This window comes from Nocardiopsis sp. NPDC050513 (assembly GCF_044457925.1).
Lineage (GTDB): Bacteria > Actinomycetota > Actinomycetes > Streptosporangiales > Streptosporangiaceae > Nocardiopsis.
Genome location: NZ_JBITHK010000002.1, coordinates 56403 through 169829 on the forward strand (window position 1 = coordinate 56403; position 113427 = coordinate 169829).

A 113427-nucleotide genomic window follows, 5' to 3' on the forward strand; every position below is an offset into this window, starting at 1 on the left:
GACCGTTCGGGTGAAGAGTTCGGGCCGCTGGAGGTTCCAGACGTGCCCGGCTTCGGGAACCACCCGCAACTCGGCTCCGGGGACAGCCGAGGCGATCTCCTCGGCAGGTGCCAGGTTGGCCTGGTCCATGGCCCCGTTGAGTACGAGGGTGGGGACCGTGATCTCACCGAGCCGAGCGCGAAGATCGAGCCTTCCCAGCCCCGCCAGTCCGGAGAGTAGGGCGCCTTTCCCCGCCTGTCGGAGGTCCTCGGCGGCCTGGGCCCGATACTCGACCTGTCCACCGGCGTATACGCCCTGGAGCATGGCTGTGATGACGCCCTCGGGCAACAGGCGCATCAGCAGACGTTGCACGGCATCACCCGGACGGCCGCGCGCCGCGCCTCCGGACAGGACCAGTCCCGCGACCCGAGCGGGCTCCGACAACGCGACCAGCAGTGCCACGCTGACCGATCCGGAGACGGCCACGAGGTGGACCGGCTCGTCCTCGGCCAGGACCAGATCGCGGACCGATCCGACGGCTCGTTCGAGCGAGAACGGTCCGGGCGAGCCGCCATGGCCCGGCAGGTCCGGGGCGAGCACCCGATGTGCCTCGCGCAGCCGTGGGATCTGCGGCCTCCACGCCCGGTGACTGGACCCGAAGGCGTGCAGGAGGACGATGACCGCCATCAGCGACCGTAGACCGCGGACAGCTGACCGACCAGCGTCGCGAACGGCATGTCGAGGTCCCCGTAGACCTGCCCGGCGTCCGCGCGCGCGTTGTCGGCGAGGACCTCGACGGCGAGCGAGGCGTAGTCGCTCACGATCACTCCTGCCTGCAGCAGGCGCAGAAGACCGGTCTCCCGCTTGGTCTGTGAGAACGTGCCGCACGCGTCGACCGCCACGTAGGCGTCGTAACCGGCGGCGCTCGCGGAGATCGCCGGAAACGCGGCGCACACTTCGAGCGAGATCCCGGCGATGATCAGCTTGCTGCGCCCGGTCGCCTCGACGGCGGAGCGCACACGGTCGTCGTTCCAGGCGTTGACCGTGGATCGGTCGATCACCTTCAGGTCCTGGGGGAGGACCTCCCGGAGTTCGGGGACCAGCGGTCCCCACATGCTGTCAGCGGACGTCGTGGTGACAACGGTCGGCAGACCCAACCGCTGAGCCGCCTTGGCCAAGCTGGTGACGTTGTGCTTGAGTTCCGCCACGGCGATGTCGCGCACGCCGGTGAACAGCCCGATCTGGTGGTCCACCAGCAGCACGGCGGCGTTGTCGTCGGTCAGAGGGGTGTGGAACCGGTCCTGCATCCTCGTGTCTCCTCTACGTGTGTCACGGTTGGTGTCCACAACCAGCTTGGTCGCTCCCACCTGCCGGAACAATCGCAGTCTGACACACTGCCGGTGAGTTTTGTTCACCAGTGGAGCGGACGTTGAACGAGTACGAGATCGAAACCTTCCTCACCCTCGCCGAGGAACTGCATTTCCGCCGCACGGCAGAACGGCTCGGCTTGTCTCAGGGCCGTACCAGCCAGATCATCAGGAAACTGGAACGCCGCATCGGTACCCCGCTGTTCGAGCGGACCAGCCGCCGCGTCAGCCTCACCCCGATCGGGCGGCAGCTCCGCGACGGGATCGAGCCGGCCCACCGACAGATCCAGAGGGAGATCGCCAAGGCCGCGGCCGCCGGACGCGGAATCCGCGGGGCGCTGCGCCTCGGCTTCTTCGGCCCGGCGACCGCGCACGAGCTCAGCCTGATCATCGACGAGTTCCATGACCGCCACCCGGACTGCGAGGCCCAGTTGACCCTGGAGACGCAGATCGACGACCACTTGGCGCCCCTACGCGACGAGAGCGTGGACCTCCTGGCCACTCTCTTTCCGGTGGACGAGCCCGACCTGACCGTCGGCCCCGTGCTCCTGCGCGAGACCTGGGTCCTGGCCGTCCCCTCCCGCCACCCCTTCGCGGGTCGGACGTCCGTTCTCCTCGACGACCTGGCCGAGGACACGGTGCCGACCGTGGACGGCGCCCCCGCGTACTGGCTCGACCAGCACATCCCGCCCCGGGCGAGTAGCGGGAGACCCATCCGCCGCGGGCCGTCCGTGACGACCTTCCAGGCGGCGCTCGCCCTGGTCGCGGCGGGCAAGGCGATCCTCCCCCTCACCTGCCAGGCCACCCGCTACTACGCCCGGCCAGACCTCGCCTACGTCCCCGTCGAGGACGCCTCCGAGGCACACTACGGGCTTGTGTGGAAGACCACCAGGGAGAACGCCAGGATCCGCGCCTTCGCCGAACTTGCACGGCGTCCTCGGTAGCGGCCGGGGCGGGTCCCGGGAGGGGGTGACGGAACACCCGGTCCACCACTCCACGTCGGCGGCGCGCCAACGGAACTGGGCGGAAACCCAGGAACCATGCGGGCGGCACCGTTGGACGAGGCGGCGGGCGACGACGCCCAGGCCGCGGTGACCGCGCTGCTCAGGTCCTACGGCTGGCGAGACGGCCTGAACCTGGGGCCGTCGGCCTGTTCGCGGGGCATGGAGATGGACGGCCACACGCACACCGCGATCGGCATGGCCCTGGGCGGCCGGTTCGGAGTCAAGGCCGTGCGGTGGTCGCGACGCCGGGATCAGGCCGGGCCGTGCTCGATCCGGTACAGCTCGACGCCGACGGCCGCGGCCGCGCGTTCGGCGACCCGGTCCGCCGTCCACGTGGAAGCCCCACGGGATCCCACACGGGCCCGCGTGCTCGGGATCCGCGCGATCGGGTCCTGGAGTGCGATCGCCTCCTCGGAGCTCGCGCACCCGGGCACGCGGATCTCGTACACGCGAAGAGCGGCTGACAAGCGTCCTGCCCGGGCTCGGCGGGTCCCAGGGGAAGCGTTCGGCACCCGCCTCCACACGAGGTTCTCCACCGGCCCCCGAAACTCCGTTGATCGCCTCGGAGCACCGACGTACCGTGGCGTTCTGATGTGCCGGGAAGTCTGGACGGCGTTCTCGATCCTGGACGGAGCACGAAGATGACCACCACTCCCCCGAGCAGGCTCGGACGGTTGCGCAGGGCGGTCTTCGCCAGACACGCGCATCCGTGGAGTGCCTGGAGCCGGTGGGCGACCGCTCCCCTGGTGCTGGTCCCCGTGTGGACGCGGAGTTGGAAGCACGCGGCGGTCGTGACCGTGTGGTTCGCACTCAACCCCGTGATCTTCCCCAAGCCCGCTGACGACCGGGCGTGGTCGAGCCGGGCGATGCTCGGCGAGGAGATCTGGCTGACCGACCGGCCCAGGGACGCGGCCCTGGCCGTCAACGCGGCGGCGTCGGCGGTCGGTCTGGTGGCGGTCGTCGCCGCTCGCCGCCGAAGACTGGCGCCCGCCGCCACGGCCTCCGCCGCCTCGATGGCCCTGCTGCTCGTGTACTGGGAACTGATGGCCCGCTACTACGACGAGCACGGGGGCGAGGGCGGGCGCACGCCTTCACCCTGACCACGCCGGAACCCGCGCTGCGCAGGCGCGGGTTCGCGCTGGTGACCTGGACCCGGCCGTTCGTGTACGTCCCCCCACCGTGCGAGTGACGCGTCAGACCCAGAAGAACCGGAGGATGACCACAAGCTCCCGATCGTCGAGGACCAGGTAGATGACTGGACACTCACCGTCTTCTCCGACGGTGTGGCACAGGATGTCGCCTTCCGGCTTCTCCTTGTTGCAGGGGTCGCCCAAGGTCGCAGTTCCAAGAGCCCGAACAACCCAAGTATCAGGGGAAGCACGTGCGCCGGCAGCTTGCTGAGCTGTTCTTCCGCCAGCTCTTCGGATTCGATCCGGTACATCTGGAGATCCGACCGGGCTTTCGTCTCCGGCCAGGGAACCGTGCGCACCTTCTCACCGCGTTGGAGCATCCTCCCCGTGGACTCCGCTCCGGAGTACGGCGGCGCACGCGCTCGCGGGCGGATTCCCCACGGCGCGAACGCCGGTGGCCGCGCCCCGCACGGGCGCGGCCACCGGCGTAGTGGTCACCGAAGGGTCAGCCGATCTCGGCCATGACCTCGTCGGGGATGTCGGCGTTGGTGAAGACGTTCTGCACGTCGTCGGAGTCCTCCAGCGCGTCCACCACCCGCAGCACCTTCTTGGCGGTCTCGGCGTCGACCGGGACCTCCATGGTGGGCAGCCAGTTCGTGTCGGCGGACTCGTAGTCGATCCCCGCCTCCTGGAGCGCGGTGCGCACGGCGACCATGTCGGTGGCCTCGGAGACGATCTCGAACGCCTCTCCGATGTCCTCGACCTCCTCGGCGCCCGCCTCCAGCACCGCCAGGGTCACGTCGTCCTCGGTCGTGCCCTCCTTCGGCACGATGACGACGCCCTTGCGGTTGAACAGGTAGGACACCGACCCGGCGTCGGCCATGTTCCCGCCGTTGCGGGTCACGGCCACGCGCACCTCGGAGGCGGCGCGGTTGCGGTTGTCGGTCAGGCACTCCACGAGCATCGCCACGCCGCCGGGCGCGTAGCCCTCGTACATGATCGTCTGCCACTCGGCGCCGCCGGCCTCCTCACCGGAGCCGCGCTTGCGGGCGCGCTCGATGTTGTCGAGCGGCACCGAGTTCTTGCGCGCCTTCTGGATGGCGTCGTAGAGCGTCGGGTTGCCTTCGGGGTCTCCACCACCGGTCCGCGCGGCCACCTCGATGTTCTTGATCAGCTTCGCGAAGAGCTTGCCGCGCTTGGCGTCGATGACGGCTTTCTTGTGCTTGGTGGTGGCCCACTTCGAGTGGCCGCTCATGCGTGTCCTTTCACGATGTCGACGAAGAGGCGGTGGATGCGCGCGTCGCCGGTCAGTTCGGGATGGAAGGACGTGGCCATCAGGCCGCCCTGTCGTACGGCGACGATCCTACCGGCCTCGTCGGGACCCGGGACGCGACCGAGCACGGTCACGTCGGGACCCACGGACTCCACCCACGGCGCCCGGATGAACACCGCGTCGAACGGCTCCTCGCCGACGCCCTCCACGGGCACCGCCGCCTCGAACGACTCCGTCTGCCGGCCGAAGGCGTTGCGCCGCACCGTCATGTCGATGCCGCCGATCGTCTCCTGGCCGTCGATCCCGCCGAGCAGGCGGTCGGCCAGCATGATCATCCCCGCGCACGTGCCGTAGGCGGGCATTCCCGCCCTGACCCGCTTGCGCAGCGGCTCCAGCAGACCGTACCGGACGGCCAGCTTGGACATGGTGGTGGACTCGCCTCCGGGGACGACCAGGGCGTCGACGGTGTCGAGCTGGTCGGGCCCGAGCACCTTGGCGGTCCGCACGTCCAGCTGCTCCAGAACGTGCAGGTGCTCGGCGACGTCGCCCTGCAGGGCGAGGACGCCGATGGTGGGTCTGTCGGTCAAGAACGGCCTCACTCGTCGTGTCATCGAAGTCGAACACTGGCGCGGGTGGCGGGCGAACCCGCCACCCGGAGCCGACCTACCAGCCCCGACCCGCGTAACGCTCGGAGTCCTTCAGGTCATCCAGGTTGATACCGACCATCGCCTCGCCCAGGCCGCGGGACACGCGCGCGATGACGCCCGGGTCCTCGTAGTGCAGGGTGGCCTGCACGATGGCGTCGGCGCGCTTGGCCGGGTCGCCGGACTTGAAGATGCCCGAGCCGACGAACACGCTCTCCGCGCCCAGCTGGCGCATCAGGGCCGCGTCGGCGGGGGTGGCGACACCGCCCGCGGAGAACAGCGGCACCGGGAGCTTGCCCAGGGCCGCGACCTCCTTGACGATCTCGTAGGGGGCGCGCAGCTCCTTGGCGGCGCCGAACAGCTCCGCCTCGTCGAGCGTGCCCAGGCGGCGGATCTCGGCGCGGATCGACCGCATGTGGCGGGTGGCCTCGACGACGTTGCCGGTCCCGGCCTCGCCCTTGGAGCGGATCATGGCCGCGCCCTCGGCGATGCGGCGCAGCGCCTCGCCCAGGTTGGTCGCACCGCACACGAACGGGACGGTGAACGCCCACTTGTCGATGTGGTGGGCCTCGTCGGCCGGGGTGAGGACCTCGGACTCGTCGATGAAGTCGACGCCGAGGTGCTCCAGCACCTGGGCCTCGACGAAGTGGCCGATGCGGACCTTGGCCATGACCGGGATGGAGACGGCCTCGACGATCCCGTCGACCATGTCCGGGTCGGACATGCGGGCCACACCGCCGTCCTTGCGGATGTCGGCGGGGACGCGCTCCAGGGCCATGACCGCGACGGCACCGGCGTCCTCGGCGATCTTGGCCTGCTCGGGGGTGACGACGTCCATGATGACGCCGTTCTTGAGCTGCTCGGCCATGCCTCGCTTGACGCGCTGTGTGCCGACGGCGTTGTCGGCGGTGTTCGATGCGTTGGTGGCCACGGTGGTGGACTCCCGTCCCGTAGGTGTTGACAGCATGGGTAGCGGTGGGCCCCGGCAGCGGTGGCGGTCACGCGGGGGGCCGCGGACGCCACCGGCGCCGCGCACCCTGGGTCTACCAGGGCACCATGGTAGTTCCTCCCCCTCCCGACCACTTTGGCCAGATCGGTGTTTTCGCGGGCCGTCCTCTTACAGGGTGTCGGATCCGGTGGACGGAGGGGGTGCCGCGGGCGGCTCGTCGTCGATCTCGAAGAAGTCCGGGAGGGGCGCGGTTCCGGCCAGGCGCAGGGCGCGGACGAGGCGCGACCGTCGGGCGCGGCGGGTGTCGACCACGGCGTCGTTGTGGAAGGTGCGGGCCAGCTGGACGCCGCGGGCGGCACCGGCCACCTCGGTCAGTCGGTCGCGCAGGTGCGCGGTGGCGCGCAGGGGTCCGAGCGCCGACCGCAGCTCGCGTGAGAGCGCGCTCTCGGCCAGTTCGCGCTCCCCCTCGCGGGCCCGGCGCGCGGCGGTGGCGGCCTCGGCGAGCGCGCGGGCGCGGTCCGCGGGCAGACCGTCGGCCGAGGCGAGGTCGAGGACGGCGGAGCCCCGCCGCAGCAGCGCGGCGTCCAGGGCCGCGCGGGCGGTCTCCACCCGGTGGTGGAGGCGGTCCAGCCGGGTGGCGCGCCACGACAGGTAGAAGCCGGTCAGCACCAGCGCCAGGACGGCCGCGGCGACCACGACGACGAAGAGGGCGTCCTCGACCAGGACAGCTCACCCCACCCCGCGACGCAGCAGTGCGGTGGCCCGCGGACCGGTGTCCAGGCGCACTCCGGGGGCGGTCCGATCCGGTCCGTCCCACATCAGGACGGTCTCGTAGACGTGGACGACCTCGGCGGCGACGGTCTCCCAGTCGTAGGCGCGCACGGCGCTGCGGGCCGCCCTGCCCAGGCGGGCGCGGCGCTCGGGGTCGTCGAGGAGGTCACCGGCGCGGTCGGCCAGGTGGGCGGCGTCGCCCGCCCGGAAGAGCTCGCCCGCCGCTCCCCCCTCCAGCACGGCGGTGAAGGCCGGGATGTCGCTGGCGACGATCGCCGCACCGGCCGACATGGCCTCGGTGAGCACGATGCCGAAGCTCTCGCCCCCCAGGTTGGGGGCGCAGAAGACGTCCGCGGAGTGGTAGGCGCGCACCTTGTCCGCGTCGTCGAGCCGGCCGGGGAGGACGATCCGGTGGCGCATCCCCTCGGGGACCGACGCCAGGGCGGGGCCGGGGTCGCCGGGACCGGCGACGAGCAGGCGCAACCCGGGGCGCGCGGGGGCGAGCAGGGCGAAGGCCTCCAACAGGGTGGACAGTCCCTTGCGCGGCTCGTCCAGGCGGCCGAGGAAGGCGATCGAGCCGCCGTCGCCGGGCCAGCCCGCCAGCGGCTCGGCGTCGGCGAAGCGGTGCACGGCCACCCCGTTGGGGATGAGGACGGCGTCCCCGCCCAGGTGTTCGACCAGGGTGCGCCGCGCGGATTCGGACACGGCCACGCGCGCGTTGAGCTTCTCCATGGCCGAGCGCAGCGCCGCGGACCCGGCCGCCATCGCACGCGACCGGGTGTTGCTCGTGTGGAAGGTGGCGACCATGGGGCCGTCCGCCGCCCAGCACGACAGAAGGGAGACGCTGGGCGCGGAGGGTTCGTGGATGTGCAGGACGTCGAAGGCGCCCTCGTCGATCCACCGCCGCACCCGCGCCGCGGTGCGCGGGCCGAAGCTGACGCGCGCCACCGAACCGTTGTAGGGCACGGGCACCGGGCGGCCGGCCGGGACCAGGTGGTCGGGCAGGTCGGCGCCGGTCTCCCCCACGGGCGCGAGCACCGACACGTGGTGGCCCATGCCGATCAGGGCGTCGGCCAGGTCCCCGACGTGCTGTTGGACCCCGCCTGGCACGTCCCAGGCGTAGGGGCAGACCAGCCCGACGCGCATGCCCACGGTCACGCGTCCCGTTCGGAGCGCCCGGTCCCCTCGGCGCGCTCCCGCCGTCGGCGCAGGTCGGCCTCGTGGTCGGCGCTGAACACGGTCTGGAGCATGTGCCAGTCCTCCGGGTGCGCGGCGATCTCACTCTCGAAGACGCGCGCCAGCCCCTGGGTGGTGGCTCGGACGCGGTCGGTCCGGGTCTCACCGGACGCGACGGGGACCTCGTCGTGGACGCGGATGTTCCAGTACGGGCCGTCGTACCAGAGCGAGACCGGCATCAGGGCGGCGCCGGTCTTCAGGGCCAGGGCGGCCGGTCCGGACGGCATGCGCGCCAGTTCGCCGAAGAACTCGACCTCGGGGCCGCTGCCGCCGATGTCGCGGTCGGCCAGCAGGCACACCAGCCCCCCGGCTCGCAGCCGCCGGGCCAGGGTGCCCACGGTGTCCTTGCCTCCGCTCAGCGGCAGGACCTCCATGCCCAGGGACTCGCGGTAGGCGGTGAACCGCCGGAAGAGGCTCTCGGGACGCAGCCGCTGGGCCACCGTGGTCGGCGCGAAACCGCGCAGGGCGATCCAGGCGCCCGCGTGGTCCCAGTTGCCCATGTGCGGCAGCGCCGCGATGACGCCGCGGCCGGCGTTCAGGTTCTTCTCCAGCGCCTCGATTCCGCTCTGCCGGGTGTCGCCGAGCACGCGGTCCCGATCCATCGCGGGCAGCCGGAACATCTCGTAGTAGTAGCGCATGTAGGAGCGCATCCCCGCGCGGGAGAGCGCCCGCAGCCGCGCGTCTGTGGTGTCGGGGCCGAGCAGGCGGCGCAGGTTGCGCTCCAGACCGCGCGTCCCCCCGTTGTGGGTGCGCCAGGCGTGGTCGGCCATCCGCTCGAACACCGCGCGACCGAGGCGTTCGGGCGAGCGCCGCACCATCGTCCACCCGGCCGAGTACGCCAGGTCGGCCATGCGTTCGTCCACGTCGTGCTTCCTCGTCCTCCTCCGGGCGGGGTCAGGCCTCGCTGTTGGCGCCGTTGGTGTCCACGTCCCGCTGGCCCTCGTCGATCTCGTTGAGCCGTGCGCGCGTCTCGACGAGCCGTTGCAGGACGGTCAGCAGGGTCATGCCCGCGAGCAGCCACAGGCCGCCGGCCAGGACGTAGGGAACGCCGAACCCGCCGACGCCCGCGGCCACCAGGATGATGATCAGGCGCTCGGTCCGCTCGGCCATGCCGACGTCGCAGTTGACGCCCAGGCCCTCGGCGCGTGCCTTGATGTAGGAGACCATGAAGCCCGCGATGAGGCAGAAGAGGGTGACCCCCGCGAGCAGCGGGTCGTCGCCCTCGCTGATGAACCACCACAGGAGCCCGGCGAGGATGGCGGCGTCGGCCACCCGGTCGAGGCTGGAGTCGAGGAACGCGCCGAAGCCGCTGGCGCTGTCGTTGGCGCGGGCCACGGCCCCGTCGAGCATGTCGAAGAGCGCGAAGACGGCGATGACGACCGAACCGGCGTACAGCTCCCCGCGCGGATAGAAGTACAGGGCGCTGGCGACGACGCCCACGGTGCCGACGATGGTGATGATGTTCGGCGTGAGGCCGATCCGGGCCAGACTCCGGCCGAGCGGAGTGGTGACCCGGGAGATCATGGGGCGAAGGATTCTCAGCATGTCTTCTTGTGATGGTAGGGCGGGAACGGCTCCGGGGGTGGGAACCGCGCCCGGCGGGGGTGGCGCGCCGCCCGTTCGTCGGCGCGGGCGGCGCGGGAGGGTGGGACGGTCAGGCCCCGGGCCAGTGCTCGGCCAGTTTCGCGCGGGTCTGCTCCAGCATCTCGGGCAGGACCTTGGTGTGGCCGATGACCGGCATGAAGTTGGTGTCGCCGCCCCAGCGGGGGACGATGTGCTGGTGCAGGTGGGCGGCGATTCCGGCACCGGCCACCGTACCGAGGTTCATGCCGATGTTGAACCCCTGGGGCCGGTAGGCGTCGGTGAGCGCGCGGATGCCCGCCTGGGTGAGCGCGGCGAGCTCGGCGGTCTCGTCCTCGTCGAGCGCGGTGTACTCGGACACGTGCCGGTAGGGGCACACGAGCAGGTGGCCGCTGTTGTAGGGGTAGAGGTTGAGCACGGCGTAGGCGGTCTTGCCGCGCGCGACCACCAGCCCGGAGGCGTCGTCGAGCGCGGGGGCGTCGCAGAACGGACAGCCGTCCTCGGGGCCGGACCCGGTGGGCTTGCCCTCGCCCTTGATGTAGGCCATGCGGTGCGGCGTCCACAGCCGCTCCCATCCGTCGGGGACGCCGGTCCCCGCTCCCGGGGGGTTGGACGGCCCGTGTTCGGGCCCGTTCTCGACACCGCTCATCGGCTCTCCGGGGCCGTCGCCCCGGCTCGCGCGCCGGGGAGGGAGCCCCTGCCTCCTTCGGGTTCTCTCGTGGGATCGTGCGTGGACGCGCGCCGGGCGCGGGGGCGCGGCCGTGCGCGGCGGGGACCCGCCGCGCCCTGGGACGGGCGGCGTCCACCGGACGCGCCCGGGTCGGGTACGGCCCGGCGGAGGTTCCGGCTCCGGCCGTCCGGGATCGTCCGCACCCCAGCATAGGAGCACGGCGGACATGCGGTCAGCGGCGACCGTCCGCCTGTGGACAACCGGGGATCGTCGCTCCAGGGGGTGACCGTTCGGGCGCCGCCGGGGTGCCGCACGACGAGGCGAGCCGCGAGCGGGGAACGAGCGTCAGGCGAAGCCGGGGAGGAAGCATCCCCGGTCTCGGGGCGCCCGACCGGAGCGGGTACCGGGCCGCAGGCGTCGGTCGAGGGTGTCCGCCCCGGCGCGGAGCGGCCCCCGGGCGGCGCGGGGCGACGGGCGGCCCGGAGCTAGCACTGGTCCGCCAGGCCCAGGAGCGTGCGCAGGTGGCGCGGCGGCGGGGACCCGTGGGCGAGCATGGCGTCGTGCCGTTCGCGCTCGGAGAGCTCCGGACGCCGGGCGGCCAGGTCCCGGGCGATCTCGGCGACCTCCGTGTACCCCACGTAGTACGTCGACAGCTGCGCGCTGGTGAGCTGGGCGCGGCGCCACTTGCCCACCGCCTCCCCCTCCTCCTGGTGGCCGCGCTCGGTGAGCAGGGCGATCGCCTCGGCCTCGGTGATGTCCCGGGTGTGCACGCGCACGTCCAGGACGGCGTTGAGCAGGGCGCGCAGCCGCATCTTCAGCTGGATCAGGCGCAGTGCGAGGTTGTCGCGGCGGGCGGCATCCCCGGAGCCGTCGCGCCAGCCGTGGCGCGCGAGCACCTCCTCGCCGTAGACCGCCCAGCCCTCGACGAACGTGCCGCTCCACAGCGTCCTGCGCACCCGCGTCGCGCCGTCGTGGCGGCTGGCGTGGGCCAGTTGCAGCGCGTGGCCGGGCACGGCCTCGTGCACCATGAGGTTGCGCAGCATGGTGCCGTTGTACTCGCGGAAGAACGAGTCCTGCCGCTCCTGAGGCCAGTCCGCGGGCGGCGGGGCCACCGCGACGAGCGTCGGCATGTCGTGCGCGGCAGGGTCCAACGGCCCGGGCGGGTCGCAGTAGGCCACGGCCACGCCGCGCCGCGCCTCGGGCATGGGGATGATCCGGACGGGGTCGTCGTACACGGTGACCAGGTCGAGCCGACGGACCCGGTCCCACAGGTGGGTCAGCGCGTCAGCGCAGGTCGGGCGGACCCCGTCGGCGTCGGTGGCGGTGGCGTCGGCCAGTCCCGCCAGGACCTCGGCGACCTGGCCGGCGCGGCGGGGGCGGCCCTCGTACTCCGCCGCGGCCTCGGCGATGGCCTCCTCCGTGGCGAGCAGGTCGCTCTCCGCCCGCACCAGCAGCGCCTCGGGGGAGAGTTCGGAGTCCAGGGTGTACCAGAGCTGGGCCGCGAAGTCCCGCTCGCCGAGACGGGGATCGGCGGTGGCGGTCTCGACCCGGTCGCGCAGCCACTCCCCGTACCGCTCGACCGAGGCCAGGGCCGCCTCGCGCGCGGGGTCGACCCGCCCGGTCAGGGACGGCTCCCGGCGGAGCAGGTCGGGGATCCCGTCGGTGAGCATGGCGCGGGCACCGGCGAGCTGGGCCAGCGCGGTCTCGACGTGGACGCGCGGCATGCCCGGCCCCTCGGAGAGCCGGGCGCGCGCGGTGTCGAGGTAGTCGGGCAGCGCGGCGCAGCGCGCGGCCAGCGCCTCCAGGCGTTCGGGCACCGGGAGGGAGTCGCGGTCCAGCAGCGCGTGGACGGCCTCGCCCGGGGAGTACAGCAGGGGATTCCAGGTGCGCGGACGCAGCTCGGCGGTGTGCCACAGGTCGGCGCTCAGTCTGGCGCGCAGGATCTCCAGGTCGACCAGGTCGCCCTCGGGGATGAGGTCGCCGTCGATCTCGTCCAGCGAACCGAGCGCGTCCGTCAGCACGGCGACGCGCCGAGCGTCGGCCTCGACGGAGTGGTCGGACAGCCGCGCCGCGCCGCGCGTGTCGCCCAGCTCCAGGGCCCACTCGGGGGCGTCCTCCAGCAGGGCGTCGAGCACCCGCTCGGCCACCTGTCGGAACCGCTGTGTCATCGCCTCGGCGTCGGGCTGGGAGGGAGAGCTCATTCCCCCATGATGCCAGCACGGACGCCCGGTCCCCGCCGTGCGGGAACCGGGCCGTGCTCTGTGCGGGACCCCGGGCCCGGGACTAGCGCCAGGAGTTCTGGCCGCCAGTGGAGGTGGGCTGTCCTGCCGCGCCCTCGGGGTCCCCCACCGTGATGGCGTGTTCGACGAGGGTGATGAGCGTCGACTTGGTGGAGGCCCGGTCGCGGGCGTCCACCTGGACGATGGGGATGTCCGGGCTGAGCGTGAGCGCGTCCCGGACCTCGTCGGCGGCGTGGGGGTAGTAGCCGTCGAACCCGTTGATCGCCACGATGAAGGGCAGGCGCGCCTCCTCGAAGTAGTCGATCGCGGGGAAGCAGTCCGCCAGGCGGCGGGTGTCCACCAGGACGACCGCGCCGATGGCGCCCTTGACCAGGTCGTCCCACATGAACCAGAACCGGTGCTGTCCGGGGGTGCCGAACAGGTACAGGATCAGGTCGGAGTCAAGGGAGACGCGGCCGAAGTCCATCGCCACGGTGGTGGTCTGCTTGTCCGGCGTCTTGGCGAGGTCGTCCACCCCGACGCTGGCGCTGGTCATGACCGCCTCGGTGGTCAGCGGCACGATCTCGGAGACGGAGCCAACGAATGTCGTCTTCCCGACACCGAAGCCCCCGGCGACGACGATCTTGACCGACGTCATCGCGTTCCCCCCAGCACCGCCTTCCTCGGCTGGGCTAGAGCTTGCGAAGTCCACTGAGCACCCTTTCAAGCAGGTTGGTGTTGGGACGGGCGTCGTTGTTCAGCGAAGACCTGATCTGGACCAGTCCCTGCTCGGACATGTCCGCCACAAGCACCCGTGCCACACCGAGCGGCATCCGCAGCAGCGCGGAGATCTCCGCCACGGACCGCCACTCCCGGCACAGGTCGCTGATCGCCTGCCACTCGGGCGTCAGCGTCCCAGACTCGTTGCGGGCCGCCGCCGTCGCCGAGATCAGCGCCTCCAGGGGAAGCTGCGACTTCGGCTTGGTGCGACCCTTGGTCACGGCGTAGGGGCGGACCAGTGAACTGGGCGCGCTCCCCGCCGCGGGTCGTTGTTCGTACGGTTGTTGGATAGGTCGAGGAACATCTCCGCCGCCCGGCACAGACGGGATCCCTCCGGTGGAGGGACCGCTCGGCTGTTGTCCGAACCACGAGGCGCTCCCGGCATCTCTACTGTGAGGTGCCACCACTTCCTCCTGTCGGTGGTGGATCAGTGGATTCCCGAGGTGCGCGCCGTTGGTGTCAGCGCCCGCCCCGCCCGCTCGACGAGCAGGGTCATCTCGTACGCGACCAGACCCAGATCACTCTCGGCCGCTGCCAGGACCGCCAGGCAGGAACCGTCGCTGATGGCCATGATGAGCATCAGCCCCCGTTCCATCTCCACGACGGTCTGGGCGACCGCTCCACCCTCGAACACCCGGGACGCCCCCTGGGTCAGGCTGGAGAGGCCGGAGGCGATGGCCGCCAGCTGGTCCGCCCTGTCAGCCGGGAAGCCCGCCGACGACGCCAACGGAAGGCCGTCCGAGGAGACGACGATCGCGTGGGCGACGTCCGGAACCCGGTCGGCAAAGTCAGTGATCAACCAGTTGAGCTCATTGACCTGTCGACTCATCTGATCTCCTGTCCAAGTTCGCCGGCTGGTCTCACCGCACTGCTACCGCCGGCACGGCATGTGACAGCACTGTTCCTGCGTCCGATCCGGAGCCGTCTGAGGGGACGGCCACCGGGGGTCTGGTGTTCGACTCTCGTCAAGCGCTGGGTGTAGCCCGTCCGAGAAGCTCGGTAGATGCTATTGCATCCGGCTTCCTCGAATAAGGGGGACCCCGTCCCACCACGTTCCACCGGCGTCATCCCTCCGTCGAGCCGTCACCCAGCTGGTTACGCCCCTCGCGAACACCCTTCTGGAAGCCCGAGAAGCGGTTGCGGACACGGTCCGCGCTGCGCGTGGGCATCTGCTTGAAGTTCTCCGGTCGAGGAGCGGTCCCCGGCACAAGGTTTGCCTTGGGAACACGTTTTGGCAAGCCCGAAGTGGTCAGTCCGCCGGCGAGCGGCTCGGCCGCGGTGCGCGCGGCCTGCCAACCGCGGTCGGCCGCCGACTCCCAGTCGCGCTCCGTACCGGCGCTCTGGCCGGGGGAGGCGGACGGCGCACCGGCCGGCGTCGGGGCGGACCGCACGCCGGTCGACCCGTGGGCGGTCGGCCCGCCGGTCGGTCCCTGGGCGGGCTGCTCGGGGTCGACCTTGCGGATCGGGCCGGTCTCGGTGGAGTCCACGGTCGGGCCGCCGCTGCGGCGCTTGAACCAGTTCGACTCGATGGCGTCGAAGATCGGCAGCGAGTCCGACCCCTCATCCGCAGGGGTCGGCGGTACGACGGTGTTGCTCGGGCCCTGAGCGCCCCCGTAACGGCGGGACAGGTAGGCGGTCGACCCGTAGCCCTCGCGGGAGTCCGAACCGCCCGTGCGCCAGTTCCCGGTGTCGTTGCCCGACTGGGGACGCTCCGGCGCCGGAGGCGGGGTCGGCTCCGGTCGGGCCGCCGGACGCGACCCCCAGTCGGAGGAGACCGGCGGGAAGGACTCGGTGTCCCCGCCGCGCGTGGACGGACGCTCGTGCGCGCCGGCGGTGTTGCGGCCGGACAGCGGGTCGGAGTCCCGGCGCCCGCCCGAGGCGGACGAGGAGCCCGAACCGAAGAAGTCCGTGCCGCCGGTGTCGGAGCGGCCGTGGGTCCCGGTGTCGGCGGGACGCGAGAAGGCTCCGGTGTCCGCGGGTCGCGAGAACGAGGAGGTGTCGCTGGGGCGACTGAACGCGCCGGTGTCCGTCGAGCGGCTCGGGGACCCGCTGTCGCCGAAGACCGACCCGCCGCCGTCGGCGCGCGGAGCGGGGTCGAAGAGGCTGCGTCCCGGACCGTCCGGGCGGGTCTCCTCCTCGTCGGAGACGTCGTAGGGGTCGATCACCGGCTGGTTCAGGTCGGCGCCGCCGGGCCCCGTGGTCCCCGCGCCGCGGGTCGGCTCGAACAGCGATCCGGAGCCGTTGGCGTTCTGGCCGGTGTCCCACAGGTCCTGGCCGCTGGGCGGGTGCTCGTCGCCGCGGGTGGTGCCCGGCTGGCGCTTGGGCAGCCCGCCGAGCGCGCCGAGGTCGGAGGTGGTGTCCTGGGTCTGCCACGGGTCGCCCGGCTCCGCGGGAGCGGGGCTGGACGCGAAGGCGGCCTCGGCCTCGGCGTAGGTGTCGGGCGCGCCCGCGGGCAGCTGTGCGCGCGGCTCGGCGCCGCCCACGGCGTGCTGGCCCTCGACCGGGGTGATCAGCAGGTCCGGCGGGAAGATGACGCGCGCCGTGGTACCGCCGCCGTGCGCCTCCGCCAGTCTGAGCTCGATGCCGTGGCGGTGGGCCAGGCGCGAGACCACGAAGAGGCCCATGCGGCGCGAGACCGCGACGTCGATGACCGGCGGTGCCGCCAGGCGGGCGTTGATCGCCGCCAGGTCCTCGGCCGCCATGCCGATACCGCTGTCGGTGACGTCGACCTGGACGCCGCCGCCCGCGAGGGTCTTGGCGCTGACCAGGACCTCGGTGTCGTGCGGAGAGAACGAGGTGGCGTTCTCGACCAGCTCGGCGACCAGGTGGATGACGTCGTTGACCGGGCGGCCGAGCACCGAGATGTGCGAGGGGGCCCGCACGTTGACGCGCTCGTACTGCTCGACCTCGGAGACGGCGCCGCGGAGGACGTCGACCAGCGGGACCGGCTGGGCCCACTTGCGGGTGTTGTCCTGGCCGGAGAGGACCAGCAGGTTCTCGTTGTTGCGGCGCATACGCGTCGCGAGGTGGTCCAGCTGGAACAGGTCGGAGAGGCGGTCCGCGTCCTGCTCGGACTGCTCCAGACCGTCGATCAGGCGCAGCTGCCGTTCCACCAGGGTCTGGCTCCGGCGGGACAGGTTGACGAACATCGCGTTGACGTTGCTGCGCAGGGCGGCCTCGTCGGAGGCCAGGGTGAGGGCGACGCGGTGGACGTCGTCGAAGGCGCGGGCCACCTCGCCGATCTCGTCCCTGGTGTCGACCTCGATCGGCGTGACGCGGACGTCGGGGGCGCTGCCCGCCTCCTGCATCCGGTTGATCGCCTCGGGCAGGTCGCGCTCGGCGATGCGGCGGGCGCCGTCCTCCAGGGTGCGCAGGGGGCGCACCAGGGAGCGGACCACCAGCGAGGTCAGGACGAACACCGCGAGGAGGACCAGCGCGACGACGACGAGGTCGGTGGCCGTGCGCATCATGGCGGCGGTGCGCAGCTGGTCCGCGTCGTTCGCGATCTCGCCCGCGATCTCGGTCTCGACCGTCTGGAGGAGGTCCAGGGCCGTGTCGGCGATCTCCTGGTAGTCCTCGGGGCCGTCGTTGGAGGTGACACCGGTCAGGCTGTCACCGCGGTCCGCGCGGTACATGACGCGCATGCGCATCGTGGAGACCTGGCTGACCTCCAGCCCGGTGAAGTTCTCGTCGAAGATCGCGCGCTGCTCGGGCGAGGCCGCCTGGACGAAGTTCGAGATCTCGTTCTCGTACCTGGCCCGGCTGGACTCGATGGCCTCGGCGATACCGCCGGTCATCGTGTTGCGCGAGAGCGAGTGGCTCATCAGCGCGGTCTCGTAGGAGAGCTGGTCGCGCGCGCTGGACAGGGCGGTGAGGGCACGCACGGCCTCGCGCAGGTCGGTGTCGCCGCTCTCGTCGGCGATGGTCTGGTTGAACTCGCGCAGCGACCGGGAGATCGTGCGGTAGTTCGTCACCACGGGCAGCACCGTGACGCGGGTGGTGTCGACCTCCTCGCGCAGCGTGTCCAGGTTCTGCAGCTGGGTCCGCATGTTGTCGAGGCGGGTCGTGGCGAGATCGCCGTCCATCTCCCCCATGTCGTCGAGCTGGGCCATGAGGCTGGTGTACAGCTCGCGCGAGGCGTCGCGCTGCTCCTCCAGCCGCTGGCGCAGGTCGTCGGACCGGCGTGAGGGGTCGGGGTCGTCGGAGATGTAGACCGCGCTGGCCGAACGCTCCCGGCCGAGCTGGTTGGCCATCTCCACGACCAGGACACCGATCTCGGCGCGGTCCTGGATGTGCGCGTGGGTGACGGTGGTGTCCGTGGACTCGTAGACCCTCAGACCGCCGAGCGCGAGCGCGACGGCTGTGGGAATGACGATGAGGGCCACCAGTCGGGAGCGCACCCGCCAGTTACGTGGCCGCCACCAGTCGGCTCTGCGCCGGGGCGCGGCATCTGCGTGTTCGGGCTGCGCTGCCTCGCTCTGCGCATTGGCCCCGCTTGCTGTCGCTCGTGTCGACACGGACCCTCGCAACCTTTCGTGTCACCGCCTCGAACGGCTGTTGAACCCAGGGGTTGACCACTCCTGACCGAAGCAGTCTTCGGAGGTGATCGGTTCGGACCCTGCGGCCCGCCGGATCAGGAAGCGGTGGGAGTTTGGGGAAGATGTGAAGACTGTCCGCCGGACTCGCCTGGGAGGAGAGGCGCCGCCCACCTAACAGGTTCCTTAGGTGCGCGTGCGGTGGATAGCGTACCAATGGGCGCGATGGACTCGCTTCGCCCGATTGACGGCCTTCGGCGGGATCATCCGCGCCCGTCCGGCGCCGCTTCGCCCCGGCTGTCGAGATTCTGACCAATGACCCAGGTCATCCACGCAGTCCGAAACCCCACCACCGGTGCTGGTAACTATTTGGACACGCGCTTCGCCTCCCCATCACCACCTTCCCGACATGACATCGTGACATGACGTATATGCAGGTCCTGGGGAGGAACCGATGCCGTGCACCCCATTGCGCCCACCGTCGGACACGGTCGGTGCCGGACTCCGGACCGAGGGTCCTCTGCGCGGCCGTCGCGTCTTTTCGGTCAGGACCGTACTCGTGTGGGGAAGCGCGGTCCTCCTCGTCCTCAGCACCGCTGCCCCGGCCCTGGCCGAGACGGGGCCGCCCGGCGCCGCGGAGCAGGAGGGCCTCGGCGACGTGCGCGTGGAACTGGCTGCCCTGCGTGCCGAGCTGGAGACTCTGCGCGGCACCGCGGTGGACCGGATCGCCGACTACCGGCGCGAGAGCGGGCGCCTGGCCGAGGCCACCGCCCGTCGGGAAGCCGCCCAGGAACGGGCCGAGACCGCCCGCGCCCGGCGCGAGGGCTCCCGTCTGGCCGCCGCGCGCCAGGCCGCCGCGGCCTACATGGACGGATCCGCGCACCCGGCCCGGGCCTGGATGGGCGGCCCCGAGGACCTGCTCGAACGCGGCGCCTACCTCACGCTGCTCGCCGGGCACCGCACCGCCGAGCTCGACCGTGCCGAGGCCGCGCGCCTGGCGGCGGGCGCCCTCGCCGACCTCGCGGAGGGAGCGGAGCACGAACGGGCCGAGGCGGCCGAGGCCGCCGCCACCGCCCGCGCGGAGGCGGAGGCCGCCCTGAACGCCCAGGAGGACCGGTTCGGGGAGCTGCTGGACGAGCAGACCCGGTTGGAGGGGCTGCTCGCCGAGCGCCGTGCGGCACGGGGGGCCCAGTCCGCTCGGGGGCCCGCCGAGGGCACGGGGACGACGGAGGAGGCAGTGCCGGCGGTCGGCGCCCAGGAGGAGGCCGGGGGCGACCGTGCGCGGCGCGCCCCGGAGACCCTGGTGTGCTCGGGCGGCGACGGCGGCTCGCACGTGAACGGCCGCTACCCCGTGTCGGCGCTGTGCCCGCTCCCGCAGGCGGGCGAGTGGCTGCGGCCGGACGCGGCGGCGGCCTTCGTCGCACTCGACGCCGCCTACCGCGCGCGGTTCGGCGTGCCGATGTGCGTGGCCGACTCCTACCGCCCGTACCACGAACAGGTGCGCCTGTTCCAGGAGATGCTGCCGGGCATGGCCGCCCGTCCGGGCACGAGCCAGCACGGCCTGGGGTTGGCGGTGGACCTGTGCGGCGGAGTGCACGACTTCGGCAGTCCGCAGCACGCGTGGATGCTCGCCCACGCGCCCGGACACGGCTGGATCAACCCCGACTGGGCTCGTGGCGGCTTCGAACCCTGGCACTGGGAGTTCACCGGTTGACCGTACGGCCGCGTGACCGGGATCGGGCGGACGGTCAGACCAGCGAGCCCAGCCGGAGTTCGAATCCGCCCAGCGGCCCGGCGTGCACCTCGACCTCGTCGTCGGGGCCCAGGGGTTCGGTCTCCAGGCACAGCAGGGCGCGGACACGGCCGGACCCGGCCGTGAACCAGGCGTCCCGGGGGTCCGCTCCGCCGTACCCGATCTGGCGGCCGTCCACGAAGGCGGCGAACTCCTGCACCCGGGCTCCGTCCGCGTCGACGAGTTCGTCCTCCGTGACCAGATCCGGGCCGAGGGTCAGCTGGAGGGGCGCGCCCTCCGCGCCGAGCCACAGGCAGGCCATGGTGTAGGCGGTCGTGGGCCCCGCGGCGCCCGCGACGGCGGCCAGTCCGATCCGCGCCCTGCGCACACCGGCCACCACGCCGTCGTCCACGCCCCGGACCAGGTCCGGGGCGAGGGCGCTCGCGGTGCCGCCGAACCGCGCCGGCACGGGGTCGTCGGGGACCAGCGGAGCGCACAGGCGCGCCTCGGGCTCGAAGATGATCTCCACCGGGTCGTCGACCGCGCGGGCGTGGGCCTCGGCCATCGCCTCGGGGCCCGCGTCCAGGAGCGCGGCCAGGTCGTCGGTCACCGGGCAGCCGTGGACGTCACCGTCCTCCAGGGCGCCCAGGCGCGCGCCGCCGCCGCTCGGGGACAGGTAGGTCACCCAGTCCAACGTCGCTCCTCATCGTCCGGGCGGGCGCGCTCACACCGCCGCGACGGGGCTGTGCTCCTTGCCCGTCCCGGCGCAGCCCCGGCACGGCTCGTCCACCCGTCGCCAGACGATGACGCCGTTGCCGTCCCGGTGCGGCTGTTCGGGCCGCCACCACCCCGTGCCGGAACAGAACCGGCAGTCGACGCCGCTCCGTTCGCACCAACCGCATGAGCTTATCGCGCACCGCGTGTGCGTCGGTTCCCGCGTCGGGTCCATGCGCTCCCACCGTCTCCCCGCGAAATCGCGACCAGCCTGACACAGCGGCGGGGCGCGCGTCCACCCGTGAACGCGGACGAAATTGCGGGTCAGAGCGGGTGCACGGCCGCTCGGGCGGGCCAGGGGGCGGGGTCGGTTCAGGCCGAGTCGCGCACCACCAGACGGGTGTCCAGGATGGTCGTCGCGCTCTCCCGCGTCCCCGGGATCGCCACGTCGACGAGCAGGCGCGCCATCTCCTGCCCCATGCGCTCGGTGGACTGGTGCACCGTGGTCAGCGGCGGATCGCAGTGCTGGGCCATGAGGGTGTCGTCGAAACCGACCACCGCGACGTCGCCGGGCACGCGCAGACCGCGCTCGCGCAGCACGCGCAGGGCGCCCAGCGCCGTGAGGTCGGAGGCGGCGAACACGGCGTCGGGCGCTCCGCCGGCCTCGAGCAGCCGCTCCATCGCTCGGGCGCCGCCCTCGACGCTGAAGTCCCCGGCGGCCACGAGCCGCTCGTCGGCGGGGATCCCGGCCTCCGTGAGCACCTCCCTGTAGCCGGTCAGCCGCGCCAGGCCCGCGGTCATGTCCTGGGGACCGGTGATGGTGGCGACGCGGCGTCGGCCCGTGTCGAGGAGGTGGCGCACCGCGGCCCGCGCCCCCCCGACGTTGTCCATGTCGACGACGTAGGGCGCGGGCCTGGCCGTGGGGTGCGGCTGGCCGCCGTGCACCACGGGGACGCCCGCCTCGGCCAGCCGGCGCGGAAGCGGGTCGTCGCGGTGCATGGAGACCAGCAGCGCGCCGTCGACGTGGGAGCCGCCGAGGTAGTCGCCGACCTTCTCGTGCTCGGCCTCGGTCCGGGCGGTGGTGAGCATCAGCTGGAGGTCCCGCTCGTGCAGGACCGAGCTGACGCCGCGGATGATGTCGGCGAAGTAGGGGTCGGTGAACAGCCGGTCGCGGTGTTCGGAGACCACCAGGGCGACGGTGTCGGTGCGGCGGGTGACCAGGGTGCGCGCGGCCTGGTTGGGGCTGTAGCCCAGTTCGGCGATCGCGCTGTGCACGGCCTCCCGGGTGCGGGGGCTCACCTGGGACGACCCGTTGATCACCCGGGAGACGGTGCCCCGGCCCACACCGGCGCGTTCCGCCACCATCTCCAGCGTCGGACGACGCCGACCGCCACCGCTCCTGGCCACTCGCTGCTCCTTCGGTTCCTGTGGGGACGTGCCGTCCTACCGCCGCGGGATGCGGCCGGTTCCCGCCAGCCGCGCGTACCAGCGGCCGCTGTCCTTGACCACGCGCTCCTGCGTGGCGTAGTCGACGTGCACGAGTCCGAACCTGCGCGAGTATCCCCACGCCCACTCGAAATTGTCCAGCAGGGACCACGCGAAGTATCCGCGCAGCGGCACGCCCGATCGTACGGCCTCCAGGGCCGCCCGCACGTGGCCCTCGTAGTAGGCGATGCGGTCGGGGTCGTGCACCGCGCCGTCGCCGGTCACGGTGTCCTCGTAGGCGCACCCGTTCTCCGTGACGTACAGGTCGATTCCGCCGCTCTCGGCGGCCAGGCGCCGCAGCACGTCGTACATGCCGCTGGGGTCGACCTCCCAACCCATGTGCGTGACCGGGAGCCCCTGGGAGACGTGCACCTCCTCGGGCGTGGCGCCGATCCACGCGCCGCCCCCGCCGTCCTCGCCGCTTCCGACTCCGCCGCCGCTGACCGTGTCCGGGTCCAGGCCCTTGGCCGAGGCGGCGACCCACTCGGGCGCGTAGTAGTTGACGCCGAGGAAGTCGAGCGGGGTCGCGATGGCGGCCAGGTCGGTGTCGGCGACGAAGGAGAAGTCGGTGAGGTGGGCCAGGTCCGCCAGCACGTCGGCCGGATAGGCGCCGCGCAGGAGGGGGTCGGTGAAGATCCGGTTGCGTACGCCGTCCGCGCGGCGGGCCGCCCGCACGTCCTCGGCCGTGGCGGAGTGGGGGCGGATGACCGCCTGGTTGTGCGCCAGTCCGATCCGCGCGTCGTGGCCGGTCGAGCGGATCGCCTCGGCGGCCAGGCCGTGCCCGAGCAGCAGGTGGTGGGCGGCGGCCAGCGCGGCGACGGGGTCGCGGTGGCCCGGCGCGTGGACGCCCAGGTGGTGGCCGAGGAAGGAGGCGCACCACGGTTCGTTGACGGTCATCCAGTGGCGGACGCGGTCACCGAGCCTCTCCGCGACGACGGCCGCGTAGTCGGCGAACCGCCGGGCGGTGTCGCGGTGCGGCCAGCCGCCCGCGTCCTGGAGCCGTTGGGGCAGGTCCCAGTGGTAGAGGGTGGCCCAGGGCTGGATGCCTGCGGCCAGGAGGGTGTCGACGAGGCGGTCGTAGAAGTCGAGTCCGGCGCGGTTGACCTCGCCCGAGCCCTCGGGCAGGACGCGCGGCCAGGCGACGGAGAAGCGGTAGGCGCCCAGGTTGAGCTCGCGCATGAGCCCGACGTCCTGGGCGTGGCGGTGGTAGTGGTCGTCCGCCGGGTCGCCGGTGTCGCCGCCCAGGACTTTGCCCGGGGTGGCGCAGAAGGTGTCCCAGATGCTGGCGCCGCGCCCGTCGGCGGTGGTGGCACCCTCGATCTGGAACGAGGCGGTGGCGGCTCCCCACAGGAAGCCCTCGGGGAACTCTTCTCGGTCGGTCACGGCACGCACCTTCCATGTCCGGACGTTTGGGAGCGCTCCCATTATCGAAGCGGACCGCCGCCCGCACTGTCAACGAAGCAGCCGGGCGGCGAGACCCAACCGTTACGGCTCCTCCATCCCCACGGGGATCACGATGCCCGCCCAGCGCCGCTCCATGAAGGCGCGGACCTCCTCGCTGTGCAGCAGCTCGTCCAACTGGAGCAGGTGCCGGTCGGCGCGGTTCCCGGTGCGCACGACCAGCCCGTTGGCGTAGGGGTTGCCCTCGGTGGCCTCCCAGGCCAGAACGTTGGCCGTCGCCGGCAGGTCGGCCTCCAGGGCGTAGTTGCCGTTGACCACGGCGGCGTCCAGGTCCTGGAGCGAGCGGGGCAGCTGCGCCGCCTCGACCGGGACCAGCTCGGCCCCCGCGGTCGCCACGTCGTCGAGCGCGGGCGTGGTCCCGGCGTCGTCGGCCAGGGCGATGACCCCGTGGTCGGCGAGCAGGTCGAGCGCCCGCCCCATGTTGGACGTGTCGTTGGGCAGTCCGATCCGCGCGCCCTCCGGCAGGGCCTCCAGGTCGGAGACCTCGTCGGAGTAGATCCCGAACGCCTCCAGGTGCACGTCGGACAGGTAGCTCAGGGCCGTGTCGGGGTTGCCCGCGAGGTACTCCTCCAGGAACGGCAGCGTCTGGTAGTAGTTCGCGTCCAGCTCGCCCTCGGCCAGCGCCGCGTTCGGCTGGTTGTAGTCGGTGAACACCACCACGTCCAGGGCCAACCCGGCCTCGGCCGCGAGCTCGTCGTCGACGAACTCCAGGATCTCGGCGTGCGGCACGGGCGTCGCGCCGACCCTCAGCGTGGTCAGCGCCCCGCCGTCGCCGCCCTCCTCCTGCGCGCGCTCGCTCGGACTCCCGCACGACGCGAGCAGCACCGCGGCCAACCCCGCGGCCGCGCCCGTACGCGTCTTCGCGCTCCGTGTCGCCATCTCCGTCTCCCCTTCTCCACTGGACAGCGGACACCTCGGCGGGGGGAGGCGGGGGGAAGGGGGGAGTGGACGTCAGCGGCGGGACAGGCGGCGCACCACCAGGTCGCCCAGGCTCTGGCAGGCCTGCACGATGACGATGAGCAGGATGACCGTCGCCCACAGGTAGTGGTCGTTGAAGCGCTGGTAGCCCTCGCGGATGGCCAGGTCGCCCAGGCCCCCGCCGCCGATCGCGCCGGCCATCGCGGAGTAGGAGATGAGGGTGACCACGGTCATCACCAGTCCGGCGACCAGGCCAGGCAGCGACTCGGGCAGCAGCACCTTGCCCACGATGGTGAGCCTGCGCGTGCCCATGGCGTGCGCGGCCTCGACGACCTCGCGGTCGACCTCGCGCACGGCGGTCTCCACCAGGCGCGCGAAGAAGGGGATCGCGCCGATGCTCAGCGGGACGATCGCGGCCGTGGGGCCCAGGGTCGTGCCGACGAGGAATCGGGTCAGGGAGAGCACCGCGACCATGAGCACGATGAACGGCAGGGAGCGGCCGACGTTGACGACGGCGCCGAGCACGGCGCGCACGGCGGGGGCCGGGGTCAGGCCGCCCCGGTCGGTGGCCACCAGCAGCACGCCCAGGGGCAGGCCGAACAGGACGCTGAAGACGGTCGCCCACCACACCATGTAGACGGTGTCCATGGTGGCCAGCCACAGGTCCGGCCACATCGCGGGCCAGGCCAGGACGAAGTCGACGACCGCGTCCGCCGGGCCCGAGGGCTCGGCGGCCGAGGCGAGGGTCGGGGCGGGGGTGATCACTGTCCGGCCTCCTCGACCAGCAGACCGCGTTCGGAGAGGAAGGCGAGCGCCTCGGCGCGGCGGGCGCCGCGCACGTCGACGCTCAGGCGGCCCACCGACTGCCCGGCGACGCGCTCCACGCCGCCGCCGCGGATGTTGGCGTCCACGTCGAAGCGGCGGGTCAGCTCCGACATCAGCGGCTCGTCGAAGGAGCGCGGGTAGGTGACGGTCACGGTGTCGGGCCCCCCGTCCTCGGGGATCGGGAACAGGGACCGCGCCAGGAGCGAGCCCGGTGTGCCGATGAGGTCCAGGACGCGGCCGGACTCGCGGAACTCCCCGCCCTCCATGATGGCCGCCGAGTCGCAGATCCGCTTGATCACGTCCATCTCGTGGGTGATCAGCAGGATGGTCAGCCCGAGCTCGTCGCGCAGGCGGCCGAGCAGGGCGAGGATGGAGTCGGTGGTGGCCGGGTCCAGTGCGGAGGTCGCCTCGTCGCTGAGCAGGACCTTGGGGGCCGAGGCCAGGGCGCGGGCGATGCCCACGCGCTGCTTCTGCCCGCCGGAGAGCTGGGACGGGTAGGCGCGCGCCTTGTCACCGAGCCCGACCAGTTCCAGGAGCTCGCCGACCCGGGCCCGGCGGCGGGCGCGGTCCACGCCCGCGACCTCCAGCGGGAAGCCGACGTTGCCCGCGACCGTGCGCGACGACAGCAGGGCGAAGTGCTGGTGGACCATGCCCATGGTTCGGCGCGCGGCGCGCAGGCGGGACCCCCGCAGCGCGGTCAGCTCCTGGCCGTCGACCGCGACCGTGCCGGAGTCCGGGCGCTCCAGGAGGTTCACCGAGCGCAGCAGGGTGCTCTTGCCCGCGCCGCTCTGCCCCACGACACCGTAGATCTCACCGGGCTCGACCCGCAGGTCGACGCCCTTCAGGGCGGTCACCCGGTGCTTGTGCAACCGGTAGGCCTTGTGCAGGCCCACTGCGTCAATCACGGTCTTCCCATCGACGTCTCAGCGGTGGTGTCCCGGCGCCCGTGGGGATCGCCCGGGGCGGGACTCAAGCGCGGGTGCGGACGCCCGCGTCCGAGCGTACGGAGGGCCCGGGGGCCGGAGGGGCGCGACGCGCCGGAGCGCGCACGAGCCGGACCCGACCCCAAGCCAATCACGTGCGGGCGGGTCCGGTCGGCGGATGTGGTGTCCGCGATCAGGTTATTTTGACCACACTGAACGTTTTGAGGTGATGTGTCATTGACCGCGCCTTTCCCCAATCCGCACGGTCGCGCCTACACTCATGACGATCCCGTGACTCTCGCCCCGAACGACCGCGTGCGCGAGGGTTCCGGCCCGGACGGTCCCCACACCCGCCCCGGGACACACCAGCATGAGCGCCCGACGCCCCGCCGGGGGACGCCTCGGGCCCGAGGAGCGATCACATCGTGCAGCCCGACGACCCGATCCGCGAGGACGGCACCGCCCGCGCGTCCGGGAACGACCCGTACGCCGACTTCTGGGCGCCGGAACCCCGCGTATGGACGTGGAACGACGTCCTGGCCGAGCTCCTGCCCCGCGGCGTCCCCTCCGTACGCCCAGGGCGCGTGACCGCGAGCGCCCTGGCCATCGCCCTGACCGCCCTTCTGACGGCCGTCCCGCAGGGGGCGGGAGCCGCGGTCGCGCCGCGCGAGCCCGAGGACATGGACACCCTGCGCTCCCGCGCCGAGTCGCTCACCGAGGAGTTCCAGGGCGAGCTGCGCGACATGGAGGCGGTCATGGAGGACGCCGAGACCGCCGAGACCAGCGCCGAGGCCTCCCGGGAGGAGGTGGATGCGGCCCGTGCCGAGGTGCGCTCCCTGGCGGTCGCCGCCTACACCGGCCAGGGGATCGACCCGTCGATGTCGCTCTTCGTCGACTCCGACCCGGAGGAGATCATCGACCGCGCGGTGATCATCGACTACCTGGCCTCCACCCACGACGACCTCATCACGCAGCTCGACCAGGCCCTGGAGCGCGACGAGGCGGCCCAGGCCGAGGCCCAGGAGCGGCTGGCCCAGGTGGAGGAGGACCTGGACGAGCTGGAGGACCAGCGGCGCGAGGTGCAGCGGATGATCGCCGACCACCCCAACCAGCCGATGGAGCCGCCGGACAACATCACCCCCCGCACGCGCCAGATGCGCGACGAGGTCCTCGCCCGCTTCGGGGAGGGCCGGGACGTCGGAGGGTACGGCTGCTACCGGGCGGTCGGCGGCTATGTGGTCGGCGAGCACCCCAAGGGCCGGGCCTGCGACTTCATGGTCGACGGCGACGGCCAGATGCCGTCGGAGGCCCAGGTCCAGCGCGGGTACGAGATCGCCGAGTGGGCGAAGGAGAACGCCGAGGACTTCGGGATCATGTACATCATCTACCGGCAGCAGATCTGGGACATCCGGCGCGGCGGCGAGGGCTGGCGCTCCATGGCCGACCGCGGCAGTGTCACGGAGAACCACTTCGACCACGTGCACATCTCGATGTTCTGACCCGGTGGCCGCGACCGGCCACGACGCCCCCGGACGCGCCCGGTCGCACGGGGGCGACACGAAACGGTGACGATTCACCCACCGGTCCGGTATCCCGGCTGCGCCTCGGGCGCCTCCCGCGACTAGGATTGACCCACGTCCCGGCCCCGGCCTGCGGGGACGACCGTGTCCGACGGCTCACGGGCCCCGCCCCGGCGCCGGGGACCTCCTCACGACACCGGGGATCGCCCGCCCGCGCCACCCGTCCTCGCCCACGGGTCGGCACGATCGGCGGCCCTCCCCCGCGGGTCCCGGACCGCCGCCTCGCCCCCTCGGCGGCCCCGCTCCGCGGTGGACGCGCGAACCCATCGGCGCTCTCGGGCGTCATCGACACAGCACACCACCGGGCGAGGGGAGCCATGAGCGAGAACGGACCTTACAACCAGCCGCCCCAGAACCCCTACGGCGGCGGTGACCACGGATCCCCGCCGCCCTACGGACGGCCCCAGCCGCCCCAGGGCGGCCCGTACGACCCGAACACCGGCGGCCAGCCCGGCTACGGCGCGGGGTACCCCGGCGGGGACCAGCCGATGTACGGGGGCGCGCAGCAGCACTACGGCGGCCCGGGGTACGCCCCTCCCCAGCCCTCGGGCAGCGGCGGGAGCAAGGCGGGCCTGTGGGTGGTCGTCGTCGGCGGCGTCATCATCGTCGTGCTCGTGATCGCCGTGCTGGTCACGCTCGTGACCAACGGCTCCCCGACCCCTCCCGCCGCCGACGACACGACCGTGACCGCCGAGGAGACCGGCGCCGCGGAGGACCCGCACGAGCCCGCGCCCGACTCCGACGCCGCGCCGGCCGGTGAGCCGCCCTACGCGGTGCCCGCCGAGCCCTGCGACGCCTTCACCGAGCAGGTGACCTCCGACTTCCTGCTCACCGAGGCCGCCGAGAAGTCCGTGCAGGACACCACCGCCCGGTGCTCCAGCACACTGGCCGAGGCTCCCGAGGGCAACGGTCCCGACGACTACGCGTCCCTGCGTCTGACCTACTCCGTGCCCTACTCGGCCGCCGACTCCGTCGAACAGGCCACGGCCGACTTCGAGGCCGCCCGGGAGGACGTCACGGGCGCGAACGAGTACTCGCTCTACGTCGCCGAGGGCGTCGAGGACGACCGGGAGGTCGACCTCGGCGACCAGGCGCGCTTCGTGGTCACGCGCTACGACTACGTGGGCGACGAGGTCCCCCAGGCGGTCCTGCTCGTGCGCAGCGCCAACCTCAACATCCGGATCGAGTACCAGATCATGCCCTCGCTCCTGACCGGGGGCAGCCCCGAGGACCTGGTCCTGCCCGACCACACCGAGGAGATCATGCTCAACGCCGGGGCCGAGGCGCTCGCCCTGGTCGGCACCTGATCCCGCTCCGGGGACGACGGGGGCCGCGGCGGATCGCCGCGGCCCCCTGTTCCGCGCGCTCGCGAGCCCGGGTCGCGGAGGGGGCGCTCGCCCCGACTAGTCCGCGCCGGGCAGGTCGGCCCGTACCCGCCTGGCCGCCTCGACCATGTTGCGCAGGGCCTGCTCGGTCTCGGCGTACCCGCGCGTCTTGAGACCGCAGTCCGGGTTGACCCACAGGTTGCCCGCGTCGATGTGCGACACCGCCAGACGCAGCGACGCCTCGATCTCCTCCACCGACGGCACGCGCGGCGAGTGGATGTCGTACACGCCCGGGCCGATCCCGCGCTTGTAGCCGCGGCGGCCGAGGTCCTCCACCAGCTCCATGCGCGAGCGGGCGGCCTCGACGCTGGTGACGTCGGCGTCGAGCGCCTCGATCCCGCCGACGATCAGGCCGAACTCGGAGTAGCACATGTGCGTGTGGATGACCGTGCTCGGCGCGACGCCGGAGGTGGCCAGGCGGAACGAGCCCACCGCCCAGTCCATGTAGGCGGCCCGCTGCTCCTCGCGCAGCGGCAGCAGTTCCCGCAGCGCCGCCTCGTCCACCTGGATGTGGCGGATCCCGGCGCGCTCCAGGTCGGCGATCTCGTCCCGCAGGGCGAGCGCCACCTGGCGGGCGGTGTCGCCCAGCGGCTGGTCGGTACGGACGAACGACCAGGCGAGCATCGTCACCGGACCGGTCAGCATGCCCTTGACCGGCTTCTGGGTGCGTGACTGGGCGTAGGTGATCCACTCGACCGTCATCGGCTCGGGGCGCGAGACGTCCCCGTACAGGATCGGGGGACGCACGCAGCGCGAACCGTAGGACTGCACCCACCCGTTCTCGGTGGTGGCGTAGCCCCGCAGCTGCTCGGCGAAGTACTGCACCATGTCGTTGCGCTCGGGCTCGCCGTGGACGAGCACGTCCAGGCCGATCTCCTCCTGGAGCGCGATCACGCGGTCGACCTCCTCGCGGAGGATCCGGCGGTACTCCTCCTCTCCCAGCTCGCCCTTGCGGTGGGCGGCGCGCGCCCGCCGCAGCTCGGCGGTCTGCGGGAAGGACCCGATCGTGGTCGTGGTCAGCGGCGTGTCCGTGGGGACGTCGCGGTCCTGCGGACGCTCGGAGGCCTCCGGGCCCAGCGCGTCGAGGCGGGCGCGCACCCGGGCGTCGGTGAACGCGGGGCCGGCGCCCCTGGACTCCCGGCCCGTGTGCTCGGCATCGGCGCCCTCGGACAGGACGCGGCCCAGCAGTGCGACCTCCTCGGCCTTCTGCTTGGCGAAGGCCAGGGCCGCGCGCAGCTCGGGGTCGAGGGAGGTCTCGGCGTCCAGGTCGATCGGCGCGTGCAGCAGCGAGCAGGAGGTGCTCACGGTCAGTTCGTCGGTGAGGGCGAGGAGGGTGCCGAGGGTGGCCACCGCCGCGGGGATGTCGGTCCGCCAGACGTTGCGGCCCTCGACGACACCCGCGACCAGGCGGGTCCCCCCCAGCCCGGAGACCTTGACCAGGTCGTCGACGCCCTCGGAGTCGGTCACCAGGTCCAGGCCGACCGCCTCGACCGGCGAGTCCTTGAGCACGCGCAGCGCGGCGGCGCCGATGGAGCCGAAGTAGGTCGAGACCAGCAGGGAGGGACGGTCGGTGAGCCCGCCCAGGCGCTGGTAGACGCGCTCCAGGTGGCCGACGGCGGCGCGGCCCTCGTCGGTGGCCAGGATCGGCTCGTCCAGCTGCACCTCGGTGGCGCCGGCCGCCCTGAGGTCGGCCAGAAGGCGCGCGTAGGCGTCCAGGAGCTGGTCGAGCAGCTCGATCGGCGACCAGCCCTCGGGCGCGTCGTCCGCGGCCTTGGCCAGGAGGAGGAAGGTCAACGGACCGACGAGGACCGGACGGGTGCGGTAGCCCGCCTCCGCCGCCTCGCGGAACTCGGCGACCGGCTTGTCGCCGACCAGGCGGGGACGGGTGCTCGGCGAGAGCTCGGGGACCAGGTAGTGGTAGTTGGTGTCGAACCACTTGGTCATCTCCAGGGGCGGCGCGCCCTGCACGCCCCGGGCGAGGGCGAAGTAGCGGCGCAGCTGCTCGTCCCGGTCCTCCGCGGTCGCCGGGGAGGCGAAGCGGGACGGCACCAGGTCGAAGAGGACCGCCGTGTCGAGCACGTGGTCGTAGTAGGAGAACGTGTTGGACGGCAGGTCGTCGACGCCCGCCTCGCGCAGCTGGGCGTAGACGCCCTCGCGCAGGTCGGCGGCGACCGCGTCCAGGTCCTGGGCGCTCGTGCGGCCCTTCCAGTAGGACTCGCTGGCGCGCTTGAGTTCGCGGCGCGGGCCGATCCTGGGGTAGCCGTGCACCGTGGAGCGCACGGCCGCCTTCGCGGCCGGTGGCGTGGTCATGAAGCTTCTCTCCCTCGTCGAAAGCCGGGTTCCGACCGCGAGGGGACTCCGAGGGCAGGCCACACCGAGGGGCGCTCCGCGGACACGCACCTGTTCGCCGCCGACCTCGGCCCTCCCTCGGGGCACGGGACCACCGGCGGCACGGGTGCGCCGCCGGGTGGAGGCAGGTCTTCGGACTCGTGGGCACCGCCGGTGCGCGCACCGACGACCTACTGGTCACCGCTTCCCAGATTCCGACCAAACCGACCGGATTACCAGTGCTTCTGGCGACTGTCGTTCCCACATACCGCTGCGGGGCAGTCCCGGATTCCCACCGGGTTCCCTCTTGCGACGCGCACCACACTCTTCCCCGGTGACACCCGGCTCGGAAGTGGAGCGCGTACCTTCCACGCCTGCAAGTATAGGGAGGCCCCCTCACGCCCCTGCACCTGGTGTGGACACCCCATTCCCGCGCGCCACCCCGCCGTGAACCCCTGCCCCGTGGCGCGCGTCACACCCGACATACGCGTTGCGCGGAGACGGCACTCCCCCGCCGTCCCCGCGAACGTTCGTCTGACGATGAACGTGGAGAACCCCTGGTGAACAAAGAGTCCCCTCAGACCATGGCAGCCGATCGTCCCCTCCTCACGATCGTGGTCGCGATGGCGGTGCTGGCGGGGCTGTTGATACTCGCGACCCGATCCACGGCGGCCCCGGGACACCTCGCCGCCGACGGCACGGCGCACGGATCGACGCAGGAGAACGCCTCGCCGCCGGCCACGGGCGAGCCCGACCGGCTGACCGTGGTCGACCCGGCGGACGTGGTCGACGTGGAGGAGACCGCACTGCCCTACGACGGCGGCATCGCCGCGGACGTGACCTATCCGGTCCTGCCCAACGCCGAGCCGCTGACCGACTTCCTCTCGCGCGCCCTCGACACCGACGTGGCCGCCTTCGAGGCGGCCAACCCGGGAGCGGAGTCCTACACCGCCGCATGGGGCCTGACGGCGGCCGGCGACAACCTGGTCGGCGTGCGCATGACCAGTACGGAGACCGACTCCGAGGGCTCGCGCGAGTGCCACACCACCTACTGGTACGAGGCCGACACCGGACTCGCGCACGGCTCCAACCAGCTGATCGCGGGACAGGACGAGCTGGCCGAACTCGTCGGACTCGTCCGGGAGCGGGCGACCGACGACGTGGACGCCTCCGCCGTCCTGCCGGTGGCCGCGCTGTTCGACTCGGTGGGCTTCAACCCCGACGGCGACCTGGTCGTGGAGTTCGACGCCGCACAGGTCGCCGCGCCCGACGTCGGGCCGGTGCACGTGGTCGTCGCACGGGACGAGGCCGAACCGCTGCTGTCGGACCTGGGCCTGCGCGCCCGCGACGCCGCGACCACCGGAGTGGAGGCGTTCGCCGTGGCGGGGCGCCCCGAGGCCGACAAGGACGGCACCGACGACGAGCAGCCCGGTCTGATCCCGCCCGTCGACGACGGGGTGGACTGCTCCGACCCGGAGACCCGGTGCGTGGCGCTGACCTACGACGACGGCCCCGGTGGGCGCACCCCCGAACTGCTGGACACCCTCGCCGAGTACGACGCCCGCGCCACCTTCTTCGTGACCGGAGTCCCGGTCATGGAGCACCCCCGGATCGTGCGGCGCGCCTACGCGGAGGGCCACGAGATCGCCAACCACACGCTGAGCCACCCCGACCTGTCCGGCTTGGGCCAGGGCGCGGCCCGCGGCGAGCTGGAGATCGTCCAGGCCCAGGTGTACCGCGAGACCGGCTACACCATGGACCTGATGCGCCCGCCCTACGGCGCCACCGACGACGGGGTCGCCGCCGTGACCGAGGAGATGGGGCTCGCCCAGATCCTGTGGAGCGTGGACACCATGGACTGGAAGGACCGCGACGCCTCGGTGGTCACCGGCCGCGCCCTGGACGGCGCGTCCCACGGAGCCATCATCCTCATGCACGACATCCACGGCACCACCATCGACGCGTCCCACCGGATCATCCGTGAGCTGGACGCCCGCGGATACACGATGGTCACCGTCTCCCAGCTGCTGGGCACGACCACACCCGGCGCCGCCTACCACGACGGCCACCCGGAGGAGGACGCCGAGGGCGGCCACGAGGGCCACGAGCACGCGGACGGGGCCGACGCGGACCACGGCGAAGACTGACACGACAGCGCCGCCCGCGCCAGGGGGATGACCACATGTGGACACCGCCCCAGCCGAGTGGCCCAGGTCACCTATGTTGCTGCCATCAACCGCCAACCGTCCGGCAGAGGTGAGCAAGTCCGGTGGAGCAGCCGACCCGAGCACGTCAGATTCCGAGCGTCCACGGCCCTGACGTGGGACGGGTCGGCCTCCGCTGGCCCGGCGCCGTCATCGCGGCGGTGTCGCTGACCGCCACGGCGTGCGCGACCCCCGAGAGCGACGCGAGCGCCGCCGACCGGATCCCGGTCGTCCTGGACGCGGCCGAGGGACCCGTCTCCGAGTGGACCGGCGACGCCGCGGACTTCGCCGACCACCCGTACGTCCCCGAGGGCCTCGCGGTCAGCGTCGCCTACCCGGAGTTCGAGGGCGCGCCCGCCTTCGCCGACGGGCTCGCGCGGCTCGTCGACCGGGAGGTGCTCGACTTCCGGGGCGCCAGCCGCGACCCGGTGAGCCTGAGCGTCGACTGGGAGGTCGTCGCGGCCGGGGACGGGGTGCTCGGCGTGCGGCTGATCCGCACGGAGGAGGACCTGCACGGGCTGCGGCAGGGCTACGAGACCTACTGGTACGACGCCGCGACCGGCCTGACCCGCTACTCCTCGGAACTGATCGCCGGGCAGGAGGAGCTGGCGGAGCTCAACGGGATCCTCCGGACCGAGCTGGCGGACCACCCCGACGTCGACGTGGCGAGCCTCCTGCCGATCCGGGCCAGCTACGACTCGATCGGTTTCAACGCCGAGGGGGACCTGGTCGTGGAGTTCGACGACGGCCACCTGTCGCCCGTGCGCGAGGGGCACCCGCCGGACTCCGCCCCCGGGCGGATCGCGGTGGCGGTCGACGCCGCCGCGGCCGAACCGCTGCTGTCGGAGCTGGGCGAGCGCGCGCGGTCGGCGTCGCTGCGCGAGGAGCCGGACTACGCCGTGCCCGAGGCGGGCGCGACCCCCGACCCGCGCCCCTCCGTGCCCGGGGAGGTCGTCGCCGGGGACGAGGACCTCGACTGCCGGGACGAGGAGGTCCGGTGCGTGGCGCTGACCTTCGACGACGGCCCGGCCGACACCTCCGTGCACCTGCTGGACCTCCTGGCCGAGGAGGAGGTGACGGCGACGTTCTTCCTCAACGCCGACCCGGCGCTGACCCACCCGTGGGTCTACCGGCGGGCCTACGCCGAGGGGCACGAGATCGCCAGCCACAACGACCAGCACGAGCACATGCCGGACATGCCCGTCGCCGACCTGCCGCGCCAGGTGTCGACGGTCAGCGCGATCGTCAGCAGGCACACGGGGCACACGGTGCGGCTGTTCCGACCGCCCTTCGGCGACAGCTCGCCGGAGGTGCTCGACGAGATCGGCGAGCAGGGGATGGCCCAGGTCCTGTGGAACGTGGACAGCGAGGACTGGATGGGGCTCGACCGGGACGGGATCGTGGAGCGCGTCGTGGGCACGGCGGAGCGGGACGCGGTGGTGCTGCTGCACGACACCCTGCCCCCGACCGTGGCCGCGGTCCCGGGGATCATCGAGCGGCTACGCGAGCACGGCTTCGCCTTCGCGACGGTGTCCCAGGTGATCGGGGACCCGGAGCCCGGAGAGTCCTATCCGGTCGGCGCGCGGGTGCCCGGAACCGGAGGTGAGACCCCGGCGTCCTGACCGGAACGGAGAGGACCCCGCGTCCCGACGCACGGAGGACCCGGCGTTTCGACCGGGACGGGAAGGGCCCGCGCTCCGCCGGTCGGACCCGGTCTTCGGCCCTCGGCTCCGTCGCGGTCGGACGCTCCCGCGCGGTGCCCCCGGGCGGCCACCGGTCACGGAACCGCCGGTGCGGCGACGGAGCGGGGCGCGACGCCCGGCACGGCGGCGCCAGGTCGGGGCGGGCGACCGGGCGCCGGTGCGGTGGACCGGTCAGGAGGCGGCTTCGACGTCGTCGCCCACCAGGGTCAGGCCCGGCGGCGGCGCGTCGGCGCCCACCGCCTCGCCGACGGAGGCGTATCCGGCCTCGCGCACGAGACGCGCGAGACCGCGGTGGACGCGACGCGGCCACAGAGGACCGCCGTAGATCAGACCGGTGTAGCCCTGGACCAGGGTGGCCCCGGCGCGGATGCGCGCCCAGGCGTCCTCGGCGGTCTCGACGCCGCCGACGGCGACCAGGGTCACACGGTCCCCGACGCGGGCGCGCAGCCGGCGCAGGACCTCCAGGGAGCGGTCCTTGAGCGGGGCGCCGGACAGACCGCCGGCCCCGGCCGCCTCGACCTCCTCGGCGGTGGCGGACAGGCCGCCACGGGAGATGGTGGTGTTGGTGGCGATGATGCCGTCCAGGCCCTCGGCCAGGGCGAGGTCGGCGACCGCGTCGACGTCCTCTTCGGCCAGGTCCGGGGCGATCTTCACCAGCAGCGGCAGCGTCGGGCGACCGGCGTCGGTCAGGGCCTCCCGCACGGCGGCCAGCAGCGGGCGCAGCTGGTCGACGCCCTGGAGGTTGCGCAGCCCGGGCGTGTTCGGCGAGCTGACGTTGACCACCATGTAGTCGGCGTACGGGGCCAGGCGGCGGGCGCTGGTCGCGTAGTCGGCCGGGGCGTCCTCCTCCGGGGTCACCTTGGTCTTGCCGATGTTGACGCCCAGCAGCGGACGACCGGCCGCGCCCTGGTGGTGCAGGCGTTCGGCGACCAGGGCCGAACCCTCGTTGTTGAAGCCCATCCGGTTGACGATGGCCCGGTCCTCGACCAGCCGGAACAGGCGCGGCTTCGGGTTGCCGGGCTGGGGCTGGGCGGTGACCGTGCCGATCTCGACGAACCCGAAGCCGAGCGCGGCCAGGCCGCGCGGGCTCTCGGCGTTCTTGTCGAACCCGGCGGCCATGCCCAGCGGGCCCGGGAACTCCCGGCCCAGGGCGTGCACGGTCAGCTCGGGCTCACGCGGGCCCAGCACCCGGCCCATGGCGGCCGCGACGCCCGGGACGGCCGCCGCGCCGCGCAGGGCGGCGAAGCTCAGCTTGTGGGCCGTCTCGGCGTCCATGTGCCGCAGGACCGAGCGGAAGAGCACTTGGTAGAACACGGTCATCCGTTTCCGTCGCCCTCGCGCTCTGCGAGGAAGCGTTCGAGTTCCGCGCCGAGCTCGTCGGCGGTGGGCAGTCCGCCCTCGTCGTCGGCGAGCGGGAGCGTGGGCCGCTCCCCGTTGTCGACCCGTGAGGACATGATGTCGTCGTACTGGCGTTCCAGGTTGGCCACGACACGCTGGACCTCCTCGGAGGCCGCCACCTGTTCGGCGATGTCGACGTCGGTGGCCCCGGCCACGTCCTCCAGCGCGCTCGTGGGAAGGTCCAGGCCGGTCGCCCCGGAGACGTGCTCGGCGGCGGCCAGAGCCGCCCTGGGGTACTCGGACTGGGCCAGGTAGCTGGGCACGTGGACGGCGTAGCCGACGAAGTCGTGGCCGGCCTGGCCGAGGCGGTACTCCAGCAGTGAGACCGCGCTGCCGGGGACCTCGACCCGACCGATCCACGGGGTGTGGCCCGCGACCAGTTCGGGGCGGGTGGAGTGCGGGGTGACGGTGACCGGTCGGGTGTGCGGGACGGCCATGGGGATGCCGTGGGCGCTGACCGACAACGTGACCTGGAAGTGGTCGACGAGGACGCCGACGGCGGAGGCGAACAGCTCCCATTCGCGGTCGGGCTCGGGCCCGTGCAGGACCAGGAAGGGCGCGCCCTCCTCGTCGTGCATCCGGTACAGGGCGATCTTGGGCTCGGCGTAGTCGGTCCAGGCGCTCTCGACGAAGGTCATCGTCGGGCGGCGGGAGCGGTAGTCCACGAGCCGGTCGGCGTCGAAGGTCGCGATCTCCTCCGCGGTGAACCGGTCGAACAGCGCCGAGGCCAGCTGGCGCCCGGCGTGACCGGCGTCGACGAAGCCGTCCAGACAGACGAGCATCGCCAGTCCGGCGACGTCGTCGAAGCCGGGGTGGAGTTCGTACAGTTCTGCGGGTTCACGCACCGGGTTCTCGTCTCCAAAGTGGTCGGGAGCGCAGGGGGCGACGCCGGGGCCGCGGCCAGGTCAACGGCCGCGCACGGTGCCGCGAGGCCCGTGGGGACCCGCCCGTGCGCGGCACGGGCGGGTATGCCCTGCTTGTCCACAATACCGACCCATGACCGGTGGGAGAGGGCCGTGGGAGGGCCCTCTCACTCCGGGGTGACGGCGACCACACCGACGCCGGACGGCGGCTCCGGCGCGGCGGAGTCAGCGCTGCTCGGCGACCCGCAGGGCGCGCAGTCGGTTGAGCACGGCGGCGATCTCGTGTCTGCGCGGCAGCGCGTAGTCGCCGCCGAAGTCCCCGCCGAGCAGGGTGACGCCGTCCTCGGCCAGGGCCCGTTCGAGGGAGTCCAGGGCCTCGGCCAGGGTACGGGCGCCGTCCAGGTGGCGGCCGCGCACGAGTTCGCGCAGGGCCAGCCCGGCGCCGGTGATCTGGCCGGGGTCGACGAACTGCTCGACCGAGCGCACGTCGATGTCGTGGTCGCCGAAGACCAGCACGTCCATGTCGCGGCGCTTGATCCTGCTCCGGCCCCGGTCCGTCGAGGGGTCGACCGAGGCCGGGTCCACGACGCGGTGGCGGGGTGCGGCGAAGTCGGCGTCGGTCCGCTCCCGGGCCAGGGCCCGGGCACGCCCGGTGACGTCGTGCGGGTGGTAGGCGTCGAGCATGACCACCTGGTCCGCGACGTCGAAGTAGTCGCCGCTGCCGCCCATGACGAGGACGGTGGAGACGCGGTGCTCGCGGTGCAGGGGGCGGACGAGGTCGATGAACGGGACCAGCGGTTCGCGGTCGCCGTGGACGAGGGCCTGCATGCGCTCGTCGCGGATCATCAGGTTCGTGGCGGTGGAGTCCTCGTCCACGAGCAGGGTGCGCGAGCCCGCCTCGACCGCCTCGCAGATGTTGGCGGCCTGAGAGGTGGAGCCGGACGCGTTCTCGGTGCGGAAGTCGCTGGTGTCGGCGCCGGTGGGCAGGCCGCGCACGAAGGGGCTGACATCGGTGCGCTCCACGCGCCGGCCCTCCTCGGCGCGGATCTTGACGGCGTCGTCCCTGGTGACGACCAGTTCGCGGCCGTCGCCGGGGATGTGGTCGTACACGCCGCGCTCCAGCGCGTGCAGGAGGGTGGACTTGCCGTGGAAACCACCGCCGACGATGAGGGTGATGCCCTCGGGCACGCCCATGCCCGTGACGGTGCCGCGGTGCGGCAGGTCGACGCTCACCCGCAGCGAGGCGGGCGACTCGAAGGGCACCGCGCCACCGGTCATGGGCTCGTCGCTGACGCCGCTGCGGCGGGGCAGGATGGCGCCGTCGGCGACGAAGGCGACCAGGCCCCGCTCCCGCAGCTGGGCGCGCAGGGCCACGGTGTCGGCGACGCTGTCGGCGAAGGCCTCGGCCTCGGCGACGTCGATCTCCTCCCAGTACAGGTCGTCGACCAGGTCGGGGAGGGTGGTGCACAGCTCGCGCTCGGCGGCCCGGCCGTCGATGCGGCGGCCGCGGCCGGGCAGGTCGATGCCGATGCGCAGGTCGATGCCGCCGTCGGTGAGCTGGCAGGAGGAGCGTTCGATGACCTCCTGGCCGCCGGTGTCGATCCTGAGCAGCGACCCCCTGAGCAGGCGGCGCGCGCGGCGGCCGAGGTGGTCGGCCGTGGCGCGGCGCCGGACGGGGTCGGCCCAGGCGCTCTTGGGGATGCCCGCGTCGTGGACGAGGACGCGCACGCGCGAGGGCGGCGCGAACGGGTCGGCCTGGGCGTGCTGCACGGTGAGCGTGAAGTCGCCGAAGTCCCAGTCGCCCCTGAGCGACTTGTAGCGGCCGTAGGAGTCCCCGTCCATGCGCAGCAGCTCGGAGGAGAGCCGGGCGTCGTCGCGCACGCCGCGGATCGGCTCGGGCTCGGGCCTGCGGCCGCCGCGCCCCGGCCCACGGCCTTCCCCGCCGCCGTGTCGGCGCCCCTGGCCGCCGCCCCCGTACCGTCCCGCCATGGTGGTCTCCCCCTGTGTTCGTGGCACTACTCAAGCCAGGGTAGGTGGAATCGCGACCCGCCGGAGGAGGCCTGTGGACAACCCGACGCCGGGGTGGGACCCGTGCCTTCGGTGACCGGATCCGGCCGAACGGGCACGGAACGTCACCGCCCGGCGGTATACCTGACGCCATGGCCGACACCCCCTCCGCCGTCCCTCCCCCGTCCCTGGTCCCCGTCCCGTGGGGCAGGACCGACCCGTCCCCGTCCGACGACGGGCGGGCGCCGCGCACCCGGCTGGCCGGAGCGCGCGGCACCCGCTCCGCCCCCGACGGCGAAGGCGCGGTGGCTCCGCTCGCGGAAGGGAACGGCTGGTGTACCTGAGCCGGGTGTTCCTCAACCCTCGACGCCGGGGTGCGAAGCTCTTCCTCGGCAGCCCGCAGCGCCTGCACGCGGCGGTGCTGTCGTCGTTCGCGCAGGACCCGCCCACGGGAGCGGACGACGGGCCGCGCGTGCTGTGGCGGCTGGACGCCGACGACCGGCGGCGGCCCGTGCTGTGGGTGTCGTCGCCCGACAGGCCGTCCTTCGAGAACATCACCGACGACTACGGCTGGCCGGGCGCGGAGGCGCCCTATGAGACGAGGTCGCTCCATTCCCTCCTGGAACGGCTCTCGCCCGGTCAGGAGTACGTGTTCCGGCTGACCGTGAACCCGGTCAAGGCCGAGGCGGGACGGATCGGCCCGGACGGTCGGCGCGGGCGCGGGAAGGTCGTACCGCTGGCCGGGGCGGCCCGGGTCGAGTGGCTGGTCGACCGGTCGGCGAAGTGGGGTTTCGAGATCCCGCCCGGACCGGTCCCGACGCCGGAGGGCGCTCCGGCGCACGCTGTGGAGATCCGGGACAGCCAGCGGCTGCGGTTCCACAAGGGGCGCGGTGCCGATGAGGGCGGGGGGCGCGCGGTGGTGCTCCAGACCGCGACGGTGGAGGGGACGCTGCGGGTGACCGACGCGGCGGCGTTCCGCCGGACGCTGACCCGGGGAGTGGGCCGGGCCCGGGCGTACGGGTGCGGGATGATGACCCTCGCCTGGCCCGCGCCCTGAGGGGATCGGCCCCGGTGGCGGTTCCGGGGCCGATCCCTGCGGGGTGGCCCCAGCCTCCCGGTACCAAGGGGGTGTTCCGGGGTGCGGCTGGGGCGCCGCACCTCCCCGGGAGGGGTGGGGAGGTGCCTTGGTTCATTTCTACCGGAAGTCGATGTCCCGTGCGGGGGAAACCTTGATTCCGGCGGATTCATGTTCCCGTTCGACGGCGGCCGCGATCTCCGCCGCGGGGCGCTACGCCAGTGCGGCGCGGAAGGCGGCGTCGTGGTCGTCGACGGGCGGGTCGGCCAGGTCGCCGACGAACACCGCGACCAGCTGGCCGCCCTTCTCGGCGACCTCGGCGCGCAGATCACGCCAGTGGTGCAGGTTCGGGTGGTCGAAGTCGGGGCACGCCTCCGCCGGGGCCAGCCCGGCGATCGCGGCGTCCAACCGGTCGACCGTCATGCGGTGGGTCGCCGTCCCGGAGACGTGGCCCAGCGTGCGCCCCAGGACGACGGCGGGCAGGTAGTTGCCCCCGGCGTTGGTCAGTCCGAAAACCGTGCCGCCGTCCCGCTCGACGCCGATCCCGTAGGCGGCCGGCCGCCGCCACCCGGTGTGGGCCGCCTCCAGTCCCTCACGGGCCCGGATGATCTCTTCCCTGGTCGCCCACCGCTCGGCCATCTCGTTCTCCCTCGTCGTCGTTGCTCCCTCCGAACCCTAGGCGCACCGGCCCCGGAGGGCGGCGGCGCCCGTCCCGCACCTCCCGCGCCCGCCGGGTCAGTACGCCTGGAGCCGCAGCGTCCCGTGGGACACGGTGACCGCCGAGCCGCCGATGAGGACGCGCCCGGGGGCGTCGGCGGGCAGACGCAGCTCCAGGTCGCCGCCGCGGGCGGAGGCCTGGTGGGCGGTCAGCTCGGTGCGGCCCAGCCGCTCGGCCCAGAACGGCGCGAGCACCGTGTGGGCGCTGCCGGTGACCGGGTCCTCGGGGACGCCGACGCTGGGCCCGAAGAAACGGGAGACCATGTCGGTGTCCGTGCCCCGCGCGGTGACGATGACGCCCCGCGCGGGGATCGCGGCCAGCGCGGCCAGGTCGGGGGCGAGCGCGCGGACGGCGGCCTCGTCGGCGACCTCGACCAGCAGGTCGTCGGTCCCGCCGCGTCCGACCCACAGGGGATCGGCGCCCAGCGCGGCGGCCAGTCCGTCCGGGGCGTCGACCGGCCGCGCGGGCCGGGCGGGGAAGTCCAGCCACATGCGGCCGCCGTCACGGGTCACGGTGAGAACGCCGCTGCGCGTGCTGAAGCGGTAGGGCGCGGGCGCCCCGGCCTCGGCGAGCACGTGGGCGGTGGCCAGGGTGGCGTGGCCGCACAGCGCCACCTCCACCTTCGGGGTGAACCAGCGCAGCTCGTAGTCGGCCCCCGGGTCCTCGATCCGACGGGCGAACGCGGTCTCCGACAGGTTGAACTCGGCCGCCACCCCCTGCGCCCACGCGTCGGCGTAGGGCTCGTCCAGGACCAGGACGGCCGCTGGGTTGCCCGCGAGGGGCCGGTCGGTGAACGCGTCGACCACGTGGAATTCAGGCATGCCGCCAGATTACGGCGCGTTCGACGCGTTCCGCGCCGCGCTCACCTAGAGGTTGAGCGTGCCGGTGGCGACCGAGACCGCCGTGCCGCCGATGAGGACGCGCCCGGGCGCGTCCTCGGGCAGGCGGAGCAGCAGTTCGCCGCCGCGCCTGGACGCCTGGTGGGCGGTCAGCTCGGTGCGGCCCAGCCGCTCGGCCCAGAACGGCGTCAGGACGGTGTGGGCGGCGCCGGTCACCGGGTCCTCCGCGATGCCGATCCGGGGTCCGAACACGCGGGAGACCATGTCGGTCTCCGATCCCGCGGCGGTCACGACGACGATGTTGTGGGGCAGCGCGGCGAGCGCGGCGATGTCGGGCGTCAGACCCCGTACGGCGGCCTCGTCCTCCAGTTCGACGAGGAGGAACTCCCCCACCTGTCCGGTCCAGACGGCCGTGGCGCCGAGCGCCTCGGCCAGACCGTCGGGGGCCTCGGCCCTCTCCGCCCGGTTGACCGGGAAGTCCATCCACATGCGCTCCCCGTCGGAGGTGACGGTGAGGATCCCGCTGCGGGTGGTGAAGCGGTAGGGACCGGGCACGCCCAGTTCGGCCAGGGCGTGGGACGTGGCGAGGGTGGCGTGGCCGCACAGGTCGATCTCGACCGTGGGTGTGAACCAGCGCAGCTCGTAGTCGGCCCCGGGGTCCTCGACGCGGCGGGCGAAGGCGGTCTCGGCGAGGTTGAACTCGTCCGCCACCCCCTGCGCCCACGCGTCGGTGTAGGGCTCGTCCAGGATGAGGACGGCCGCGGGGTTGCCCGCGAGGGGCCGGTCGGTGAAGGCGTCGACGATGCGGTACTCAGGCATGGGTCCATTCTTGGGGGTCCACCCGCGCTCCGGAAGATCCATTTCCGTGCGGAGTGGACTGGCGTCACAGGTGCGGCTCGTCGAGGATGAACATCGTCTGGGTGCTCTTCACCTCCGGGAGACGCTGGAGCCGCTCCAGGACGAAGGTCCGCAGGGCGGCCGCGTCGGCGACCCGGACCAGGAGGAGGAGGTCGACGTCTCCGGAGACGAGCGCCGCGTGGTCGACCTCGGGGATGTCGCGGAGGTAGCCGCGGAAGCGGTCCCACGAGTGCTGTTCGATGCGCACGGAGACGTACGCCGACAGGGCGGTGCCGTACTTCTCGGGGTCGATGACGGCCGTGAACCCTCGGATCACCCCCTCCTCGCGCAGGCGTTCGAGGCGGGAGTAGGCGTTGGCGCGGGAGATGTGCGCCTGTTCGGCGACCGCGCGGATGGACATGCGTCCGTCGGCGCGCAGCAGGGCGATGATCCGCCGGTCGGTGTCGTCCAACCGAACTGCCATGTGTCTTACCTCATACCGCTCGGGCGTGCACCGTCTGAGATGATCCGTCCCGCCTTGGGGTGATACGAGACAATTCGTCTAGCATCGGTACGGGGATATCGACAGTATGGGGTGATTCACCTCATATTCAAGACATGAAGCACACCGATGAGCGCAACCGTCCGGTTCCTCCACTCCCCTCGACGGAGCCGGTGCGCCTCGTGGACCGGCACGGCCAGCGTGTGAGTCACTCCTTCTTCACCGCTCCCGACCACAGCCGGCTCGCCGACCTCCACCGCGCGATGGTCATCGGCCGCCGCTTCAACCAGCAGGCCAGCACGCTCGCCCGCCAGGGCCGCCTCGCCGTCTACCCGTCGTCGACGGGTCAGGAGGCGGCACAGGTCGGCGGCGTGCTGGCCCTGTCCGACCAGGACTGGCTCTTCCCCACCTACCGCGACAGCGTCGCCCTCGTCGCGCACGGCGTCGACCCGGTGGAGACGCTCACCCTCTTCCGCGGCGACTGGCACGCCGGATACGACCCGCACCGCTACCGCTGCGCGCCCCAGTGCACGCCGCTGGCGACCAACGCCTCGCACGCCGTCGGACTGACCTACGCCGCGCGGCGCAAGGGCCGCGACGTGGCCGCGCTCGCGATCATGGGCGACGGCGCCACCAGCGAGGGCGACGCCCACGAGGCCTACAACTTCGCCGCCGTGTGGAACGCCCCGGTCGTGTTCCTCGTGCAGAACAACCACTGGGCGATCAGCGTGCCCCTGCACGCGCAGACCGCCGCCCCCACCCTCGCCCACAAGGCCGTCGGCTACGGCATGCGCGGCTACCACGTCGACGGCAACGACGCCGCCGCCGTGTACGCGGTGGTCGCGCACGCGCTCGCCGAGGCGCGTGCCGGGGCCGGACCCGCCATCGTCGAGGCGCTGACCTACCGGGTCGACCCGCACACCAACTCCGACGCGCCCCAGCGCTACCGCGACGAGGCCGAGGTGGCGTACTGGGTCGAACGCGACCCCCTCCCCCGGATGGAGGCGCTGATCCGGAGGGAGGGCGTGCTCGGCGACGGGGAGGAGACCGGGCGGATCCTCGCCGGTTACGACGCGGAGGCGGAGAAGGTGGCCACCGCCGTGCGCGAGCGGATGGCGGGCGAGGACGAACTGGACCCCGCGTCCCTGTTCAGCGACGTCTACGCCGAGGTCCCGCCGATACTCCGTGAGGAGAGACAGGCGCTGGTGGACGGGTTGCGGGAGTCCTGAATGACGCGTACGCCCCCCACTCCCCCCGCCCCCTCCTCCCCCGCCGGCATCTCCATGGGCGCCGCCCTCAACCAGGCGCTGCGCGACGCCGCGGCCGAGGACCCCGACGTCGTCGTCTACGGCGAGGACGTCGGCGCGCTGGGCGGCGTCTTCCGGGTCACCGACGGCCTCAGCCGCGAGTTCGGCTCCGACCGCGTCTTCGACTCCCCGCTGGCCGAGTCCGGCATCATCGGCACCGCGATCGGGATGGCCATGTACGGCCTGCGCCCGGTGGTGGAGATGCAGTTCGACGCCTTCGCCTACCCCGCCTTCGAACAGCTCGTCTCCCACCTGGCCAAGATGCGCAACCGCACCCGGGGCACCGTGGCCGTACCGGTGGTCGTGCGCGTGCCCTACGGCGGCGGGATCGGCGGCGTCGAGCACCACAGCGACTCCTCGGAGGCGTACTACACGCACACCCCCGGACTGCGGGTGGTCACACCGGGCACTCCGGCCGACGCCTACTCGATGCTGCGTGAGGCGATCGCGTGCGACGACCCGGTGGTCTTCCTGGAGCCCAAGCGCCGCTACTGGTCCAAGGAGGACGTCGAACTCCCGGTGCGCACCGAGCCGATGGCGCGCTCCGTGGTGCGCCGCCCGGGGGACGACGTGACGCTCGTGGCCTACGGCCCCATGGTCGAGACGGCGCTGGAGGCCGCCGCGGTCGCGGCGGAGGAGGGGCGCTCCATCGAGGTGGTGGACCTGCGCCAGCTCGCCCCGTGGGACGACTCCGTCGTGACGGCGTCGGTGCGGCGGACGGGCCGCGCGGTCGTGGTGCACGAGGCCTCGGTGTTCGGCGGATACGGGGCCGAGGTGGCCGCGCGGGTCAGCGAACGCTGCTTCCACCACCTGGAGGCTCCGGTCCTGCGGGTCGGCGGCCTGGACGTCCCCTATCCCCCGCCGAAGCTGGAGCACCTCCACCTTCCCGGCGTCGACCGGATCCTGGCGGCCGTGGACCGGCTCCAGTGGGAGGCCGGGTGGACGTCGGACACCGGCGCCCCGGGGGTGGGGGCGTGAACGGGACGCGGTCGTTCGCCCTGCCGGACCTCGGTGAGGGCCTGACCGAGGCCGAGATCGTGACCTGGCTGGTGGCGGTGGGCGACGAGGTCGCCGTCGACCAGCCCGTGGCCGAGGTGGAGACCGCCAAGGCCGCGGTCGAGGTGCCGTGCCCGTACGGCGGCACGGTCACCGAACTGCACGGCGCGGTGGGAGAGGCGGTCGCGGTCGGCGCGCCCCTCATCACCGTGCGGGAGACCACCGTGCCGGTCGCACGGGAGGGCTCCGGCCCCGTCGGCGGCAACGGGGCCGCCGGGGAATCCACGGGGTCGGGAGCCGTCCTGGTGGGCTACGGCACGGGACGGGGCGCACCGACCTCGCGTCGGCGCGCCCGCGGGGCGGGCGGGCCGCCCGGGTCGACGGCGACCGGCGGCCCGCCCACCACCTCCGGCGCGCGCGGCGGCGAGCGCACGCGGGTGGTGTCGCCGCTGGTACGGCGCCTGGCCCGGGAGCACGGGATCGACGTGGGGGCGGTCCGGGGAACGGGTGAGGGCGGCTTGGTCCTGCGCAGGGACGTGGAGGCCCTGGTCGCCGGCGGCCCCGCCGCCCGCGCGCGCCGGGCCGATCCGCCGGGGACCCGCCGGACGCCCCTGCGCGCCGCCCACCGCTCCATGGCCCGGAGCCTGGAGCGGTCCCGGCGGGAGATCCCCGAGGCCACCGTGTGGGTGGACGCCGACGCGACCGGGCTGGTGGAGCTGCGGAGGGAACTCAACGAGGCGGCGCCGGACCGGCCGGTGAGCGTGCTGGCACTGGTGGCGCGGTTCGCCCTGCTGGGGCTGGCGCGTTTCCCGGAGCTGAACGCGCACTTCGACGCCGAACGCGACGAGGTCGTCCGCTTCGACCCCGTCCACCTGGGATTCGCCGCGCAGACCCCGCGCGGTCTGGTGGTGCCGGTCCTGCGGGACGCCGACCGCCTGACCACGCGGAACCTGTCGGCCCGCCTGGGTGAGGCCGCCCAGGCCGCGCGGGCGGGCACGCTGGGCCCCGACGCGCTGCGCGGCGGGACGTTCACCGTCAACAACTACGGCGTGTTCGGCGTGGACGGGTCGGCCGCGATCATCAACCACCCCGAGGCGGCGATCCTCGGTGTGGGCCGGATCGTGCGCCGCCCCTGGGTGGTCGGCGACGCCGTGGTGCCGCGCCCGGCCACCGAACTCACCCTGACCTTCGACCACCGGGTGTGCGACGGCGGTGCCGCGGGCGGCTTCCTGCGCTTCGTCGCCGACTGCGTGGAACGTCCGGGGCTGCTCATCGGCGACGTCTGAGCCCGCTCCGGGACGCGTCGAGGGGCCGCGGTCGCTGACGACCGCGGCCCCTCGGACCCCGTCACGGGGTACGGGCCGACTACTTGCGGCGGAACCGGTCGACCAGGGACGGGATCCGGTCCATCAGGGAGCCCAGACCGTGGCGGCCGTTGCTCTCGGCCAGCAGGCCCCTGCCCTGGTCCTCGGAGGCACCCGCGTGGGCGCCGGCCGGGCGGCGGGTCCAGGCGAAGAACAACGCGACGAGGACGGCGGGGATCAGGGCCAGGGTCAGCAGACCCGTGGCGCCCAGGGCGCCCTCGGCACCGGTCAGCTCGATGGCGGACAGGTCGTTGGCCGCGGTCTGCGCGGTCACGCCGGAGTCGTCGCCGTCCCGGCCCCTGGCCGCGGCGGCCTGCTGGGACTGGTCGTCCTGCTCCTCGGCGGCCTTGGGGTGGCCGTCCTCGGACTCCTTCTCCGGGGAGGACTCCTCCGCCGTCTCCTCCTCGGTCGCCTCGGGCTCGGGCTCTTCGACCGGCTCGGGCTCGGGAAGCGGGGAGACCGCGTCCTCACAGGGGTTCTCGGGCTGCTGGAAGGGGTGGGGAGCGCCGGGGGTGCCGTAGCCGTCGCCCCACTCGGTGATGAAGTACTCGACCTCGGCGTGGCCGTTGCCGCCGCCCACGGTCAGGCTGGACTCGTTCCAGCTCGTACCCATCATGTCGGCGAAGGTCTTGCCGTCGATGTCGAGCAGGACGTCGCAGTCGTAGGAGGGAACGCCCGGCCCGCGGTCACCGATGAAGAACTCGTATTCCTCGCCCTCGTAGACGATGTAGCCCTCGGTGCCCAGCGGCCAGCTCGGGCTGGAGAACAGGCCCTTCTGCATGGGCAGGCCGTATGCGGGGGCACCCGTGTCCCCGTTGATCCCGGAACCGTCGTCCCAGAAGTAGGTGGCGGTGACGTGGCCGTGCTGAATCGGAGTCTCGTTGCTCATGGAGAAATAAGCCAGGTAGGCGACAGGGCCGAGAAGACCGTGGGCATGGCGCCCCAGGGCACGCGGGCACGCTCGGGCACACCCGCGTCAGGGCGTCATGGTTGGGGACTCCCGCGTCGCCGGCGGCGAGGGCGGGCGGGAACGGGGGCGCCGATGGACTCGGCGATCCAGAGGGCGGACACGTGGTTCGTGCGGCCCGGTTCCCGGAAGAGGGTCTCGACTCCCCTGCGGCGCGCGGCCGTCCAGGGGCTCGGCATCGGCTCTTCGATGTGTCATCTCGAACCGATCACGAGCGACACTAACCCACGGTTCGGTAAAGTACCGAAGGATCGCGGGTAAAATGACGCGTCGTAGCGGAATACCAACACCGAGAAACAAAGTAAAAAGCGCCGGAGAAGTGCTGGAACGCCTATCACTAAGGCGTTATCGCGCTTCTTCTCCCCGAAATCGCGACCGCGTCCGTGCTTGGCGCCACAGTCACATGACACCAGCTCTCACCTGCTGAAACGCCTGTGCAACAGTGTTTACCCAAGGGTAGGACCCGTCGGATGCCCCTGATATGGACAGCGCTGGCCGGGCCCGATCGCGGCCCCGTGTGGCAAAGGCCACGTAACCCCGTTCCGTGCCCCCGGTCACCCTGTCCGCCGTCTTTGGAAAAGCCGATGCCCCGGGGGGACACGGTCCTCCGGGGCATCGGGAATCGGCCGCGACGGCGGCGGATCAGGTCACCTGCGCGCTCCGGAGGAAGCGCTCCGCACGCCACTCCCCGGTCCGCACGACCTCCACCAGGGCGGTGGCCGCGTCGAAGACGTCCACGTAACGCAGGTAAAGCGGGGTGAACCCGAAACGCATGACGTCGGGGGCCCGGAAGTCACCGATCACGCCGCGCTCGATCAGCGCCTGCACGACGGGATAGCCCGCGCCCTCCTCCGGCTGGTACAGCGCCACCTGGCTGCCGCGCCGCGCGCGGTCGAGCGGGGTGGCCGACGCGATGCCCGCCTCGCCCGTCACGCGCAGGAACAGGTCGGTCATCGCCAGGCTCTTGGCGCGCACCCGTCCCATGTCGGCCTTGGCCCACACGTCGAGACTGGCCTCCAGGGCGGCGTCGGCCACGAGCGGCTGCGAGCCGCTGAGGAAGCGGGACACGCCGGGCGCGGGCTCGTAGCCGGCGGTGAAGTCGAACGGGCGCGCGTGCCCGTGCCACCCGCTGAGCGGCTGGTCGGCCACCGCGTGGTGGCGCCGGGCGGCGTACAGGAAGGCGGGCGCGCCCGGCCCCGCGTTGAGGTACTTGTACGTGCAGCCGACCGCGAAGTCGACTCCGCAGCCGGACAGGTCGACCGGCACCGCGCCCACGCTGTGGCACAGGTCCCAGACGACGAGGGCGCCGTGCTCGTGGGCCAGGCGCGTGATGCCCGCCATGTCGCGCAGGGTGCCGGTGCGGTAGTCCACATGGCTGAGCAGCACCACCGCCACGTCGTCCGCGGCCAGCGCCTCGGCCAGCCCGGGACCGTCGGGGTCGATCCGGCGCTGGACGGCCCCGGCGAGCGCGACCGCGCCCTCGGTGACGTACAGGTCGGTGGGGAAGTTGCCGGCCTCGCCGAGCACGACCGAGCGGTCGGACAGGCGCAGGGCCGCGATGAGGACCTTGAACAGGTTGGCCGAGACACCGTCGCCGACGACCACCTCGTCGCCGTCGGCGCCGACCAGCGGGGCGACCTTCGCGCCGAGGGTGCGCGGCTTCTCCCACCACCCGGCGGTGTTCCAGCTCCGGATGAGGTCCTGGCCCCACTCGCGTTCGATCATGTCGGCGACCCGGCCGGGCGTGGACCTGGGGAGCGCCCCGAGCGAGTTGCCGTCCAGGTAGATCACCCCCTCGGGGAGCACGAACTCCTCGCGGAGCGGGGCGAGGGGGTCCGCGGCGTCGAGGGCGGCGCACTCCTCACGGGTGGTGGGCGTCATCGGTTCCTGCCTTCTGGTGGTGCGGGTGGTGCCGGTGCTCACATGGTGTTCCGGAGCGACCACAGCTCCGGGAAGACGTCCTGTTCGGCGTTGCGTGCGAGCCAGTTCAGGCCGTTGGAGCCGCCGCTTCCGGGCTTGGCCCCCATGGCGCGCTTGACCGCGACGAGGTGGCTGTGGCGCCACCGGGTCACCCGCTCGGCGACGTCGAGCAGCGCCTCGGCCAGGAGGAACAGCTCGTTGCCGGGCCGGTCGTCGCCGTAGACCAGCGCCCAGGCGTGCTCGACCCCGGCGCTGGGCTCGTAGTCCGCGGTCCAGTCGCGCTCGACGTGGTCGTCGGGGACCGGCAGCCCCCGGCGGCGGAGCAGCCGCAGCGCGGCGTCGTACAGGCTCGGGCCCTCCAGGAGCCGGGTCAGCTCGGCCACGACACCGCCCATGGCCTTGTGCGGGCGGATCATCGCGGCGGACTTGTTCCCCAGCAGGAACTCGAGTTCGCGGTATCCGTAGGACTGGAAGCCGGACGCCTCGCCGAAGGCGGGGCGGAACCGGTTGAACTCGGTGGGCGTCATGTCGGAGAGCAGGCCCCAGGAGGCGTTGAGCACGTCCTGTGCGTGGCACGCCCGGCGCAGCCACGCGAGCGCTCCGGGGACGTCGTCGGCCTCCAGGGCGTCGCGGGCCGCCTCCCAGCGCTGCTGGACGAGCGTGAAGAGCAACTCCATGACCTGCGTGCTCACGATGAACGCCGTTTCGGCGGGTTCGTCGGTACGCGTGTTCTGGAGGCTGAGGAGGGTGTCCACACCGGCGTACTCGACGTAGGGAGTGGCGCGCTCGAAGGAGAGCGTCGGGCCGCCGCCGTGCGTCGCGGCCGCCTCGTCGTCCCCGCCCGGCGCGTACGGACACTGTTGGGCGGGCGTGGTGACCATGGGAACCCCTCGTCGTTACTGCGATCCGTGTCGTGGCGCCACCGCGGCGCGGGGGTCTCCCGAACCCGGTTCAGCGCGGGTACACATGATCGAACACGAGGGCCGGATGGAGGAAGGGTCAATGGCGACACAAGTCGGACATTGACCTACCATTCATAACGGGAAAACGGCTTCGAGTTCAGGAACACAAGGCATGACCTCGCGACCACCTCACCCGCTGGACGGCGTCGACCAGCGGATCCTCTCCGAGCTCCAGCGGGACGGGCGGCTCTCCTTCAACGAGCTGTCCCGACGGGTCAACCTCTCCGCCCCGGCGGTGGCCGACCGTGTCCGCCGACTCACCGACCGCGGCGTGATCACCGGCTACCACGCGCACGTGGACCCGGCCGCCGCCGGACTCCCGGTGACCGCGCTGGTACGGATGGAGTGCTTCGGCGCGCACTGCCTGCTGCGCGAACCCGCCGCCCTGGACCTGCCGGAGATCCTCCAGGTGCACCGGGTGACCGGTGACGCCTGCTGCGTCCTGCTCGTCGCCGTGCGCTCGATGGAGCACTTCGAGGAGGTCATCGACCAGCTCGCCGAGCACGGACGCCCCTCCAGCACCATGGTGATGTCCAGCCCCGTGCCCTGGCGGGCCGTGACCGCTCCGCGCGCCTCATGAGCGTCCTCATCGACACGCCCGTCTGGCCCGGACCGCGCGGCTGGCTCTTCGCCCACCTGGTCAGCGACCACTCGTACGAGGAGCTGCACGCCTTCGCCCGCGCACTCGGCGTGCACCCGCGCGCCTTCGACCGGGACCACTACGACATCCCCGAGCACCTGCACGCCCGGGCGGTGGAGCTGGGCGCGGAACACGTCAGCGGGCGCGAGCTGGTCACCCGGCTGCGCGCCTCCGGGCTTCGGCGGCCGAAGACCCGGCGGCCGGCCCCGGTCAGAGCCGAGGCGGCTCGACCCTGTCGACGGCCTCCAGACGCCTGATCTCCGCCTCGATGTTCCCCCTGGCCCGCGGCTCCCAGTGCGCGCGGGCGTACTCCGTCGCGTAGAGATGGGGCGCGAGCACCAGCTTCCGCAGGATCCGGAGCCGCCCGGCCCGGAAGAGCGCGTCGGGCACCCTCCGGTACTCCGCGCGGACCGCGGCCGTGTAGGCGAGGTACTCGTCCGGAGGCGAGGCCAGCACGGACAGGTCGGCGTCGGACAGGACCGCGCCGTTGGCGTCGCCGGGCTCGGTCCGGTGGTCGGCGGTCATCCTCACCAGGCGCGCCACCTCCCTCACCCGCTCCGGCGCGACCTCCAGCGCCGTCAGCAGGCGCTCGGCGAGCAGCGCGCTCTCGCGTTCGTCCTCCCCGGGGCGGCCCTCGTAGACGGCGTCGTGGAACCAGGCGGCATAGCGCACCGCGTCCGGGTCCCGTGCCTGGCCGGCGAGGGTGTCGACGGCTCGGAGCGTGTGCAGCAGGTGCGACAGCGTGTGGTACCTGCGGTGCTCCTCGCCCCAGCGGCCGAGCAGTTCGTCCCCCACCGCCACCGCGTCGGGGCTCGCGCCCGCCAGGTTCCGCCAGGCCGACCTGAACCACCTCAGTCCCGCCCCCTCTCCCGGACCGGGAAGGTCCGCGGAGGGCCTCGTGCTCACCATGCCACCCATGTTCCCTCACCGGGCCCCCGACCGCACGCGGTATCACGTGTCGACCGTGTCGGTGAGTCCGGCCTCGTGGGCCAGGATCGCCGCCTGCACGCGGTTGCGCAGGCCCAGGCGGCTGAGGATCGCGCTCACGTAGCTCTTCACCGTGCCCTCCACCAGGAACAGGCGACGCGCGATGTCGGCGTTGGACAGCCCGGCCCCCACGAGGGCGAGCACGTCCCGCTCCCGGTCGGTGAGCCGCTCGACCCGGGCCAGGGCGGCGGCCTCGCGGGCCGCCCGACCGCCCCCGTAGTGCGTGATCACCTGTCTGGCGACCTGGGGCGACAGGTAGGCGCCGCCCTCGGCGACCGCGTGCACCCCGGCGATGAGCTCGCGCGGGTCGCCCGCCTTGAGCAGGAACCCGGCGGCGCCGTCGCCCAGCGCCTGGGAGATGTAGCCGTCCTCGCCGAAGGTGGTGAGGACGGCCACCGCGGTGCCGGGCGCGACCCGGCGGATCTCGGCGGTGGCCGCCAGACCGTCCATGCGGGGCATGCGGATGTCGAGCAGCACGACGTCGGGGCGGTGGGACAGCACCAGCTCGACGGCCTCGCGCCCGTCGGCGGCCTCGGCGACCACCTCGATCCCGGGGTCGCTCTGCACGATGGCGCGCACGCCCGCCCGGATCATGGCCTCGTCGTCGGCGATCAGCACCCGGATCATCGGTCTCCTCGCTCTCTCGTTCACGGGAATGGGGACGAAGTACCCCGCGCGCCGGTTCGCGCCGCCGGGCGGCGGCTCAGCGGCGCGCGGCGACCCCCGCCCCGACCACCCGGCCGTCGCGGAAGCACACCTGGTGGAAGGCCGCGTCCGGGTCCAGGACGTGTGATCCGTCGTGGTAGTAGGAGCACTCGGCGCCCTCGGGTTCCCGGTACCCCGCACGTTCGCCCTCGCCCATCAGCACGGCGTGGTCCGGCAGGTACCGTTCGGCCTCCTCCCGGGTGTCGCCCACCCCGATCCGCGCCAGGTCCTCGGGGGGCAGCGACTGCGCCTCCCACGCCAGCGACACCGGTCCCACCGCCACGACCATGAGCGCCACCAGGCACACGGCGGGGAAGGCCACGAGCGCCAGCGTCCACCCGCGGAACCTCCGGCGGGCCGCCAGCTGCAGCCGGTCGATGTCGTCGCCGTCCCCGCTCTCGGGGTCGGCGTCCGGGGCGACGGCGACCGCCCCGCCGAGGGGCAGCGTCGCGGCCACCTCCCACCCGCCGTCGGACGGCCCGGCCGCGAACGACCCCCCGGCCACCCGGACGCGCTCGCGCAGCCCGATCAGGCCGCGGCCGCCGCCCTCCGCCGTCTCCGGCAGGACGCCGACCGGCGCCGCGTTGGTCACGCGCACCTCCAGGGTCCTGCCGTCGGTGATCGACCACACCGTGACGGAGGCGTCCGGCGCGTACTTCGCGGCGTTGGTCAGGGCCTCCTGGACCACACGGTGCGCGGCCCGCCCGACCATCGGCGGCAGGTCCGTCAGGTCGCCCTCCCGGACCAGCATGACCCGCATGCCGGAGGCACGGACCCGCTCGACCAGGGCTGGCACGCCCTCGTCGACGGGGACCGTCGGGGCGGGTTCGGCGTCCGCGCGCAGGACGCCGATGATCTCCCGCAGGTGGGCGGTCGCGGTCACCGCGTCCGCGCGCAGCTCGGCGACGGCGCGGCGGTGCCCGTCCGCCAGGTCCGGCGTGACCTCCAAGGCCCCGGCGCGCAGCGCGATGAGGCTCAGCTCGTGTCCGAGGGAGTCGTGCATGTCCTGGGCGATGCGCGAGCGTTCCCGCGACCGCGCCTGTTCCGCCGTCAACCGGTGCTCGCGCTGGAGCTGCCGGGCGTGCTCCCATCCGGCCGCGCTCAGCTCCGCCTGCTGTCGACGGTGCACACCGACGAGCCAGGGCAGGACGAGGTAGAAGACCACGACGACGAGGGTGACCGACCAGGCGTCGACCCCGGCGGACGCCACCGTGCCCAGGAACACCAACCGGCCGCCCGTACCGACGGCGAAGACGCCGATGGCCGGCCACACGCTGGGCGCCCGGCGGCCCGACAGGTAGGACGCCACGATCACCAGCAGCCCGATGCTCAGCGACACCAGGCTCGCCAGCAGGGACACGACCACCGCCAGAACCGGGTACAGGCGGGTGAGCACGATCACCAGCAGCCCGACCACGACGAGGGCCGCGTGCAGCGCCGCGGTCTCGACCGGATCCCCCGTACCCGAGGTCCAGGACACGACGCCCTCCAGGACCACGCCCGCGCCGACCGCGAGGGCCAGGGCAGCGTCGCGCGCCAGGGCGTGGCGGGACGGCCAGCCGGGCAGTGGCCGCAGGGCGCGGCGCACGGCCCGGAGCGGCTCGGAGAGATCCATGGGACGAACCTACACAGAGCGGACCGGGGCCACGGAACCAGCGAAAGTCGGAGGTTCACACCACCTTCGTCACCCAGCACGCCCCCACGGACCGTGCCTGACCACGACATCACCCCAGAAACAGCCATATCATGGGATGAATTTCGGTCTTCCCGACGATTGCCCGTCTGCGACCTCCGTGCTGCAATCCGTGAGGGACACGGCACGATCGGGACGGGGAGCGGATGTCACCACTGGAGACGCTGCGGCGCATGGACGCGATCGCGGGGTGGCCCCTTCTGACGGCCACGTTCCTGGCCCGGCTCCCTGTATCCATGGCGCTCATCGGGTTGCTGACGCTGGTCACCTCGGCCACCGGCAGCGTGGCCGAGGCCGGGATCGTCAGCGGCGCCTTCGCCCTGGGCGAGGCCGTCGGCGGCCCCGTCATCGCGCGGTTCGCCGACCGCCACGGGCAGCGCCGCCCGGTGCTGGTCATGGCCCTGGTGGACTCCGCACTGATCGTCCTGCTGGTCGGCGCGGTCGCCGCCGACCGGTCGGCCGCCTTCCTGACCGTCCTCGCCGCCCTCGCCGGGCTGTGCATGCCTCAGATCGGCCCGATGGCCCGCACCCGCTGGGTGGTGCTGATCCGGACCGACGACCGGGGCGCGGCCGGGCGCGAGCGCTCGCTGTCCGCCGCGATGTCGGTCGAGGGCGTCCTGGACGAGGCCGCTTTCGTCCTGGGCCCGGCACTGGTCGGCGTGCTCACCGTCACGCTCTCCCCCTCGGCGAGCGTGCTGGGCGCCGCCGTCCTCATCGGGCTGTTCGGGGCCGTCTTCGCCCTGCACCCGACCGCTCCGCCGGGGTCGCCGCCCGCTCGGGGCGCGGGCGGGCGGATCGTCACCCCCGCCCTGATGGTGATCGCCGTCCCGATGTTCTGCCAGGGGCTGTTCTTCGGCGGCATGTCCACGGGGGTGACCGCCTTCGCCACCGGCTCCGGCTACGGCGACCTGTCCGGGCTGATGTACGCCCTCCAGGGATCCAGCAGCGCGGTCGCCGGTCTCATGATGGCGTCCCTGCCCGTCGCGTTCACGCTGCCCGCACGGGTGCGGGTCGCCGCGGGGGCGCTGTTCGCGCTCACGTTCCCCCTCTACTTCGCGGACGGGGCCGCCGCGCTGGCCGCGGCCATCCTCGTGCTCGGCGTGGCGATCGGCCCGCACCTGGTGAGCCTGTTCGGGCTGATCGAGCGGGCGGCCCCGGCGAGCCGCATGTCGCAGTCGATGGCGCTCATCCTGAGCTTCCTCATCCTCGGCCAGTCGGTGGGGTCGGTCGCGGCCGGGTCGCTCGCCGACGCGCACGGCCACCAGGGCGCGTTCGCCCTGGCCACGGCGGGCGCTCTCGTCGCGGCCCTGGTGACCGTCCTGGCGATGAGGAGCCGCTGGTACACACGGGCGGACGCGCCCGCGGAGAGCACCGGAGGGGCAGGTGAGGGGGCCCGCGCGCCGCTCGGGAGCGGCACCGCGTGACACTCGGAACATCGCGTGTTAAGCGCGCGTTAAGGCGTGGCCGAGCACAGTGGGATCGGCCCTAGGCTCGATGACCGTGCTCGATCTACTGACCACCATGAAGCCCGGATCCAGCCGACGACGAAGAGAGGTCAAGGTGCCCCAGATCTGCGGTCTCGCCCGCGTCACCCTCTCCGTTCGCGACCGGGACGAGAGCGTGCGCTTCTACCGATCGGTCCTGGGATTCAAGGAGCTGCGCAGCGAGGACGAGAACGGCACACTGCGCACCGAGTGCCGCCACTCCTGCGGGTTCCTGCTGGACCTCGTGCAGCACAAGGACAACTTCAAGGGCAAGTTCGACCACCGCCGCTGCGGCCTCGACCGGCTCGTGCTCCGGGTGGACAACCTCGGCGAGCTGGAGGCGTGGGAGGACCGGTTCACGAAGCTGGACGTCGAGCACACGCCGACCAGCCACGACGCCGACGGCTCCACGCTCGTCTTCTTCGACCCCGACGGCACCGAGCTGGCCCTGTTCGCTCCGGCCGAGATCGACGACGACGAGGACTGAGCCTCTCCGCCGCCGCTCCCGCGAACGGCGCCCCGGTCAGGGCGCGTCAGTCACACCCCACCAACTTCAGGCGCACGTCCCGCTCGGCCAGCTCGTCCACCGCCGAGCGCGGGAGCCGGTCGTCGGTGACGATGAGGTCGAACGCCTCCAGGCTCGCCACCCGGAACGTGCCGAACTTGCCGTACTTGGTGCTGTCCACCGTCAGGACGCTCTTGGACGCGATCCGCAACAGCTCCTGCTTGGCGATCACCTTCGCCTCCGAGGGGGTCGTCGACCCGCGCTCGGCGTCCCAGGAACTGCTGGCGATGAAGGCCAGGTCGACGTTGACCTTGCGGAGGAAGTCGGCGGTGAACTGACCCACCGACGAGTGGTCGGAGTGGGACACCACGCCTCCGGTGTGGATCAGCTCGATCCCCGGGTACTCCATCAGGTGGCCGACGACGTTGAAGTCGCTGGTGATGACGGTCAGACCGACCTTGTCCGTGAGCATCGGCACCATCTGCAGGGTGGTCGTCCCCGCGTCCAGGTAGATGGTGAAGTTCTCCCGCACCAGATCGGCGGCCGCGCGCGCGATCGCCCGCTTGGCGGGCACCTCTAGCTGCGCCTTGGCCAGGTAGGAGGGCTCGCTCTTGAGCCGGGCCGCCAGCCGAACGCCGCCGGTCACCGACAGGACCTTGCCGTCGTTCTCCAGGGCCTGGATGTCGCGCCGGACCGTCATGTGCGACACGGACAGCATGGACGTGAGCTCGTTGATGCTCAGCACGTGACGCTCTTGCAGGAGCTTCAGGATGTGCTCTCGTCGCTGGTCCGGGATCATCGTTCGCCTCACACTCCAGGGCCGACCTTGGGGACACCGTGCTCACACGATCTCATGTAACAGAGTTTCCCAGTTCGGGGGACCGGGTCGGGGACCTGGCGACGTGACACGGCTCGCAGTGGCCGCGCGGCGGCGCCGTCCGCGGCCCGTCGCGCCGGTCCGCCTTGGTCGGCGTTTTTCCTGTTTGCACCACGCGGGGCCGCCGACTTTGCCACTCTGGCACCATGACGTTGTCCATCGCACTGAGCGGAGACACCGCGCATTCACCGGGGAACACCCTCCCCGCCCTGCGATCAGCGTGGCGCGCCGGGGCCGACCTGGTCAAGGTCGACGTCCATCTGAGTTCGGACGGGTACCCCGTGCTGGCCGACGAGCGCGTCACGGCCGCACCCGGCGGCGTACCGCGTCCGGTCGCCGACCTCACCCTGGCCGAACTGGCGGCCGTCCGGGACGACGTGGATCGGCGCGTCCCCACCCTGATGGAGGTGCTCGGCGAGTTCCGTCCGGGGACCGTTCCGCCCCTGCTGATCGACGCCGCGGCCCCGGACGCCGCGCTGGCCGCGGACGCCCTGCTGCGCGAGCGCGGCCTGGCCGACCGGGTCCCGTTCACCGGTTCGGCCGAGGCGTTGGCAGCGCTGCGGTCGCGCAGCGCGGAGACGCCGTTGCTGCTCCCGTGGGACCAGCCGGGGCTGCCCCCGGAGGAGGTGGCCCGGAGCCTGCGCCCCAGCTGTCTGGCGGTGCGGCACACACTGCTGAACCGGGAGCGGATCGGGGAGATCCACCGTTTCGGATATCGCGTGGCCGCGTGGAACGTGAACGAGTTTCCAGAAATGGCGCGGCACATGGGAATGGGCGTCGACGTGATCTCGACAGAACGGATCGAGGATCTGACGGCGCTGACGAAGGACGCCGAGAGGGGAGGCCGCCAGACCGCGGGATCACCCTGAGCGACCCAGGGAAACAGCAGGTCACCAGGGGAGGAGCGAGTGCGCGGGGCGGCCTGGAAATCGGGATTCACGCCCCCATTCGCTCGACAACGGGCACATCTACATCATGTGCCACATAACCACGGCAATCCACGCCGATTTCCCGCGTTCCACGCGATGGGGCGATCCTCTCGGGCTATCCTCGGAAAGGATTCCCACCGGATCAGTCCCCACGCCGCCGCACCCCCGCGGCGTCTTCCGAACGACGAGATACCTGACAGATGACGGCCGACACCTCCCCTCAGGCCCTGCGCACCACGGCCCCCGTCCTGGACTGCGCGGCACGCCTGTTCGCCGAACACGGCTCGCGCGGCATCGCCATGTCCGCTCTGACCGAGCGGATCGCGTCCGAGACCGGAACCGCCGCCGCCTCCCTCCGGCGTGCCTTTCCCACCCGCTTCGACCTCGTCTACGCGGTGGTGCTGCGCTCCACCCGCGAGCGCGTCGACGGACAGCTGGCCGCCGACGACGCCGCCGCGCCCGCGCGCGACCGCATGGCGGACCTGGTCAGACGGCACGTGGCCCTCGGGTGGAAGCATCGTGCGGCCACCGCGCTGGGCCACGAGCTCCTGCCGGTGCTGCGCGCCGTCCATCCCTCCCGGCACAGAGAGATCGTCTGCCTCACCCGCGCCTACCGCGAACACCTCCGGGAGATCATCAGGGACGGCGTCGTCTCCCGGACCTTCGAGATCCGCGACCCGGGCCGGGCGGCCGACGAGGTCCTGGAGACCCTGGACTCCCTCCTGCACTGGTACGACCCCGACGGCGGGCTGAGTCTGGAGGACCTCGGCGCGGTCTACGTCGACCTGGTGGTCCACCACCACCTGGGCTGCCCGCGCTGAGCGGGCCGCAGGAGATCCGGCGTTCAGCCCCCGACCAGCGCGTACAGGTCGACGGACTCGGCGATCGCGCGGAACCCCGCGTCGCCCGGATGCAGGTGGTCTCCGGAGTCGTAGGCGGGCAGCAGCCGCGTCGGGTCCGCGGGATCGCGCAGCACCCGGTCGAAGTCCCACACCCCGTCGTACACCGAGTCCGGCGCGTCCGCCTGTGCCCGCAGGTGGGCGTTGACCTTCTGGCGTTCCCGTTCCATCCCCGGCGTGCACAGCCGCTCGCCCCCGCACGGGGCGAGCGTGGCGACGAAGACCCGCAGTCCCCGTTCCCGAGCGAGCGCGGCGACCCCGTCGAGCCCGGCGATCACCTCGCGCGCGGGCGTCCCCCACCGCAGGTCGTTGATCCCGGCGAAGACGACGACGGCGTCCACCCCGTTCTGGGCCAGCACGTCGCGCTGGAACCGGTGCCGCAGGCCGACCCCGGCCGCGGTGGCGGCCGGGCCCTCCCCCGTGTACGGGTCGGAGACGACGTGGTTCCCCGCGACGCCCGCGTTGAGCACGCCGAGGTCGGGGATCCCCGGTTGGGCCGCCAACCGTTCGCTGAGCACGTCGGGCCAGCGGGTGTGGGCGCCGCGCGTGGCGCCGACGCCGTCGGTGAGCGAGTCTCCGACCGCGGCGACCGCGCCTGGCGCGCCGAGGACCTCCAGGCCGGTGAGGAAGGGCCACTGGGTGACCGGTGCGGTGAACGGCTCCCCGGTGGTGTCCAGGGTCTGGTCGCCGCTCCCGGACGGACTGGTGAAACTCGGGTCCACGGCCGCGTAGTGGACCGGCGCGCTCGTCACCCGCTCCGGCAGGTGGAGGCTGACCAGCACCTCGGTGTTGGCCGGCAGCCGGAGCGCGACGGGGTCGCTGAACACCTGGGCGCCGGCGGGGATGGCGGTTCCGGAGGCGCCGTCGAAGGTGAGCGGGACCGCCGCCCCCGCGGTCCCGGCTCCGTCTCCGCGCAGCGCCAGGGAGGCGGCACCGATCGTCACGGCGCGGGTCGCGAACGTATTGTCGAGGCGGATGCGCGCGGTGGTGCCGCTGGTGCTGGTGCGCACGACCAGGCGCAGTGTCTGGTCCTCCCAGGGGCCGACCTCCAGCAGGGCGGAGGTGGAGCGGGACCAGGTGCCGACCCAGTCGTCGCCGACGGGAGCCCCCTCCACGGCGAACACGTGGAGGTCGCCGCCGACGGGGGACCGGGGCAGGACGACGTGGGACACCTCGCGCAGGGGGTCGACCGGGACGGTGCGGGCGAACAGGCGCACCGAGCCGACGCGGCCGAACCCGGTCACGGCGTTGGCGTAGGGGAGGGTGAGGACGGCGTCGGCGGCGGGACCCCTGGCCCAGTCGGGGACGGAGAGGGTGAACTCCTCCTCGGTGCCGTCGGCGTAGACCACGCGGCCGGCGCCCAGGACCGGCGCGTCCACATCGTCGGCGCGGACGGCGGTGGCGAGGAAGGTGACCGCGTGGACGCGGTTCTCCTCCAGGCGCACGCGTTGGCCCTCGCTGACCAGGTGGTCGGGCCGCCCTGGACCGTAGGAGGGCAGGTCGACGGAGGAGCCGAGGACGGTGACGCGGCTCCCGGGGAGCCATCCGGCGGCGGTCAGGGTCTGGGCGGACAGGCTGTTGCCCGCGCCGTCGAGGTCACCGGTGACGGCGGCGCCGTCGGAGGAGACCCCGATGCGGTCGACGAGGTCGGCGAAGGGGGCCGGGGCCAGGGACGCGGCGGCGCGCGGCGGGGAATCGGCCTCGCCCGGCAGGACGTGGAGGACCACGCCGGCGGCGGCGACCGCGACGACGGCCGCACCCGCGCTCGTCCACCACGCCCGGTGGCGTCCCCGTCGGGCGGGTGCTCTCCGCCGTCCTCGCTCACCCCGGCTCACCACTCGCCTCTCCGCTGTTCCATCACCGACATGTCGGACGACGTAGGGCGGGCGGCGGTTGATGAGACGTGCGACACCATCACCCCGGGTGGGCCACCAGTCTAGGGGAGCACTCGGAACTGCGGGGAGAAATCCGGCATCAGGCGCGGCGCGGACGACACGGAAGAGCGCGGAGAACACACAAGGAATCCACGCCGTTCGTCACGGACCGGACGGAGTAAACGGGTGTCGGGCCCATTCTTTCATGAAGGCTTTTCACATTTTCCGTGATTTCTCGGAACGGGATCCCGAACCGAACCGGGCACCCCGGCGGAGCCGTGCGGGTCGGGCACCCGCGGCATGGGATTCGCCGGTCGCGTCCTGGCATGCTAGTCATCGAGTGCCGAGGCCACGAGACCCCACCGTTCCCGGCCGCCGGGAACCGACACCCACCAGTGACCGTCTGCTGAGGTGGGACCATCGCGGCCGTTCCCCCGAACCCACCGAAGGAGAAGACCATGTCCTACCCGCACCCGCCCCCGCCCCCGCCGGAGGACCCCTACGGCCAGGGACAGGGCCAGGGCCCCGGCCAGTGGCCCGCCCACCAGGAGGGGACGGGCGGCTACGCCCCGCCGCCCGGCCAGCCCGGCGGCGGCTACCCCAGCGGCGGCTACCCGGCCCAGCCGGGTGGCTACCCTCCCCCGCACGACCAGCCCGGATACGGGCACCAGCCCGGCGGCCACCCTCCGCACGGCCAGCAGTGGCACGGCGGCCAGCCCACGCCCGACGACAGGCAGATGGCCTTCTTCGCCCATGTGGGCGGCGGCATCCTCGGATGGATCGTTCCCCTGATCATCTACGTGATCAAGAAGGACGACTCCCCGTTCGTCCGGCAGCAGGCGGCGGCCGCCCTGAACTTCCAGCTCGTCATGCTGATCGCCTACGTGGTCTCCGGTCTGCTGATGATCGTGCTCATCGGCTACCTGATCTGGATCGCCGCGCTGATCTTCTCGATCGTCATGGGGGTGCGGGCCGGACAGGCCGCCAACCAGGGCCAGCCGTTCACGTACCCGTTCAACGTCACCTGGGTGAAGTAGCGACCGCGGCCAGTGCTCCGCCCGGTCCGGGTGGGGCGCTGGCGGGCGTCGCCCCCGTCCTCGGGCCGGTGGCGGTGGTCGGTCCTCCCGCCACGGAGCCGGTGCGGGGCGGGGGCCCTGCTGCTACCTTGTGAGCGCCCGATCCCGGGCCCTGTGGACGTGTCGAGGAGCCGTGGACCATGCCCGAACCGCGCGGATCCGGTGCACATGCCGCCCAGCACCTGCTGGACGAGGTGGTCGTGGCCCACGAGATGGGCCACGCGGTGATCGCCGAGGCGGTGGGTATGCCGGTCTCGGGCATCAGACTGGAGTTCCCCCCGCAGTGGGACGGGCGGGCGGGAGGATTGGAACCCGCGCGCGGCCACGTCCGCTGGTCGTCGAACGGGGTCAGTGCCCAGGGCGAGGTCATGGCGTTGGCGGGGGGAGTGCTGGCCCAGGTGCGGTGGATGCGGCACCGCGGGTTCACCGATCCCGAGGTGAGCCGTGCGATGCTCCTGGCGGGCGCCGTGGACGAGTCGACCGCCTACGACACCGAACGCATCACGGAACTCGAGCGCGACCCCCGCGTGACCAGGACGGCCGCGTTCCACGCCACCGAGCGGCTGCTGGACCTGCCGCAGGTGTGGGGAGCGCTGCGCGAACTGGTCGAGGGCATCGTGGCCGGCGCCCCGTTGCGCGGCCAGGAGCCGCGCCGCATGGTCGTCCCCGGTGATCAGGTGCGGCAGGTGATGCCCCGTGAGGAGATCGCCGAGGCGGTGGCGGCCCTCGGCCTCGCGATGGGGCGGTCCGTGATCGCCCTGGCGCCGGTGGAGCGCCGCGAGAGGAGCGCTTCGCGCGCGCCGGGGATCGCTCAGGGAGTGCGGGCGGCGGCGGACGGCCGCAAGGCGCTCCAGCCCGGCCCCTCCGTTCAACGCGGGCTGCACCGTGCGCTCGCGCACCGGGCGGGCACGTCCTCCGCGGCGCGCTGACCCGGCGCGCCGCGAACCACGCGGTGGTTGGCCTGAATGAAGGAATCCACCCTTCACAGGTGGCGAAATGCGTGGGCCGTACGGGCGATGTCGGACTTGTCGTCTTATTCGGCCTCGCGCACCGCGAAGGCGAAGTCCGACGCCGAATGACGTTCGGATGCGAGGTGTTCCGGCGACGCGCATTCCCCGCGCGGACCGGACCGCGGGAGTCCGCGGGGCACATGCCAGCGCCGCTGACCTGTCCGTGCAGGTCGGCGGCGCTTCTTTCGGGTCGGAGAGGGTAGGCCGGGCAGGACTCGAACCCGCGACCCAGGGATTATGAGTCCCCTGCTCTAACCAGCTGAGCTACCGGCCCGCCGTCGTCGGCAAACGTCATCCTAACAGGGTGCGTCCGGCGTTTCCGCGCCGGAAATCCGACGCCGAAGGGGATTGGCACACGGCGCCATCAGGGCACGGTCTCCTTCCGCGCACCTGGGTCACCCCTCCCGGAGACGGGCGGTCTAGGGTGGTGAGGTGCGGCTCGCGCCTGGCCGGACCCCAGCTCCCCGGCGCCGACGCCGCTTCTTACCCGTTGGTAACATCTCGGGTCGCACTTCGTCGTCAGGAGAGTTCACGTCATGGCCCAAGTACCCGTCAACGTCACCGTCACCGGCGCCGCTGGCCAGATCGGCTATGCCCTGCTGTTCCGGATCGCCTCCGGTCAGCTGCTGGGAGCCGACACCCCGGTGAAGCTGCGTCTGCTGGAGATCCCGCAGGCCGTCAAGGCCGCCGAGGGCACGGCCATGGAGCTGGACGACTGCGCGTTCCCGCTCCTCCAGGGCATCGACATCTTCGACGACGCCCGCCAGGCCTTCGAGGGCGCCAACGTCGGCCTGCTCGTCGGCGCCCGTCCGCGCGGCAAGGGCATGGAGCGCGGTGACCTGCTCGAGGCCAACGGCGGCATCTTCAAGCCCCAGGGCGAGGCGATCAACGCCGGCGCGGCCGACGACATCCGCGTCCTGGTCGTCGGCAACCCGGCCAACACCAACGCCCTCATCGCCCAGAGCCACGCGCCGGACGTCCCGGCCGAGCGCTTCACCGCCATGACCCGCCTCGACCACAACCGCGCGCTCACCCAGCTCGCCAAGAAGCTCGGCGTGTCGATCAACGACATCAAGAAGCTCACGATCTGGGGCAACCACTCGGCGACCCAGTATCCGGACCTGTTCCACGCCGAGGTCAACGGCGCCGACGCCGCCAAGGCCGTCGACGACCAGGCCTGGCTGGAGAACGACTTCATCCCGACCGTCGCCAAGCGCGGCGCCGCGATCATCGAGGCCCGGGGCGCGTCCTCGGCCGCCTCCGCCGCCAACGCCGCCATCGACCACGTCCACGACTGGGTCAACGGCACTCCCGAGGGCGACTGGACCTCCGCCGCCATTCCGTCCGACGGCTCCTACGGGGTTCCCGAGGGCCTCATCTCCTCCTTCCCGGTCGTCTCCAGGGACGGCCGCTGGGAGATCGTCCAGGGCCTGGAGATCGACGACTTCTCCCGCTCCCGCATCGACGCCTCCGTCCAGGAGCTGGTCGAGGAGCGCGACACCGTCCGCGGGCTCGGCCTGGTCTAGCCCTCCCGGGCGCCCCGGGCGCGTCCCCCTCTCCGGGGGCCGCGCCCGTCGTCGTGTCCGGCGGCCTCGGCGGACGACCGTCCCGAAGGGTGCGCGGGAGCGGGCAGTATAGGAAGTGTGAGTCTCATCGATGTGCTTCCGGCCGAACCCGACCCCGACTCCCTCTTCGAGGCGTTCGCTTTGTGGGCCGAGGAGCGGGGTCTCACGCTCTACCCGCACCAGGAGGAGGCCCTCATCGAGGTCGTCTCCGGGTCCAACGTCATCCTCAACACCCCGACCGGCTCCGGCAAGAGCATGGTCGCCACGGGCGCGCTGTTCGCCGCCCTGTCCCGGGACGAGTGCGCGTTCTACACCGCGCCCATCAAGGCCCTGGTCTCGGAGAAGTTCTTCGACCTGTGCGCGATCTTCGGCACCGACAACGTCGGCATGATGACCGGCGACGCCAGCGTCAACGCCGACGCCCCCATCATCTGCTGCACGGCCGAGGTGCTGGCCCAGATCGCGCTCGCCGAGGGCGGCCGCGCCGACATCGGCACGGTGGTCATGGACGAGTTCCACTTCTACGCCGAGCCCGATCGCGGTTGGGCCTGGCAGGTGCCGCTGCTGGAGCTGCCCCAGTGCCAGTTCCTCCTCATGTCGGCCACCCTGGGCGACGTCACGCGCTTCGAGGAGGACCTCAACCGGCGCACCGGGCGGTCCACCTCCGTGGTCGCCTCCGCCGAACGCCCGGTCCCCCTCTACTACGACTACCGGGTCACGCCGCTGCACGAGTCCCTGGAGGAACTCCTGTCCACCGGCCAGGCGCCGGTGTACATCGTCCACTTCACGCAGGCGCAGGCGGTCGAGCGGGCGCAGTCCCTGACCAGCATCAACATGTGCACGAAGGCGGAGAAGGCGGCGATCGCCGAGGAGATCGGCAACTTCCGGTTCACGACCAGGTTCGGCCGCAACCTGTCCCGGTACGTGCGGCACGGCATCGGCGTGCACCACGCGGGCATGCTGCCCAAGTACCGGCGCCTGGTCGAACGGCTGGCCCAGGCCGGGCTGCTCAAGGTCATCTGCGGCACCGACACCCTGGGCGTGGGCGTCAACGTGCCCATCCGCACCGTGCTCTTCACCGCCCTGAGCAAGTACGACGGCGTCCGGGTCCGCCGCCTGCGCGCCCGCGAGTTCCACCAGATCGCCGGGCGGGCCGGGCGCGCCGGGTTCGACACCGTGGGCAACGTGGTCGCCCAGGCGCCCGAGCACGTGATCGAGAACGAGAAGGCGCTGGCCAAGGCGGGCGACGACGCCAAGAAGAGGCGCAAGGTCGTGCGCAAGAAGGCCCCCGAGGGCTTCGTCTCCTGGGACAAGGCGACGTTCGACAAGCTCATCGACGCCGAGCCCGAGCCGCTGACCTCCCGGTTCCGTGTCAGCAACGCCATGCTGCTCAGCGTGATCGGCCGTCCCGGCAACTGCTTCACCGCCATGCGGCACCTGCTCACCGAGAACCACGACGACCGCAGGACGCAGCGCCGCCACATCCGCGAGGCGATCGCCATCTACCGGTCGCTGCTCGACGGCGGCATCGTCGAGACCCTGACCGAACCGGACGGGCAGGGCCGGACCGCCCGCCTCACGGTGGACCTGCAGGCCGACTTCGCGCTCAACCAGCCGTTGTCCACGTTCGCCCTGGCCTCGCTGGAACTGCTCGACACGGCCTCGCCCAGCTACGCGTTGGACGTGCTCAGCGTCGTGGAATCCACCCTGGACGACCCCCGGCAGATCCTCGGCGCCCAGCTCAACAAGGCCCGCGGCGAGGCCGTCCAGCGGATGAAGACGGACGGGATCGAGTACGAGGAGCGCATGGAGCGGCTGGAGGAGGTCGACTACCCCAAGCCGCTGGAGGAGCTGCTCGACCACGCCTACGAGGTCTACCGGCGCGGCCACCCCTGGGTGGGCGACCACCCGCTGCGGCCCAAGTCGGTGGCACGCGACATGTTCGAGCGGGCGATGACCTTCACCGAGTACGTGGGCTTCTACGAGCTCGCCCGCTCCGAGGGTCTGGTGCTGCGCTACCTGGCGAGTGCGTACAAGGCCCTCAACCAGACCGTTCCCGACGACGCCAAGACCGAGGAGCTGCGCGACCTCGTCGAGTGGCTCGGCGAGCTCGTCCGCCAGGTCGACTCCAGCCTCCTGGACGAGTGGGAGCGGCTCACCAACCCCGAGGAGGAGTCCCCCGACGGGGAGGCCGAGGCTGAGGAGCGGGTCCGCCCGGTCACCGCCAACACGCGGGCGTTCCGGGTCCTGGTGCGCAACGAGATGTTCCGCCGGGTCGAACTGGCCGCCCGCCGCCGCTACGACGAGCTGGGCGGGCTGGACTCCGACGGCGAGTGGGACGCCGAGGCCTGGGAGGAGGCCCTGGAGGACTACTTCGACGAGCACGACGAGATCGGGACCGGCCCCGACGCGCGCGGCCCCGCGCTGCTGCTCATCGAGGAGGAGGACGGGCTCTGGCGGATCCGGCAGGTGCTGGCCGACCCGGCGGGCGACCGCGACTGGGGGATCAGCGCCGAGGTCGACCTGGCCGCCTCCGACGCCGAGGGCCACGCGGTCGTGCGGGTCACCGACGTCAACCGGCTCTGAGGCGGGACGTCGACGGCGCGGTCGCCTTCTCACGATCCCCGGCGGCGCCCGAACCGTGCTCGTTCCGGGCCCCGCCCCCGCGCTAGGGGTCGCCGCCCGCCAGCAGATGGGCGTTGGCCGCGCGCACGCCCTCGGCCAGGTCGGGGCGTTCCACGACCTCCCGGCCCGCCTGGCGCAGCCGTTCGGCGCCGTCGCAGTCGACGAACAGCTCCGGCTCGCGCCAGGCGAGGACCACGCGCGGGATCGGGGTGCCCAGCACCAGCTCCGCGCAGGGCACGGGGCGGGAGGCGCGGGCGCTGCACGGTTCCAGCGACGTGTAGAGGGTGGCCCCGCCCAGGCGGGGGTCGGCCGCGTCCACTCCCCGGAGCGCGACCTCTTCGGCGTGGTCGTGCGGGGAGTCGCGGCGCGAGTAGCCCTCGCCCAGGACGGTCCCGTCCGCGGCGACCACGACCGCGCCGACGGAGAAGGCCGTGGTCGAGGGCGGACAGTTCCGCGACAGGTCGACGGCCCGGCGCAGCCAGTGCGCGTCGGCGTCGCCCGCGGCCGGCGGCGGTCCGGCGCTCACTCCCCCGCCCCCAGCCGGTAGCGCAGGACGGCGACGTCGCCGAGCGCACGGCTCTCGACCAGGCGCATGGGCGACACGGGGCCGTGCGGGAAGGCGCCGGGCAGGACGAAGCGCGGGGCGTCCGCCTCGCCCACGAAGAACGGGGCCACCGCCAGGCGGAGTTCGTCCACCAGGCCCGAGGTGAGGAAGAGCGTGTGGATGTGGCCGCCGCCCTCCACGAGCAGGCGTCCGACGCCGCGCGCGGCCAGGTCGGCCAGGATCGCCTCGGCGGTCGGCGGGTCCCCGGCGTCCACGACCTCGGCGGGGGGTTCGGCGGTCGGCCGTGCGGCCAGGCGCTCGCGGGCCAGTCCGACCCCGTCGCCGCCGGTGTAGACGACCGCCCCGGCGTCGCCGGTCGCGAACAGGCGCGCGGAGGGGTCGACGTCGCCGCCCCGGGTGACCACGGCCTTGAGCAGGTGCTCGGTGCGGCCCTGGGCGCGGCGGCGTTCGCGCAGTTCCGGGGAGCGCACGAGAAGCCTGGGGTCGTCGGCGCGCAGCGTGCCCGCGCCGACGAGGATCGCGTCGCACTCGGCGCGCAGCGCGTCGATCTCGGCGAAGTCGGCCTCGTTGGACAGCCGCAGCCGTTCGGGGCTGGTGTCGTCGATGCGCCCGTCGACCGAGATGGCGCAGCTCAGGATGGTGTGGGGACGGTCCATCCCCCCAGGCTAGCCGCGCCCGGCGGGATCGGATCCGGACGTGGCGAGGGTTCCGGGAAGGACGCACCGAGGGTTTTCGGCCGGGAGGCGAACCCGGCGCCTCCTGCGCATTGCTGCCCGGGCGACGGTATTCGCGCAGGCAGCGAGAACGCATCGCGAATTACTCGCCCGTATTCACGGCGACCTTATTCTACTCCGCTCCGTATGCGCCTGGTGGCACTTTGCCGACATACGCGGACAACACGTCTTCCGATACCTGTTCGAGGAAGCGGCCCCGAGCTGGCCTCCGCCACCCCCGGGAAGGACGCCGAACCGGTTTCCCCGCAGTCTCCGCGGGCCCGCCGGAGCGGGGCCCCGGGGCTCGCACGCCTCCGTCGATTCCTCGCAAAATGGACATTAAGGGTATACGCCCCGCTTGCCCCGAGATTGGAGTAACGCCCAACCGGCCAGAGCACAAGAGCACCCCCATCCCGCTTTTTTTACAACCCGTATCCTCGACTCGGTTAACAAACACCGCCCGTGAGGAATACAATCCCAGGAGTCGACCACACTTCCCCACCTCACGACAAGAGGACGGCGATGTCGCGATTCACCTCCCCCGATTTCCTGAGGCAGGCGGGGGGCAAACACGTCCGGGCCAATCCGCCGCCCACCGTCGACCTGGCGCAGCCCAGCATCGCTCGGCTGCGCTCCTTCCACCTCAAGGGCAAGGACCACTTCGAGAGCGATCGCGAGCTCGCCACTCGTGCCGACGACGCCGCGCCCGGCTTCCAGGAGATCGTGCTCGGCGAGCGCGCCTTCCTCCAACGCGCGGTCCGCTTCCTCGTCGAGGAGGCGGGAATCCGGCAGTTCCTCCAGTTCGGCTCGGGTCTGCCGACTCCGGGCGATCCGCACGAGATCGCCCTCGCGAGCGAACCGGACGTCCGCGTCGTCTACGCCACCGACGACCCCATGGTGCTGACCCACCTGCGCGCCCTGATCTGCGACGGCCGCACCGTCACGGCCGTGCGCGGCGGGCTGACCGAGCCCGGCCAGGTCCTGCGCGACGACGAGACCCGCCGCTTCCTCGACCTCGACCAGCCGGTCGGACTGCTGGTCGCCGGCGTCGTACCGCACGTGTCCGACGACGAGGACCCGGCCGGGCACATCGCGACCCTGCGCTCGGCGTTCGCCCCCGGAAGCCACGTCGTCCTCAGCCACTACTGCCGCCCCGACCCGGGCCAGTACTCCAAGGACGCGATGCGGGCCACCCGGCTGGAGCAGGTCTTCGTCGAGCACCTCGGCTCCGGCTGGTGGCGCGGACGCCGCGCGGTGGAGTCGCTCCTCGACGGCTGGAAGATCCTCAGCCCCGGAATCCTCGAGGTGCAGCGCTGGCGCACCCTGCCGGTCGCGCCGCCCATCCCGGGCACCTACCAGATGCCCCGCCGCAACCGTCGGCTGATCCTCGGCGGTGTGGGCCGGATCTGAACCCGTCGCCCCCTCTCCCCCGCGTTGGAGCCCCTCCGGCCCGACAGCGGGTGAGGGGCGTCGTGCTGCCCACCCCGGCAACGACGAAGGGCCCTCCCCTTCCGGGAAGGACCCTCCACAGCTCCCGCGACTGGACTCGAACCAGTAACCTGCCGGTTAACAGCCGGCTGCTCTGCCAATTGAGCTACGCGGGATCGCGACCGCCAGCGCCCCTCGGGGCCCGGCGACAAGCACTACCCTAGCGCCTACCGAGGGGTGCTCGGGACGGGTTTTCCGCCTTCCGCCGCCACCGCCGCCGGTGCTCCGAACCACCGGCGGACCCCCGCACACGACGAAGGACCCTCCCAGGGGGAGGGCCCTTGCCCGCTCCCGCGACTGGACTCGAACCAGTAACCTGCCGGTTAACAGCCGGCTGCTCTGCCAATTGAGCTACGCGGGATCGCGTTCCGCGGCGTCCTGACGGGGGTCGCCGCGACAAGCACCAGCCTAGCGCGCTCGCGGAGTGCTCGTGACCGGTGTCGGGCCGTGTGGCCGCGGCCACGACGCGGTAACGTCAGGGCACGAACCGTCCCGATCGCCACCAAGGCCTGGAGAGGGAGCCCATGCGCTACCGGATCACCTTCGCCGCCGGACTCGCCGTCGGCTACGTCCTGGGCGCCAAGGCGGGCAGGGCCCGCTACGAGCAGCTCGTCCGCACCGCCCGGAAGGTCGCCGACAACCCGGTCGTGCAGGAGGTGGCCGGGCTCGTCGGCGCACAGGTCGGCAACGCCGGGCGCACGGTCTACGACAAGGCCGTCGGCACCCTTCCGGTCACCTCCCTGCGCGACTTCCTCGCCCGCCCCACGGAGGAGGAGCGGGATCTCGTCGAGTGGGAGCGGCACATGGCCGAGGGCGGCCCGTCGAGCGCCAACGGCTCGTCCGAGAGCCCTCGGGACAGCTAGTGGGCCTGTTCGGCCGCGGGGTGCCCGAGTCGGTCCGCGCGCGACTGGAGCGCGGCGAGCGCGTGCTCGCCCACGCACCGGTACGCGCGACCGAGGGCGAGCAGCCCCTCCTGGTCGCGACCACCCGGGCGCTGTACCTGCCCGACGGCCGCGCGGTGCCCTGGCAGGACATCGACCAGGCCCGGTGGACCCCGGAGACGCTGACCTTCGACGAGGAGGGCGAGGGGCGGCAGACCGTCCGGCTGCGCGCGGAACCGGCCGAGGACGCCGTCGACTACCGCCGCATGGCCGAGGCGGTCGCCGAGCGCGTCACCGCCACCATCCTGGTCAACCGGTTCGTCCCCTACCCCCGCGGCGACTCGGCCACCGGCTTCCGCCTGGTGGCGCGCCGGCCCCCCGGGAGCAGCGAGGCGCGCTGGCGCGTGCACCTGAGCGAGGGCCTGGACCCGGAGGACCAGGCCCTGTCCGACGCCGTCTCACACGTCCTGGCCACCCTCCGGGACCAGATGGGCGTCTGACTCGGCCTCGCGAGCCCGGCGCGGGGCCCGGGGCGCCGAGAACCGGGCCCTTCGTCGTCGCCCACGCCTACCGCTCGTTCCCCGCTCGCGGCTCGGCTCCTCCCGCGGAGCCCGGTGCGCCCCTCGCGGCGATCCCCCGGGCGAGGACCTCCGCCAGGTGCAGGGCCCGGCGGCCGGTGCCCTGGTCGATCTGGGTCCGGCAGCTGTAGCCGTCGGCCAGGACCAGGGTGTCCGCGTCCGCCGCACGCACCCGGGGCAGGAGTTCGCGTTCCCCGATGGCGGTGGAGATCTCGTAGTGCCCCTCGGTGAACCCGAAGTCCCCCGCGAGTCCGCAGCAGCCCGAGTCCAGGACCTCCCCGTCGATCCCCGCCCTGGCGATGAGTGCGCGCTCGGCGTCGAACCCCATCACGGCGTGCTGGTGGCAGTGCACCTGGGCCAGCGCTGCGGCGGAGAGCCGGGGCGGCCGCCACGCGGGAGCGTGGGCGTTGAGGAACCCGGCCAGGGTGTGCACGGCCTCCGCGACCCGCTCGCTCGCGGGGCCGGGCAGCAGTTCCACCAGGTCGTGCCGCAGGGCCGCCGTGCAGCTGGGCTCCAGTCCGACCACGGGCAGCCCCTCGGCGACGAGCGGCTCCAAGGCGTGCACGGCACGGCGCATCACCGCACGGGCGACGTCGAGTTGGCCGGTGGACACCCACGTCAGCCCACAGCAGACCTGGCCCCCGGGGAGCACGACGGTGAAGCCCGCGTCCTCCAACACCCGCGTGGCCGCCGCGAGCACCCCCGGGTCGAGGTGGTTGCCGAAGGTGTCGGGCCACAGGACGACCCGGCGGCCGCCCGTACGGGCCTGACCGCGCCGCTGGCGGCGGCGGAAGGCCCGGGTGAAGGTCGTGGTGGCGAAGGCTGGGAGGTCGCGCCGCGCGGCCACTCCGGCGAGCCGCTTGACCAGCCCCGAGACGCCGGGCAGGCGTGCGGCCCGGTTGGCCTCGGCCGGGGCCAGCGCGGCCAGACGGGCCCAGAGCGGCAGCCAGCCCATCGAGTAGTGCGCGGCCGGACGCGGGCGTCCCCGGTAGTGCTGGTGCAGGAACTCGGACTTGTAGGCGGCCATGTCCACGTTGACCGGGCAGTCGCTCAGGCAGCCCTTGCACGACAGGCACAGGTCGAGGCTCTCGCGCACCTCCTCCGACCGCCACCCGTCGGTGATGACCTCCCCCTTGGCCATCTCGAACAGCAGGTGGGCCCGCCCGCGCGTGGAGTGCCGTTCCTCCTGGGTGACCTGGTAGCTGGGGCACATGACGCCGGGCCCGCTCTGGCGTCGGCACTTGCCCACCCCCGAGCAGCGGCGCAGGGTCCGCGCGAAGTCGCCGTCGTCGTCGGTGTAGGCGAGGGCGACCTCCGAGAGCAGGGGCAGCACCGGACGGGACCGCTCCGAGGCCGTCCGTCGGGGGTGGCGGGGGGAGGCGGGCGGGCGCGTGTCCTCGGCCACCCGGATGTCGGCGTCCAGGGGCAGCGGGTCGACGATGATGCCGGGGTTCATCAGTCCGTCCGGGTCCCACGCGCGTTTGAACGCGCCGAACGCCCGGATGATCCTCTCGGGGTACATGCGGTGGAGCAGTTCCGAGCGGGCCTGCCCGTCCCCGTGCTCGCCGGACAGGGAGCCGCCGTGCGCGACGACCAGGTCGGCGGCCTCCTCCATGAACGCCCGGTACTCCCGCCGGCCCCGCTCGCGGGTGAGGCCGAAGTCGATGCGCACGTGCAGGCACCCGTCGCCGAAGTGGCCGTAGACGACGCCGAAGCGGCCGTGCCGCTCCATGAGCGCGTCGAAGTCGCGCAGGTAGCCGCCCAGGTTCTCCGGCGGGACGGCGGCGTCCTCCCAGCCCGACCAGGCGTCGTCCCCGCCCGGCGTGCGCTGGGTGAGCCCGGCGCCCTCCTCCCGGATCCGCCACAGGGCCCTCTGGTGCGCGGCGTCGGTGACCACGACGGCGTCCTGCGGCTGGGACGCCCCCGTGAGCTCGGAGAGCATCCGCTCCGCCGCCCCGGCGGCCTCGGCGGGCTCCGCTCCGGCGATCTCCACCAGGAGCCAGGCGCCGCCCTCCGGCAGGGGGACGCGACTCCGGGACCCGTGCCGGTCCAGGGCGGCGACCATGCGGTGGTTGATGCCCTCGGCGGTCAGCGGCGCGTGGCGGAGCAGGTCGGGCACGGCGTCGGCGGCCGCGGCGGCGTCGGGGTAGCCCAGGACCGCCAGGGCGCGGGCGGGCGGCGCCTCGACCAGGCGGACGGTGGCGCCCAGGACGAAGACGCACGTTCCCTCGGTGCCGACGAGGGCGGCGGCGACGTCGCGGCCCTTCTCCGGGAGCAGGCGGTCCAGGGCGTAGCCGGAGACGCGCCGCCGGAACTCGGGCATGGCGGTGCGCAGGTCGGCGCGGTGTTCCTCGACGATCCGGTCGATTGCGGTGTAGATCCCGCCCTCGCGCCCCGGAAGCCGGGTCAGCTCCGCCCACTCCTCGGGGGTGTGGCGGGAGCCGACCGTCATGCGGGTGCCGTCGGCGAGGAGGACGTCGAGGGAGACGATGTTGTCGGCGGTGGTGCCCCAGGCCACCGAGTGGGAGCCGCAGGCGTTGTTGCCGACCATGCCGCCGACGGTGCAGCGGCTGTGCGTGGAGGGGTCGGGGGCGAAGGTGAGCCCGTGCGCGGACGCCGCCTCGCGGAGGTCGTCGAGGATGACGCCGGGCTGCACGGTAGCGGTACGGGCCACGGGGTCGATGTGCTCGATGGCGCGGAGGTGGCGCGAGGTGTCGATGACGACGCCGGTGCCGATGGCGTTGCCCGCGATCGACGTGCCGCCGCCCCGGGGCACGACAGGGACGCCGTGCTCGGCGCAGGTGCGGACGGCGGCCGCACAGTCGTCGACGGTCTCGGGGATGACGACGCCGAGGGGGACGCGTCGGTAGTTGGAGGCGTCGGAGGTGTACAGGGCGAGCGTTCCGGGGTCGAAGGCGACCGTCCCCCGGATCCGGCGCTCCAGATCGCGGCGGAGGTCGGCGGGGGCGGTGCGGGAGGAGGAGAGCTGCGCGTCGGCCATGTCCTCAGCGTGGCCGTCCGGGTCGGGGCGTGGCAACCGCGGCACGCCCCCGGATCGCCCCGATCGGGAGACGGCGACGCCGCGGCCCGCCGCACGGGCCGGCGGATCCGGGGGAGGACGGCCGATCGGCGTCGGTCAGTCCAGGGACGCGGCCATGGCCCGGACCAGCTCACCCTCGGGGTCCATGTCCAGGTTCCACACCATGAGCCCGCCCAGGCCGCGCTCCTGGACGTACTCGCCCTTGAGCGCGATCACGTCGGCGTTGTCGTAGGTCCACCAGGTGTCGCCGTCGTAGATCCAGTAGGCGCCCGCCTCCTCGTCGAGGAACCGCCGCCCGCCGCGTTCCTCCAGGTCGGAGAAGGCCATGGTGGGGCCGTCGTAGGCGTCGTCGGCGGGGGCCTCGGCCGCCTGGCCGCGACCCGCGTCCTCGGCGCCCACTCCCTGCCAGCCGCGCCCGAAGGCCGGAACGCCCACGACGAGCCGCGACGGGTCCGCGCCCAGGTCGAGATAGCGCTGTACGGCCCGGTCGACGCTGTCGGCCCCGGGGTCGTGGGCGGGCGCGTACAGGTTGGAGTGGTGGGCGGTCCGCTCGTTCCACGGGCCGGCGAAGTCGTACCCCTGGACGGTGGCGAAGTCGACGAGGTCGAACAGCGCGGCCTCGTAGTCGGAGCCGGCCTCGGCGCCGCCGGGCAGGGAGACCGACAGCGTGTACTCGGCGCCGGTCTCCTCGCCCAGCGCGTCCAGTTGGCGGCGGAACTCGGCGACCAGCGCGGTGAGGTTGGCGGGGTCGTCGGGATGGACCACGTTGCCGGGGTCGCCCTGCCCGCCCGGCCACTCCCAGTCCAGGTCGATGCCGTCGAAGACCCCGGCCGCCGCGCCCTCGCCGCCCTGGGCGCCGCCGTCGAGGACGGGCAGGTCGCCGCGGATCCACAGGTCCAGACAGGAGGCGACGAACGCCTCCCGGGACTCGGTGGTACGCGCGGCCACGGACAGGTACGTCGACCAGCTCCAGCCGCCCAGCGACAGGCTCGCGCCCAGGTGCGGGTGGTCGGCGCGGAGCAGCCGCAGCTGGTGCAGGCTTCCGGCCAGGTCCTGGTCGGGGCGGTCGGCTCGGCCGTCGACGCTCTCCTCGGCGGTGTAGGGCCGCTGGTACAGCTCCCACGGCTGGTCGTCGCGTCCGGAGGGGATGTGGCACAGGCCGTCCTCGCTGACGTCCCCGAACGCCCACATCAGGCGGGTCAGGTGCTCCGGCGCGCCGCTGGCCGCCACGTCCGCGACGGTGAAGCCGCGGTCGGCCACGTTCCAGCCCGCGACGTAGGCGACGCGCTCGGGCTCACGGCCGCCCAGCAGGACGACGCCGGTCGCGGCGAGCGCGACGGCGGCCACGGCGGCGGCCAGCAGGGGCAGGGGGCGGCGGTGGAGGGGTCGGGCCGGGGAGGATCGGTTGACCTGCACCCCTCGACCCTAGGCACGGCGCACCGCGAGCACAGGGGGTTCGGGGCAAGACGGCCACATCGGGCCATTTCCCGAGCCGCGGAACCCGCGGGGCCGCCGACTCGTTCGCGGCCGCTCAGTCGCTGGTGAGGTAGTCGCGCAGAGTGCCCGCACGCGAGGGATGGCGCAGCTTGGCGAGCGTCTTGGCCTCGATCTGGCGGATGCGCTCGCGGGTCACACCGAACTCGCGGCCGACCTCCTCCAGTGTGCGGGGGTGGCCGTCGGCCATGCCGAAGCGCAACCGGATGATGCGGCGTTCGCGTTCGGACAGGTCGCCCAGCAGGGCGCGCAACTGCTCCTGCAGGAGGGTGAAGGAGGCCGCCTCCACGGGTACCACGGCGTCGGAGTCCTCGATGAAGTCGCCGAAGTCGGACTCCTCCTCCCCGATCGGCGACTGGAGCGACACCGGTTCCCGAGCGATCCGCTGGATCTCCAGTACCCGTTCCCCGCCGCACCCGGCGGCGGAGGAGATCTCGGCGGTGCTCGGCTCGCGGCCCAGCTGCTGGTGGAGCCGGTGCTGGATCCGCAGGAGCTTGTTGATCGTCTCCACCATGTGCACGGGGATCCGGATGGTGCGCGCCTGGTCGGCGATGGCCCGGGTGATGGCCTGGCGGATCCACCACGTGGCGTAGGTGGAGAACTTGAACCCCTTGGCGTAGTCGAACTTCTCCACCGCGCGGATCAGGCCGAGGTTGCCCTCCTGGATGAGGTCGAGGAAGAGCAGTCCCCGCCCCATGTAGCGTTTGGCGATCGAGACGACCAGGCGGAGGTTGGCCTCGATCAGCCTCCGTTTGGCGCGGCGCCCCTCCTCGATGAGAGAGGTCAGCTCCTCGGACGTGCACGCCCGCCCGTCCGGGTCCCGACGCTGGGCGTACAGGCCCGCCTCGATCGCCTTGGCGAGGTCGACCTCCTCCTCGGCGGTCAGCAGCGGGACCCGGCCGATCTCGCTGAGGTAGAGGCGGACCAGGTCCGAGCCCGACCGTCTGCCCCCGTCGATCGGGGGCCCGGTCTCCTCCGGGTCGGCGACCTCGACTCCGATCCGGGCCAGTTGGGCGACGGCCTGGTCCAGGGCGTCGGGGGGCGCGTCCAACCGTTCCAGGGCGGAGGCGACCTCACCGCGACTGACCGTTCCCCGACCCGCGTCCGGGAGAAGTCGGACCACCCGTTGAACCGGCGGCATTTCGTTCGTCACAACCGTGGAAGCCACCACTACATTGTGCAGCTCCAGACGCCCCGAGGGGGAGACCCATTATTGTCACCCCGGTGCTACATTCACCCCTGGGCACTCTCCTGGAGGGCACGTTTGACCTGTTGGAGGCGCATGAGTTCGGCGAATACCCGCTGCTGCTCCTCGACCAGAGACGTTCCTTCGAGGCGGGCGAGCTCGGATTTGAGGTTTGCCACCCGCCGATTGATGGAATGAGTCCTGATTGTGCTCAGCATTTGAGTCGCGTAATGCTCGTCGAGTTCTCCATAGAACTCCACGGGCTCGACCACCAAACGGGTGAGGAAATCGCGCTGGGCGTCATTCGGCGCGGCCTCGCGCAGGTCGTTCACCCACGCCTGGGGGTCGTGCGCGGCGGCCACCCCGCCGTGCTGGGCGACGAGGGCGCGCACCGCCCGGTGCTGCGGGACGGTGAAGTCCTCGTCGGTGAACTCGTCGAACCCCCGGGCCAACCCGGGGAACTGCACGGCGATCTTCAGCGCCTGCCGCTCGCGCTGGACCGAGGGGTCGCGCAGGTCGTAGGGGGCCTCCCCCGCGTCCGGGGTGGGAACCGGCCGGGACTCGGCGCGGGGACGCCGGTCGCCTCCGCGCGCGGCGCCCGCGCGCATGTGCTGGGCGACCCGGCGTTGGACGAGGGCCTCGTCCATGATGCCGGTCCAGCGGTCCAGGCTCGCCCCGTAGTTGCGGCGCACGCCCTCGTCGCGGATGCTGGCGACGATCGGCGCGGCCGCGTCGAGGGCGGCCATCCGGCCCTCCGGCGAGGACAGGTCGTAGCCCTCCATGACGTTGCGGATCATGAACTCGTACAGCCGCACCGCGCCGTCGACCAGATCGGCCACCGCCTGCGGACCGTGCTGGAACCGCAGGTCGCAGGGGTCGAGGCCGTCGGACTGGACGGCGACGTAGGTCTCGGAGGTGAAGCCGTGCTCCTCGGCGAAGGCGCGCACGGCGGCCTTCTGGCCCGCCTTGTCTCCGTCGAAGGTGAAGACCACCCGGCCGCCCTGGTTGGTGCGGCCCAGCAGCATGCGGCGCAGGATCTTGACGTGGTCCTCGCCGAAGGACGTGCCGCACGTGGCCACGGCGGTGGTCACCCCGGCGTCGTGGCAGGCCATGACGTCCGTGTAACCCTCGACGATGACCGCCTCGCCCTTCTGGGAGATGTCCCGCTTGGCCAGGTCGAGCCCGTAGAGCAGCCGCCCCTTGTGGAAGATGGGACTCTCGGGTGAGTTGAGGTACTTGGGCCCGTCCTCCTCGGGATCGAGCTTGCGGGCGCCGAACCCGACGACCTCGCCGGTGACCTCGCGCACCGGCCACAGCAGGCGGTTGCGGAAACGGTCGTAGGCGCCGCGCCGGCCCTGACTGGCCAGACCGCCGCTGATGAGCTCCTGGTCGGTGAAGCCCTTGCGGCGCAGGTGAGCGGTGAGGTTCTCCCACCCGGCGGGGGCGAAGCCGAGACCGAAGCGCTCGGCGTGGGTCCGGTTGAAGCCGCGCTCGGTGAGGAAGCGGCGCGCGGTGGCCGCCTCGGGGGACAGCAGGTGCTCGGCGTAGAACTCGGCGGCGGCGCGGTGGGCGTCGAGCAGGCGCTGGCGCTTGCCCTCGTCGCGCCGGGCGCTGCGGCCGCCCTCCTCGTAGCGCAGGGTGATGCCGGACTGCCGGGCGAGGGACTCGACGGCTTCGGTGAAGCTGAGGCTGTCGATCCGCTGCACGAAGGAGATGACGTCGCCGCCCTCGTTGCAGCCGAAGCAGTACCAGAGGTTCTTGGCCGGTGTGACGTTGAAGGAGGGGGACTTCTCGTCGTGGAACGGGCACAGTCCCTTGAGCGAGCCGCCTCCGGCGCTGCGCAGCTGGAGGTACTCGCCCACCACGTCCGCGATGGGGGTGCGTTCGCGCACCAGGGCGATGTCTTCGTCTTTGATCCGGCCTGCCACGGGTGCCAGCCTAGTTCGCCCCGGGGACCAAGCGTCCGTCGTCCGCACGGGATCCGTCGGCGGGCGTTCGACCCGCGTGAGCGGGAGCGGGAACAGGTCTTCCGGGAGTCGGCGGCGACCAGTAGGCTGCCCGGGGTCCGCGTCCCAACGGCGTAGTGGAGTCGAGGAATGGCCGAGATCCAGCTGGGAACGGGTGAGCACCCGCTGACCGCACAGGCACGGGCGCGTTTTCCCTGGGCGGAAGGCGCGCCGAGGCACCTCAGGGCCGAACTCAACGAGGCCGTGGCGCGGGCAGAGGCCGCGAAGACGAGCTGGACCGACGCTTGGAGGGAGCTCGACAGACTGCAGTCCCGGCTACGGGACTCCGAGCGGTTCGACCTCCCGGCGAACCCGGCGGCGCCCGGGACCAGGGCCGCCCTCGTCAGGGAGATCGACCGGCTGGCTTGGGGGGCCGACCCGGAGCGGGTGAGCGGATTCACGAACGCCGGGGCCATGGATTGGAAGGAACGGTTCCGCTACAGGTGGGGGGAGGGCGTGGACCCCTTGACCGTGCGGACGGCGAACGCGGTCCAGCGCATGCGTGAGGGCACCGAGAGGCTGGACCGCGTCACGAAGACGGTGCGGGCGCTGACCGAGCGGGCGAAGGCCCACCTGCCGCAGCGGTCCGGGAAGTCGGGCGCGCCCTCCGCGACGGCGGACTCGGCCCCCGGTCCGGAGAACGCGGTGAAGAGCGTCGTGGCCGACGGCCGGGGCCCGCGGGGCGCCTACCGCGGCACGGCCCGAAGCACCGTAGCGGCCCGGTCGCGTCGGACGCGGCAGGTGCGCGGCGGCAGGTCCGCGCGGAGCTGAACCCCGTCCTGACCGGGCCGCACCGGCCCGTCCGCGCCCGGCGCGTCCCGGTCAGGACGGGCCCGGCGCGGGGCCGGTACTGTCCCTGACGCTCAACCGCGCCGGGACCACGACGCGCGGTGGGGGCCCGCTCCCCACCCCTCCACCGGCGAGTTCGGCGAGCAGGACCTCCAGGCTCGCCCGGCCGAGGCGGTCGGCGTCGTATCCGACGGTGGTCAGCGGGGGCGCGAGGTAGGCGGCCTCGGGGACGTCGTCGAACCCGACGACGCTGACCCGCTCGGGGACCGCGATCCCCCGTTCCCGGAGAGCGCGCAGGAGCCCGAGCGCCATGGCGTCGTTGGCCGCGAACACGGCCGTGACCGGCTCACCCGCCCCGGCCAGGCGCAGTCCCCGTTCGTAGCCGGACCGGGGTGTGCCGTCGCCGCCCAGGGGTTCGGGAACGGGGGCCCCGGCCTCGCGGAGCGCCCGGCGCCACCCCCGGGCGCGGGCCTCGCCCTCCAGCCAGCCGGGCGGACCGGCGATGTGGTGCACGGTGCGGTGGCCGAGGTCCAACAGGTGGCGGGTGGCGGCGCGGGCCCCGCCCTCCTGGTCGGCGTCGACCGTCGGCAGCCCAGGTCCGGCGCCGCCGCCGACCACGACGAGCGGCCGCGGGGCGGCCGGGTCGCCCAGGGCCTCGGCCACCGACCGCCGGGGCGTCAGGACCACGCACCCCTCCACGGCCTGGTCGGCCAGGGTGGCGACGGCCGCCGCGGTGTCCTCGCGCGAGTGCCCGTCCAGCCCCACGACGCTCAGGAAGTACCCGGCTCCCCGGGCGGCGCGCTCGACCGCGGCCAGGGTCCGGGGCTGGGCGGGGGTGGGCGGGGTGAGCACGCCCAGGAGCCGGGTGCGCCGGGTGACGAGGGCGCGTGCGGTGGCGTTGCGCCGGTAGCCGAGGGCGTCGATGGCCGCGCGGACGCGGACGACGGTCTCCGTCCGCACGTTGCGGTGCCCGTTGACCACCCGGGAGACGGTCTGGTGGGAGACCCCGGCCAGCCGCGCGACGTCGGCCATGACCGGCGCGCGCCCGTTGCGTGCGGACATCGGGGGCCTCCTCGCCGCGGTCGCCGGTGGTGGCGCGGGCACCATCGTTGGCCGTGGGCGTCCGCGGTGTCAAGGAGGTCACACGGACGTGTCCGGTCCGGACACGCGCGCCCTGACCGGGCACGGACCGGGCTCAGCCGACCAGGCGGGTGTGCAGGGCGGTGGCGGAGGTGTCGGTGAGCGAGGCGACCTGGTCGACGACCACCCGCAACGCGGCGGCCTCGTCGCCGGCGGCCTCGTAGGCGGCGCGGAACTGCGGGTCGAGCTCACCGGGCGCGCCCGCGCGCAGGGCGGCCACCAGCTCCGTGATCGTGCGCCGCTCCTCGATCTGGTAGGCCAGCGCCTCCTCCCGGGACATGACGAAGTGCGCGGCGACCGCCTTGAGCAGAGCGCACTCCAGCAGTGCCCGTCGGGGAAGGACGAGGTCGGCGTGGTAGCGGGTGAGGCGCCCGGGGCCGTGGGCCTCGCGGGTGGCCCGCTCGGCGGCCAGGCAGAAGCGGCCGATGAGTTCGCTGGTGAGGTTCTTGAGCGCTGCGAGGGAGGTGAGGTCACCGGTGAACTCGCCGGGCCACATCGGTTCGGCGAGCAGGTCGGTGAGGACCTGTTCGAGTTCGGCGGGGTCGGCGTCGCAGTAGCGGTCGGCGGCGGTGCGGCACACCTCGGCGCGCTCGACCGGGCTGCGCAGGGCCGCCATGCTCACCAGACCTGCGTGCAGGGCGTCCTCGACGTCGTGCACGGAGTAGGCGACGTCGTCCGACCAGTCCATCACCTGCGCCTCGAAGCACGTGCGACCGCTCGGCGCGCCCTCGCGCAGCCAGGTGAAGACCTCGATGTCGTCCGGGTAGCAGTTGAACTTGCGGGTGTCGCCGCCCTCGCCCCTGCGCCACGGGTACTTGACGGTGGCGTCCAGGGTGGCGCGGGTGAGGTTGAGTCCGTTGCTCCGTCCGTCCGGGGCGACGACCTTGCCCTCCAGCCGCACGAGCAACCGCAGGCTCTGGGCGTTGCCCTCGAACCCGCCGCACTCGGCCGCGGCCTCGTCGAGGGCGCGTTCCCCGTTGTGCCCGAAGGGCGGATGGCCCAGGTCGTGGGACAGGCACGCGGCCTCGACCAGGTCGGGGTCGCAGCCCAGGGCCTGGCCGAGTTCCCGGCCGATCTGCGCGCACTCCAGGGAGTGGGTCAGCCGGGTGCGCGGGAAGTCGCTCACCCCCGGCTGGACGACCTGGGTCTTGGCGGCCAGGCGGCGCAGCGCGGAGCTGTGCAGCACCCGCGCCCGGTCGCGTTCGAAGGGGCCCCTGGCCCGGTTCTTGCGGGACTCGCCCGCCATGCGCGCGGTGTCCCGCGGCGCGTAGCCGGGGACACCGCCCTCGGTTCCCGCTCGGTTCGTCATCGTGTACCGACTCTACTCACCGGTGCGGACGAACCATGACATCGCCCCTGGTCAGGCCGCGTCGACACGGATGTCGCTGCTGTCGTTGAAGATCCAGTAGTACCAGAGCGACACGGTCTCCCTCGTGATGTACCAGAGCTGGGTACGGCGCTCGATGACGGCGGGTCCGGAACGCGACGGGGAGGTGCCCGCCTCGATGCCGTTGTCCTCGGCCATGCGCTCGGACCGCAGGCTGTGCCAGGGGTCGGAGACCAGGGTGGCCGTCTCCCAGTCGTTGGCCTCGAAGACCTCGGCGACGGCCCGGATGCTCTGGAGGGTGTCCCTGCCCTCCTCCACCGCGATGACCCGGTCGGCGGGGACGCCGACCCCGACGAGCCAGTTCCGCCCCGACGCCGCCTCGGTGAAGTTGTCCGCGGGCTGCTTGCCGCCGACGGTGACGATCACGGGGGCGACCCCGCTCTCGTAGAGGCTCTGGGCGTGCCGGAGGCGGGCCTCGAAGATCGGCGAGGGGACGCCGTTGTACTGACTGGCGCCCAGGACGACGATGGCGTCGGTGGGATCGCGGTCGTCCTGCCTGGCCGTGTACCAGACCCAGGCCCAGGTTCCGGGCGGCAGCGCGAGCAGTGTGAGCAGGACCAGCGCGACCACCCAGCGCACGCGGAGACGGCGGCGCCGGCGCGGGCGGACCGCGGCGGGCCGCGCAGGGTCGCGGCGGGAGCCCCGGGGCCCGCGCGCGTCCTCCGCCCGGTCGTGGCCGCGGCCGGCGGGCGCGGGCCCGTGATCGGGGTCGTCCACGGAGGGCCAGGGGTCCTGGGGTTCGATCGGCACGTAGGGATCGTACGGATCGGTGACGGGTGTGTGGCGTTCCGTGGCGGGCGTGCCGCGCGCGCCGGGCCGTTCACGTACGAAGCGCCGGGTGAAGCCGCTCCCGGAACTCCGGTCGGTCGTGCCGGTGAGGGGCGGGTCGATCGGATCCACCGGGGCGACCAGGTCGATCGGGTCGAGGGGGGCCTCCCCCGTGGCGGCGCCGGGCCGGGTGAACGCGCGGGTGGACGCCGTGCCGGAGGTGTCGGCGACGCCGCCCTGGTCGCGGGTGAAGGCCCTGGTGGCCGCGGTGTCCGGGGCGGCTTCCCCCGCGGTCCCGGTCTCGCGGGCGAACGCGCGGGTGGACTCCGCCTCGCGGGTGAAGGCGCGGGTGGTGTCGGCCAGGGCTTCGCGGGCTTGATCACGCGTGAACACGCGTGTGCTCTCATCGCCGGATGGGACAGGTGGGACCCGGTACTCCCCCGGGTCGTCACCGCGCCCGTCGCTCGCCGTTCGCACCGGCTCACCTCCGCACCATCACTGCCCGGGAGAACTACACCCCTTGGGACGGCCACCGACCTCCGCTGGTTCGTACCTCCTCGACCCGGTGGGGGCGGATCGGGCGACCGAAACGGAAGTCGACGCACCCGGGGGCACCGCGTGCGCGAGAGGACTGCGGGGAACGGCGGACGCATCAATGGTCAAGAATATATCACGATAGGGTCACATCTCATGTCGTGGCCACCGAGGGGTCCGGCACGAGTCTAGAGCGTTCGCGGCTTCCCACGTACGACATCGGGCGAGGTACGGGAGCGGAGGGCACCGCGTCGGAGGCGGCGGGGTGGGCGGGATCCGACCGCCCGCCCCGCCCCCACTCCGTCAGCTCGCGGAGCGCCCTGCGGCCCGGCCCGCCTCCAGGCGGGCCACGGGCACACGGAAGGGCGAGCAGGACACGTAGTCCAGCCCCGCGTCGTGGAAGAAGTGCACCGACGCCGGGTCGCCGCCGTGCTCACCGCACACGCCCAGCTTGATGCCCGGACGCGCGGCGCGCCCCTCCTCCACGGCGATGCGGATCAGGCGGCCGACGCCGTCCACGTCCAGCGACTCGAACGGCGACACCCCGAACACGCCCTTCTCCAGGTAGGCGGAGAAGAAGGAGGCCTCCACGTCGTCGCGCGAGAAGCCCCACACCGTCTGGGTGAGGTCGTTGGTGCCGAAGGAGAAGAACTCGGCGTTCTCCGCGATCTGGCCGGCGGTGAGCGCGGCGCGCGGCAGCTCGATCATGGTGCCGACCGGGAAGTTCAGCTCCACGCCGTTCTCCTCGCCCACCTCGCGCAGCACGCGCAGGGCGTCGTCGCGGATGATCTCCAGCTCCTGCACCGTGCCGACCAGCGGGATCATGATCTCCGGGCGGGGGCGGCCGCCCCCGCGGATCCGGTCCACGGCGGCCTGGGCGATGGCACGCACCTGCATCGTGAACAGGCCCGGCACGACCAGTCCCAGCCGCACACCGCGCAGGCCCAGCATCGGGTTCTGCTCGTGCAGCTTGTGCACGGCCTGGAGCAGCCGCAGGTCGTTCTCGTGGCTCTCGCCGCGCGCCTCGGCCACGGCCACCCGCACCGACAACTCCGTGATGTCGGGCAGGAACTCGTGCAGCGGGGGGTCGAGGAGGCGCACCGTGACCGGCAGGCCGTCCATGGCGGCGAGGATGCCGCCGAAGTCCTCGCGCTGGAGCGGCAGCAGGGTGTCCAGGGCCTCCTGCTGCTCCGCGGCCGTGTCGGCGAGGATGAGCCGCTCCACCAGCTGGCGGCGGTCGCCGAGGAACATGTGCTCGGTACGGCACAGGCCGATGCCCTGCGCGCCCATGCGGCGGGCGCGCGCGGCGTCCTCGGGGGTGTCGGCGTTGGCGCGCACGTACATGCGGCGGGCCGCGTCGACGTAGTGCATGAGGCGGTCGACGGCGCGGACGAGGTCGTCGGCCTGGTCGGAGGCGGGGTCGATCTCGCCCTCGAAGTAGCGCACGACCGGCGAGTCCACGACGGGCACCTCGCCGAGGAACACCTCGCCGCTGGCGCCGTCGATGGAGATGACGTCGCCCTCCTCGACCACCTCCCCGCCGGGGGCGGTCAGCCGCCGGTTCTTGGTGTCGATGTCGAGCTCCTCGGCGCCGCACACGCACGTCTTGCCCATGCCCCGGGCGACGACGGCGGCGTGGGAGGTCTTGCCGCCCCGGCTGGTGAGGATGCCCTCGGCGGCGATCATGCCCTCCAGGTCGTCGGGGTTGGTCTCGCGGCGGCACAGGATGACCCTCTCGCCGCTGCGCGACCACTTGACGGCCGTGTAGGAGTCGAAGACGGCCCTGCCGACGGCCGCGCCGGGCGAGGCGTTCATGCCGCGTCCGAGGCGGTGGGCCCCGTCGGCGGCGGCGTCGTCGTCGAAGCGCGGGAACATCAGCTGGGCGAGCTGGTCGCCGGTGACGCGCTGCACGGCCTCGTCGAGGCTGATCACGCCCTGGTCGACGAGCTGGTCGGCGATGCGGAAGGCGGCCGCCGCGGTGCGCTTGCCGACACGGGTCTGGAGCATCCACAGCTTGCCGCGCTCGATGGTGAACTCGATGTCGCACAGGTCCCTGTAGTGGTTCTCCAGGGTGTCCATGATGCCCATGAGCTCCTGGTAGCTGCGGGCGTCGATCTTCTCCAGGTCGCTGAGGGGCACGGTGTTGCGGATGCCCGCGACCACGTCCTCGCCCTGGGCGTTCTGGAGGTAGTCGCCGTAGACGCCGGGCTGGCCGGTGGCGGGGTCGCGGGTGAAGGCGACGCCCGTGCCGGAGTCCATGCCGAGGTTGCCGAAGACCATGGAGCAGATGTTGACCGCCGTGCCCAGGTCGGCGGGGATGCGCTCCTGGCGGCGGTACAGGACGGCGCGCGGCGCGTTCCAGGAGTCGAAGACCGCCTTGACGGCCTGGGCCATCTGCTCGCGCGGGTCCGTGGGGAAGGGCCTGCCGGTCTGCTCGTGGACGACGGCCTTGAACCGGTCGACCAGGGCGCGGAAGTCGGCGGCGTCCAGGTCGAGGTCGTCGGTGACGCCCTTGGCGGCCTTGGCCTCGTCGATGGCGTCCTCGAACAGTTCGCCGTCGATGCCCTGAACGGTCTTGCCGAACATCTGGATGAGGCGGCGGTAGGAGTCCCAGGCGAAGCGCTCGTCGCCGCCCTGGTCGGCCAGGCCGACGACCGACTCGTCGTTGAGACCGATGTTGAGGACGGTCTCCATCATGCCGGGCATGGAGAATCTGGCGCCCGAACGTACGCTCACGAGGAGCGGATCGTCGGGTTGGCCGAGCCTGCGGCCCATGGCCTTCTCCAGTTCCCCGAGGTTGGCCTCGATCTCCGTGTCCAGACCGGAGGGCACCTCGCCGCTGTCGAGGTAGTGGCGGCACGCCTCGGTGGTGATGGTGAAGCCCGGTGGCACCGGCAGACCGAGGTTGGTCATCTCGGCGAGGTTGGCTCCCTTGCCGCCGAGGAGGTCCTTGAGGTCCTTGTTGCCCTCGGTGAACTTGTAGACGTACTTGGCCACGGGGGTGCTCCCTCGTCATGTCGGCGGCTGCGTCGCGAACCGACCCCTGTCTGCGTGGCCGCGACTCTTCCACACCCGGCAACCTTCCCTCTCCACGAACCACAGTTTTTCGACGTTTTCGCAGTTCAAGAGCATCGAAAAGGTCTATACCAATGGTTCAGTTCGGGTACACGAATCCCTGATCCCAGGATACGGGGGATGAGGGTCGGAGTCTCGCGACACCGCTGGTCACAGGGGGCACACGCGCACACTGGCGGCTCGGAAGCGGCACGCACGCCGTCGGAACGGACACCTGACCAATTCCCCCGCCCCGGAGCCGCACACTGTGCCGCGCGACACATGTTGACCAGCAAGTAACCTACGCCTCCGTAGGTTAGGCTTCCGTCGTGGGCCGCCATCGGGCGGGACAACACGAGGGAAGGTGCACTGCGGTGTCGGACGAGCAGGCGCGGAGCGCGGTGGCCGATCACGGGCACGGCGGGGTCTCCGGACGGGCCGCGACGGCGGCCGGGGAGCTGCTGGAGGCGGTCAAGCCCCGGCTACGCGGATGGCTCCACCTGGGCACGGCGCCCCTCGCGCTGGCCGCCGGAATCGTGCTGGTCTGTCTCGCCCCGACGTGGCCCGCGCGCGCCGCCAGCGCGGTGTACGCGCTCAGCTCCGTGATGCTGTTCAGCACCTCGGCCGTCTACCACGTCGGCCGCTGGTCGCCGCGGGCGCAGAAGGTCCTGCGGCGCATGGACCACTCGAACATCTACCTGATCATCGCGGGCACCTACACGCCCTTCGTGGTGCTGGTCCTCGACGGCGGGCTGCGCACCGCGATGCTGGTGCTGATCTGGGGCGGGGCCGTCTCGGGGGTCGGGTTCAAGCTGCTGTGGCTCGGTGCGCCGCGCTGGCTGTCGACGGCGCTGTACCTGGCGATCGGCTGGGTCGCGGTGCTGTTCTTCCCGCAGCTGATCGGCGGGACGCACCCGGCGACGTGGATCCTCCTCCTGGTGGGCGGTGTGCTCTACAGCGTCGGCGCGGTGGTCTACGGCCTCAAGCGGCCCGACCCGGCGCCGCGCTGGTTCGGGTTCCACGAGATCTTCCACTCTCTGACCATCGCGGCGTTCGTCTGCCAGTACATCGCCGTGTCGTTCGTCGTCTACACCTCGGGCTGAACCGGGGACGGCGCCTCCTGCCGTACGAAGCCGTCCACGAGATCGGCGACCATCGCCGCGCCGCGGCTGTTCTGGTGGACGAAGTCCGTGGTCAGCGCCAGGCCCCGGCGATCCGAGACCGCGTCGTAGCTCCGGCCCAGCAGACGGTGCTGGAGGACCGAGGTGTACCGCTCACGCAGCCCGTCCGGCAGCGGCACCGGCCGCGCGCCGCTCTCGCGCAGGTACCCGCTCTGCCGCTCGAACAGCGGGAGGTAGGCGACGCCCCGCGCCTCGGCGACCTCCCGCGTCACCTCCGCGAACCGCTCACCCGCCTGGACGGCGGGCCCGCCGAGGTCCTGGCCCAGCACCGGCGGCGACAGCACCGCGATCCGCGCGTCCGTCTCCCCGAGCAGCCGGGCGACGATCCCGCCGAGGCGGTCGCGGTACCCGTCCAGCGTCGGCGGTTCCGGGAGCTCCTTGCGCCGCATGAGCCGCCGCCCGTTCGCCTCGGTGAGGGAGCCCCACACGTCGTTGGAGCCGATGAGCACGGTGACCGCGTCGGGCCGCAGCGCGACGATCGGGTCCAGGCGCCGCGACAGGTTGTGGGACGTGTCCCCGTTGACGCCCTCCGCCACGACGTCGATGCCGCGGCCGTGCCACCGCTCCCGCAGCAGCCCCACGTACCCCACCCCGTACTCACCACGGGTGTTGCTGTCGCCCGCGCACACGATTCGCGTCGTCATGTCCGACCGTCCTCCCTTCCCATGGCGCGGCCTCGTCCGACCGCGTCCGCCTGCGCCTAGAATCGCGGCCATGCCACCGCCGGCGCTTTCACGAACGTGCTCCCGCGTCCCGGTGCTGTGGGTCCGGCCCGGGCACGTCGGATACCTGGGTCCCGAACTCGACGTCGGCGTGCACTCCACCCCGGTGGCCTGCCTGGGGCTGGGGCTGGACGGGCCGTTCCGTCTGGAGACCGCCGAGAGCGGCGAGCACACGGCGTGCAGCGTGTTCGCGGCGGCCCGAGCGCGGCACCGAATCGTCACCGACGGGTGGATCCTGCTGCTGTACGCCGAGCCAGGCGGCGCCGCGTCGAAGGCTCTGCTCGACGGCATGACCCGGGCCGAGGGCCCCTACGGCTTCGACTCCCGGCACGAGGCCGCCCTGCTCGACGCCGCCCGCACCGGGGTGGACGCGCTCGACCGCCTGCTGTCGATCCTGACGCCGCCGCCGCGTCCGCCCGACCCCCGGGTCATCCGGGTCGTGCGCGCGATCCGCTCGGATCCGTCGGCGTTCCCCCGCGCCCGGGACGCCGCGGACGCCGTCGGCATGTCGGTGTCCCACTTCCTGCGGGCCTTCGCGGCCGTCACCGGGACCACCTTCCGCCGCTACCGCCAGTGGGCCAGGCTGCGTGTGGTCGGCGCGGGGTTGGACAGCGGCCACGACCTCACCCGCTGCGCCGCCGACGCCGGTTTCTCCTCGCCGTCGCACCTGAGCGAGACCTTCCGCCGCACGTTCGGGTTGTCCCTGACCGGCCTGCTCGCCTCGGGTGTGGAGATCGACGTCCGGTAGTCCGCGCGTCCCGGCGACGGCCCTCGGCCGGGACTACGAGGCGGACATTTTTGTGCATTCCGGAACCAGGAATTTCCCATTCCCCGGGGCATGCGGCCGAACGTCTCCCGGAGAGGTTCAGCCACGGCCGACGGGCTCCGATGATCCGGACATTCGGACATCACTCGAAACACTGGCAACGGCACCCCCTCTCACCTCGTCCACCCCGAGTCGAGTCGCATCCGCCCCGGAGAGTCACCATCTCGATACGCCCACATTCCATGACATAGTCCTCGTTGACGGAGATTGAGAACGTCACCCCCAGTACTCTACAAAGTTCAAGTTTCCGACTTTTCCTTCTTGTGGGCTTACTTCGACTTTGCGGCAATTAAAGGCGATCCGAAATCCCCCGTGCGACGGATCTCGCTCTGGCCATGGTCGGAGCGGAGAAGGCAGCATGACCGAGGCCGCATCGGCACCACACCGTGGCGCCTTCAAATGCGGGGAATCCTGACCGGGCGAGAAGAGCCCTCCCTCTCTTGGAGTGGCTGTTCGAGCGACGAGAATACTCGGAGGGACGTCCATGACCTTCAAGAACATCTTCGACAGCGGCGCGGGCGAGGCCGGGTCCGCGGAAGACTCCGCCCAGAACGTCCACGAAAGGATTCCCGGAGCTCGGCCCGAGCGGGAAGGGGTCGATCCCGAACTCTTCGAGGACATTCCCGAAACCGCGCGTGACCCGAAGATCATACGCGAGACGTCGCCGGAGGCGCTCGACATCATGGGCAACTTCATCACTCCCCTGTTCAGGAACACCCGGACAGCGGCCGCCAGGCAGCGGGATGCCAGTGAGAACCCCGCATCGACGACCGATATGGCCTCGTCGACCAAGGACGAGGCGTTCACGAAGGTGAGGGTCGAGATCGGGGACGAAGATCGGCCGACCATCAGCGAGGAGGAGCGCGAGGAACTGAGCAGGGACAGCTACGGGTCAGCCAAGAAGCGCGAAAAGGGCTGACGAACTGACACACCGGTTGATTCCTGATACCCAAGGAGGTTGAGAGGCATGGGCGGAGCCACCAAGAACAACGTGAGCACGGCGCATCTTGGCGAACGGTTCGTACGCCATCCGCTGACCGGCCGGAACCTGAAGGAACTCAACATCGCCGACAAGGCCCGTGCCATCCTGGAGCGGGACAAGGACAAACTGAGGCGGAAGGCCGAGAGGAAATCAGCCGACGGAAAGGACCGGTATGTCTCCCCCACCGGGTTCTCCCTGAACAAGGGACGATTCGGCGACTTTCCCGACGAGGAGGACACGGCGCGCCAGCGCGGTTGGAGCGCGTACATGACGGTGGGCGTACCGCTCGTCGAAGAGCGAAGCGACATCGCGCAGCCGCCGCCTGACGTCATCTCCAAGCAGACGTACGTCAATCGAACCGACCCCATCCCCACAGACTGGTCGCACACCGTCGAATTCTCGATTTCGAACACCATCAGCTGGTCGCTCCAGGGGCAGGTACAGCTCACCTTCGGGGCGAAGGCCACCGCCTCACTGCAGCAGCAACTGCAGAAGAGCATGGCGGCGAACCACTCCCAGAAGACCACCCTGAAGAACAGCAAGGACAATCAGGGCGTCGACTCGGAGTCCCAGTCGCAGACGACGAGTACGACGACGGCCACGAGTACCGCCACGGGCACCGGGGAACTGTCGGCGCAGCTGATGCTCGGGATCACCGCTTCCGTCAGTGGTTCCTTGACCACCGCGTTCAAGACATCGTCCACGCTGAGCGGAAAGGTCGGCAGCCGGGTGGACGTCCTGGCCACGCAGCGGCGCCAGGTGAGGAGGTTCGACTACGAGTACCCCATCTCCTTCGGCGGATGGGTCGCCCTGTACTTCCCCGAACCCGTGGAGGTCAAGGAGACCCGCCCGAACGGCCCACAGGCCCAGGAACCGGAATACTCCACGGTGATCGCGTGGAAACTCGGCGAGACCGGTGCGCCCACGGAGGCCTTCGACCTGACCGATGAGGGCAAACCGTTCATGCAGAAGGGGGAAGCCGAGGTCGTTTCCACCCTCGCCGGGGTGCACGAGATCTTCGAGCTTGAGAAACTTCATTTCGATGAGAAGTACCACCCGCTGCACAAGGGCGGCGGTGAAGCGGAGGAGAGCCCGAAGGAGGCTCCCGTCGAACTCGCCACCGGGCTGGGGACGGCCGACGGCCTCGCTCTGGACCTGGTGAACCAGAAGGCGTACGTCACCGACCGGTACAACGGCGGCAAGCTGTACAGGGTGGATCTCGCCAGCGGCGACACGGACTGGGTCCTGGAGAAGCTGGGACAGGTCAACGATGTGGCGCTGGACCCGCCCGGACGCAAGGCCTACGTGACCGACTACGGCGGCAAGCGCCTGTTCACGGTGGATCTGGCCGACCGCTCCGCCGCCCCGGTCACGGTCGCCGAGGGCGTGAACGCGTACGGCGTCGCCTTGGACCTGCCCGACGGCAAGGCCTACGTCACCGACGTCGAGCATGGGAAACTGATCGAGTTCGACCTGAACATCCAACCAGCGGAGAGGCGGCGCACCTGGGACGTGCCCCGGGCCGCCGGAGTGGCGCTGAACGGGGGTAAGGCGTACGTCGGCCAGTATGACCTCGGCGGGTTGTACGAGGTCGACCTGCGGTCTGATGGCGGCGCTCCGCAGGTCGTGGCCACCAATCTCGGGCGAAGCGTCCGTCTGGCGCTGGACGGCGCGACCCATGCCTACGTCTCCGACTCGGGCGGCGGCAGGCTGCACGAGGTCGTCGCGGCCGACGGCGAGGCCAGGGGCCTGCGGCGTGTGGTGGCCGACGGGCTCGGCACGGTCGCCGGAGTCGCACTGGACCGGGACAACGGCTTGATCTACGTCAGCAACCGGCAGGGCACGCTGTCGCGGATCTCCGGCGTGCTGCCCGACGCCTCGGAAGCGTCGTAGCGTAGGACGTTCCACCTCCGCCCGCGCCGTCCGCCGTTTCCACCAGGGCCGACGCCTCCGAAGGGCCCGCCCCGAAGAGTGCTGCCCCGGACACAGATCGCGCCCCCGCGCGGCCGAGGTCCCCAGGAGAGACCCGACGCGCGGGGGCGCGGTCATCGTCCGGATCAGACGAAGCCGAACACCGGCGGGAACACCAGCACGACCAGCCCCGCCCAGGCCGCGTAGACCGGCAGGTAGGCGGTCTGCCACCGCTCGACTGCGGCGAACGGACGTTGGCCCCGCACGAAGCCCAGCATCAGCCACGCCGACCACACCAGGTGCACCAGCAGCACGAGGTTCAGCCCCAGCGCGGCGGTCTTGTTCGCGGTGAACCCGAACTCCGCGATCCGCGTCAGCATCGCCGTCAGCGCGACGGCGTCCACCGCGAGCGCCGCACCGACCAGCGCGAGCTGGAGCCAGTCGAACACGTTCGGCGGGGCCAGCGGATCGCGGGCGGAGATCGAGTACAGCAACAGGAACAGGACCAGCACCAGGACGGCGTCCATGAGGATGAGGAGTTCGCGGTCCACCGTGGTCAGCGGACCGTTCACCAGGAGCGCCACCAGGTCCGCGACCAGCATCAGAAGCGCGAGCGGTGTGAACACCCGGGTGAGCACGGGCGCGATGTTCTCCACCACGCTCTTCTTGGCCTCCACCAGCCACGCGGCCACGAGGAGCGCACCGGGCACGCCGAACGGCAGCAGCCAGTCCTCGAAGAACGGTTCCAGGTCGACGTCCACCAGGGCCAGCACCCCGAAGGTGAGCCCGACCAGGACCATCGACCCCAGCGCGATCAGCGCCAGGTACATCGCCAGCTCGCCCACGAACCGCACGAAGTCCATCCGCCGGTCGTGGGACCGCCAGTGCCCGCCCGTGTGCAGGACGCCCACGAGCAGCCCCAGGACCACCGGAGCGTGTGTGATCGCGAGTAGGTCGGTCATCCCGGGGGCCGGGTACGGGCCGGAGATCGTCTCGAACGGGTAGAGGTTCACCGCCAGGGCCGGTACCGCCGCGACGGCGGCCACCGCCGCGCACACCCGCCACGTGACGCCCCGCTTCCAGGCGAACCACCCCGCCAGGAAGGGGAGGACCACGAAGAAGAAGTTGCGGACCTGCGCGAAATCGTCGTCCACGGTCGTGAAGAGGAGCTTGACCGCCACCCCCGCGGCGACCGCGAACGCGAGCAGCACACCGAGTTCGCGCCAGCGCGTCAGCCCGCCAGCGCCGTCGTCGGCCTCGGGGACCAGGACCAGCTGCTTCCAAAGCCGATGGGAGTGCTCGCGCGCGAACTCGCGCGACACCTCGTCCAGGTTGCCCATGCGCCTGACCGCGACGAGGAAGGCCTCCTCGGCATCGAGGCCGTTCGCCCCCAGATCGGCGATCTGTTCGCGCAGGTGGTCCTCCATCTCCTCGACGTCCGACGGAGCGATGGCCCGACGACGGCGCACGAAACCGCGCCACTGGTCGATCTGGGCCTCCAGGACGTCACCGCGTGCGGCCTCGCTCATCAGGCGATCCCCCCTGCCGCGGCGCCCCCGAGGAGCGGGGGTTGCGCTGCGGCCTGCCACACCTGCTTGAGCGCGTCGGCGACGACGCTCCACTGCTTCTGCCGCTCGGCCAGCGTCTCCAGTCCGGCCTGCGTGATCGCGTAGTGCTTGCGGCGGCGGCCCGCGTCGGACGTACCCCAGGACGCCTGGACGTAGCCGTTGCGCTCCAGGCGGTGCAGGAGGGGGTAGAGCATCCCGTCCGTCCACTGCATCTGCCCTCCGGAGAGCTCGTTGACGCGTTTGACGATGGCGTAACCGTAGGACTCGCCCTCGGCCAGGATGCCGAGGACGAGCGGCGTGGCCGACGCCGCGACCAGGTCCTTGTCGATGTGCACGTGTACTTCCCATGCCTAGTTCCGCTAGGGGTTGTCACCCTAGCAGACCTAGGCATAGGGAATCGAGGCATCACGGGTTCTCGCCGCCCGGCGGACGGCGAGAACCGGTATCAGGGCCGCTTCGTCGGCGACGCCGAATCCCGGCGTCACGATTCGCTTACGCGGTAGGACAACGCGCACCAAACGACCGCGTACCGCGCACGCCCTACCGCTAAGTTAAGAACAGGATCTCGCGGTCGTGTGCGGCCGAGAGGACCAAGAGACGGCCGGAAACCAATCCCCCCGGGTCCGGCCGTCTCGCCGTGCCCGCGCCCCGACTGTTCAGGTGTTCCGGGGCACGCCCGGCAGTCCGTCGACGCTGGTGGCGTTCCGGGTCCGCCACACGTCCTCGAAGTAGGCGGGATCCCGGCGTTCCTGGTACCGGTCCAACAGGTCGCGGTCACCGCGCACGTCCATCAGCGGCACGGAGAACCCGCAGGAGTCGGAGACGCGCTGGACGTCGACCACGACGATCGAGCGCTGCCCGAGAGTCCGCTCCTTGGGGAAGTGGGCGCGCAGCCCGTCGAACCCGGGATCGCCGGGCAGGACAACCCGGCCGGTGCCGTGGAGGCGGACGATGTTCGGCGGCCCGTCGAACGCGCAGAACATCAGCACGATACGGCCGTTCTCCCGCAGGTGCGCGATCGTCTCGACGCCCGATCCCGTGTAGTCGAGGTAGGCCACCCGGTGCTCGTCGAGCACGGCGAACGTCCCGCCCATCCCCTTGGGGGAGACGTTGACGTGACCGTCCCCGGCGAGGGGCGCGGTCCCGACGAAGAACACGGGTTGGCCGAGGAGGAACCGAGCGAGCCGGTCACCGATGGAGTCGTGGATCTTTCCCATGGCGGCGAGTCTTCCACTCGCGGTCGTCCCCCTCACCCGCGGGATGGCCGTGCCCCACGCGGCCAGGTCCGGCCGCATCACGGATCCCCCTTCACCGCGGAGCGTCGCGGCGGTATACACGTCGGAGGTCCCGCGGCACGGACAGAGCACCGATTCCCAACAGAGAAGGCATGGTGCGGCATGAGCACGGTAGCCAGAGCGGTCGGTGGATACCGGCTGATCAGGGAGATCGGCCGGGGCGGCTTCGGATCCGTCCACCTCGCCGAGGCACCCGACGGCGGCCTGGCCGCCGTGAAGCTGCTCCACGCGGATCCGGGCACCGACCCGCGCTTCGCCCGGATGTTCGCCGACGAGGTGGACGCGGCACGCCGGATCAGCCCCTTCTGCGTGGCCCGGGTCCTGGACGCCGACCCCCACGCCGACCGGCCCTGGATCGCCAGCGAGTACATCGAGGGGCGCACACTCGCCCAGGAGATCCGGGCCGAGGGCCCGCGTACCGGAGCCGACCTGCAACGCCTGGCCGTCTCGACCGCGACCGCGCTGACCGCGATCCACCGCGCCGGGATCGTGCACCGGGACCTCAAACCGGAGAACATCATGATGGCCCCCGACGGGCCGAGGGTGATCGACTTCGGGATCGCGCGAGCCTTCGAGGAGACCACCCGGTTCACCGCAACGGCGAAGATCGGGACCCTGCACTACATGGCGCCCGAGCGGCTCGACGACGCCTCGCACCTGACCCCGGCCATCGACGTCTTCGCCTGGGGCGCGGTCATCGTCTACGCGGCCAGCGGGCGGCACGCGTTCTCCGGCGACCGCCAGACCGCCGTCGTCAAGCGGATCCTGATGGACGAGCCCGACTGCTCGGGGGTCCCCGACGAGCTGCGCGACCTGGTGGCCCGGTGCCTGGCGAAGGCTCCTGAGGACCGCCCGAGCGCTCATCGGGTCCTCAACACCCTCCTGGGGTTCCCGGTGGACGGCGCCGATGTCGACACCGCGCTGAACCGGGGGAACACCGCGGCCACGCGGGTCATGGCCACGGACGTGGACCCGCTTCCCCCGACCCGGTGGGAGACCCGGAAGGTGACCCGGGAGGATCCGCAACCACCATCCGCCCGCATCGTGGACTCCGGAGCCGAGGAGGTCGAACCGGACCGGACCGCGACGCCCTCCGATCCGGCGACCCCTCCCTACCGGTTCGCCGGACGCCTCCACCACGGGGTGGGTGAACTCGCCGAAGCCATGGCGGCCGACCTGGGCGCGGCGGGCGGGGTGTTCGAGGACTCCGACGAGCGGGCGGCCCTGGCCACCTGGATCATCGAGGATCTGGGGGACGCCCGGATCGACCGGAGCCTGCTGCGGAAACCGCCCGGGGACACCGGGATCACCCTCCTGGCGTTCATCTCCCAGGCGCGCCCCGACCTGCCGCCGGTCTTCGGAGAGGTCGATCTGCGCCTGTCCAGGTTGCGGGAGGAGTCAAACGGGATCGATGACCCGTTGGACGCCAACTCCGACTTCGACGTCGAGATCATGGAGATCGCGTCCGCGTTCGAGTGCCGTGACTCCGACCACGGGTGTGCGCGAGGCGACGGCTGTGCCGAGTACAGGAGGCTCACCGACGACGTCCGAAGGTCGATGGGGGTCTTCGCGGACATCCGCCGCCCGTACATGGCATGGGCACGGGGTAGCGGACGCAGGAAGGAGAAGGCGTTCGACTTCCAGATCAGGGAAGAGGTGTTCGTGCACGCAGTCCTCTCACCCGAACGGTGGCGACGGCTCGTGGACGAGGATCGCGCGTCCCTGGAGGAAGAATCGAGGGCGGCACTCCCTCCTGAGCCCCCGCAGGACGCCTCGCTCCCGGAACGCGTGGCGCGTCACCTGATCATCCGGCTCCTGTGCCGCGTGCTCCGGGACATGGCGGCCAGGCACACGAAACTCAGCGCGAGGAAGGAGCGGTTGGAGACGTACCTGCCCGCTCGCAGGAAGGCCAACAAGGTCGAGAACAACGCCAGGTACATCACCGTGAACACCATCGCCGCCGCAATCGCGTTCGGAGTGGTGGGATGGGCGGGGCTCTCCCCCGATGAGTGGCCCCGTCTCCCGTCGGCCGTCGCCGCCGCCATCTTCGCCTACTTCGCGTCTGGCGGCGTTATCCTCTACATCGCCAAGGAAATCCTCAAAGGTGTCGAAGACCCCTATCCCGGTGTACAGGACCCGGTGAGGAAGTTGAAGCGGACGGAGAAGTCCATCGCGTCGCTGGCCGAGGAGATCCGCAAGCTCGACCGGGCCCGGAAGGAACTGCCGCGCACCTCGGAGGACGCCTGACCTCCGCCCCTCCCGAACCTCGGCCCCCACCGGGCCGCGAACCCCCCGCGTACGCGGAGCCGCGGCGACGCCGCACCGGCCGGGGCCGCGGCACCGGGAACCGCACGCGGAACGGACGCTAGTCGACGCTCTTGAGCTGGCAGACGAACGCGTTGCGGCCCTCGCGCTTGTGCGCCATGTTCGTCGGGAAGTTCGTCTCGTCGGCGATCTTGACCGACTTGGTCTTCTTGTCCCACGCGAAATAGACGGAGCCCGTGGCGACGTAGACCCCGCTCTGCTCGTTGCGCACGTGGATCGCCGTCGTGACCGGAGGCCCGTCCTCGGGCATGAGGCCGACCAGGCCGAATTCGCGGTCCCCGGAGTAGACGAGGGCGGTTCCGACGTCCCGGGACTCGACCTTCATCGAGAACTGGCGCGGCTTGCCCCCGGTCTTGTCCTCCAACCGCACGGCGACCGGCAGGGTACCGCCGTCCAGGACGCGGAACCGCGTGAGCCCTCCGATCTCGGTGATGTCGGGCTGGTCGACGTCCCACTCCCGGAACGTGCCCGTCTGGTTGTAGTGCTGCCAGGCCACCACCTTGACCTTGGGACCGACCCTGAGGGAGGTGAACTTGTCGTTCAGTGAGGTGTTGCCCAGGTCGACGTCGTCGCCGAGTTTGTAGTTGTAGGAGGCGCCGCCGTAGTTGGGTTCGGTGTAGAAGATGACCTCGTTGTCGTGCACAGGACCGTCCCTCTCCGTGTGGGCTGTGGACGGCTCCCATTGGATACCCGCCGGCGCGGCGACGCGGGACTTCGCTCCGTTCCCGACGGCACGTGTCGCGCCACGGCCCTCGGAACGGCCGCCAGAAGGGCGCTCATGGTACGGAGGCGCAGAATTCGCACCTCGTTTCGGACGGACCCATACGCCGGTTCCAGCCCAGCTGAACAACCGCGCGGGGACGCACGGAGCCGCCCGCCCCCACACGGGGGACGGGCGGCCACCCAGAGAGGTGCTCGGGCCGACTAGCAGCCGGGCAGGCGCTCGAACAGGTAGGTCTCCACCCGGTCCAGCGACACGCGCTCCTGCGACATGGTGTCGCGCTCGCGCACGGTCACCGCGTCGTCCTCCAGGGTGTCGAAGTCCACCGTCACGCAGAACGGGGTACCGATCTCGTCCTGGCGGCGGTAGCGGCGGCCGATCGCACCGGCGTCGTCGAACTCCACGTTCCAGCGCTTGCGCAGCCGGGCGGCCAGGTCACGCGCCTTCGGCGACAGGTCCGCGTTGCGCGACAGCGGCAGCACCGCGGCCTTGACCGGCGCCAGGCGCGGGTCGAGCCGCATCACGGCGCGCTTCTCCATCTTGCCCTTGGCGTTGGGCGCCTCGTCGACGTTGTAGGCGTCGAGCATGAAGGTCAGCACCGCGCGGTCGACACCGGCCGCGGGCTCGATGACGTACGGGATGTACCGCTCGTTGTTCTCCTGGTCGAAGTACGACAGGTCCACGCCCGAGTGCTCGGAGTGCGTCCTCAGGTCGTAGTCCGTGCGGTTGGCGATGCCCTCCAGCTCGCCCCACTCGCTGCCCTGGAAGTTGAAGCGGTACTCCACGTCCACGGTGCGCTTGGAGTAGTGGGACAGCTTCTCCTCCGGGTGCTCGTACAGCCGCAGGTTGTCCTTGGCGATACCGAGGTCGACGTACCACTGGAAGCGGGTGTCGATCCAGTACTGGTGCCACTCCTCGTCACTGCCCGGCTTGCAGAAGAACTCCATCTCCATCTGCTCGAACTCGCGGGTCCGGAAGATGAAGTTGCCCGGGGTGATCTCGTTGCGGAACGACTTGCCGATCTGGCCGATGCCGAACGGGATCTTGCGCCGCGCGCTCTGCTCCACGTTCTTGTAGTTGACGAAGATGCCCTGCGCCGTCTCCGGGCGCAGGTACGCCAGACCCTTGTCGTCCTGGACCGGGCCCAGGTGGGTGCGCAGGAGGCCGTTGAACATGCGCGGCTCGGTGAAGGAGGCCTTCGCGCCGCAGTTCGGGCAGGCGAGCGACGCCAGACCCTCCTCCGGCTCGCGGCCGTGCTTCTCCTCGTAGGCCTCGACGAGGTGGTCGGCGCGGAAGCGCTTGTGGCACGACTGGCACTCGGTGAGCGGATCGACGAAGGCCTGGACGTGGCCGGAGGCCTCCCAGACCTCGCGGGCCAGGATGACGCTGGAGTCGAGGCCCACGATGTCCTCGCGCTCCTGCACCATCGAGCGCCACCACTGGCGCTTGACGTTGGCCTTCAGCTCCACACCCAGCGGACCGTAGTCCCAGGCGGCTCGCAGACCTCCGTAGATCTCGCTGGAGGGGTAGACCAGACCTCGGCGCTTGGCGAGGTTGACCAGTGCGTCCATTGCCTCTGACTTGGCGGCCATGGGTGACTCTCCATCCGGCTGGCGGTCGGTGGATCGCGGTGCGCGATACATCGGAGTTGGTTGGGAAGCGGGCCGCCCGGCGCAACCAGGGAGAGGCACGCCGCGAACCCGCCTTCCCAGGCTAGAGCACCGGGCAAGCGCTCACGCACGATTCCACCGGCGGCGCACGGAGTGTCGGGCGGCTCAGGCGTCGCCGCCCGCCAGGATCTCGAAGGCGGTCGGTTCGTCGATCGCGCGCGAGAGCAGCGGCACCGCCTGGACCTTCACGTCGAAGTCCGACAGCGCCCGCCGGTAGTAGCCCGCGCCGTCCCATTCGGTCACCACGGTCCACAGGGTCGGGTCGTCGGCGGCGCGGCCGATCCGGTGGCCCCGGAACCCCGGGCGGCGCGAGAGCGCGTCCACGGCGGTGGCGGCGTCGGTCTGGAAGGCCGCGGTGTCGGCCTCGGGCACGGAGTAGCGGGTGATGACGATCACGCCGCCATTCAACCGCACGGGAGGCGGGGACGCGCCGGCGCCCCGGGAACGGGTCCCGGGGCGCCGGTCGGTCGCCACCGCGGGTCAGGCCCCGCCGAAGACCCGGTCGACCACACGCGCGGCGGCGCGGCCGTCGTCCAGCGGGCAGAACTGGTCGACGAAGGCCCGGTAGGCCCCGCCGTGCCGCTCGGCGACGTCGTCGATGTCCAGCAGCGCGCCGATGACGTCGTCGGACCGGGTCAGCAGCGGCCCGGGCGCGGTCTCCTCGAAGTCGAAGTAGAACCCGCGCAGGTTGTCCCGGTAGCTCTCCAGGTCGTAGGTGAAGAAGAGCATCGGGCGGCCGGTGTTGGCGAAGTCGAACATCATCGACGAGTAGTCCGTGACGAGCACGTCGGTGATGAGGAACAGCTCCATGATCTCCGGGTACAGCGACACGTCGTAGACGAAGTCCTCACCCACGATCGGCACGCTGTCGACCACCCTCGGGTGCCGCCGCACCAGCAGCACGTGGTCGTCGCCGAGCTTCTCGTACATCCGGCGCAGGTCCAGGTGCAGGTCCAGCTTGTGCTTGCCGCGCGTGTAGTACTTGTCGTCCCGCCACGTGGGCGCGTACAGCACGACCCGCTTGCCCTCGGGCAGGCCGAGGCGGCGGCGCGTCCGCTCGGCGATCCGCTCCCTGTCGGGTGCGAAGAAGATGTCGTTGCGCGGGTAGCCGGTCTCCAGGATCTCGCCCTCGAACCGGAACGCGCTGCGCAGGATCGGCGTCGCCCACGGGCTGGGCGAGACCAGGTAGTCCCACTGCCGGGTCTCCCACGCGAGCTTGTCGAAGTAGTCGCGCGACTTGCCCCGGATGTTCTCCACGTCGAAGCCGATGCGCTTGAGCATCGACCCGTGCCAGGTCTGCACGACCACCTGGTCGGGGTGGCGGTGGAACCAGGCCGGCTCGCGGGAGTTGGTCACCAGGAAGCGGCTGCGCGCGAGCGCCTCGTAGTACTCGCGGCCCCGGAGCCGCACCGGAGACAGGTCCTCGGGCAGGCTCACCTGGCCGTCGGCGACCAGCCAGGACATCGGGTAGTCCGCCCACCGCTCGCGACGGCGCAGCTCGGCGTAGACGCTCTGCGGGCTGTCGGAGTACTGGCGGCCGGTGTAGGTGTCGAAGAGGATGCCCTCGGTGATCGGCTCGCGCCGCTGGGCGGGGTAGAACGTCTCGCGCAGCTGGCGCTGGGCGAAGGCGCCGCGCTCGGCCGGGCGCAGGTCGCTGCCCACCCTCAGCACGGGGATGCCCCGGCCCTGGTAGGCGAGCGTGTAGTCGCGCTCGCCGGTCTCCATCCGCACGGGCATCTCGGCGATGAGGGCGTCGGTGAACTCCACCCCCACGTCCGTCGCCCCGCCCTGGACGGCGCCGCCGTCGGCGACCCGGCCCCACAGCTGGTAGGAGCCGGCGGGCAGGGACAGGTCGCCGGAGAGCGTGGTGATGTCGGCCGGGGAGAGGAGCGCCTTGAAGCGGGATCCGGTCCGCTCCACCCGGAGCTCGTGCTCCTCGTCGCGACCGCGCGCCCTGGCGACGATCCGCAGGGTGGCGTCGGCGGTGAACTCGCCCTCCAGGACCAGGACGCGTCCCTCCCAGCGGGCGGCGCCCACCATGGGTCGGGCGTGTCCGGCACGCAGCTTGACGAAGCCGGTCGCGGTGCGCTGGACGGCCAGCTCCTGGTGGGTGCCCTCGGAGGCGTAGGCGGTGGTGGCCACCTGGTCGGGCAGGACGATGGGCACCGTCGCCCCGCCCGGGGTGAGCAGGTGCGCGTCCCACTCCTCCTGGCGGATCACGCCGCCGCACTCGCTGACGGCGCGGTCGAACAGCTCGTCGGCGCCGACCCGGACGGTGAAGTGACCGCCGTGGACGGCGACGGGGTAGGTGAGCACGGCCGTGCCGGGGCGCCGGACCAGACGCAGGCGATCGGCCTCGGCGGCCGGCGCGGCGACCAGTTCGCCGTCCAGCTCCAGCTCACCGCGGTGGGCGTCGAAGCGGTGGCCGCCGATCCGGGCGCGCGCCGGGTCGACGCTGACCACCAGCTGGCGGTCCCGGTTCCACTGCGGCCGGACCCACACGTCCGCGTCCACCTGGTGGTAGCCGGGGCGCTCGGGGGGTCCGGGGACGGGGCCGGCCACGATGCGGCGGCGGGTCAGCCCCCGGTTGAGGACGACCAGCTCCACCTTCCACTCGCCGGGCTCCCAGCGGCCCGCGGTACGGAGCTTGCGGGGGTCCAGGACGACGGTGAAGCCGCCGTAGTCGTGGCGGGCGGCGTCGGCGACGTCGGGCAGGCGGTACTCCGCGGCCAGGCGTGTGCGCACGGGCAGGCGGACGCGGCGGCGGCTGCCCGTGTCGACCGCGAAGGCGACGACGTGCTGCTGCCACCGCTTGCGGGCGCGCAGGTGGCGGATGCCGACCCGGCCGCTGATGTGCAGGCGGCCGTCCTTCCAGTGGATGTCCTCGGTCTTCTGCCGCACCTTGAGTTCGTCGTCGAGGCGGTACACCTCGCGGGGCACGGCCCTGGCCGGGTCCTCGGACTCGAAGAACGGGTAGCGGACGTAGTAGCCCAGACCGCGCCGGACGACGTCGGCCTTCTTGAGCTCCACGCTGCGCGCGAACGTGACCACCTCGATCACGTCGTCCGCGCGGCCCTGGCGCACGAGGTGGTGCAGGAGCCGGTGCAGGGCGCGCAGTCCCTTGGGGACACCGGGCGAGACGTGGTCGAGGAAGGAGGCGAGCAGCGCGACGATCGCGGTGCGCACCGGTGCCTCGGCGTCGTCCAGGCGCATGACCAGCTGGTGCAGCTCGCCCTGGAGGAGGGTGCGGTCCCACAGGTCGCGGTCGGCGGCGGGCAGGGTCTCGGCCAGGTCGCGCATCGCGGTGACGCGGCGGGTGAGGACGTCGGCGTCGAGCGCGATCGGGGCGCGCTCACGCTCGCGGACGAGCAGGACGGGGGCCGGCAGGACGTCGACCGCGCGGGCGGACAGGACGGCGCGGCGCAGGCCGAGGTCGGCGTCCTCGGGGGCCAGCCCCCTGTCGGGCAGGGACTCCCAGAACTCCCGGCGCCAGAGCTTGTTGCCCACGGTGCGGTCGGAGGCCAGCGTGGGGACCGAGCGGGGGTCCTCGGCCATGCGGGGACGCGTCCCGTACCTGCGGTGGGCCTTGGACTGGGCGGCGCCGAGTTCGTTGAACTGGTAGGCGTTGCCGACGACGAGGTCGGACCCGGTGTCGGCGGCGGTGCGCGCCAGGTAGGCCAGCGCGTATCCGGTCAGCGCGTCGGCGCCGTCGAGGAAGAGCAGGTGCGTGCCGGTCGCGGCGGCGGCGCCGCGTGCGCGGGCGGCGGTCGGGTCGGGGGCGGGGTCGCCGCCGACGAGGGTCGCCGTGATGCCGGGCGGAGGGGAGGCCGCGAAGGAGACGGCGGTGGCGAGGGCGTCCTCGCGGGTGGACTCGACGGACTCGTCGCTGTCGTCGCCCTCCTCCTCACCCTGAGGCGAGGCGTCGGTGTCGGCGTCCTCGGAGCCGTCCTCGTCGGACGGGTCGTCCTCGCTCCCGGGGCGCGCGTCGCCGGGGCGCTCGTCGTGCCCTCCGCGCACCGGGACGAGGACGACCTGGAGGTCGACGTCCGGGCGGGGATCGGCCACCGCCTCGGTGCGGTCCCCGTCGCGTTGGCGCGACAGGGAGTCGAGGCAGTGCTGCAGGTGTGGCTCGGTGACGTCGAACGTCACGATGACGGTGGGTTCGGGCACGGAAGTAGACACACTCCGGAGGGTTCGCTGCGGCGGGCAACGGGCGGGCACCGGCTGACACGGGCCGCTCTGTCAGACGACCACCCACCGAATCTAGATGATCACCGACCCCGCGCGTGCCAGGTCGGGCCGCCCGTGGGAGCGGCGGCGCGGCGGGAGGGCGCACGACGGCCGGGGAGCGCGCCCGTTCCCGGCGCCGCGCCAGGGACCTGCACTAGGGTCGAACAGAACAAGTATCACAGGCGCCGGGGCACCGTGCCCCACGGTGTGGCGGCGGGCCGGGGCACCGGGTCGCCGCACCGGCCCGCAGGCCTCCACGGGAACGAGGAACGCACGGCGATGGTCTCCCCCGAACACGGCGAGGAACGGCGGCGCGGCACCGGACGCCCCCTCCCCGACGGTGACTCCCTCCACACTCCGGGCGCGGGCCGGTTGCGCCGGGCGGTCGAGGCACGCAGCGCGGTGCTGCTGGTGTGGCTGTACCAGTGCCCCCGCTGGTTGCCGCCGCTGGTGCTGGGCGTGCTGTTCATCGCGGGCCTGACGGCCCCGTGGTGGATCGGCGCTCCGTGCCTGCTCCTGGTGCTCGTGTTCCTGCTGTGGCTGGCCTACGTGGCGTGGCCGTCCCTGAACTCCCGGCAGCGGGCCCCGCGCGTGCTCATGGCCGTGGTGGTGGCGGTCCTGGCCGTCGCCCGTCTCCTCGGATTCTGAGACGGACGCCACTCCCCGCCGCCCTCCACCGCCCTCAACGGACGCCTCCGGCGCGGCACCCCTCTCCCATTTTTGACAATCATTTTCATTTTCTCCATACTGAGACCGTGTCAGACCAGTTCACAAGGGACGGGAAGCGGTCCCCAGACGCCCCTCCCGCCTTCCAGGTGCTCGGCGCCCGCGTGGCCTACGACGGAGACCCCGTCCTCGACGGGCTGAGCCTCGACCTGCACGCGGGCCAGACCACGGCCGTCCTGGGGCCCAACGGCTCGGGCAAGTCGACGCTCATGCGCGCGCTGCTCGGGATCGTGCCGCTCTCCGACGGCGAGGTCCGGGTGCACGGCAGCCCGCTGCGCCGCTTCCGCTCCTGGAACCGGATCGGCTACGTCCCGCAGCGGCTCACCGCCGGCGGCGCGGTCCCCGCGACCGTGCGGGAGATCGTCGCCTCCGGGCAGGTCGCCGCGCGCGGCCGCCTCTCCCTGTTCCCCAGCCGCTCCGACCGCGCCGCCGTGCACGAGGCCCTGGAGGCGGTCGGGCTGGCCGACCGCGCCCGCGACTCCGTGCGCGAGCTCTCCGGCGGACAGCAGCAGCGCGTGCTCATCGCCCGTGCCCTGGCCGGACGCCCCGACACGTTCGTCATGGACGAACCGATGGCTGGCGTGGACGCGGAGAACCAGCGCGCGCTCGCCCGGACCATCACGCACCTGCGCGACCGGGGCTCCACCGTGGTCCTGGTCCTGCACGAGCTGGGCCCGCTGGAGGACGTCATCGAACGCGCCGTCGTCCTCGGGCACGGGCGCGTCGTCCACGACGGCCGGGCGCCCGCCGCGACCGGCGAGTGCGCGCGCCCGGGCCACGAGCACCAGCACCCCCACCCCGACCCCAACGACCCCGACCCCCGCGCGGCGGCGGCCACGGACGGCGCGCCCGCGGACCTGATCCGACTCGAGGTGCCCGGACGTGACTGAACTGCTCCAGTACGAGTTCATGCGGCGCGCGCTGATCGCCGCCATGCTCGTGGGCCTGGTCACACCGGTCGTCGGCACGTTCCTCGTCCAGCGCCGTCTGGCGCTGCTGGGCGACGGCATCGGCCACGTCGCCCTCACCGGCGTGGCCCTGGGGCTGCTCACCAGCACCTCGCCCGTGCTCACCGCGGCCGTCGTGGCGACGCTGGGGGCCATCGTCATGGAACTGGTGCGGGTGCGGACCCGGGCCAGCGGCGAGGTGGCCCTGGCGCTGCTCTTCTACGGCGGGATCGCCGGCGGCGTACTGCTGATCAACCTCACGCCCGGCGCGAGCAACGCCACGCTGACCTCCTACCTCTTCGGTTCGGTGAGCACCGTCGAACAGCAGGACCTGTGGTTCGTCGGCGCGCTGGCCGCGGGGGTGGTCGCGGTCGTCGCGCTCTTCGGCCGTGAGCTGTTCGTGCTGTGCCAGGACGAGGAGGTGGCCCGGGCGCACGGCCTTCCGGTGCGGTTCCTGAGCGTCCTCCTCGCGGTGACGGCCGCGCTGACCGTGGTCATCGCCATGCGCGTGGTGGGCGTGCTCATGGTCAGCGCGCTGCTGATCGTGCCGGTGGCCGCCGCGCAGCAGCTGACCCGGAGCTTCCGGGTGACCATGGCCCTGGCCGTGGTGATCGGACTGCTCTCCTCGTTGGGCGGGCTGACCACGGCCTTCTACGCCGACCTGGCTCCCGGCGCCACGATCGTCATCCTCGCGTTGGCGGTGTTCTGCGCGGCGGTGGCCGTCGGAGGGCTCCTGGGCCGCCGGTCCCGGAGGCGCACCTCGGCCGCCCGCGGACCCGAGGGGGCCGCCCCGGCCGGTACGATGCCCCAGACCGATCGGGGGAGGGTGAGGAAATGAGTACGCGTCGCGAGACGGTCCGCCAGGCGCTGACCGGGTCCACCGGTTTCCGCAGTGCGCAGGACCTGTACGCGGACCTGCGCGCCGAGGGTTCCAAGATCGGCCTGACCACCGTCTACCGCGCGCTCCAGGCGCTGAGCGACTCCGGTGAGGTGGACGTGCTGCGCACCGACGACGGCGAGGCCGTCTACCGGGCGTGCGACAGCGAACAGCACCACCACCACCTCGTGTGCCGGAAGTGCGCCACCGCCGTGGAGATCGAGGGTCCGGCCGTGGAGGAGTGGGCGGCCGAGGTGGGCGCCAGGCACGGGTTCACCGGGGTGACGCACACCGTCGAGGTCTTCGGGACCTGCGCCGAGTGCGCGCGTTCGTGAGCTGATTCCGGGGTGCTACGGACGACGCGTCCCGTCCCGTCTCCGTCCCGCACGTTCGGCGAGGCGGGTCCAGCGCTCCGGGAACGAGGCGCGGTCGCGTAGCGCCGCGGGGCTCGGAACGCGGCGCGCCGCCCCGGGGCGGCTCCCGAGGCGGCGCGGTCGGTCGGCGGGTCCGCTCACTCCGTGCGGTCGGAGCGGCGGCACGGCTCCAGGGTGGGCCGCTTGGGCCGCACGCCGTCGCCGGAGGAGCGTCCGGTCAGGCGGCGGTGGATCCACGGCACGAGGAACTCGCGGGCCCAGTGCAGGTCCTCCTGGCGGGCGCTGCGCCAGTCGCGCGGCTCGGCCGGAGGCCAGGGCTCGTTCCAGTCGCCGGTCACGGGCACGCCGAGCACCTCGCACACGCGCAGCGCCAGCCTGCGATGGCCCTCCGCGGACAGGTGGAGGCGGTCCCAGTTCCAGGCGCGGGAGTCGGAGAGGATCCGCATGCTCCACACGTCCACGACGTCGCAGCCGTACTGGTCGGCGACGTGGCGCATGTGCATGTTGTACGTGGCGATCTTGCCGCGCAGGTGGCGCATGACCGGCTGCCAGTTGGTGTCGAAGCCGGTGAAGACGACCACGCGCGCGCCGGTGGCGCGCAGTTCGGCCACCATCGCCTCGAAGTCGCGCACGACCCGGTCGGGGTCGCTGCCGGGGCGGATGATGTCGTTGCCGCCCGCGCACAGGGTGACCAGGTCGGGGGACATCTCGACCGCCCTGGGCACCTGCTCGGACCGGATCTGGCCGATGAGCCTGCCGCGCACGGCGAGATTGGCGTAGCGCACCTCGCCCGCGTGCTCGGCCAGGTGCTCGGCCACCCGGTCGGCCCAGCCGCGGTACCGGCCGTTGGGCACACTGTCGCTGTCCGGGTACGGGTCGCTCATGCCCTCGGTGAAGCTGTCACCGAGGGCGACGTAGGACAGGATGTCCCGGTTCGTGAGATCACTGTTCCCAAAGCCGCTCATGGTGCACGATCATGCAACTTTGGGCCATGGTTACGCGACAGTAGGTTGATGGTTTGTCCGGTTTTGCGGGGGACGTCACACGGATTCGGATTCCGGCCGCTCCACGGCTCCCCGGACGACCGGTGCCAGCTCGGGCCGCTTGGCGGTGACGTCGTCTCCGGAGGAGCGCCCGGTCAGGCGACGGCCGATCCACGGCGCCAGCGACTCCCGGGCCCAGGTCAGGTCCTCCCTGCGCGCCTGGGTCCAGCTGACCGGCTCCCGGTCCGGCCACGGCTCGTCCCAACGCCGCCCGGTGGGCGCCCCGACCACCTCGGCGACGCGCAGCGCCAGTCTGCGGTGCCCCTCGGAGGACATGTGCAGGCGGTCGGCGTCCCAGGCGCGCGGATCGGTGAGGACTCGCATCGACCACTGGTCGACGAGCAGGCAGCCGCGGGCGTCGGCGATCGCGCGCACGTTCATGTAGTAGCGGGCGAACAGGCCGATGCCGCCGCGCATGTACCCCGTCGAGACGTTGACCCCGGTGAACAGGATGACCTCGGAGCCGCGCGACCGCAGCCGTCCCACGGCGTGGTCGAGGACGCGGGCCATGCGCTCGGGGTCGCCGCCGGGGCGCAGCAGGTCGTTGCCGCCCGCGCACAGGCTGACCAGGTCCGGCGCCATGTCCAGCGCCACGGGCAGCTGGTCGGTGATGATCTGGCGCATGAGCTTGCCGCGCACGGCCAGGTTGGCGTAGCGCACCTCGCCCACGTGGTCGGCGAGGTGTTCGGCCAGGCGGTCGGCCCAGCCCCGGAAGACTCCGTCCGGGTAGGGGTCGCCCACGCCCTCGGTGAAGCTGTCGCCCACCGCGACGTAGGACATGCCTGGACGCACGAGCGGGGCGCCGTCCGCACCCGTCGCGGCGGTCACCGGGACTCTCCCGGAACCGGGTTGGGCACGGCGCCGCCGTAGCGGCGGTCGCGGCCGGCGAACGTCTCGCAGGCGCGCCACAGGTCGCGGCGGTCGAAGTCGGGCCAGAGCGTGTCCAGGAAGACGAACTCGGCGTACGCGGACTGCCACAGGAGGAAGTTGGAGGTCCGCTGCTCCCCGGACGAGCGCACGAACAGGTCGACGTCGGGCACGTGCGGCGCGTACAGCTCGCGCGCGATGGCGTCCTCGCTGATCTTCTCCGGGGAGATCCGCCCGTCGGCCGCCTTGCGGGCGAGCGCGCGCACGGCGTCGGTGATCTCGGCCCGGCCCCCGTAGTTCACGCAGAACTGGAGGGTGAGTCGGGTGTTGTCCCGCGTCATCTCCTCCGCGTCCTGGAGTTCCTTGATGACGCTCTTCCACAGCCGTCCGGCACGACCGGCCCACGTCACGCGCACGCCGCGGGCGTGCAGCTCGTCGCGGCGGCGGCGGATGGTGTCCCGGTTGAAGCCCAGGAGGAAGCGCACCTCGTCGGGAGAGCGCTTCCAGTTCTCCGTGGAGAACGCGTAGGCGGACAGGTAGGGGATGCCCAGCTCCAGGGCGCCCTCGATGACGTCGAAGAGGGAGGACTCCCCCGCCTTGTGCCCCTCGGTCCGGGGCAGACCGCGTTCCTTGGCCCAGCGCCCGTTGCCGTCCATGACCACGGCCACGTGCCGGGGCACCAGGTCCGCGGGCAGCTCCGGCGGGCGCGCCCCGCTCGGGTGCGGGACGGGCTCGGTGTACTCCCGCCGGTTTCCGGTGTCGAAGCTGAACAGGCTCAAGAACGCTCCACGTGCCGCAGTGATCGGATTCCGTTCTCCAGGTGCCACTGCAGGTAGGCCGCGACCAACCCGCTGCACTCGGAACGGTGCCCTCCCCCGCTGGCGTCCGCGCTGTCCCAGTCGCCCTCGAGCAGCGCCGTCATCAGGCGCAGCGTCTCGACGGACGGGTGCACGGCGCCGTGGGGACGGCACACCGAGCAGACCATACCGCCAGCGTGGACCGCGAACGCGCGGTGCTCCCCCCGGCTGCCGCAGCGGGCGCACTCCCCCAGGGCCGGGGCGTACCCGGCGACGGCCAGCGACCGGAGCAGGTAGGCGTCCAGGACCATCCGGGCGTCGTGCGATCCCTCGCCCAGGACGCGCAGGGCACCGACGAGCAGGAGGAACTGGCGCAGCGCCGGATCCTTCTCCACGGCGACGATCTTCTCGGCGGTCTCCAGCATCGCGGTGGCCGCGGTGTAGCGGGCGTAGTCGTGCACGACCGCCTCACCGTAGGAGCGCACGGTCTCGGCCTGGGTGATCACGTCCAGTGTGCGGCCGGTGTAGAGCTGCACGTCGACGTGGGTGCACGGTTCGAGACGGGCGCCGAAGCGCGACTTGGTGCGGCGCACCCCCTTGCCGACGGCGCGGACCAGTCCGGTGCGCCGCGTCAGCAGGGTGACGATGCGGTCGGCCTCGCCCAGCTTCTGGTTGCGCAGGACGACGCCCTCGTCGCGATAGAGACTCACCCCTCCATTCTCACGGATCCCACCGTCCCTCCGCACATCCGGCCGCGGGGAGGCGACCACCACGACCAGCTTTATTACGGTTTGGATTCCCTTTTCGAGACATTTGCTCTACTCTCACGCGCTAAGTGCTCCGCGACGGGCTCCCCACGCCCGAGAGTGGCGCCCGGTGTCCAGGAACCAGGAACGGGCCGCCCCGAGGCGCGGAGCCACCCGGCCGCACACACGCACAGGCGCGGCCGAGGGGATCCCCCGGTGACCGTCCCCACGACACGCGGCCACCCCCCATCCGCACCCGCACGGAAGGTAGAGCGACATGGCACGAGGCCGCCGAGGCAGGCGTAGGGCGAGCGCTCACGGACGGGGCTCGGGACGCGGCGGACGGCGCCGTCCGCTGCCCTTGGTAGCGGGTCTGGCGGCGGTGCCCGTCGGACTGACCCTCGCCGGAACCCTCCTGGTCACCGACCTGGGCGATCAGATCAACCCGCTGAGCTCATCCGGCGGCGCCCCGACCGCCGGACAGATCGGGGACGCCGTGGCGGACGACTCCGCGGTCCCCGCCACCGTGACCGACGACGACTTCTTCGAGACCCCGACCGCCACGCCGCGGGAGGGCCGGACCGACTCCTCGGAGCCCGCGACCGCCCGCGCCACGGCCTCCGACGCCCCCGCCGACGACACGGACGCCGACAGCGGCCGTTCGGAGTCCGGGGGCGGCTCGGGCGACTCGGGCTCCGGCGGCGGAAGCGGAGGCGACGGGGGTGGGGGCGGCTCCACCCCGGAGACCCCGCTGAGCGGTCCGGAGGTCGACCAGGTCGTACAACTGGTCAACGCCGAGCGGGCCGAGGCCGGATGCGGGCCGCTGCGCGTGGACGACCGGCTGACGGCCGCCGCCCAGGAGCACAGCGAGGACATGGACGCCCGGAACTACATGGCGCACCAGAGCCCCGAGGGCGAGGGGCCGGGCGACCGGGCCGAGCGCCACGGGTACGACTCGTGGGGCGCGGAGAACGTCGCCAAGGGCCAGACCAGCCCCGAGCAGGTGATGGACGCCTGGATGAACAGCCCGGGGCACCGCGCCAACATCCTCAACTGCGACCTCGTCGCGATCGGGGTCGGCGAGTCGGGCAACGCCTGGACCCAGCTCTTCGGCTGGGTGTAGCCGCGCGTTCGACGAACGGGCCGCGCGCGGACACGCGTCCGCCCCGGCACACCCGCGCGGCGGGCGTCCGGGGCGGACCGGTGGGTCAGGCGCGGGCGATCGCGCTGCACACGGCCTTCAGCGAGGCCGTCGTGATGCTGTTGTGGATGCCGACACCCCACACGACCGCGCCGTCGATCTCGGCCTCCACGTAGGCGGCGGCGCGGGCGTCGCCGTCCCCGCCCAGCGAGTGCTCGACGTAGTCCATGACGCGGACCTTGACGTCGACGTCGGTCAGGGCGTCGCAGAACGCCGAGATCGGGCCGTTGCCGGTTCCGGTCAGCTCGCGGATCTCGCCGTTGACGCGGGCGTCGGCCTCGATCCGGTAGGTGCCGTCCTCGGCCGTGGTGGACCGGTGCGCCAGGACCGCGACCGACCCGGAGTCGGCCAGGTAGGTGCGGGAGAAGATCTCCCAGATGCGCTCGGCCGAGAACTCGCCGCCCTCGGCGTCGGTGTGCTCCTGGATGACCCGGGAGAACTCGATCTGCAGGCGGCGCGGCATGTCCAGCGAGTGGTCGCGCTGCATGATGTAGGAGACGCCGCCCTTGCCGGACTGGCTGTTGACGCGGATGACCGCCTCGTAGTTGCGGCCCACGTCCTTGGGGTCGATGGGCAGGTAGGGCACGTCCCAGGCGTACGCGTCGACCGGGGTCCCGGCCGCGGCGGCCTCCGCCTCCAGGGCGGTGAAGCCCTTCTTGATGGCGTCCTGGTGGGAGCCGGAGAAGGCGGTGTAGACCAGGTCGCCGCCGTAGGGGTGGCGCGGAGCGACGGGCAGCTGGGTGCAGTGCTCGACCGTGCGGCGGATCTCGTCGAT

At 72.4% G+C, this 113427-nt stretch carries 98 protein-coding genes, 3 tRNA genes and 1 riboswitch (2 of these 102 running past the window's edge); of the genes, 36 read left to right on the top strand and 65 right to left on the bottom strand.

Features of this window, described 5'->3' with window-relative positions:
- Together ACIBFB_RS02960 and ACIBFB_RS02965 are read right to left on the bottom strand one after the other, a co-directional pair.
- On the bottom strand, positions 1–666 hold the 5' portion of the coding sequence (locus ACIBFB_RS02960; protein ID WP_397225555.1) for an alpha/beta fold hydrolase. The gene continues 18 nt to the left of window position 1, outside the view; only the first 666 of its 684 coding nucleotides appear in the window; it begins with the start codon at positions 664–666; the stop codon falls past the left edge of the window.
- On the bottom strand, positions 666–1286 hold the full coding sequence (locus tag ACIBFB_RS02965) for an isochorismatase family protein (protein WP_397225557.1): 621 nt from the start codon (positions 1284–1286) through the stop codon (positions 666–668). The genes ACIBFB_RS02960 and ACIBFB_RS02965 overlap by 1 nt, the downstream gene beginning before the upstream one ends.
- A 122-nt stretch (positions 1287–1408) precedes the next feature.
- Here ACIBFB_RS02965 and ACIBFB_RS02970 point away from each other — a divergent pair, with 122 nt between their 5' ends.
- Positions 1409–2290 (top strand): LysR family transcriptional regulator, encoded by an 882-nt coding sequence (locus ACIBFB_RS02970; RefSeq protein ID WP_397225559.1) that lies wholly within the window; start codon positions 1409–1411, stop codon positions 2288–2290.
- A gap of 311 nt (positions 2291–2601) precedes the next feature.
- On the opposite strand, the gene ACIBFB_RS02975 is transcribed toward ACIBFB_RS02970, so the two are convergent.
- Positions 2602–2817: a hypothetical protein gene (locus tag ACIBFB_RS02975; RefSeq protein WP_397225561.1), complete on the bottom strand. Its 216-nt coding sequence runs from the start codon at positions 2815–2817 to the stop codon at positions 2602–2604.
- Positions 2818–2991: 174 nt separating this feature from the next.
- Between ACIBFB_RS02975 and ACIBFB_RS02980 the strand changes: the two genes are divergently transcribed.
- Positions 2992–3450, top strand: a complete 459-nt coding sequence (locus ACIBFB_RS02980; RefSeq protein ID WP_397225563.1) for a DUF6653 family protein — start codon at positions 2992–2994, stop codon at positions 3448–3450.
- Positions 3451–3985: 535 nt separating this feature from the next.
- On the opposite strand, the gene ACIBFB_RS02985 is transcribed toward ACIBFB_RS02980, so the two are convergent.
- From ACIBFB_RS02985 to ACIBFB_RS03045, 13 genes are all read right to left on the bottom strand, one after another.
- A complete protein-coding gene (locus ACIBFB_RS02985) occupies positions 3986–4735 on the bottom strand; it encodes a YebC/PmpR family DNA-binding transcriptional regulator (RefSeq protein WP_397225565.1) in 750 nt (249 codons plus the stop codon).
- Entirely contained in the window at positions 4732–5340 is a 609-nt protein-coding gene (gene pdxT / locus ACIBFB_RS02990; RefSeq protein WP_397225567.1) for a pyridoxal 5'-phosphate synthase glutaminase subunit PdxT, read from the bottom strand. The genes ACIBFB_RS02985 and pdxT overlap by 4 nt, the downstream gene beginning before the upstream one ends.
- A gap of 76 nt (positions 5341–5416) precedes the next feature.
- Complete coding sequence (gene pdxS / locus ACIBFB_RS02995; protein ID WP_397225569.1) at positions 5417–6328, bottom strand: pyridoxal 5'-phosphate synthase lyase subunit PdxS; 912 nt, start codon at positions 6326–6328, stop codon at positions 5417–5419.
- Between the two features lie 186 nt (positions 6329–6514).
- A complete protein-coding gene (locus tag ACIBFB_RS03000) occupies positions 6515–7042 on the bottom strand; it encodes a hypothetical protein (protein WP_397225571.1) in 528 nt (175 codons plus the stop codon).
- Between the two features lie 33 nt (positions 7043–7075).
- Positions 7076–8275, bottom strand: coding sequence for a glycosyltransferase family 4 protein (locus tag ACIBFB_RS03005; protein WP_397225573.1), 1200 nt, complete (start codon positions 8273–8275; stop codon positions 7076–7078).
- Positions 8272–9216, bottom strand: coding sequence for a phosphatidylinositol mannoside acyltransferase (locus tag ACIBFB_RS03010; RefSeq protein WP_397225575.1), 945 nt, complete (start codon positions 9214–9216; stop codon positions 8272–8274). The genes ACIBFB_RS03005 and ACIBFB_RS03010 overlap by 4 nt, the downstream gene beginning before the upstream one ends.
- Positions 9217–9247: 31 nt before the next feature.
- A complete protein-coding gene (gene pgsA, locus ACIBFB_RS03015; protein ID WP_397226402.1) occupies positions 9248–9877 on the bottom strand; it encodes a phosphatidylinositol phosphate synthase in 630 nt (209 codons plus the stop codon).
- A 130-nt stretch (positions 9878–10007) separates the two neighbouring features.
- Complete coding sequence (locus ACIBFB_RS03020) at positions 10008–10583, bottom strand: HIT family protein (protein ID WP_397225577.1); 576 nt, start codon at positions 10581–10583, stop codon at positions 10008–10010.
- A gap of 506 nt (positions 10584–11089) precedes the next feature.
- Entirely contained in the window at positions 11090–12805 is a 1716-nt protein-coding gene (locus ACIBFB_RS03025; RefSeq protein ID WP_397225579.1) for a DUF885 domain-containing protein, read from the bottom strand.
- Positions 12806–12887: 82 nt separating this feature from the next.
- The gene (locus tag ACIBFB_RS03030; protein WP_397225581.1) at positions 12888–13481 is read right to left on the bottom strand and encodes a GTP-binding protein; all 594 of its coding nucleotides are present in this window, start codon (positions 13479–13481) and stop codon (positions 12888–12890) included.
- 34 nt (positions 13482–13515) lie between these two features.
- Positions 13516–13932, bottom strand: coding sequence for a DUF742 domain-containing protein (locus tag ACIBFB_RS03035; RefSeq protein WP_369974511.1), 417 nt, complete (start codon positions 13930–13932; stop codon positions 13516–13518).
- A 98-nt stretch (positions 13933–14030) separates the two neighbouring features.
- A complete protein-coding gene (locus ACIBFB_RS03040) occupies positions 14031–14432 on the bottom strand; it encodes a roadblock/LC7 domain-containing protein (protein ID WP_075926658.1) in 402 nt (133 codons plus the stop codon).
- Positions 14433–14667: 235 nt separating this feature from the next.
- Complete coding sequence (locus tag ACIBFB_RS03045; protein ID WP_397225584.1) at positions 14668–18003, bottom strand: nitrate- and nitrite sensing domain-containing protein; 3336 nt, start codon at positions 18001–18003, stop codon at positions 14668–14670.
- Between the two features lie 694 nt (positions 18004–18697).
- Between ACIBFB_RS03045 and ACIBFB_RS03050 the strand changes: the two genes are divergently transcribed.
- Entirely contained in the window at positions 18698–19852 is a 1155-nt protein-coding gene (locus ACIBFB_RS03050; RefSeq protein ID WP_397225586.1) for a D-alanyl-D-alanine carboxypeptidase family protein, read from the top strand.
- A 34-nt stretch (positions 19853–19886) separates the two neighbouring features.
- Here ACIBFB_RS03050 and ACIBFB_RS03055 read toward each other — a convergent pair whose 3' ends face one another.
- The 7 genes from ACIBFB_RS03055 to ACIBFB_RS03085 all read right to left on the bottom strand — a co-directional run bounded on the left by ACIBFB_RS03055 (position 19887) and on the right by ACIBFB_RS03085 (position 26166).
- Positions 19887–20564, bottom strand: a complete 678-nt coding sequence (locus ACIBFB_RS03055) for a hypothetical protein (RefSeq protein ID WP_397225588.1) — start codon at positions 20562–20564, stop codon at positions 19887–19889.
- A gap of 30 nt (positions 20565–20594) precedes the next feature.
- Positions 20595–20819, bottom strand: coding sequence for a hypothetical protein (locus ACIBFB_RS03060; protein ID WP_397225590.1), 225 nt, complete (start codon positions 20817–20819; stop codon positions 20595–20597).
- A 137-nt stretch (positions 20820–20956) separates the two neighbouring features.
- Positions 20957–21991, bottom strand: coding sequence for a LacI family DNA-binding transcriptional regulator (locus ACIBFB_RS03065; protein ID WP_397225592.1), 1035 nt, complete (start codon positions 21989–21991; stop codon positions 20957–20959).
- Positions 21992–22027: 36 nt separating this feature from the next.
- Entirely contained in the window at positions 22028–23452 is a 1425-nt protein-coding gene (locus ACIBFB_RS03070; RefSeq protein WP_397225594.1) for a family 1 glycosylhydrolase, read from the bottom strand.
- Positions 23453–23554: 102 nt separating this feature from the next.
- Positions 23555–24409, bottom strand: coding sequence for a MetQ/NlpA family ABC transporter substrate-binding protein (locus ACIBFB_RS03075; protein ID WP_397225596.1), 855 nt, complete (start codon positions 24407–24409; stop codon positions 23555–23557).
- Positions 24410–24481: 72 nt separating this feature from the next.
- Positions 24482–25123, bottom strand: coding sequence for a methionine ABC transporter permease (locus ACIBFB_RS03080; RefSeq protein ID WP_397226405.1), 642 nt, complete (start codon positions 25121–25123; stop codon positions 24482–24484).
- 86 nt (positions 25124–25209) lie between these two features.
- The gene (locus tag ACIBFB_RS03085; RefSeq protein ID WP_397226407.1) at positions 25210–26166 is read right to left on the bottom strand and encodes a methionine ABC transporter ATP-binding protein; all 957 of its coding nucleotides are present in this window, start codon (positions 26164–26166) and stop codon (positions 25210–25212) included.
- A gap of 455 nt (positions 26167–26621) precedes the next feature.
- Here ACIBFB_RS03085 and ACIBFB_RS03090 point away from each other — a divergent pair, with 455 nt between their 5' ends.
- Both ACIBFB_RS03090 and ACIBFB_RS03095 read left to right on the top strand, forming a co-directional pair.
- Positions 26622–27695 (top strand): coiled-coil domain-containing protein, encoded by a 1074-nt coding sequence (locus ACIBFB_RS03090; RefSeq protein WP_397225598.1) that lies wholly within the window; start codon positions 26622–26624, stop codon positions 27693–27695.
- Between the two features lie 398 nt (positions 27696–28093).
- A complete protein-coding gene (locus ACIBFB_RS03095; RefSeq protein ID WP_397225600.1) occupies positions 28094–29083 on the top strand; it encodes a DUF3558 domain-containing protein in 990 nt (329 codons plus the stop codon).
- 96 nt (positions 29084–29179) lie between these two features.
- Here the strand turns inward: ACIBFB_RS03095 and metE are convergent, their stop codons facing one another.
- Entirely contained in the window at positions 29180–31471 is a 2292-nt protein-coding gene (gene metE, locus ACIBFB_RS03100) for a 5-methyltetrahydropteroyltriglutamate--homocysteine S-methyltransferase (RefSeq protein WP_397225602.1), read from the bottom strand.
- A gap of 144 nt (positions 31472–31615) precedes the next feature.
- Positions 31616–31828: riboswitch (cobalamin riboswitch) on the bottom strand.
- A 245-nt stretch (positions 31829–32073) separates the two neighbouring features.
- Between metE and ACIBFB_RS03105 the strand changes: the two genes are divergently transcribed.
- Positions 32074–33636, top strand: a complete 1563-nt coding sequence (locus tag ACIBFB_RS03105) for a polysaccharide deacetylase family protein (protein ID WP_397225604.1) — start codon at positions 32074–32076, stop codon at positions 33634–33636.
- A gap of 173 nt (positions 33637–33809) precedes the next feature.
- Positions 33810–35315: a polysaccharide deacetylase family protein gene (locus tag ACIBFB_RS03110; protein WP_397225606.1), complete on the top strand. Its 1506-nt coding sequence runs from the start codon at positions 33810–33812 to the stop codon at positions 35313–35315.
- A 252-nt stretch (positions 35316–35567) separates the two neighbouring features.
- Here ACIBFB_RS03110 and ACIBFB_RS03115 read toward each other — a convergent pair whose 3' ends face one another.
- The 3 genes from ACIBFB_RS03115 to ACIBFB_RS03125 form a co-directional block, all read right to left on the bottom strand.
- Entirely contained in the window at positions 35568–36716 is a 1149-nt protein-coding gene (locus tag ACIBFB_RS03115) for a quinone-dependent dihydroorotate dehydrogenase (protein WP_397225608.1), read from the bottom strand.
- Positions 36713–37639, bottom strand: coding sequence for a proteasome assembly chaperone family protein (locus ACIBFB_RS03120; RefSeq protein WP_397225610.1), 927 nt, complete (start codon positions 37637–37639; stop codon positions 36713–36715). The genes ACIBFB_RS03115 and ACIBFB_RS03120 overlap by 4 nt, the downstream gene beginning before the upstream one ends.
- 243 nt (positions 37640–37882) lie before the next feature.
- A complete protein-coding gene (locus ACIBFB_RS03125) occupies positions 37883–39646 on the bottom strand; it encodes an ABC-ATPase domain-containing protein (protein ID WP_397226409.1) in 1764 nt (587 codons plus the stop codon).
- A gap of 170 nt (positions 39647–39816) precedes the next feature.
- Between ACIBFB_RS03125 and ACIBFB_RS03130 the strand changes: the two genes are divergently transcribed.
- Both ACIBFB_RS03130 and cas6e read left to right on the top strand, forming a co-directional pair.
- Complete coding sequence (locus tag ACIBFB_RS03130; protein WP_397225612.1) at positions 39817–40008, top strand: hypothetical protein; 192 nt, start codon at positions 39817–39819, stop codon at positions 40006–40008.
- Positions 39999–40721 carry a type I-E CRISPR-associated protein Cas6/Cse3/CasE gene (gene cas6e / locus ACIBFB_RS03135; RefSeq protein WP_397225614.1) on the top strand — a complete coding sequence of 241 codons (723 nt, stop codon included), beginning with the start codon at positions 39999–40001 and terminating at the stop codon, positions 40719–40721. The genes ACIBFB_RS03130 and cas6e overlap by 10 nt, the downstream gene beginning before the upstream one ends.
- Before the next feature lie 231 nt (positions 40722–40952).
- On the opposite strand, the gene ACIBFB_RS03140 is transcribed toward cas6e, so the two are convergent.
- The 4 genes from ACIBFB_RS03140 to ACIBFB_RS03155 all read right to left on the bottom strand — a co-directional run bounded on the left by ACIBFB_RS03140 (position 40953) and on the right by ACIBFB_RS03155 (position 43617).
- Positions 40953–41378 (bottom strand): hypothetical protein, encoded by a 426-nt coding sequence (locus ACIBFB_RS03140; RefSeq protein WP_397225616.1) that lies wholly within the window; start codon positions 41376–41378, stop codon positions 40953–40955.
- Between the two features lie 96 nt (positions 41379–41474).
- Positions 41475–42278, bottom strand: a complete 804-nt coding sequence (locus tag ACIBFB_RS03145; protein ID WP_397225618.1) for a PhzF family phenazine biosynthesis protein — start codon at positions 42276–42278, stop codon at positions 41475–41477.
- Positions 42279–42323: 45 nt separating this feature from the next.
- On the bottom strand, positions 42324–43115 hold the full coding sequence (locus ACIBFB_RS03150; RefSeq protein WP_397225620.1) for a PhzF family phenazine biosynthesis protein: 792 nt from the start codon (positions 43113–43115) through the stop codon (positions 42324–42326).
- 64 nt (positions 43116–43179) lie between these two features.
- Positions 43180–43617 carry an Lrp/AsnC family transcriptional regulator gene (locus ACIBFB_RS03155; protein WP_397225622.1) on the bottom strand — a complete coding sequence of 146 codons (438 nt, stop codon included), beginning with the start codon at positions 43615–43617 and terminating at the stop codon, positions 43180–43182.
- 134 nt (positions 43618–43751) lie between these two features.
- Here ACIBFB_RS03155 and ACIBFB_RS03160 point away from each other — a divergent pair, with 134 nt between their 5' ends.
- Genes ACIBFB_RS03160 through ACIBFB_RS03170 form a run of 3 tightly spaced genes read left to right on the top strand, consistent with a single transcriptional unit; the run spans position 43752 to position 47224 of the window.
- The gene (locus ACIBFB_RS03160; protein WP_397225624.1) at positions 43752–44864 is read left to right on the top strand and encodes a thiamine pyrophosphate-dependent enzyme; all 1113 of its coding nucleotides are present in this window, start codon (positions 43752–43754) and stop codon (positions 44862–44864) included.
- Entirely contained in the window at positions 44865–45920 is a 1056-nt protein-coding gene (locus ACIBFB_RS03165; RefSeq protein WP_397225626.1) for an alpha-ketoacid dehydrogenase subunit beta, read from the top strand. It abuts the gene before it with no gap.
- Positions 45917–47224 carry a dihydrolipoamide acetyltransferase family protein gene (locus ACIBFB_RS03170; RefSeq protein ID WP_397225628.1) on the top strand — a complete coding sequence of 436 codons (1308 nt, stop codon included), beginning with the start codon at positions 45917–45919 and terminating at the stop codon, positions 47222–47224. The genes ACIBFB_RS03165 and ACIBFB_RS03170 overlap by 4 nt, the downstream gene beginning before the upstream one ends.
- Before the next feature lie 79 nt (positions 47225–47303).
- On the opposite strand, the gene ACIBFB_RS03175 is transcribed toward ACIBFB_RS03170, so the two are convergent.
- The 3 genes from ACIBFB_RS03175 to ACIBFB_RS03185 all read right to left on the bottom strand — a co-directional run bounded on the left by ACIBFB_RS03175 (position 47304) and on the right by ACIBFB_RS03185 (position 51070).
- Complete coding sequence (locus tag ACIBFB_RS03175) at positions 47304–48191, bottom strand: hypothetical protein (protein WP_397225630.1); 888 nt, start codon at positions 48189–48191, stop codon at positions 47304–47306.
- A gap of 720 nt (positions 48192–48911) precedes the next feature.
- Positions 48912–50150 carry a kynureninase gene (gene kynU / locus ACIBFB_RS03180; RefSeq protein WP_397225632.1) on the bottom strand — a complete coding sequence of 413 codons (1239 nt, stop codon included), beginning with the start codon at positions 50148–50150 and terminating at the stop codon, positions 48912–48914.
- Positions 50151–50188: 38 nt separating this feature from the next.
- Entirely contained in the window at positions 50189–51070 is an 882-nt protein-coding gene (locus ACIBFB_RS03185; protein ID WP_397225634.1) for a tryptophan 2,3-dioxygenase, read from the bottom strand.
- Between the two features lie 193 nt (positions 51071–51263).
- On the opposite strand from ACIBFB_RS03185, the gene ACIBFB_RS03190 reads away from it, so the two are divergent.
- Entirely contained in the window at positions 51264–51731 is a 468-nt protein-coding gene (locus ACIBFB_RS03190) for an Lrp/AsnC family transcriptional regulator (RefSeq protein ID WP_397225636.1), read from the top strand.
- Entirely contained in the window at positions 51728–52048 is a 321-nt protein-coding gene (locus tag ACIBFB_RS03195; protein WP_397225638.1) for a DUF4031 domain-containing protein, read from the top strand. The genes ACIBFB_RS03190 and ACIBFB_RS03195 overlap by 4 nt, the downstream gene beginning before the upstream one ends.
- Here ACIBFB_RS03195 and ACIBFB_RS03200 read toward each other — a convergent pair.
- From ACIBFB_RS03200 to ACIBFB_RS03210, 3 genes are all read right to left on the bottom strand, one after another.
- Positions 52002–52700 (bottom strand): metal-dependent phosphohydrolase, encoded by a 699-nt coding sequence (locus ACIBFB_RS03200; RefSeq protein ID WP_397225640.1) that lies wholly within the window; start codon positions 52698–52700, stop codon positions 52002–52004. The genes ACIBFB_RS03195 and ACIBFB_RS03200 overlap by 47 nt on opposite strands.
- Positions 52701–52742: 42 nt before the next feature.
- The gene (locus ACIBFB_RS03205; RefSeq protein ID WP_397225642.1) at positions 52743–53405 is read right to left on the bottom strand and encodes a response regulator; all 663 of its coding nucleotides are present in this window, start codon (positions 53403–53405) and stop codon (positions 52743–52745) included.
- Between the two features lie 76 nt (positions 53406–53481).
- Positions 53482–55098 carry a sensor histidine kinase gene (locus ACIBFB_RS03210; RefSeq protein ID WP_397225644.1) on the bottom strand — a complete coding sequence of 539 codons (1617 nt, stop codon included), beginning with the start codon at positions 55096–55098 and terminating at the stop codon, positions 53482–53484.
- A gap of 224 nt (positions 55099–55322) precedes the next feature.
- On the opposite strand from ACIBFB_RS03210, the gene ACIBFB_RS03215 reads away from it, so the two are divergent.
- Positions 55323–56600 carry an MFS transporter gene (locus tag ACIBFB_RS03215; RefSeq protein ID WP_397225646.1) on the top strand — a complete coding sequence of 426 codons (1278 nt, stop codon included), beginning with the start codon at positions 55323–55325 and terminating at the stop codon, positions 56598–56600.
- Positions 56601–56670: 70 nt separating this feature from the next.
- Positions 56671–57147, top strand: coding sequence for a VOC family protein (locus ACIBFB_RS03220; protein ID WP_358563305.1), 477 nt, complete (start codon positions 56671–56673; stop codon positions 57145–57147).
- A gap of 46 nt (positions 57148–57193) precedes the next feature.
- Here ACIBFB_RS03220 and ACIBFB_RS03225 read toward each other — a convergent pair whose 3' ends face one another.
- On the bottom strand, positions 57194–57964 hold the full coding sequence (locus ACIBFB_RS03225) for a DeoR/GlpR family DNA-binding transcription regulator (RefSeq protein WP_397226411.1): 771 nt from the start codon (positions 57962–57964) through the stop codon (positions 57194–57196).
- Positions 57965–58188: 224 nt separating this feature from the next.
- On the opposite strand from ACIBFB_RS03225, the gene ACIBFB_RS03230 reads away from it, so the two are divergent.
- Positions 58189–58911 (top strand): glycerophosphodiester phosphodiesterase, encoded by a 723-nt coding sequence (locus tag ACIBFB_RS03230; protein WP_397225648.1) that lies wholly within the window; start codon positions 58189–58191, stop codon positions 58909–58911.
- Positions 58912–59171: 260 nt separating this feature from the next.
- On the top strand, positions 59172–59792 hold the full coding sequence (locus ACIBFB_RS03235) for a TetR/AcrR family transcriptional regulator (RefSeq protein WP_397225650.1): 621 nt from the start codon (positions 59172–59174) through the stop codon (positions 59790–59792).
- A 23-nt stretch (positions 59793–59815) separates the two neighbouring features.
- Here ACIBFB_RS03235 and ACIBFB_RS03240 read toward each other — a convergent pair whose 3' ends face one another.
- Positions 59816–61705, bottom strand: coding sequence for a GDSL-type esterase/lipase family protein (locus ACIBFB_RS03240; RefSeq protein WP_397225652.1), 1890 nt, complete (start codon positions 61703–61705; stop codon positions 59816–59818).
- Between the two features lie 497 nt (positions 61706–62202).
- Here ACIBFB_RS03240 and ACIBFB_RS03245 point away from each other — a divergent pair, with 497 nt between their 5' ends.
- Complete coding sequence (locus ACIBFB_RS03245) at positions 62203–62781, top strand: DUF4870 domain-containing protein (protein ID WP_397225654.1); 579 nt, start codon at positions 62203–62205, stop codon at positions 62779–62781.
- Positions 62782–62960: 179 nt separating this feature from the next.
- Positions 62961–63749 (top strand): hypothetical protein, encoded by a 789-nt coding sequence (locus tag ACIBFB_RS03250; protein WP_397225656.1) that lies wholly within the window; start codon positions 62961–62963, stop codon positions 63747–63749.
- 281 nt (positions 63750–64030) lie between these two features.
- On the opposite strand, the gene ACIBFB_RS03255 is transcribed toward ACIBFB_RS03250, so the two are convergent.
- Positions 64031–64104 (bottom strand) — tRNA-Ile (locus tag ACIBFB_RS03255).
- A 262-nt stretch (positions 64105–64366) separates the two neighbouring features.
- Between ACIBFB_RS03255 and ACIBFB_RS03260 the strand changes: the two genes are divergently transcribed.
- Both ACIBFB_RS03260 and ACIBFB_RS03265 read left to right on the top strand, forming a co-directional pair.
- Positions 64367–65356 carry a malate dehydrogenase gene (locus ACIBFB_RS03260; RefSeq protein ID WP_397225658.1) on the top strand — a complete coding sequence of 330 codons (990 nt, stop codon included), beginning with the start codon at positions 64367–64369 and terminating at the stop codon, positions 65354–65356.
- 132 nt (positions 65357–65488) lie between these two features.
- Positions 65489–67981 carry a DEAD/DEAH box helicase gene (locus tag ACIBFB_RS03265; protein ID WP_397226413.1) on the top strand — a complete coding sequence of 831 codons (2493 nt, stop codon included), beginning with the start codon at positions 65489–65491 and terminating at the stop codon, positions 67979–67981.
- Positions 67982–68063: 82 nt separating this feature from the next.
- On the opposite strand, the gene ACIBFB_RS03270 is transcribed toward ACIBFB_RS03265, so the two are convergent.
- Positions 68064–68546, bottom strand: a complete 483-nt coding sequence (locus tag ACIBFB_RS03270; protein ID WP_397225660.1) for a dCMP deaminase — start codon at positions 68544–68546, stop codon at positions 68064–68066.
- Positions 68543–69241: a RibD family protein gene (locus ACIBFB_RS03275; protein ID WP_397225662.1), complete on the bottom strand. Its 699-nt coding sequence runs from the start codon at positions 69239–69241 to the stop codon at positions 68543–68545. The genes ACIBFB_RS03270 and ACIBFB_RS03275 overlap by 4 nt, the downstream gene beginning before the upstream one ends.
- Before the next feature lie 579 nt (positions 69242–69820).
- Between ACIBFB_RS03275 and ACIBFB_RS03280 the strand changes: the two genes are divergently transcribed.
- The gene (locus ACIBFB_RS03280) at positions 69821–70708 is read left to right on the top strand and encodes an SAM-dependent methyltransferase (RefSeq protein WP_397225664.1); all 888 of its coding nucleotides are present in this window, start codon (positions 69821–69823) and stop codon (positions 70706–70708) included.
- A 121-nt stretch (positions 70709–70829) separates the two neighbouring features.
- Here ACIBFB_RS03280 and ACIBFB_RS03285 read toward each other — a convergent pair.
- Positions 70830–70902: transfer RNA gene (locus ACIBFB_RS03285), tRNA-Asn, on the bottom strand.
- Between the two features lie 172 nt (positions 70903–71074).
- Positions 71075–71147: transfer RNA gene (locus ACIBFB_RS03290), tRNA-Asn, on the bottom strand.
- 163 nt (positions 71148–71310) lie between these two features.
- On the opposite strand from ACIBFB_RS03290, the gene ACIBFB_RS03295 reads away from it, so the two are divergent.
- Positions 71311–71649 carry a hypothetical protein gene (locus ACIBFB_RS03295; RefSeq protein WP_397225666.1) on the top strand — a complete coding sequence of 113 codons (339 nt, stop codon included), beginning with the start codon at positions 71311–71313 and terminating at the stop codon, positions 71647–71649.
- Positions 71649–72167 (top strand): hypothetical protein, encoded by a 519-nt coding sequence (locus ACIBFB_RS03300; protein WP_397225668.1) that lies wholly within the window; start codon positions 71649–71651, stop codon positions 72165–72167. Before ACIBFB_RS03295 ends, ACIBFB_RS03300 begins: the two co-directional genes overlap by 1 nt.
- A gap of 67 nt (positions 72168–72234) precedes the next feature.
- On the opposite strand, the gene ACIBFB_RS03305 is transcribed toward ACIBFB_RS03300, so the two are convergent.
- The 4 genes from ACIBFB_RS03305 to dnaG form a co-directional block, all read right to left on the bottom strand.
- On the bottom strand, positions 72235–75246 hold the full coding sequence (locus ACIBFB_RS03305; protein ID WP_397225670.1) for an FAD-binding and (Fe-S)-binding domain-containing protein: 3012 nt from the start codon (positions 75244–75246) through the stop codon (positions 72235–72237).
- A 135-nt stretch (positions 75247–75381) separates the two neighbouring features.
- Positions 75382–76701, bottom strand: a complete 1320-nt coding sequence (locus tag ACIBFB_RS03310; RefSeq protein WP_397225672.1) for a glycoside hydrolase family 18 protein — start codon at positions 76699–76701, stop codon at positions 75382–75384.
- Between the two features lie 115 nt (positions 76702–76816).
- On the bottom strand, positions 76817–77902 hold the full coding sequence (gene rpoD / locus ACIBFB_RS03315) for an RNA polymerase sigma factor RpoD (RefSeq protein WP_397225674.1): 1086 nt from the start codon (positions 77900–77902) through the stop codon (positions 76817–76819).
- A 110-nt stretch (positions 77903–78012) separates the two neighbouring features.
- Positions 78013–79893, bottom strand: coding sequence for a DNA primase (gene dnaG, locus ACIBFB_RS03320; RefSeq protein WP_397225676.1), 1881 nt, complete (start codon positions 79891–79893; stop codon positions 78013–78015).
- 168 nt (positions 79894–80061) lie between these two features.
- On the opposite strand from dnaG, the gene ACIBFB_RS03325 reads away from it, so the two are divergent.
- On the top strand, positions 80062–80742 hold the full coding sequence (locus ACIBFB_RS03325) for a hypothetical protein (RefSeq protein ID WP_397225678.1): 681 nt from the start codon (positions 80062–80064) through the stop codon (positions 80740–80742).
- Positions 80743–80793: 51 nt separating this feature from the next.
- Here the strand turns inward: ACIBFB_RS03325 and ACIBFB_RS03330 are convergent, their stop codons facing one another.
- The 4 genes from ACIBFB_RS03330 to ppdK form a co-directional block, all read right to left on the bottom strand.
- A complete protein-coding gene (locus tag ACIBFB_RS03330; RefSeq protein ID WP_397225680.1) occupies positions 80794–81822 on the bottom strand; it encodes a LacI family DNA-binding transcriptional regulator in 1029 nt (342 codons plus the stop codon).
- Between the two features lie 133 nt (positions 81823–81955).
- The gene (locus ACIBFB_RS03335; RefSeq protein WP_397225682.1) at positions 81956–83209 is read right to left on the bottom strand and encodes a deoxyguanosinetriphosphate triphosphohydrolase; all 1254 of its coding nucleotides are present in this window, start codon (positions 83207–83209) and stop codon (positions 81956–81958) included.
- Between the two features lie 51 nt (positions 83210–83260).
- Complete coding sequence (locus tag ACIBFB_RS03340; protein ID WP_397225684.1) at positions 83261–84532, bottom strand: YdcF family protein; 1272 nt, start codon at positions 84530–84532, stop codon at positions 83261–83263.
- Positions 84533–84892: 360 nt separating this feature from the next.
- Positions 84893–87586: a pyruvate, phosphate dikinase gene (gene ppdK / locus ACIBFB_RS03345; RefSeq protein WP_397225686.1), complete on the bottom strand. Its 2694-nt coding sequence runs from the start codon at positions 87584–87586 to the stop codon at positions 84893–84895.
- Positions 87587–88017: 431 nt separating this feature from the next.
- On the opposite strand from ppdK, the gene ACIBFB_RS03350 reads away from it, so the two are divergent.
- Positions 88018–88746 carry a hemolysin III family protein gene (locus ACIBFB_RS03350; RefSeq protein ID WP_397225688.1) on the top strand — a complete coding sequence of 243 codons (729 nt, stop codon included), beginning with the start codon at positions 88018–88020 and terminating at the stop codon, positions 88744–88746.
- Here the strand turns inward: ACIBFB_RS03350 and ACIBFB_RS03355 are convergent.
- Positions 88731–89468 (bottom strand): SGNH/GDSL hydrolase family protein, encoded by a 738-nt coding sequence (locus tag ACIBFB_RS03355; protein WP_397225690.1) that lies wholly within the window; start codon positions 89466–89468, stop codon positions 88731–88733. The genes ACIBFB_RS03350 and ACIBFB_RS03355 overlap by 16 nt on opposite strands.
- Positions 89469–89538: 70 nt before the next feature.
- Between ACIBFB_RS03355 and ACIBFB_RS03360 the strand changes: the two genes are divergently transcribed.
- The 3 genes from ACIBFB_RS03360 to ACIBFB_RS03370 all read left to right on the top strand — a co-directional run bounded on the left by ACIBFB_RS03360 (position 89539) and on the right by ACIBFB_RS03370 (position 93247).
- Complete coding sequence (locus tag ACIBFB_RS03360; protein ID WP_397225692.1) at positions 89539–90294, top strand: helix-turn-helix domain-containing protein; 756 nt, start codon at positions 89539–89541, stop codon at positions 90292–90294.
- 562 nt (positions 90295–90856) lie between these two features.
- Complete coding sequence (locus ACIBFB_RS03365; protein ID WP_397225694.1) at positions 90857–91291, top strand: hypothetical protein; 435 nt, start codon at positions 90857–90859, stop codon at positions 91289–91291.
- A 48-nt stretch (positions 91292–91339) separates the two neighbouring features.
- Positions 91340–93247 (top strand): YncE family protein, encoded by a 1908-nt coding sequence (locus ACIBFB_RS03370; protein WP_397225696.1) that lies wholly within the window; start codon positions 91340–91342, stop codon positions 93245–93247.
- A gap of 164 nt (positions 93248–93411) precedes the next feature.
- Here ACIBFB_RS03370 and ACIBFB_RS03375 read toward each other — a convergent pair whose 3' ends face one another.
- From ACIBFB_RS03375 to ACIBFB_RS03385, 3 genes are all read right to left on the bottom strand, one after another.
- The gene (locus ACIBFB_RS03375) at positions 93412–94794 is read right to left on the bottom strand and encodes a permease prefix domain 1-containing protein (protein ID WP_397225698.1); all 1383 of its coding nucleotides are present in this window, start codon (positions 94792–94794) and stop codon (positions 93412–93414) included.
- A complete protein-coding gene (locus ACIBFB_RS03380) occupies positions 94794–95168 on the bottom strand; it encodes a PadR family transcriptional regulator (protein ID WP_397225700.1) in 375 nt (124 codons plus the stop codon). The genes ACIBFB_RS03375 and ACIBFB_RS03380 overlap by 1 nt, the downstream gene beginning before the upstream one ends.
- A gap of 321 nt (positions 95169–95489) precedes the next feature.
- Positions 95490–96050: a pyridoxamine 5'-phosphate oxidase family protein gene (locus ACIBFB_RS03385; RefSeq protein WP_397225702.1), complete on the bottom strand. Its 561-nt coding sequence runs from the start codon at positions 96048–96050 to the stop codon at positions 95490–95492.
- A gap of 180 nt (positions 96051–96230) precedes the next feature.
- Between ACIBFB_RS03385 and ACIBFB_RS03390 the strand changes: the two genes are divergently transcribed.
- A complete protein-coding gene (locus ACIBFB_RS03390; protein WP_397225704.1) occupies positions 96231–98375 on the top strand; it encodes a protein kinase in 2145 nt (714 codons plus the stop codon).
- Positions 98376–98493: 118 nt separating this feature from the next.
- Here ACIBFB_RS03390 and ACIBFB_RS03395 read toward each other — a convergent pair whose 3' ends face one another.
- The 4 genes from ACIBFB_RS03395 to ACIBFB_RS03410 form a co-directional block, all read right to left on the bottom strand.
- Complete coding sequence (locus ACIBFB_RS03395) at positions 98494–99096, bottom strand: beta/gamma crystallin domain-containing protein (RefSeq protein WP_397225706.1); 603 nt, start codon at positions 99094–99096, stop codon at positions 98494–98496.
- Between the two features lie 281 nt (positions 99097–99377).
- Complete coding sequence (locus ACIBFB_RS03400; RefSeq protein ID WP_397225708.1) at positions 99378–100766, bottom strand: glycine--tRNA ligase; 1389 nt, start codon at positions 100764–100766, stop codon at positions 99378–99380.
- Positions 100767–100949: 183 nt separating this feature from the next.
- Entirely contained in the window at positions 100950–101240 is a 291-nt protein-coding gene (locus tag ACIBFB_RS03405) for an antibiotic biosynthesis monooxygenase family protein (protein WP_397225711.1), read from the bottom strand.
- 84 nt (positions 101241–101324) lie between these two features.
- On the bottom strand, positions 101325–105014 hold the full coding sequence (locus tag ACIBFB_RS03410; protein ID WP_397226415.1) for a CDP-glycerol glycerophosphotransferase family protein: 3690 nt from the start codon (positions 105012–105014) through the stop codon (positions 101325–101327).
- 339 nt (positions 105015–105353) lie between these two features.
- Here ACIBFB_RS03410 and ACIBFB_RS03415 point away from each other — a divergent pair, with 339 nt between their 5' ends.
- The 4 genes from ACIBFB_RS03415 (at position 105354) to ACIBFB_RS03430 (ending at position 107959) form a co-directional block, all read left to right on the top strand.
- Entirely contained in the window at positions 105354–105722 is a 369-nt protein-coding gene (locus ACIBFB_RS03415; protein WP_397225713.1) for a DUF6703 family protein, read from the top strand.
- A 107-nt stretch (positions 105723–105829) separates the two neighbouring features.
- The gene (locus tag ACIBFB_RS03420) at positions 105830–106690 is read left to right on the top strand and encodes a metal ABC transporter ATP-binding protein (RefSeq protein WP_397225715.1); all 861 of its coding nucleotides are present in this window, start codon (positions 105830–105832) and stop codon (positions 106688–106690) included.
- Positions 106683–107585 carry a metal ABC transporter permease gene (locus tag ACIBFB_RS03425; RefSeq protein ID WP_397225717.1) on the top strand — a complete coding sequence of 301 codons (903 nt, stop codon included), beginning with the start codon at positions 106683–106685 and terminating at the stop codon, positions 107583–107585. The genes ACIBFB_RS03420 and ACIBFB_RS03425 overlap by 8 nt, the downstream gene beginning before the upstream one ends.
- Entirely contained in the window at positions 107582–107959 is a 378-nt protein-coding gene (locus tag ACIBFB_RS03430) for a Fur family transcriptional regulator (RefSeq protein WP_397225719.1), read from the top strand. The genes ACIBFB_RS03425 and ACIBFB_RS03430 overlap by 4 nt, the downstream gene beginning before the upstream one ends.
- Before the next feature lie 176 nt (positions 107960–108135).
- Here the strand turns inward: ACIBFB_RS03430 and ACIBFB_RS03435 are convergent, their stop codons facing one another.
- The 4 genes from ACIBFB_RS03435 to recO all read right to left on the bottom strand — a co-directional run bounded on the left by ACIBFB_RS03435 (position 108136) and on the right by recO (position 111415).
- On the bottom strand, positions 108136–108963 hold the full coding sequence (locus ACIBFB_RS03435; protein ID WP_397225721.1) for an SGNH/GDSL hydrolase family protein: 828 nt from the start codon (positions 108961–108963) through the stop codon (positions 108136–108138).
- A 75-nt stretch (positions 108964–109038) separates the two neighbouring features.
- The gene (locus ACIBFB_RS03440) at positions 109039–109821 is read right to left on the bottom strand and encodes an SGNH/GDSL hydrolase family protein (protein ID WP_397226417.1); all 783 of its coding nucleotides are present in this window, start codon (positions 109819–109821) and stop codon (positions 109039–109041) included.
- A 44-nt stretch (positions 109822–109865) separates the two neighbouring features.
- Complete coding sequence (locus ACIBFB_RS03445) at positions 109866–110687, bottom strand: isoprenyl transferase (RefSeq protein ID WP_397225723.1); 822 nt, start codon at positions 110685–110687, stop codon at positions 109866–109868.
- The gene (gene recO, locus ACIBFB_RS03450) at positions 110684–111415 is read right to left on the bottom strand and encodes a DNA repair protein RecO (protein WP_397225725.1); all 732 of its coding nucleotides are present in this window, start codon (positions 111413–111415) and stop codon (positions 110684–110686) included. Before recO ends, ACIBFB_RS03445 begins: the two co-directional genes overlap by 4 nt.
- A gap of 313 nt (positions 111416–111728) precedes the next feature.
- Between recO and ACIBFB_RS03455 the strand changes: the two genes are divergently transcribed.
- On the top strand, positions 111729–112574 hold the full coding sequence (locus ACIBFB_RS03455; protein WP_397225727.1) for a CAP domain-containing protein: 846 nt from the start codon (positions 111729–111731) through the stop codon (positions 112572–112574).
- A gap of 85 nt (positions 112575–112659) precedes the next feature.
- On the opposite strand, the gene leuA is transcribed toward ACIBFB_RS03455, so the two are convergent.
- Positions 112660–113427: the 3' end of a 2-isopropylmalate synthase gene (gene leuA, locus ACIBFB_RS03460; protein ID WP_397225729.1), read on the bottom strand. The gene runs 933 nt beyond the window's last position; 768 of the gene's 1701 nt are visible here — the last part of the coding sequence; its start codon lies off the right edge, out of view; it ends in the stop codon at positions 112660–112662.

What these genes read in the sequence shown, in the direction of transcription:
- ACIBFB_RS02965 (WP_397225557.1), bottom strand. Translation starts at nt 1,286, where the DNA reads ATGCAGGACCGGTTCCACACCCCTCTGACCGACGACAACGCCGCCGTG.
- ACIBFB_RS02980 (WP_397225563.1), top strand. Translation starts at nt 2,992, where the DNA reads ATGACCACCACTCCCCCGAGCAGGCTCGGACGGTTGCGCAGGGCGGTC.
- ACIBFB_RS02985 (WP_397225565.1), bottom strand. Translation starts at nt 4,735, where the DNA reads ATGAGCGGCCACTCGAAGTGGGCCACCACCAAGCACAAGAAAGCCGTC.
- pgsA (WP_397226402.1), bottom strand. Translation starts at nt 9,877, where the DNA reads ATGATCTCCCGGGTCACCACTCCGCTCGGCCGGAGTCTGGCCCGGATC.
- ACIBFB_RS03020 (WP_397225577.1), bottom strand. Translation starts at nt 10,583, where the DNA reads ATGAGCGGTGTCGAGAACGGGCCCGAACACGGGCCGTCCAACCCCCCG.
- ACIBFB_RS03025 (WP_397225579.1), bottom strand. Translation starts at nt 12,805, where the DNA reads ATGAGCTCTCCCTCCCAGCCCGACGCCGAGGCGATGACACAGCGGTTC.
- ACIBFB_RS03030 (WP_397225581.1), bottom strand. Translation starts at nt 13,481, where the DNA reads ATGACGTCGGTCAAGATCGTCGTCGCCGGGGGCTTCGGTGTCGGGAAG.
- ACIBFB_RS03040 (WP_075926658.1), bottom strand. Translation starts at nt 14,432, where the DNA reads ATGAGTCGACAGGTCAATGAGCTCAACTGGTTGATCACTGACTTTGCC.
- ACIBFB_RS03060 (WP_397225590.1), bottom strand. Translation starts at nt 20,819, where the DNA reads ATGGACCCGACGCGGGAACCGACGCACACGCGGTGCGCGATAAGCTCA.
- ACIBFB_RS03075 (WP_397225596.1), bottom strand. Translation starts at nt 24,409, where the DNA reads ATGGCGACACGGAGCGCGAAGACGCGTACGGGCGCGGCCGCGGGGTTG.
- ACIBFB_RS03080 (WP_397226405.1), bottom strand. Translation starts at nt 25,123, where the DNA reads ATGTGGCCGGACCTGTGGCTGGCCACCATGGACACCGTCTACATGGTG.
- ACIBFB_RS03095 (WP_397225600.1), top strand. Translation starts at nt 28,094, where the DNA reads ATGAGCGAGAACGGACCTTACAACCAGCCGCCCCAGAACCCCTACGGC.
- metE (WP_397225602.1), bottom strand. Translation starts at nt 31,471, where the DNA reads ATGACCACGCCACCGGCCGCGAAGGCGGCCGTGCGCTCCACGGTGCAC.
- ACIBFB_RS03105 (WP_397225604.1), top strand. Translation starts at nt 32,074, where the DNA reads ATGGCAGCCGATCGTCCCCTCCTCACGATCGTGGTCGCGATGGCGGTG.
- ACIBFB_RS03115 (WP_397225608.1), bottom strand. Translation starts at nt 36,716, where the DNA reads ATGACCGTGTTCTACCAAGTGCTCTTCCGCTCGGTCCTGCGGCACATG.
- ACIBFB_RS03125 (WP_397226409.1), bottom strand. Translation starts at nt 39,646, where the DNA reads ATGGCGGGACGGTACGGGGGCGGCGGCCAGGGGCGCCGACACGGCGGC.
- ACIBFB_RS03130 (WP_397225612.1), top strand. Translation starts at nt 39,817, where the DNA reads ATGGCCGACACCCCCTCCGCCGTCCCTCCCCCGTCCCTGGTCCCCGTC.
- ACIBFB_RS03140 (WP_397225616.1), bottom strand. Translation starts at nt 41,378, where the DNA reads ATGGCCGAGCGGTGGGCGACCAGGGAAGAGATCATCCGGGCCCGTGAG.
- ACIBFB_RS03145 (WP_397225618.1), bottom strand. Translation starts at nt 42,278, where the DNA reads ATGCCTGAATTCCACGTGGTCGACGCGTTCACCGACCGGCCCCTCGCG.
- ACIBFB_RS03150 (WP_397225620.1), bottom strand. Translation starts at nt 43,115, where the DNA reads ATGCCTGAGTACCGCATCGTCGACGCCTTCACCGACCGGCCCCTCGCG.
- ACIBFB_RS03155 (WP_397225622.1), bottom strand. Translation starts at nt 43,617, where the DNA reads ATGGCAGTTCGGTTGGACGACACCGACCGGCGGATCATCGCCCTGCTG.
- ACIBFB_RS03160 (WP_397225624.1), top strand. Translation starts at nt 43,752, where the DNA reads ATGAAGCACACCGATGAGCGCAACCGTCCGGTTCCTCCACTCCCCTCG.
- ACIBFB_RS03165 (WP_397225626.1), top strand. Translation starts at nt 44,865, where the DNA reads ATGACGCGTACGCCCCCCACTCCCCCCGCCCCCTCCTCCCCCGCCGGC.
- ACIBFB_RS03175 (WP_397225630.1), bottom strand. Translation starts at nt 48,191, where the DNA reads ATGAGCAACGAGACTCCGATTCAGCACGGCCACGTCACCGCCACCTAC.
- kynU (WP_397225632.1), bottom strand. Translation starts at nt 50,150, where the DNA reads ATGACGCCCACCACCCGTGAGGAGTGCGCCGCCCTCGACGCCGCGGAC.
- ACIBFB_RS03185 (WP_397225634.1), bottom strand. Translation starts at nt 51,070, where the DNA reads ATGGTCACCACGCCCGCCCAACAGTGTCCGTACGCGCCGGGCGGGGAC.
- ACIBFB_RS03190 (WP_397225636.1), top strand. Translation starts at nt 51,264, where the DNA reads ATGACCTCGCGACCACCTCACCCGCTGGACGGCGTCGACCAGCGGATC.
- ACIBFB_RS03195 (WP_397225638.1), top strand. Translation starts at nt 51,728, where the DNA reads ATGAGCGTCCTCATCGACACGCCCGTCTGGCCCGGACCGCGCGGCTGG.
- ACIBFB_RS03200 (WP_397225640.1), bottom strand. Translation starts at nt 52,700, where the DNA reads ATGGTGAGCACGAGGCCCTCCGCGGACCTTCCCGGTCCGGGAGAGGGG.
- ACIBFB_RS03205 (WP_397225642.1), bottom strand. Translation starts at nt 53,405, where the DNA reads ATGATCCGGGTGCTGATCGCCGACGACGAGGCCATGATCCGGGCGGGC.
- ACIBFB_RS03210 (WP_397225644.1), bottom strand. Translation starts at nt 55,098, where the DNA reads ATGGATCTCTCCGAGCCGCTCCGGGCCGTGCGCCGCGCCCTGCGGCCA.
- ACIBFB_RS03215 (WP_397225646.1), top strand. Translation starts at nt 55,323, where the DNA reads ATGTCACCACTGGAGACGCTGCGGCGCATGGACGCGATCGCGGGGTGG.
- ACIBFB_RS03220 (WP_358563305.1), top strand. Translation starts at nt 56,671, where the DNA reads ATGACCGTGCTCGATCTACTGACCACCATGAAGCCCGGATCCAGCCGA.
- ACIBFB_RS03225 (WP_397226411.1), bottom strand. Translation starts at nt 57,964, where the DNA reads ATGATCCCGGACCAGCGACGAGAGCACATCCTGAAGCTCCTGCAAGAG.
- ACIBFB_RS03230 (WP_397225648.1), top strand. Translation starts at nt 58,189, where the DNA reads ATGACGTTGTCCATCGCACTGAGCGGAGACACCGCGCATTCACCGGGG.
- ACIBFB_RS03235 (WP_397225650.1), top strand. Translation starts at nt 59,172, where the DNA reads ATGACGGCCGACACCTCCCCTCAGGCCCTGCGCACCACGGCCCCCGTC.
- ACIBFB_RS03245 (WP_397225654.1), top strand. Translation starts at nt 62,203, where the DNA reads ATGTCCTACCCGCACCCGCCCCCGCCCCCGCCGGAGGACCCCTACGGC.
- ACIBFB_RS03250 (WP_397225656.1), top strand. Translation starts at nt 62,961, where the DNA reads ATGCCCGAACCGCGCGGATCCGGTGCACATGCCGCCCAGCACCTGCTG.
- ACIBFB_RS03260 (WP_397225658.1), top strand. Translation starts at nt 64,367, where the DNA reads ATGGCCCAAGTACCCGTCAACGTCACCGTCACCGGCGCCGCTGGCCAG.
- ACIBFB_RS03275 (WP_397225662.1), bottom strand. Translation starts at nt 69,241, where the DNA reads ATGGACCGTCCCCACACCATCCTGAGCTGCGCCATCTCGGTCGACGGG.
- ACIBFB_RS03280 (WP_397225664.1), top strand. Translation starts at nt 69,821, where the DNA reads ATGTCGCGATTCACCTCCCCCGATTTCCTGAGGCAGGCGGGGGGCAAA.
- ACIBFB_RS03295 (WP_397225666.1), top strand. Translation starts at nt 71,311, where the DNA reads ATGCGCTACCGGATCACCTTCGCCGCCGGACTCGCCGTCGGCTACGTC.
- ACIBFB_RS03305 (WP_397225670.1), bottom strand. Translation starts at nt 75,246, where the DNA reads ATGGCCGACGCGCAGCTCTCCTCCTCCCGCACCGCCCCCGCCGACCTC.
- ACIBFB_RS03325 (WP_397225678.1), top strand. Translation starts at nt 80,062, where the DNA reads ATGGCCGAGATCCAGCTGGGAACGGGTGAGCACCCGCTGACCGCACAG.
- ACIBFB_RS03330 (WP_397225680.1), bottom strand. Translation starts at nt 81,822, where the DNA reads ATGTCCGCACGCAACGGGCGCGCGCCGGTCATGGCCGACGTCGCGCGG.
- ACIBFB_RS03335 (WP_397225682.1), bottom strand. Translation starts at nt 83,209, where the DNA reads ATGACGAACCGAGCGGGAACCGAGGGCGGTGTCCCCGGCTACGCGCCG.
- ACIBFB_RS03355 (WP_397225690.1), bottom strand. Translation starts at nt 89,468, where the DNA reads ATGACGACGCGAATCGTGTGCGCGGGCGACAGCAACACCCGTGGTGAG.
- ACIBFB_RS03360 (WP_397225692.1), top strand. Translation starts at nt 89,539, where the DNA reads ATGCCACCGCCGGCGCTTTCACGAACGTGCTCCCGCGTCCCGGTGCTG.
- ACIBFB_RS03365 (WP_397225694.1), top strand. Translation starts at nt 90,857, where the DNA reads ATGACCTTCAAGAACATCTTCGACAGCGGCGCGGGCGAGGCCGGGTCC.
- ACIBFB_RS03370 (WP_397225696.1), top strand. Translation starts at nt 91,340, where the DNA reads ATGGGCGGAGCCACCAAGAACAACGTGAGCACGGCGCATCTTGGCGAA.
- ACIBFB_RS03375 (WP_397225698.1), bottom strand. Translation starts at nt 94,794, where the DNA reads ATGAGCGAGGCCGCACGCGGTGACGTCCTGGAGGCCCAGATCGACCAG.
- ACIBFB_RS03385 (WP_397225702.1), bottom strand. Translation starts at nt 96,050, where the DNA reads ATGGGAAAGATCCACGACTCCATCGGTGACCGGCTCGCTCGGTTCCTC.
- ACIBFB_RS03390 (WP_397225704.1), top strand. Translation starts at nt 96,231, where the DNA reads ATGAGCACGGTAGCCAGAGCGGTCGGTGGATACCGGCTGATCAGGGAG.
- ACIBFB_RS03400 (WP_397225708.1), bottom strand. Translation starts at nt 100,766, where the DNA reads ATGGCCGCCAAGTCAGAGGCAATGGACGCACTGGTCAACCTCGCCAAG.
- ACIBFB_RS03415 (WP_397225713.1), top strand. Translation starts at nt 105,354, where the DNA reads ATGGTCTCCCCCGAACACGGCGAGGAACGGCGGCGCGGCACCGGACGC.
- ACIBFB_RS03430 (WP_397225719.1), top strand. Translation starts at nt 107,582, where the DNA reads ATGAGTACGCGTCGCGAGACGGTCCGCCAGGCGCTGACCGGGTCCACC.
- ACIBFB_RS03435 (WP_397225721.1), bottom strand. Translation starts at nt 108,963, where the DNA reads ATGAGCGGCTTTGGGAACAGTGATCTCACGAACCGGGACATCCTGTCC.
- ACIBFB_RS03440 (WP_397226417.1), bottom strand. Translation starts at nt 109,821, where the DNA reads ATGTCCTACGTCGCGGTGGGCGACAGCTTCACCGAGGGCGTGGGCGAC.
- ACIBFB_RS03455 (WP_397225727.1), top strand. Translation starts at nt 111,729, where the DNA reads ATGGCACGAGGCCGCCGAGGCAGGCGTAGGGCGAGCGCTCACGGACGG.